Genomic DNA, 106,231 nt, shown 5'->3' on the forward strand with positions numbered 1-106,231 from the left:
GCAAGTGGCGCCTCGAGGGCAAGGAATACATCGTCAAGGACGGCGACGTCATCCACTACCGCTTCAACGTCTAGGGGCGCGACGGCGATCCGACGCTCGCGCTTCACGAATCGACACCGGGCCCAGGCCCGGTGTCGCCGATCTTAGGTAACGGTGATACCCCAGTCGCCTCGCACCCGACTACCCCATGTAGACACTCTGCGACACATAAGAGGTATTTCGGAAGCCTTTTATCAAGCGGCTGTGCTACAAGAAGGGGGTTAGCATTTCGTCTGGCACTGTACACCGCCATGGCCAATGTCCGTCCAAGCCCCAGGATACGACAGGGAGTCGGCGCGATGACTGCTATTTCGACCGATCGCCCAGAACCAGCGGAACAGGCTCCGCGCCACCTGCGTCCGGTAGAAGAGCACCTGTGGGTGGCACAAGGGGCCGCCTCGTCCTTCTTCGGCCGATCTTTCCCGACGCGAATGGTGGTGGTTCGTTTCAATCACGACCAGCTATGGGTCCACAGCCCCATCCAATTGACGCCGGGGCTCGAGAGCGAGCTCAAGAACCTCGGCGAAGTCTGCTACCTGATTGCCCCCAATCATCGCCATCATCTTCACCTGGATCAGTGGCAGCAGGCCTATCCCACCGCGCGGAGCTTCGGCACCCAGGAGGTCATCGACAAGCGCTGGGATCTGCCCTTCGCACACGCCATCGACAAGACGGGGTCCTACCCCTGGAGTGAAGAGATAGTCCACCTGTTGTTTCGTGGCTCCCGCCGGATGACCGAGGCGGTGTTCTTTCATTCGCCCAGCGCCACGCTGATTCTCACCGACCTGGTCGGCAACCTTTCCCCCCGGGCTCGCGGTGGCTGGCAGCGAATGCTGGCCCGAGCCGCCGGCGTCGTTTACCCCTCCGGCCGGATGCCGCTGAACTGGCGGCTAAGCGTCATGTTCCGCAAGGCCGAGGCCAGATCCCAGGTGCGGCGAATGAAAGATTGGCACCCTCGCAGGATCATCATGGCCCACGGCGACATCGTGACCACCGGCGCAGTGACGTTCCTCGAGCGCTCCTTCCGCTGTCTGGAGGCGCGCTCCCCGGATCGCTGACAGGGGCCCCGTGGGTCCCAGGCCCGCGCCGGCAACACTCATCGAAAATCCCGAGACGCCACCGCAAGGTGCTGCCATAACCCGCCGATATCGGTAAGCCTTCCCGCCACCACGTGGATCACCTCGCCTTCGCGCTCGAGCTTGCCGCTGACTTTCAGCAGCCGGGCATTCAATAGCGCCTGGCGCTGGGCCTTGGCAGTATCGCGCCAGACGATCAGATTGATGTTGCCGGTCTCATCCTCGAGGGTGACGAAGGTCACCCCGGAGGCGGTACCCGGGCGCTGGCGATTGGTGACGAGCCCCGCCACCGTGACGCCCTGTCCGGGCCGGCAGCGCTCGATCTCACGAGCACTCAGGCAGCCCTTGAGGGTCTCGCCGTACCTGCCTCCCTCCTGACGCAAGGCCTCACGCAGTAGCGCCATGGGATGGCGCCCGAGGCTCAATCCCAGGTGGCGATAGTCCTCTTCCAGATCGTCCTGCTCACCGGGCGCCTTGAGCCCATCGTCCTCGGACTCGTCGACCCTGGCATCGCCGAGGGCGAGAGCAGGGTCGGCCGACAGCAACTCCCAGCGCGCCTGGTAGCGATGGCCACTGATACTGTTCAGGGCGCCGGCGGCGGCCAGCGCCTCCCAGTCGCGAGACGACAGCCGCGCGCTGCCGCGGGCATCGGCGACGCGGGTGAATCCCGCCGCTGGCCTGGCCTTGAGCAACTGCTCGGCGCCGCCACGAGTCAGCCCCTTGATCAAGCGAAAGCCCAGACGCAGGGCACCGTCATCCTCCAGGTGGCACTCCCAGCGGCTTGCATTGATCTCCACGCCACGCACGCTCACACCATGACGCCGGGCGTCCTGAACCAGTTGAGAGGGCGTATAGAAGCCCATCGGCTGGCTATTGAGCAGGCCACAGCAGAACGCCGCCGGGTGGTGACACTTGAGCCAGGCCGAGACGTAGACCAGCAGGGCAAAACTCGCCGCATGGGACTCGGGAAAACCGTATTCGCCGAAACCTTCGATCTGGTGACAGATACGCGAGGCGAAGTCCGCGCTGTAGCCCCGAGCCCTTAATCCCTCGGTCAGCTTGTGCTGGTACTGGGCGATGCTGCCGCTGCGCCGCCAGGCGGCCATGGCGCGCCGGAGCTGGTCGGCCTCGCCACCGGAGAACCCCGCCGCGACCATCGCCAGCTTGATCACCTGCTCCTGGAAGATCGGCACCCCAAGGGTGCGGCTGAGCACGTCACGGACTTCCTCGCTCGGGTAGTCCACCGCCTCGAGACCATCACGCCGCTTGAGATAGGGGTGGACCATGTCGCCCTGGATGGGACCGGGGCGGACGATGGCGACCTCGACCACCAGGTCGTAGTAGCTACGTGGCTTGAGGCGAGGCAGCATGTTCATCTGGGCCCGGGACTCGACCTGGAAGACGCCGACGCTGTCACCCCGACAGAGCATCTCGTAGGTATCCGGGTCCTCCCGGGGAATATCCTGAAGGGTGATCGGCCGACCGCACTGCCGTCCCAGAATCTCCAGGGTCTTGCGCACCGCGGTCAGCATGCCAAGCGCCAGCACGTCGACCTTGAGAAGCCCGAGACTCTCCAGGTCATCCTTGTTCCACTGGATCAGGGTGCGGCCCTCCATGGCCGCATTCTCCACCGGCACCAGTTCGTGCAGGGGACCCCGAGAAATCACGAACCCGCCCACGTGCTGAGACAGGTGCCGGGGAAAGTCCATGATCTGGTCGACCAGCTCGACCAGGTGACGAAACAGAGGCGGCGGCTCATCGCCCCCCGCCGCCCGCAACTGTTCGAGCCAGACGGACTTTCCCTCGCGACGGTCCAGGCGACTGGCGAGCCAGGTCAGGTAGCCGTCACCCAGCCCGAGTGCCCAGCCCACGTCCTTGAGGGCACTCCTGGACCGATAGCAGATCACGCTGGCGGCCAGGCCCGCCCGCTCGCGTCCGTAGCGCCGGTAGATGTACTGGATGACCTCCTCACGACGCTCGTGCTCGAAGTCCACGTCGATATCCGGGGGTTCGTCGCGCTCCTCGGAAATGAAACGCTCGAACAGCAGCTGTACCTGCCGTGGGTCCACTTCGGTGATGTACAGGCAGTAGCAGACCACCGAATTGGCCGCCGACCCCCGTCCCTGGCAAAGGATGCCGCGCTGCCGGGCAAAGGCCACGATATCCTCGATGGTCAGAAAGAACGGCTCATAGCTCAGCTTGGCAATCAGCGACAGTTCATGGTCGATCTGGCGGGCGATGTCCGCGGGTGTGCCATCAGGGAAACGACGCCGCTCCCCTTCCCGGACTCTGCTCTCGAGCCACGACGTCGGCGTGTGGCCGGCGGGCACCAGTTCCTCTGGGTACTCGTAGCGCAGCTCACCCAGATCGAACCGGCAGCGCTCGGCAATGACCAGGGATTCCTCGAGCAGATGACGGGGAAAGCACTGCGACAATCGCTCAAGCGATCGCAGGCAGCGTTCGGCGTTGGCCTCGAGCCGATACCCCGCCTGCTGCACGGTGACACGATGGCGCAGCGCCGTCAGCACATCCTGCAGACGCTTTCTGGCCGGTACGTGCATCACCACGTTGCCGGTCGCCACCATCGGCATGTTAAGCGACGTGGCAAGGGCGACCTGGGCGTCGAGGCGTAGGGCCTCATTGGCCACATAGTGACGCTGCACCATCATCCAGCAGCGCCCGGCATACGCCGTCTGCAGCCAGCGTATGCGCCCGCGCGCCTGATCGAGACAATCCCCCGGACGATACAGCAACAGGCAGTCATCGAGCGCGTCCAGGTCGCTCCAGTCGAGCCGATAGTTCCCCTTGCTAGCCCGACGCCGCCCCAGGGTGATCAACTGACACAGTCTGGCGTAGCCGAGCCGCCCCTGGGCCAACACGACCAGCACGTCATCACCCAACCGGAACTCGGCGCCCACGATCAGGGCAAGCCCGTACTCACGCGCCGCCTCCCAGGCCCTGACGACGCCCCCCACAGAGCACTCGTCGGTCACCGCCAGGGCGCGATAACCAAGCTCGGCCGCCCGACGCACCAGTTCGTGAGGGTGCGACGCCCCTTTCAGGAAGGTGAAGTTGGACAGGCAGTGGAGCTCGGCATAGCCCTGGACCGCCTGGGACGAGCTCTGTAGCACCTGAGACGAGCCCTGGAGCACCTGGGACGAGCTCTGCGTCATATGGGACGCCTCCCGCGGCTCATCGGGCGCCCCTGGGGCGAGCCGGGAGACATCGCTGCCGGGGTCACGGGGAGCATCGGCCCCGTGATCGGGTCGCGGCAGGCCGCCACCGGCGAGCGATCTAACCGAACCAGCCATGCAACCACCACTGCGATTCGGCATCACGATAAACCCACCCGTGTCGACCGTCGGGCCAGCGCACGACGTGATAGTCGCGCCTTGCCGGCGCGCTGTCCCACCAGCCACTGGCGATGCGCTCGGGGCCGGCCACCCACACAAGCCCTGCCAGCACCTGCTCTCCGAGCGCCAGTGGTGAGGCGAGTAGCCACGCAGGGCGGTGGTCATAGGCTTCGCCGCCAGCCTCGTCCTCCGACGGGCGTCTGCCCGCGTGCCCTGCTCTGAAAACCTGCGGGGTCAGGCAGGAGGCCTGCTCGGGACGATAGTCTGCCCGTAGGCCAGGCTGCATGACGGCATCCTCGCCCAGACGAGTGCGCAACCGACTCATCAGCGCCTCGGGAGTATCTCGAGGGGCCGCACGGTGAAACAGGTCCTGCGGGGGCGCCTGCAGCGAGCATAGTTCCGTCACCGACAGCCGCAGACGCCGGACGGGACGCTCAAGCGTCACTCTTTCGAGCCGCAGCCGACAGAGCTCCAACCAGGCCTCCGCCGCCTGCTCTCCACCGGCGTGACCAATGGCCAGATGCTGCTGCCCGTCCTCGTGATACAGCGACAGCGACAGCGCCTGAGCCTTCAAGCAGCGCACCTTGAGAAACCCTTCGAGCTCCGCCAGCAGTCGACGCAATGGGAACAGCACGCCCGCGACCCGTTCGATTTCATGGCCAGGCTCCAGCTGCCTGTCGAAGCGCGAAGGCGGTACAAAGGCGGCGGAAGGGTCGGAGAGCTCCCCGGTCAAACGCGCCAGGTAGCGCGTCAGCGCTGGGCCCAGCCGAGAGGCCAGGGCGTCAGAGGGCAAGGCCAGCAGGTCATCGATGCGCCGAAACCCCAACCCCTGAAGTCGTGCCTGCTGTGTCTCGGGCAGTCGCAGACTGCTCAACGCAAGGGCCCCAAGGCGCGCCAGGTGCTCGGCTTCGCTCTGGGCGCAGCCTCCCCCCGCCCGGGCCAGAAGCTCGGCGGCCAGCGGCGTATGCCCCGTGGCGCAGACCACGCTCAGCTCAAGGGTCGAGAGTTCGTCATGGAGCCCGTCCCACAGCGCCGACAAGCCGCCGAAGTAGTCAAGCATGGTCGCGATCTCCATCATCACGGTGTCTTCCTCACCGAGGCTGACGCGAGCGCTGAAGCGCGAACACCACAAGGCCAGGCCTTCCAGGCGACGCTGGCAGGCCAGACCATCCGGCGCCCGGAAGTCGAGCTCCGGCTCCAGGCAGAGCGCTGCGCTGACCGTCATGCCGGGTCGCACGCCGGCCCGACGCGCCACCGGGCCGACCAGCGACACGCGATCGCCCCGCGCCGTCAGCAAGACTCGCGGCCCGTCGGCATTTCCCGGCAAGACCTCGAGTCCCAGCAGCGGGCAGTAAAGACTCAACCACAACCCTTTCATGTCCGCTCCACGAGATGGATCTCTGTGCCAGGGGGCTCCGCGCTCGCCCCACCTGCTATCTGAGCCCTGCCTGCTACCCGAGCCCCACCTGCTATCTGAGCCCTGCCTTCTACCCGAGCCCCGCCCTGCCAGAGAAGCCTTCTTGGCAGAACGTCAACGGAACAAGGCGCCAGCGTCACGGTTGGCCCTCCCGGCGGGCGGCGACAGCCGCGAGGACGACAGGTCGATCTCGACACAGGGTGCCGGCATGGCGCCCTTGCGCTTGAAAGCATGGACCCTGAGTCGCTCCGGCGACGTCTCCCGTCTGTCGAGACGCAGCCGCCAGGGGGCGGCCGATCCTTGCTCGGCAAAGCGTGCCGAGCGCAGCACGACCCCCGTGCCACCGCCTTCGGTGACCGCCAGTTGCAGCCGCCTCAACCACGGCCCCTGAACGGCGTCGAACCAACTCAGCACCAGGTCACAACAGCCGCTTTTCAGCGCCTGTTCCGTGGCCCATAGCCGCTCCTTGAGGGACCGAGTCCGAATGACGATCAGCCGCGACAGATCCATCCCGGCAGCGCCCAGCGCCGCGCCGTGGGGCAGCCAGGGCGGGTCGACCCACAGCACACGCGCACAGCCTTTCATCAACGGTTCGAACAGACGAATCTCGCCCATGCCGTGACCGGCGACCAGCAGCTCGAGCAGATCTCCCCGCGGCCAGCCTCCGCCCAACACTGCATCGAGCTCATCGAAGCCGGTCGGGGACGCCTCGTCGGTGCCAACGTGGGGACTCCATCGATGGTGCTGCTGGCCGCGCCAGAGCGCGCCGCGCTTCATCAACAGCGCCAGGCTGTCGGAGGGGCTCGGGACGGCGGCCGCCCCTACCGATTCGTCTTGGCTGGAAAGTGCACTGGTGGCATGTGTCGCCCTCATCCTCCCCCCTTGTCCTCTTCGTTCCTATGGCTCGGTCTTCTTGTTCGCCCCCTCTCTTGTTCGCCCCCTCTCTTGTTCGCCCCCTCTCTTGTTCGCCCCCTCTCTTGTTCGCCCCCTCTCTTAATCGCCCCCTCTCTTGTTCGCCCCCTCTCTTGTTCGCCCCCTCTCTTAATCGCCCCCTCTCTTAATCGCCCCCTCTCTTGTTCGCCACACCCTCTTGATCGCCCCCTCTCTTGATCGCCCCCTCTCTTGTTCGCCCCCTCTCTTGTTCGCCCCCTCTCTTGTTCGCCACACCCTCTTGATCACCACACCCTCTTGATCGCCACACCCTTTCCGGCTAAAGCCGTCAGCTCCGAATACTGTCATTTTATACAGTATTCGAGAAAATCCAACCCATCGTCCAAGCAAAACACTGTCCGACACCAGGCGTCTCTCTACTGCCTAATTCCTGCTTTCCGATAGCGGTTTGCCACGCCGCAGTCTCCAGCACAGATTCCGGCCCCACCGTTCGCACTACCGGGCTAAAGTGAGTCGCAGAACCTGACCCAGCTCAGGCATGGCTTACGTCGGCTGTGAAATAGTGCTCCTGCCCTCACACGACCCGGCCTCGTTATCTGTCACGGAAACCCGAAACACCATGCTCAAGCCCCACGCCAGCACCAGCTCATGGGAGATCAGGGTTCGCGGCTGCGTCCAGGGGGTGGGGTTTCGCCCCACGGTGTGGCAGTTGGCTACCCGATTGGCGCTCGACGGGGAGGTACTCAACGACGGCGAAGGCGTGCTGATTCGCGCAAGCGGGCCGGCATCGCAGCTACAGCACCTGGTGCGAGCACTACGAGACGATCCGCCCCCCCTGGCCACGATCACCAGCATCGACGTTGCCTCTTGCTGCCACCCGATCACCGCCACGGGGTTTGGCATCGTCGACAGCCACGGCGGCGCAACGCGAACCGACATCGCTCCAGACGCCGCCGTCTGTGCAACGTGCCAGGAGGAAATCCTGAGCAGTGACCAGCGACGCTCGGGTTATGCCCTGACCAACTGCACCCACTGCGGGCCGCGGTTGAGCATCATCGAGGCCATGCCCTACGACCGCGCGGCAACCACCATGTCCCGCTTTCCACTGTGCGCTGACTGCCGACGCGAGTACCTGGACCCGGCCAACCGCCGCTTTCACGCCGAGCCCATCGCCTGCCCCGCCTGTGGCCCCACGCCGAGGCTGATAACACTCGGTGAGCCGCCCTCTTCCGCGACGCCGAATCACGACCCGGTCAGCGAGGCCGCCGCCCTGATTGACGCTGGCCATATCGTTGCCATCAAGGGGCTCGGAGGCTATCACCTGGCCTGCGACGCCACTCGAACGGATGTGGTCGATCGGCTGCGCCGGCTCAAGCAGCGCCCCACCAAACCCCTGGCCGTGATGGTCGCCGGCATCGACATGCTGCATCGCTACTGCGAACCGAGCACACAGGAAACGGCAACCCTGGTCTCCCCCGCGGCCCCCATCGTGCTGTGCCGCAAGCGCCGGGATCAGCAAAACGATAGCGGCGGACTGGCCCAGAACCTGGCCCCGGGTGTCTCGCTGCTCGGTGTCATGCTGCCCTACACCCCACTGCATGTGCTGCTGTGCCGGCATCTATCCGGCCCCATCGTCATGACCAGCGGCAATGTTTCCGGGGCTCCGCAACTGACCGACGATGCCGAACTGGCAACGATGATGGCGTCGATCGCGAGTCACGCCCTGACCCATGACAGAGCCATCGCCCGACGCATCGACGATAGCCTCGTCCGGCTGGCCGGCGGAAAGGTCCGGGTACTGCGGCGAGCCCGCGGCTACGCCCCGATGTCCCTTCCCTTGCCGCCGGGCTTTTCCTGCGACGCTTCCGGCCTGGCCCTTGGCCCGCAACAGAAGGCCACCTTCTGCCTGATCGAAGGGGGCCGGGCGATCCTGTCCCCCCACCAGGGAGATCTGGACGATGCCGCCACCCTCGACGACTACGAGCGCAATCTCGCCGACTTTCGCGCGCTGTACGACCTCAAGCCCCGCTGGCTGGCCTGTGACGCTCATCCGGGCTATCAGACGACGCGGCTGGCCTACGAGATGGCGACACCCGAGCGGTTGCCCGTCATTCCGATAAGCCATCACCACGCCCATATCGCCGCCTGCCTTGCCGAGAACGGCTACCCGCTCGATGCGCCCGCGGTGATGGGCATCGTGCTCGACGGCCTCGGCCTGGGCGAGGACGGCTCGCTGTGGGGCGGCGAGTTGCTCATGGCGGATTACCGGGAGTCCTCGCGGGTGGCCCACTTGAGACCCGTCGCCATGCCCGGAGGAGCGGCCGCCTCACGCGAGCCCTGGCGCAACCTGCTGGCCCAGCTCCAGGCGGGACCCGGCCTGGACGCCCTGCTTCGACGCTATCCCGAACTCTCGCTGCTCAGGCGACTCGAGGCCAAGCCTGTCGCCACCCTCAGCGGGATGATCGAGCGCGGCATCAATTGTCCCAAAGCGTCATCCTGTGGGCGCCTGTTCGACGCCGTCGCCGCCGCCGTCCAGCTCTGCTTCGATCACCAGCACCACGAAGGGGAGGCCGCCATGGCCCTGGAAGCCCTGGCCCTCGAGACCACCCTCCTTTCCCCTGACACGCCCACCGCCGCTGACGCCCGGCAGGACGCCAGCGGCGCGGGCTCGCTCGAACCCGGCGAGCTCTTGCCCTACCCGTTCGCCATCCAGACCGATGACGACAGCGGCCTGTTCGTGATCGATCCCACACCGATGTGGCAGGCCCTGTTCGAGGACCTTTCCGCCATCGACAAGACCACGGCCAGCGCGGCCGCGATCATCTCGACGCGTTTCCACCGGGGGCTCGCCAGCACATTGGCCGACCTGACGCGTCGGCTGGTCGCGACCCGAGGGTTCGACACCGTCGTGTTGAGCGGCGGCTGCTTCCACAACAGACGCTTGCTGGAAGAGACCCTCCAGCGGCTTGCTCCCTTGCCCATTCGCGTACTGACTCACCGCCAGGTGCCGGCCAACGATGGCGGCATCGCGCTCGGTCAGGCCGTCATCGCGGCGGCACAGCACCCAGGGAGCCACCGCGATGCCACATGACCCAACCGCCATCCACCCCACCACAGGAGACCCGCCAATGTGCCTGGGAATTCCGGGACTGATCATTTCTCTCGACGATGCCGACGCAGGCCTCGCCACGGTCGACGTGAGCGGCGTTCGCCGGCAGATCAACATCGCCTGCATCATCGACGACGACCATCCGCCCGAGCGCTGCGTCGGTGACTGGGTGCTGGTCCACGTGGGCTTTGCCCTGAGTCGTATCGATGCCGCGGCCGCCGCCAGAACCCTCGAGATGCTTGACGAACTGGGCGAGACGCAGAACGAACTCGACGCCCTGACGATGACCGGACACCAGGAGGCAACCCCGTGAACTTTTCCGATGAATTCCGCGATCACACCCGAGCTCGTCAACTGATCGAGCGTATCGGTGAAGTGGCCAGCCAGATCGCCACCCGGCGCGAGGACCCCGTTCGCATCATGGAAGTCTGCGGGGGCCACACCCATGCCATCTTTCACTACGGCCTGGAGGCCATGCTGCCCGCGAACCTCGAGCTGATTCACGGACCCGGTTGCCCCGTCTGCGTGCTGCCCATGGGGCGGGTCGATGACTGCGTCGCCATCGCCGAACGCCCGGAAGTGATCATGACCACCTTCGGCGACGCCATCCGCGTCCCCGGCTCCCGCAAGAGCCTGTTGCAGGCCAAGGCGGAGGGAGCCGATGTGCGCATCGTCTATTCGCCCATGGATGCCCTGGCGCTGGCCAGAGAGAACCCGCAACGCGAGGTGGTGTTCTTCGGGCTCGGCTTCGAGACCACGACCCCCTCCACCGCCCTGACGATCGCTCAGGCCAAGCGAGAAGGCGTGACCAACTTCTCCGTGTTCTGCAACCACATCACCATCGTGCCCACCCTCAGGGCCATCCTCGACAACCCCGACCATCGACTGGACGGCTTTCTTGGCCCGGGTCACGTCTCGATGATCATCGGCACCGCCCCCTACCGCTTCATCGCAGAGCAGTTCGAGCGCCCGGTGGTCGTCTGCGGTTTCGAGCCGCTGGACATCCTCCAATCGCTGCTGATGGTGCTCAAGCAGATTCATGAAGGACGCTCGGCGGTCGAGAACCAGTACCAGCGCGTCGTCGAGGCCGGCGGCACCCTCCCGGCACAGGAGGCCATGGACCTGGTATACGAGCCCCGTGACCGGTGCGAGTGGCGTGGGCTGGGATCGATCGAGGAGTCTGGCGTGCGCATCCGCGAGGCGTTCGCCGCCTTCGACGCCGAAAAGAAGTTCACTCTGCCCAACCAGCAGATAGCGGACCCCGACAGCTGCCGCTGCGGCGACGTGCTCACCGGCACCATGAAGCCGTGGCAGTGTGAGCTCTTTGGCACTCGTTGCACGCCCGCCATGCCCCGCGGGGCGCTGATGGTCTCGACCGAAGGTGCCTGTGCCGCCTACTACCAGTACGGCGGCGCCGGCGACCGCAAGCGGACCCTGTCATGAGCCCCCCGACAGAGCACCGGCCTTCCCGGGTGACGGCGAGTCTGGTGACCCAGGCCCACGGCGGTGGCGGCAAGGCCATGAAGGACCTGATCGATGACGTCTTCGTGAGCGAATTCCAGGCCACCCCCACCGTTCTCGAAGACCAGGCGCGCCTCGATCTCGGCTCGCTTGCCGGTCTAGGCGACAGGCTGGCCATGACCACCGATGGCTTCGTGGTCAGTCCGCTGTTCTTCCCCGGGGGAGATATCGGCACGCTTGCCGTCTGCGGCACCGTCAACGACCTGGCCGTCGGCGGCGCTCGCCCTCGCTACCTGTCCTGTGCGGTGATCCTGGAAGAAGGCCTGCCCGTGGCGGATCTGCGGCGCATTGCGCGCTCCATGGCGACCGCTGCACGGGAGGCCGGCGTCGAGATCGTGACCGGTGACACCAAGGTGGTGGAGCGCGGCGCCTGTGATCGCATCTTCATCACCACCACCGGCATCGGCGTCATTCCCGCGGGCCGGCACCTGGGCATCGAGCGCATCGAGCCCGACGATGTGATCATCGTCAATGGGTGGCTCGGCGACCACGGTGCCGCCATTCTGGCGGCCCGAGGCGACCTGGCGCTCGACACCGATATTCGCAGCGACTGCGCCTCGCTCAACGGCATCATCGACGACTTGCTGAAGGCCGCACCCGACACTCGCTGTCTACGCGATGCGACCCGTGGCGGCATTGCCACCGTGCTCAACGAGATGGCCGATGCCTCACGGCTTGCCATCGCGATCGATGACCCGACGCTGCCCCTGCGCCGGGAGGTACGCGGGGTCTGCGAGATCCTCGGACTGGACCCGCTGTATCTGGCCAACGAAGGCAAACTGGTAGCCGCCGTGCCGCCATCACAGGCCGATGCCGCCTTGGCCGCCCTGCGCGCTCACCCCTTGGGCCAGCAAGCCGCCATCATCGGCAGCGCTCACCAGGGCAAACCCGGACGGGTAACGCTGCGTACCGGGTTCGGCGGCGAGCGACTCGTCGACATGCTGGTGGGCGAACAACTGCCCCGCATCTGCTAAGCGACCCTCAACAGCGTCACAGACGAACCACCCAGGAACCACCGCCAGTGCGAGACCCGCGTCTGGCCATCAAGGGGGCGATCACGCCCCCGTCGAGAATGCGCCCGCCGGGGCGTTGCGATGGAGGCGACGACGGCCTTTCGGTGAAAGGAAAGGCGGAGGGGATCATCGGGGCCATGTTTCAGTGACGAAAAGCCCATCGCCCTCATTCTTGGCGAGTGCGTCAGTCGATGCCGTAGCGCTGCAGCTTGGCTCGCAACCCTATGCGTGAAAGCCCCAGCTCGCTGGCCGCTCGGGTCTTGTTGCCGCGATGACGCTTGAGCGCCTGCACAAGACAACGGACCTCCATGCGCTCGACCTTCTCACGCAAGGTGCCATCCCCCGTATCGTCACCCACCCGCCCATCGGGCTCCGCCGTGGGCGGCGTGCTGGGCAGCGTCGGCGTCGGTGTCGGTGTCAAAGCCTCGGGCAAAGACGCTGGCACCCGGTCGGCCACGCCTGAGCACGCCAGCGCCGGCACCTCATCACGGGGGCGATCAGCGTGCGCTTCGTTGCTGACGCCGTTGACGCCACCGGCGCCGCGGACATGGGGCTCGAGAAGATCCCCGCCAAGCCAGGTGCCCGTCGAGAGTATCGCCATCCGGGTGATCTGGTTTTCCAGCTCGCGCACGTTGCCCGGCCACGAATAGGTCCTCAGGTACGCCATCGCCTCGTGGCTAAACCCTGCAATCCTGAGCCCATGAGCAGAGGCCACGCGAGCCAGCAGTGTCTCGGCCAGCAAGGCAATATCACCGCGACGCTCGCGCAACGGTGGCACGGTAACGGGCGCGACAACCAGTCGGTGATAGAGGTCTTCGCGGAAGCGCCCAGCCGCCACCTCGGCAGACAAGTCGCGGTTGGTGGCGGCAATGATGCGGGCGTCGACCCGGCGCACGCCGTTGGTCCCGGCCGGGCGTACCTCCCCCTCCTGCAGAAATCGCAGCAGGCGAATCTGAAAGGCCGGTGAGATATCGCCGATTTCATCGAGCAGGATGGTGCCGCCGTGGGCCTGCTCGAGCATGCCGATGCGACTGACATGCGCACCGGTGAAGGCACCCTTGCAGTGGCCGAAGAGTTCACTTTCCAGAAGCTCGTCTGCCACTGCACCACAGTTGACCGCATGAAAGGGCTTGTCCGAGCGCAGGCTGCTGGCGTGAATCGCGCGCGCCATGAGTTCCTTGCCGGTGCCCGTCTCTCCCATGACCAGCACGGGAACATCGAAACCGGCGATGCGCGCCGCCATGTCACACACGCGATTAAGGGGGGAGTCAGGCCCCCGAAGAATCGTCTCGAAACCGCCGGCATCGCGCAGACCGCTGCGGTGGGCCTCCAGCCGTCCCAAGACCGTCGGCTCAAAAAGCTTGCGCTCTGTCTTCAGTCGTTCGCACTCGCGCTCCAAGTGATAGAGCCTGAGCGCATGACCCAGAACCCGCTCTAGCTCTCCCGCGCAACACTCTCGACGAAGGACGTGAAACAGGCGCGGGCAGTCGGTGAGTCTCTCCTCGAGGCGCGCCATGTCGCTGGCGTCGACACCCACGATTCTCACGACCGACAGCACCTCTGGCCAGTCATGCCCAAGCTCTCTCAGCCACGCGATTCTGTCCTCGACGTCATTGCCATGTGCATCGATGGCAACAATGACCAACCCGATCCATTGCGAGGCGAGGAGCACTCGCGCCGACGGCCAGTCCGACGCTGTCAGGCACTCGATGTGCGCGCCGCACAGCCCCTGCAGCGTTGACGCCTGCTCGGCATCCGCGACGACCAGAACGCCGGGCAGCGACACATCAGGGTGCCCATTCAGCGCCTTCGCCGCCGTTGCCTTGTTGTCTCCGCTCATGCCGCACCAGCCGCTCATGCCGCACCACTCCCTCAGACCGCCCGCCAGACAGGCCAAGCGGTCGAATCAGACAGACTTGTCCTCGACGACGTCGAGCGACTCCTTCGCCTGGGGCGGCGCCTTGTGACGAACACTTTCTCGCCGCGCCGCTATCCAGTCGAGCCACGCCGGCATCCCTTCACCGCTGCGTGCCGACAATCGAATGATCTCGATATCGGGATTGATACGACGTGCGTGGGCCTCGCAGGCCTGCATGTCGAAATCGACATACGGCGCCAGGTCGATCTTGCTCAGCACCATCAGCGAGGCGGCGGCGAACATGTGGGGATACTTGAGCGGCTTGTCCTCCCCTTCGGTCACCGAGAGGATCACCACCTTGGCGTCTTCGCCCAGATCAAACCCCGCCGGACACACTAGGTTGCCGACATTCTCGATAAACAACAGGCTTCGAGGAGGAAGCGCCATCTGCGTAAGCGCCCGCTCGATCATCGACGCGTCGAGATGACATCCCTTGCCGGTATTGACCTGCAGTGCCGGCACGCCAGTCGCCCGGATCCGCTGTGCGTCGTTGGCCGTTTGCTGATCGCCTTCGATCACCGCGACATCGCCACTCGGCTGCTGCCCGAGGGTTTCGACAAGCAGTGTCGTCTTGCCGGACCCCGGGCTCGACATCAGGTTCAGGGCGAGAGTGCCCTGCGCTTCCAACCGGGCGCGATTGCGCTCGGCGATGCGATTGTTGCGCGCGAGGATATCTGTCTCGATCGCGACCAGCCGCCGCTGCGATACGCCGGCGACATGCACCCCGGCCGGCCCCTTGCCATAGTCCAAGGTGCTATCCCGACGGTGGCCGGGGTACGTGACGTCTGCGGCCTCGTCTGCAGTGTTCGGTATCGCCGCGGCGAGAGGATGGCGAGACGGCGCAGGATGCCGATCAAGGTGACGACAATCGTCGTCGTGATGGCCATGCTCATGCGGGTGTTCAAGCCCGTGGTCATGCGAGTGTGCGTGACCATGCGAGTGCCCGTGATCATGCGAGTGCGCGTGGTCATGCGAGTGCTCGTGATCATGCGAGTGCCCGTGATCATGCGAGTGCTCGTGATCATGCGAGTGCTCGTGGTCATGCGAGTGCCCGTGATCATGCGAGTGCCCGTGATCATGCGAGTGCTCGTGATCATGCGAGTGCCCGTGATCATGCGAGTGCGCGTGATCATGCGAGTGCGCGTGGTCATGCGAGTGCTCGTGGTCATGCGAGTGCTCGTGATCATGCGAGTGCCCGTGGTCATGCGCCCGGGCATGACCTTCCCCCGCCTTCGGGCTGGCTGGGGGGCGAGAAGTGGAACAACCACAGACGGTGCACATTAGACTACCTCCAGTTCCTTGACGCGAAGCTCCTCTCCGCCCGTCACCCTCAACCGTGCCCCTTGGCAACGCGGGCAATCGTCGCCGCGGCGTGCGATCTCAACCGTCTCGTTGCAGCCAAAGCACCAGGCGCTGGCCGGCACATCCACGATATCCAGGGTGGCCCCCTCGGCAATCGAACCCCGCGTGGTCACCTCGAAGCCAAACGCGAGCGCCCCAGGCTCGACACAGGACAGCACGCCGATCTCGAGACAAACGCGAGAAACACGATCGAAAGACTGCGCCAACGCCTGTTCCTCGATCAAATCGACAATGCTCTGACAGATAGACATCTCATGCATGCCGCGCTCCTTTTAGCGATTCTGCCCTTGCCGCGGGTCCATCCCGGTCGTCTGCCAGATCACCGGCAGGCAGGGATCGACGCAGGCCAGGGCCAGGGCCACCCGCTGCGCAGCCAATCGATCTCCGGGGCCATGGGCCGATTCGATCAATGCGGCCAGAAAGTTGTGCTGCGAACCTTCATCGCAGGCCAACATGGCGTCCGTAGGTGTCCTGATGCGGTAGTCCATCACCCTATCGCCGTCGCAGATAGCGCTGTGGGTCAGGCGCCCTCTGGCAGCCTCGGCCCAGCCTCGGCCGTCTGTCTCTCGACCGCATCGACCCTCTGCCCCCCCCGATCTCAGCGATGTGATCAAGAGCGCGACCTCGAAGACCCTGGCCAGCATACGCACGTAGAGACTCAGGCCTTCAGACGCCAGAAAAGGCCCTAACACCGGCGTTGACAGCGGATTTCCGATGACCCGAGCCACGAAGGTGGGCTCGACAGCGGGAGAAAGCCGCCCAAGGCCCGCCGGCCAATCCGCTACCCTGCGCAGCATCTCGGCGGGCACCGTCGCCGCACCCTCTCGCCAGCTATCGATATCGTCAAGAACGCTCGAGGCCGGTCCCCCGAACGTGGCACGCTCCAGGTCATTCAGCACTCCCTGGACGTCCGCGGTCGCGACAGAAAGCCGCCCCAGTCCTCTCAGCGCCCCCACATCCACCGCCATACCCAGGGCCTTGGCCCAGTCGCGAAAGATGACCAGCGCATGTTCGCGCAGCGTCTCGCGCTCAATATCACGGGTACAGGTTGCAGCGACCGGCAACCCCATGGCCAAGGCTGCGGCGGCCGATTGCGCAGCGCTACACAGGTTGAAGAGACGGCCGATCATCGTTATGGCCTCACTTCTGCTGCGCCCAATCACCATCCTCGTCGGCAGCGCTCCCTGCGCGCTGACCCGAAAACCGGCATGTCCCGCCGACGGACAAGTCACCAGCAGCGACGGCATCATGTTCATTCGCCCTCGGGCGTCTGCCGCTGGCCGGTAAGAAATTCCCGCCGTGACTCGAGGCGAAGCCCTGATAGAGGCGCCGCGCTCAGGGCCCCCTCGCGTGCCGGCGTCTCGACCCGATGACCCAAGGCTTCGTCATCGACGCCTCGATCCTGGGCATCCACGATGCTCGAATCCATGGCCTCTACATCGCTGGCACGTAGGCTCTGGATCTCGGCATGACGATCGGTCTGCGCCCGGTTGGCCGGATCGAACAACCCCGAGATGGCGGCACGCGCCACGTCGGTAGCGTGGAGTTGGCTGGCGAACTCGCCCATATCAGAAAACAGGGCGCAAGCAAGATACGGGCCCACCGGCGCACGCACATTGAAGAGAAACTCATAGTCGCCGGAGGGAAAGCCGAAGCATCGCTTGTGTCCCGGCTGGTAACCGTGCAGGTCGTCACCGGGGCCTGGCAGCACGACAAGGTTCATGAACCACGGCGTCACCAGAATGCCCACCTGTCGCTCCTGCCATGCGGTGAAACCCACCGCCTCGACCGCCAATGATGCGTTGCAGAAAGGCGCGTCCTTCATCGCAGTCGCGTGGATCTCGCGAAACACCTGAACCAGTGCCGTCACGGCGCCAGCGCCCCCTGAGGTAGCTACGCGCTCCTGTGCAGGGGACTGGCTCACCACCATGAACTGGCTGCGCTCGCCATCGCACTGCGGGCAGCGCCAATCCTCCGGCAAGGCGGAAAATGGCGTGCCCGGATCGACCTGACGGACATCGTCGCCCTGCGCCGCGTCATAGCAGTACCAGCAGATCTTGCATTCCATCACGGCATCATCGGCAAGCCGCGCCACATCCCCAAGAAACGAGCCTTCAAAACGAGCAATGCTCACGCCATGGCCTCCGACACTTCTTGAAGTCGCACTGCCGAATCCGCCAGGTCTTCCGGTGCGGCACAGGCCACATCGGGAACCGCCGACACTTCGATGATATCGAGAATCAGCGCGTCCTGAGAGTTGTAGTAGCGCACCCGCCAGACATCAGCGATGGCGGTACTTTCGATGCGGCAGTTGCCGTACCCCCGCGACAGCATGGTGACCTCTCCCTTGCCGAGCGCAGCGTCCAGGTAAGCCAGGTCCTCCGGCGAGTGCGGCAGCAATGACAGGTTGATCGCATAGGGCTCAGCAAACTGCTCGCGACCTTCACACTGCTCAAGCAGCTCCGAAACGATATGGGGGCCGTTCACCACACCACCCTCGGCCGGCGGAGAGCAAAAGATGCGCGCCGCCTGCCTGCGCAGCACCGCCGTCGGCATGAGCCCTATCTCCACGTACTCGCGCTCGATACGATCACGGTTGCCGTCCTCTCCTGCCTGGCCCGAGGCGTCCATCGGCCGGCCCCCCGTCACGTCACCTGCCACGTCATCTCTCGCGCTATCTATCGCGTTATCTATCTCGTTATCTATCGCACTGTCTATCGTGCAATCTATCGCATTGCCTACCGCACCGCCCGGCACTCGGTCTGTCGTAGCGCCTGACGGCCCGCCCACGGGATCATGACCAGGCATCACCCGCCATACCCCGGCGAAGACCGATTCCTGTATATCCACCGGCGCCCGCCCTGCGACGCGAATCGCGACTTCACCTTCGCCCAGCGCCTGGGCGAAAACACGCGCATTCTCGGCATCAAACGGTGGGCGATGAAACACCAGGTTTTCTCCGCCCGGCGTCCATGTCGCCGCCAAGCGGGCCAGCGCCCGCAGGGCCTTCCGCGCCGGCGCGATTCGCTGCGGGTCATCCACATCGGGGTAGTGCGGCTCGAAGGTGCGCATGCCTGACGGCATCGCCAGATAATCAAGCTCACCCTGGTCGTCCGCATCGGGCTGGCTGCCCGGACCGAAACCGATCGGTGGCCGCATGAAACCCTGAGTCATGGTCGATCCTCTATTCGTCGCATCAAGTCCCGGACCATCCCACCGAGAGAGGTCCCGTTACCGGGCTCTCCATCGAAGGACGCCGCGACACCGGCCATCACTGCGCACCTTCCCGGGCAATCAGCGTGGCACTGGGCGGAACGGCATCGATAATGGCGCGCGTCTCGTCGAGATAGTCTTGCCAGTCCCGCACCCGGGATATCCGCCCGATCAACCGCCCGTGCTCCACAAACAAGAGCGACGGCACCGGCCACACCTGAAAACGCTCTCGTGCCCGGTCTTCCGCAGCTCGCCCCACCACCGCTGCCACAAAGCCGCCATCAAAGGCCTTGGCGAGTTCCGGCAGGATCGCGGCGACATCATTCGTCTCGAGATTGGTGACCGGGTCACCGGTCAAGAACAGCAGCCGCAGCCCCTCTCCTGCCACGAAGGCGTCCAGCTCGCTCTCAGTGAGGCAGGGATAGTTCAACTCATCGATCAAACGGTTCAAAGGGGTGGTCATGGATGATCTTCCTTGCGCTGCACTGCAGAAAAAACCTTGGTGCCGGCAGACCGATGGCACCGCTTGAGCACCACGCCACGATACCGTCGCGGTCGCAAGCTATTGATCAAACCAACGGCACCACGGAGTGTCATCATCCCGTGGCTGCCCCGGCCTTGCGTGCCGCTTCCAGGTGCGGCGGCAAACGGGGCTCTCCTTGCTCAAGGTCGGGAAAGTAGCCTGAATCGATACTCCCTTCGCTGGCGGCGCTCGTCATGGCGCGCAGCGCATCACGAATCAGCAGTGCTTCTGTTTCTTCCAACGCTCGCCGCGCCGCGCCAAGAAACACCAGCACCCAATCTCCCGCTTGCACCGGATCGATCAGCGTGACGTCGACGTCGTGCGGGGCCTCGCAGGCGCTGTCATCTCCTGCTACACAGCGGGCAATCTGCTCGTTTGCCTCGAGCACCTGCATGGGAATCCCAATACACATCTCGGCTATCCTTCACGGGGTGGCGCCATGCGCAGAAAGCGCGCATCGCCGAACCGGCAAGCCTCGACATCCGACGGCCGCAGGCCCTCGTACTCGCTCAAGCGAAGCGCGCTTGGCCCGAGCTCATCTGTCGCGGACAACGGGTGTGATGGGTGGCCGGAAGGAGTGGGCAATGCATGGCGGGATACGCTGGCGCAGTCGCTCGATGCCTGGGAGGAGCGAAGCTCGATCGCCACGCCCCAGGACACCAGTTCGTCAGCGACCAGGGTGACGACTTCATCGATGCGTGAAGCCACCAGGGGGCGCAAGGAGCCGCCGTAGTCATCGATGACCAAGGGCTGGACGCCCGCCAACACCACGGCCTCAGGTTCCCACCCCAATAGCTGTGCCGCGGCCAGCACCTCCTGAAACCCCGTCTGGTGCAGCGATACCTTTTTTACCCCCATGAAACTGGGTACGGCGTCATCACGAATCACGTGAACCGTCGCCGGGGCAAGCCCGTAGTCGATGGCATCGACGATGATCAGACGCCGGCAGGACTGCACGTAAGGCAACAAGTAGAGCCCCTGCGTGCCGCCATCCATGACGGTCACCTCGTCGGGGAACACAAAGCGCTCGTGCAGCGCCTCCACCGCGCGAACACCAAAGCCTTCGTCCGCCCACAGCACGTTGCCGATACCCAGTACCAGAATCGATGAAGGCACATTTTCGCTATCCAGGTCCATGGCATTGCTCTCGAGAAACGGCCTCGCCGTGGCGATCGCCAGCGAACGTTAAAAGCATCAATGGCATACCGAAAAGATCGCGACAGCCGTATGCCTTTACACGCACCAACACGCACCAATATTCCGCTCTAGACGACACGAAACGCTGCAACACGAAACGACATAACCATGACAACAATGCCAGGAAGTTTATGCCGATAAATACCCATATTGCATTCCGAATACCTTCCGACAAAGGAAGGAGAACGCTGAATAGCAGCAGAATAGCGCGATAGTGCCTCGCCTAACAATTTCACCACCGATCCAGCACAAAACATCGAAAACAATGACCCCATACCTTCCAAAGAAGCAGAGAAATGCTTGAAATCACCCGACCAGTCGGCCGAGCACCCCGGCCGGATCATCATCGAACGCCGCCCCCTGTCATCACCTGAAGGCGCCTGAGTATCAAGCAACGACACACCAACGGCTGATCATCCCTGGCAGCCACCTTGATCGCGTTACAATGGCTCATCGTCCTTGAAGGTTCTCTCGCCGGAAATCATGGTCGACACCATGCTCTGCCGAGACATGATGTCTTCGCGTATCGCCACATAGATATGAATGATGATGAACGTCAGCATCACCCACATGCCAAGTCGGTGCAGGGTATGCACATCCATGCTTTGCCCTACCAGCGGAATGACCCAGCCAAACAGGGCATCCTGCCAGCTACCACGCAGAGCACCCTCGGCGTACAGAGCCATGCCCGTCACGATCATGAACAGGGTGCCCAAGGTGATGAAGAGGAACATCGCCAATTGGGCCAACGGATTGTGCCCGATATACTTCCTCGGCCGCTTCTCAAGAAACAAGTACCAGCGTAGCTCGAAGTAGACTTCCCGCCACCAGGCGGCACGGTGAAGCGGCAGGCGAAATAGCTGCCGGGAATGGTGATTGCCCACCAGTGACCAGTAGAACCGGAAGAGAAAGCCAATCGCCAGAATGTATCCCGCCGTGAAGTGAGCAAAGCGAATGTAGCCCATCACGAAATGATCGCTCGCCTCTCCGGCCACCGTCGGCAGTGGCTTGCCGATGAGGTATCCGGTGACCATCAGCACGATGATGGCCGCCGCATTGGTCCAGTGCCAAAGCCTGACCGGCGCTTCATACACGTAGACCGACGTCTGCTTGACCGAGGAAGGCATAGCGCCGTCCGCACCCGCGGTTTCCGGTTTTTCCGGGCTCTGTGCGCCCGGTGCTCGCGATTGCTGCATGAGATACCCCCTTACCTGACGGTGACGCGAGAAAGCTCTTCACCGTCTTCGCTCATCACGTGGGTGGAACAGGCAAGGCATGGATCGAACGAGTGCAGGGTGCGCAGGATCTCCACCGGCTCCTCCGGCCGCTCCATGGGCGTATCCAGCAGGGCCGCCTCGAAGGCGCCGATGTTACCCTCGGGATCCCTGGGGCTACCGTTCCAGGTGGTTGGCACGATGCACTGGTAGTTTTCGATCTTGCCATCCTTGATGCGAATCCAGTGGCCGTTCATGCCCCTCGGGGCCGCCACCATGCCGACACCCTTTGCTTCCTGGGGCCAGGAGGACGGATCCCACTTCTCGATATTGGCCGTGGCAAGATCACCGTTGCGAATATTGGCCACCAGCTCGTGCCAGTCGTCCAGCATCATCGCGGCGCAGTAGTGAGCCTCGAGGGCGCGCGCCAGGGTCCGTCCGATGGTGGTCGGCAGCGCCTGCCTGGGGGTGAGATCGGTGCCGGCAAGCTGGTTGAGGGCCGCCAGGGAGCTGTCGACCTGATCAACGACGAACGCGTTACCCTGGGCGTAGTTGAGGATGTAGCGTGACAGCGGGCCGACCTCCATGGCGTGTCCCCGCCAGCGCGGCGACTTGATCCACGAATACTTGGCGGATTCGTCGAGCTGCTGGATATGGGTACGCGTACCGATCGTGCCCGGGCCCGGCTCGAAATGGTGCTCGGTAACGCCATCCCAAGGATGCAGGCCGCGAGACTCATCGGCATAGGTGTACCAGGAGTGGGCCACGAACTCCTGAATCTGCTCCGGATCGGTGGGATCCACCGCGTGGATCTCGTTCCAGTTGCCACCCAGGATGGCGCCGCCCTTGAGCTGATCGGTCGACTTGTCGTAGTTGACCTTGGAATAGTCGCCGTAGTCCATGACATTGGTAGCCGACAATCCGCCACCGTAAAGCCAGTCCTTGTAGAAGCTCGCGATGGCGATCACGTCGGGCAGGTAGACATTCTTGGAGAAGGCGAAGGCTTCTTCCATACGCGCCCGGACGAAGTTCAGCCGCTCCATGTTGATGGGCGCCCCCGCGGCCAGATCGCCGTCGATGTTGATGGCGCAAGGCACGCCACCGACCATGTAGTTGGGATGGGGGTTCTTGCCACCGAAGACGGTGTGAACCTTGACGATTTCCTTCTGCAGGTCCAGCGCTTCGAGGTAATGAGCCGTCGCCATCAGGTCCGCTTCTGGCGATAGCTTGTAGGCAGGGTTATCCCAATAACCGTTCTTGAAAAGCCCCAACTGGCCGGATTCGATAAACTTCTTCAGGCGATTCTGTACATCGCGAAAATAGCCGGGTGAGGACAGCGGATGATCAGGCCCGGTCAACTGCTGAAGTTGTGACGTGGCCCGGGGATCGGCCCTCAACGCGTTGACCGGATTGACCCAGTCCAGCGCGTGCAGATGATAGAAATGCACCACGTGGTCGTGCCACTGCAGCACCTTGGCCATCATTTCCCGGATCAGGTGGGCATTGCGCGGAATGCGAATATCCAAGGCGTCTTCCACGGCACGCACCGACGCCAGCGCATGGCAGCCCGTGCACACCCCGCAAATGCGCTCGACGAAGGCCCAGGCATCGCGAGGATCACGCCCCTTGAGTATGACCTCAAGCCCCCGCCACATGGTGCCGGTAGAAACCGCATTACGGATGACATTGTTGTCATCCACATTGACCTCACAGCGCATGTGTCCTTCGATACGTGTCACCGGATCTACGACGATACGCCGCCCACCTCGATCCAGATTGAATCCATTGGGTGTACGAATCTGTGCCATCAATTATCCTCCCTGCTGACCGATGACTGGCGCTTTACCTGCGCCCGTTTCAAGGCACTGACGGCGGCATGAACAGCCACAGCGCCACCCACGCCGGTGGCGACGGCACCGCCAATCTGATCGGCATTGGCTTCGATACCGAACTGATGCACGTCCTGCAATCGCGCGTACCAGGATCCCTTGTCCCAGAATCCATCTTCCGAACAGCCGATGCAGCCGTGGCCGGCCTGGATAGGAAAGCTCACCCCTTCGTTCCAGCGAATCGTCGAGCAGGCGTTGTAGGTGGTCGGCCCCTTGCAGCCCATCTTGTAAAGGCAGTAGCCGCGCCGCGCGCCCTCGTCGTCGAAGGACTCGACGAACTGGCCGGCATCGAAGTGCGGACGCCGGTAACACTTGTCGTGAATGCGCTGGGAATAGAACATCTTCGGACGGCCTGTTCGGTCGAGCTCGGGCAGCCGGTCAAAGGTCAGCATGTAGGTGATGACACCGGTCATGACCTCGGCGATGGGCGGGCATCCCGGCACCTTGATAATGGGCTTGTCGGTGATCACCTGGTGCACCGGGGTGGCCCGGGTCGGATTCGGCCGCGCTGCCTGCACACAGCCGTGGCTGGCGCAGGAGCCCCAGGAGATAACCGCCTTGGCGTGGGCCGCCGTCTCGCGCAGCTGATCCACGAAGGGCCGGCCACCCACGATGCAGAACATGCCGTCCTCGTTCAGCGGCGGATTGCCCTCGACGGCCAGGATGTAGTTGCCCTTATAGCGCTCGATGGTATCGGCCAGGGCGGCTTCCGCCTGATGCCCGGCGGCGGCCATCAGGGTGTCGTCGTAGTCCAGCGAGATCATCGACAGCACCACGTCCTTGACCAGCGGATGCGCCGAGCGAATGAACGACTCAGAGCAGCAAGTGCACTCAAGGCCATGCAACCAGACCACCGGTGTGCGCGGCTTGGTCTCCATGGCGTGGGCGATCTTCGCGGTATAGGCCGGCCCCAGCCCGAGTGCCGCCGCCGTCAACGAACAGAACTTGAGAAACGAGCGGCGCGTGATTCCCTGTCGCCGCATGACATCGTAGAAGGTTTCGATGGACTCCATTGGCAACGACTCCCCTGTCGCAGTGTTCTGTCAGACGTCCCTGGCCCAGCCGTCAGCCCGCGCTACACCGCCCCGCTGTCCCGCCATCCCCGACCATCTCGAGTGCGGCCTTTGCGGGCGTGGCCTTTCCTTTGCGGGTGTGGCCGGCACTACCTGGCCATGACGCCTGCGTTGTCTTTCTCCACACAGCGCAAGGCAAGTGCCATGCCATCCTTGGACATAGACGTCATTTCAAAGACCTAGGGCGCGCCTGTTCGCTGCAGTGATAACCCACTTATCGCCCCGGCCCCGCCCAGACGAGGCGCAACGGCACAGAGTGCAAAGCGGCTTGCCACTCCGCCGGCACCAGAAAGGGGGCGCCCAGGGATTGACATTCCCACCAGCGAAAGTAGAATACGCCGCGTTGAACGGCTACGTAGCTCAGCTGGTTAGAGCACATCACTCATAATGATGGGGTCCCCTGTTCGAATCAGGGCGTAGCCACCAGACACGAAAAAGCCCGTCGATCCTTGATCGACGGGCTTTTTACTGTTCTTTTGCCGTGGGGGCTCTCGTCACGGGCTCGCCACTTCCTTCTCTGCGGTTCCCTCGCTGCCCAGCGCCCCCGCTGCTGCCCCACTGTGTTCGTGCCGTGAAGGTTGGTGACCAGCTGTGACGGCCGGCATTCTTGCTCAACCTTCTTGCCCAGCCATTTCCTCTCGCAGGGCCGCTCGATCAGCGATGCGCCCCAACGGCGATCGAGCGGCCCCCAGGATCGCGATGAGCGGGCAGCGCTTCTTCAGAGGCTACACAGGCGCCCGCGAGTCAAACGGCTTTCGGCGAGCGCGGAGCCCCAAAACCCATACACCAGGCCATGCACTAGCCCCGGGCCATGCACTAGCCCCGGGCCATGGCCCGGCGGGCCCGCCTTGCCGACACGCCCCACTCCCGACCAGGCTCGATCAAGCCAGTTCGGTGGTATTGAAGAACGCCGTCAGCGCGCGGATCAGGTGTTCCACGTCCTGGGTCCCCGCGGTTTCACGAATCGAGTGCATGGCCCACTGGGGAACGCCAACATCCAGCGTCGGTACGCCCAACTCCGTCGCGGTAATCGGCCCGATGGTGCTGCCACAGCCCATGTCGGCGCGGGTGATGAAGGTCTGCACCGGCACTCCGGCCTGCTGGCACAGGTCGCGGAACATCGCCGCAGTGGCGCTGTTGGTGGCGTAGCGCTGATTGGCATTGACCTTGATCACCGGGCCGCCATTGATCGCCGGTCCATGCTGGGCATCGTGTTTGTCGATGAAGTTCGGGTGCAGGGCATGGGCGTTATCGCAGGAAATCATCCGCGATGACTGAATCAGACGAATGTAGCCCTCTTCCCCCCCGGCGCCTCGCTGCCCACTAACGCGTTTGAGCACATCAGCGAGGAAGGGACCCTGAGCACCGCAGGCGCTGGCGCTACCGACTTCTTCGTGATCGTTGGCCACCATCACCATGCCCTGGGAACCATCTGCCTCGAGCATTGCCTCAAGACCTATGAAACAGGACAGCAGGTTGTCGAGACGGGCACTGGCGATCAGCTCACCGCCCACCCCCACCACCGAAGGCGCCTGCAGATCATAGAAGCCGAGCTCAAAGTCCAGTACGGTGACGTCGCTCAGGCCATGCTCGCTCTTGAGCCAGCCGAGCAGCAGCCGATCGACGTCCTCTTGGGCGCCGCCCTGCAGAAATACCGGCGCCATCTGGGTCTGAGCGTTCAGGGTGCGGCCGTCATTGGCATCACGATCGAGATGGATGGCGAGGCTCGGGATGATCGCCACCGGCGTCTTGACGTTCAGTAGCACGCCTTCCAGGCGTCCGTCCGCGTGACGCACATGGACGCGACCGGCGAGCCCCAGGTCGCGATCGAACCAGGGCGACAGCAAGGCACCGCCATAGACCTGAACGCCGAGCTGCAGCCAACCGGCCGAGTTCTGTGCCGCATTGGTCTTGAGGCGCAGGCCGGGGCTATCGGTATGGGCACCCACCATGCGCAGGGCGTCCACTTCACCTTCCGTGGGCAGTGCCACGGCGATGATCGAGGAGTCGTTGCGCGTTACATAGAAGCGATCCCCCGGTTCGAGATGCCACGCATCGGTCTCGTCCAGGCGCCGAAACCCAGCGGCCTCGAGCCGCGAGGCCATGGTCGCCGTGGCGTGCCACGGGGTGGGAGAACAGGCCAGAAACTCGAGCAGACGCTCGATTCGAGCATCATTGTATGGCAAGCACTCCTGTGACATGGGCGTCCTCTGTTGCATGATGGTGGGGGTCATGGGAAAAACAACTAACTGATACAATACCGGGCTGGTCCATCCGTCATGTCCGCTGGGCCCGCCGACCGCGTTGGTGTCAGACCGACGAGTGTACACGAATCCTGGAGTGCTTCATTGATGAGCCTGTTTGAGTCTGCGGGTCGCGCCCTCGCGCTGTCCCTGCTGATCGCCGCCCCGGTCGCGCTGGCCCAGCCAGAACCCGGCGACGACCAGCGTCAGGCGGCCATGGAGGTGGCCGAATCACTACGCTACGGCCACTACGCCGATGTCAGCCTCGACGACCAGTGGTCGGACCGTGCCTTCCATCGCTACCTCGACATCCTCGACGGTCAGCGTGCCTACCTGCTGCAGAGTGACGTCGATGCCTTCCGCGATCTCGGTACCTCGATGGATGAGGCGCTCCAGGACGGCGAACTAGAGCGGGCCTATGCACTCTATGCGCGCTACCACGAGCGCGCCGCCGATCGCATCGCCTGGCTGCTGGAGAGCCTCGACGGTCTCGACATGAGCTTCACCGGTGACGAACGCCTGGAGCTCGATCGCGAAGATGCCCCCTGGGCCGCGAACGAAACCGAGCTCGATACCCTGTGGCGAAAGCGCCTGGCCAACGCCGCCCTCTCACTGTCCATCAGCGGGCAGGACAATGACGAGGTCGTCGACACCCTGCGCGAGCGCTACGAGGCACAGCAGAACCGCCTCGAACAGACCAATGCCGAAGACGTATTCGGTCTGATGATGGCCGCCGCGACCGGCACCGTGGACCCCCACACCGAGTACCTCTCACCGCGCCAGGGCGAGTCTTTCGATATCCAGATGCGGCTGTCATTGGAGGGCATCGGCGCACTGCTCCAGGCCGACGGCGAGTACGTCAAGGTAGCCAGCCTCGTGCCCGGTGGCCCGGCCGAGAAGGATGGCGCCCTGAAGCCCGCCGATCGCATCGTCGGCGTGGCCCAGGAAGACGACAACATGGTCAACGTGGTGGGCATGCGCCTGGACGACGTGGTCGAGTTGATCCGTGGCCCCAAGGGCTCCGAGGTGCGCCTCGAGGTGGTACCGGGTGAAGCGGTCGACATGACCCGTTCCACGGTCATCGATATCACCCGCGACACCGTCAAACTTGAAGACCAGGCCGCCAGCAGCGAAGTCATCGACGTCGCACGCGATGACGGCACCCACCGGGTCGGCGTGATCCAGGTGCCTGCCTTCTACGTCGACTTCGATGCCTGGCAGGCCGGTGAGGAAAACTACCGCAGCACCACCCGCGATGTTGCCGCCGAGATCGAGAAGCTCAAGGCCGACAACGTCGAGGGCATCGTGCTGGACCTGCGCAACAACGGCGGCGGCGCCCTGCAGGAAGCCAATTCGATGATCGGCCTGTTCATCGACCGAGGCCCCACCGTGCAGGTGCGTGACGCTCGCGGTCGCATCAGCCTTTACGGTGACACCGAAAGCGGCACCATGTACGACGGCCCGCTGGTGGTCCTGGTCAATCGCCTGTCGGCGTCGGCCTCCGAGATCTTCGCGGGTGCCATCCAGGACTACGGTCGCGGTCTGATCGTCGGCTCCAATACCTTCGGCAAGGGCACGGTGCAGACCCTGAGCGACCTGAGCTACGGCCAGATCAAGCTGACTCGGGCCAAGTTCTACCGCATCTCCGGCGAGAGCACCCAGCACCGCGGCGTCAAACCCGACATCGCCTACCCGAGCCTGATCGATCCCGAACTGATCGGCGAGAGCGCCCTCGACAATGCCCTGCCCTGGGACACCGTGCGCGATGTGCAGTACCGCAGCTACGGCACTCCGCGCCAATACCTCGGCGATCTGCGCGCCCGGCATCAGAAGCGCGCCGACGAGCAGCCCAACTTTCACTACCTGGAGCGCCGCGCAGAGCTCGCCAGCCGCCTGCGCGAGCAGCACACCAGCGTGAGCCTGAACCGCGAGCAGCGTCAGCTCGAGGCCGATGCCCAAGACGGCGAGATGCTGTCACTGGAGAACCAGCGCAGGGCGGCGCTGGGCATGGAGCAGCTCGACGAATGGGCCGATGCCCGCGGCAACGACGATGACGCCGACACCGACACCGACGCGGAAGGCAACGAGAACGACGAGGACGAAGAGCAGCCGGTGGACCGCGCCGAAGTGGAAGAGTCAGCAGAGATTCTTCTCGACTTCGCTGAACTGGGGCCCAGCTGGCAGTACGCCGTTCAGCAGTAAGCCGTCGCGCACCGATGGGGCCTTGACGGCCAGAACGAACCGTAATGGCCGGGCTACATGCCCGGCCATTGCCGTTACTGGTGCCACCTTCCCGCCCCTATGGCACCATCGCCCCTCTTCCTTGGCCAATCGCAACTAGCATATCAGCGTAGTCTTACGCTTTACTCTCGCTATACTGTTCCACAAAACTGTGCGCGCTCGCCGATCTACCCCTCGCTGAGAAGGACAAGCCATTGCCCTGCCCCCCGGTTCAGGATGGTCGCCTCGCCTTGGACGGCCGTCGCCTGAAACACCTACGTCAACGCCTCGGGCTGAGCCAGGAGGCCCTGGCTCAGCACTGCTTCGATCGCCATCTCTGCGTTTCCATCGCCTCCATCAAGCGAGCCGAGCGCGGCCGCTCGGTGCTCTACCGCACCGCTCGCCACCTGGCCAGCGTGTTCGAGGTGGAGGTCGAGCATCTGGCCGCATCGCGAGTCGACCCGGCGGCCGGCCATGGTGCCGACCCCCACCCCGCCGCGGGGCCTCTGGACGGCCATCCACCGATCGATGGGGCAACGGAAGACGACAACGATGCCCCCAGACAGGTGCTGCGCCTATGCCTGGTCGCCCCCGCGCATGACAACGATGCCGTGGCACGCTGGGACCAACAGATCGCCCTGCACGGCGGCATTCCGTTGCGGGTGGGAGACGCGACCACCGCCGACCAGACCACCGCGTCGCACCGCGGCGATCAGCGTTGCGCCGTGTTCGGCTTGCCCCAAGCCTACCGCAGCGATGCCCTGCGTTGCCTGCACTGTGCTTTGGCGTTGCAGGCGCTGATCGGGCCGGCGACCACGCTGCGTATCGACGCCTGCCAATACCCCCTGTCCGAGCCCACTCACGCTCAAGCCTCGTGCCTCGGCGACGGCACCACGGGCATCTGGTTGACGCGTAGCGTGGCCGTGCAGCTTTCCGAGCACATCGTGAGCGAGGACCTCGGTAGCGGTCTGCTGCACTATCGCGGCCTGCGCCCGGAGGCGACGGCACGCCTGCCCTTGAGCGGCCGCCACGCGGAGATCAGCCAGCTCAAGTCATTGCTCGATACCACCGACCGCTACCAGACCGGTCACCTGGTCTATATCCGCGGCGTCGCTGGCATCGGCAAGACACGACTATGTCAGGAATGCGCGGACATGGCCTTTCAGCACGGCTACGGCGTCCAGGTCGTCTCGGTGCTGGATTTCGGCTCACGCAGCAATGACGGCGCCCTGGCACAGCTGCTGCGGGGACTCCTGTCGCTGCCGATCGATCTGACCCTGGACACCACGCCCGATCCCATCGGCACCGCATTGGCTAGCCTGCGGCTGCCCCTGGACCACGGCGTCGTGCTACGCCCCTTGCTCGAGTTGGCCGCCAACGAAAACCAACAAGCCCTGTATACGGCCATGGGGCACGACGTTCGCCAACAGCGCCTGGTCGAAGCATTCGGCGAACTGATCCAGCGCCTGGCCATCCAAGCACCGCAACTGATCGTGGTAGAGGATCTGCACTGGGCCGATGACGACCTGCTGACGGTGCTGACCAGATTGCTCCAGATCACCCAGGAGGCGCCGGTGATCTGGCTCATGACATCGCGTCTGGAACAGGATCCGCTGGAAAGGAGTCTGCGCCCGGCACTGATGGACCTGCCGCTGTCGTTGATCGATCTGGCGCCGCTGCGAGCGCTCGATGCCTCGGCCCTGGCCGAGCAATTCCCCGACATCCCCGAGCAGTACGCCTTGGGCTGTGTACAGCGAGCGCAGGGCAATCCACTGTTCTTGACCCAACTGCTGATGTTCCATCCGGGCAATTCGCTACCCTCGAGCCTGCACAACCTCATCCAATCCAAGCTCGACCAGCTCGGCACCCAGGAGCGCCGCGCCGTTCGCATCGCCGCGGCCATCGGCCAGCGCTTCCCGCTGGCGGCGCTACGCGCGGTGCTCGGCGACCCCGCCTACCACCCCGACCTGGCCGTGAAGTTACACCTCCTGCGCGCACTCCCGGAGCAACGCTTCCAGTTCGTTCATGACCTGATCCTGCAGGGCATCTACGAAGGCATGCCCGCGCAGCAGCGTACCCCGGTGCATCTCGAGCTGGCCGACTACTACCGGGCAAGTGATGCCGTTCTCCACGCCCAACACCTCAACAAGGCTCGCTCTCTGGATGCCCCGGCGGCCTTTATCGTGGCGATCGGGCAACAGCTGGGTCGCTACCGCCATGCCGCGGCCCTGGCGCTGATCGGACAGTGTCGTGACATCGACTACGCACCACTCGATCTGGCTCGCCTCGCCCTGATGAATGCCCAGGCATGCCTCGCCACCGGCCTGACCCAGGAGGCCTACGGGCACTTCGAGGACGCCGCACGCCTGGCACGCAGCGACACACTTCGTCTCGATGCCCTGCTCGGCCAGGCGCGCACCCTCAACCTGCTGGACGACTTGACACAGGAGGCCGTAATGCTGGATCGCATAGCAGATCTTGCCGAGCCTATCGGCGCCCACTCGGCACTCTCCGAGATGCACTATCTGCGCGGCAACTTGTACTTCCCCCGGGGCGATTTCGGCACCAGCCGACACTTTCACCGCCAGGCCTTGGAACACGCCAGGCTCGGGCAGGATAAACGTGCCGAAATACAGGCCCTGAGCGGGCTCGGCGACAGCTACTACGCCGAAGGGGACATGACTCGCACCTGTGAGGCCTTCCAGCACTGCGTGACCCTGTGCCGGGAATCCGAGCACCGCGATCTCGAGGCGGCCAATCTGTTCATGCTGGCCACCGCCAGGATCTATGCCAACGAAACCCCGCAAGCGCTGATCGACAGTCAGGCCGCCGCCGAACTCGGTCAGAAGGCCGGCAACCGCCGCGCCGAGATCGTCGCCCGGCTAACCGCCAGCTGGATTCTGCTGTCGATGAATCGTAGCGCGGATGCCCAGCGCCATATCGACGCCGCCATGGCCCTGGCGCAAGGCATGGGGTCGTATCGCTTCGAGGCCTTCTTGCTGGAAACCCAGGCCCGCCTGTGGCTGGTCGACAACCAGCAGGACCGCGCCCGAGACGCCATTCGACGCTCGTGGCAACTCGTAGACGAGCACCACCTGCATGGATTTATCGGCCCTTGGGTACTGGCGACGCTGGCGCTGCTGGAACCGGACCCCGGTCAGCGCCGGGCGGCCTTGGCGCAGGGCGAGGCACGCATGGATGAAGGCTGTGTCGGCCACAACGTCTATCGCTTCTTGATCACCGCGGCCGAGGTCAGCCTGCTCGACAACAACGTCGACGACGCCCGCCACTTCGCGAATCGTCTAGCGCAATTCTGCCTCGACAAACCCTGCCCCTGGGCCGACCATCACGTCGCGCTGATCCAGGGCTTGTGCACGTGGTTCGACAGCCAGCAACCCCACCACCTGGATGAGGCGCATGCCCAGTGGCAGCGTGGCGCCGAGGCTGGACTGGCGATGACCTTGCCGCGCCTGGCCGAGCGCTGGGTGCACTGACGCCCTGGCGCCGGGCCCGGATCAGAACCCTCGCAATACCAGGGCAACCGGCCTGTGGCCGTGAAGGGACAAGGTACCCGGCACCCACACGAGCCACGCCGCCAGGTCAGACCAAGGCGTCAGGTGGAGACCGTCATGCCACGCTCGACGCCCCCTCGACCGGGTCCTTCATCACGCACAAGCCTTGCGCCAGCCACTGGGTCTGCTCAAGGCACTGCTCATGCAGGCCGGCGCCTCGCGTCCAACCACCGGCAAACAGCAGCCGAGAGCCCAGGTCGGCGGCTCGCGGCGCCTGCTGACCACGCCACGCCCCCAGTAGACCGGCGTTGTACCGCGCCATCTGCTGCTGAGCATCCATGCACTGGGCGTCGAGCACATTGTGCTTGAAATAGGTCCAGGCCTTGCGCCCCAGGTCGTGATGGGCAAGATCGATGCCGAGCTGATGCTGGTAGCCGCTAAGGCCGGCGGCGCCATCTAGCTGTGGCTTCAACGCCTCGGGCATGCCATCGGCGGGAAAATGCTGAAGGCCTTCGAGAATGCCGCTCGAACAGCGGTCGAGCATGTCATCGAAGGGAATCCGGTTGAGGTCATCGACCAGCGACACGAAGTACTGAGGAAGTCCCGCGAGGTTGTAGAGCGGATTAAGCATGTCGTTCTGGTGGCGATTGACCACGTAGTCGATGCGATAGGGGCTCAGGCTATCCTGAGGCGAGCGGATGGGTATGTTGTAGGTTCGCCAGGCATTGCGGTTCGGCGGCAGGCAGTGAGCCGCGGTGTGACAGACGGCAAAACTCTTGGTGTAGCGCACCCGCCCCAACAGTCCACGCAGGTGACGTTCGACGTCATCGAAGGCATCGGCAAACGAGATCAGCCCTTGGGTGTCATCGGCATGAGTCGCCATCACCGCCAGGTCGAAGGTCCACTCCTGGCCTGCAGACGCCTCCTCGCCGCTACGCCAGTCCCGTCGTTCTCGGACTCTCACGGCACCCGCCAAGGCGTGTACCTCCACGGGAGTGTCGCGCAGGATCTCGACACGCGGCCCCTGACTCGCGCCCGCGGTGACGAACCCCGCCAGTACCTCGAGCCAGTACTGAGCGCCCTTGTCGAAATACCGACGCTCGGGTGCCGAGGCCCCTCCTTCCTGGACGCGGTAGTACTCGAAAGGCGCCTGGAGAGGCATGACTCCCGGGCCACGATCATCGGCGAAGTACATCGCGGAGATGCGCGGATAATAAATCTCATCGCGAACCCGCAACAGCCGGGCCGGCAGCTCGGCATCTTCCCAGTCGATACTGACCCCTTCCTCCTCGGCGGCGCGAGACAGGTTTCGACGAGGCTCGCTCAGGCAGTGCTCGAAGAAGTCGGCGACCGTATAGCGCGGCGTGATGCGCTTATCCTCGATCAGATCGAGCGCGGCCCGATGCACCACCGCCTGCAACGCCGCGAGCCTGCCGCCGTCCACCTCGGCCAGGGAATAGGCCGGATCGGAGACACCCGCGCAGAGGTCTCGGTCATCGGTGAGCACCCGACGGCCATCCTGGCTGAAGTAGCTTTCGGTATTCTGCAACGGCTTCAACTGGTGCAGATAACCGATATCCTCCATCACCGCCCGCAACCGAGGATAGGCCGAGAGATTGACGTCGTTGACCCCAAGGTCTGCCCAGCGCACGTAGTCTTCGCTGTGCCCGGTGCGCGACTTCAGCTTGCCGAGCGACACCAGCACCGTCTCGGCATTGCCGCCCAGCTGGCGCTTGCGCTCGAACAGCGTGATGACGAGCTCTCCGCGTTCTGCCGGCCAGTGCTTCTGCAGGTAGTAGGCCATCGACAGGCCAGAGACACCGCCACCGATGATGGCGATCTTGAACGGAGGGCGCACCATGAGACAACTCCCTGAACAATGAAGGTCCCATCAGAATCGACGTCACCGCCGCCGCCGACAAGCGCCGCCGGGCAACTGATCCCAAACTGATCCTGGTGCGGTGCCGAAACCACCGGACAGCGAACGCCGAGGGGCTCGGCTAGCGCCCCTGCTTGTATGCGGCGATAGTCGCCACGTCATCCACGCCGTCGTCGCTTCTCTTCTCGCCGATCGCCTCGCCCCTCTCCTTGCTACCTGCCCTGGCGCTGTCCTCACCATCGGCTGCCTTTGCCTGCTCATCGTCGGCGTACTTCATCCAGGTCTTGCCCAGGTGATTGCGCAGCTCCGTGCCGATGCGCTCACCATCGCGGGACTCCAGGGCCGCCATGATGGCCTCGTGCTCGGCCATGGCGATCGACCATTTCTCGTTCTTCTGGTTGGACAGATACCGCACCCGATAGAGCTGCCGACTCAGCGTCGTGTGAATGTCGATCAAGGACGCGTTACCCGACAGCGCGACGATGCGGTTGTGGATGTCCTGGTTGAGGCGAAAGTAGTTCTGGCGGTCGCGGCGCAGGAACGCAGCCTTCATTTCGTAGTGAAGGGCCTGCAGCTCTGCGATGTCATCGTCGCTGGCACGCTCGCAGGCCAGCTCTGCCGCGGCCTGCTCCAGGACGCTGAGCACATGGGCCTTCTCCTTGATATCCGCAGGACTCACCTCAGCCACCACGGCACCACGGCGCGGAGAGAGCACCACCAGGCCTTCGGCCGCCAGGATCTTCAACGCCTCACGCATCGGCGTGCGCGAGACATTCAGCTCGAGTGCCAGCGTTCGCTCTGGCAGCCGTTGTCCCGGCTGAAAATGGTCCATCACAATATGCTCACGAAGGTAATCGGCGACCTTCTCGACTAGCCCGGCACGACCGTCCTGCTCTTGGTTTTCCATGGAATCCATCACACTCGCCGTTGATGCCCGAAGGATGGCATACCAAACACCAACGCACAAACGCCGGCCGGTTCGACAACATAAAATAAATTCCCTTTATAACAACGGCATGAGAATCAACTGCCGGCATCTACGACCAAAGTCTTCGGTCCGAACATTGACGCCAAAAATGGTATACCACTAAATTGCTCCCAGAAGATCGACGTCCTGATGACCACGATCGTGACCCCCGCACGCCATGAAGCCGCCTGGCAGGTACCGGAGATATTTTTACTCCATGAATTATCTACATCATTTTGATTCTACTAAAGTTATTGAGGCTTGCGTGGCAGGCGCGGGAGACTTCGGCCGCGGCGTACTGCGCCAGGCCAGGCAGATGAAGGGCCTATCGGCGCGCATCGCCATCGACATCGACGCCAAGACGGCGGCCGAGGCTATCCGCCAGTCAGGCGTACCAGACCACCTGGTAATGGTATGCCAAAGCATCGACGAGGCATCGCGGGCATGGGAAAAGGGCCTCTTTATCGGTGCGGGATCGCTGGACTGCGTCAAGCACCTGCCTTTCGATATCCTGGTGGAATCCACCGGCATACCGACAGCCGGCGCTCGTCACGCCGAAGAAGCGATCCTCGCTGGCAAGCATGTGGGCATCGCCACCAAGGAAACAGAATCGGTCGTCGGGCCCTACCTGACACGCCTGGCCGAACGTCACGGACGCATCTTCACGCCGCTGGATGGCGATCAGCCGAGCCTGTTGATCGGCCTGGCCACCTGGGCAGAAACGCTGGGCTTTCAGATCATCGCCGCCGGCAAGAGCAGCGAGTACGACTTCATCTGGGACGAACAAGATGGCGCCGTGTGGTGCAACGGCGAGCGCTACCTTGCCCCCGACATGGCTGCACAGTGGACACTGCCAGAGGGCCAGGAACACAGCGTCGTCCTCGCCCGCGGCGAGTCGCTGTCGGCCATTCCACAGATTTCCGCCCCGGACCTGTGCGAAATGACCAACGTGGGCAACGCCACCGGCCTCGTTCCGGATCGCCCGGCGTTCCACGCGCTGGTCCTGCGCAGCCACGAAGTCCCGACCCTGCTCGACCTCAAGGCCGAAGGCGGCGTGCTGCACGCCAAGGGACGCCTGGAGGTCTTCAACTGCCTGCGCCGTCCCGATGAACTCAGCTTCGCCGGCGGCGTCTTCGTCGTCGTGCGCTGCGACAACCCCGACGCCTGGGACCTGCTGCGCGGCAAGGGACACGTCTTGAGCCGCCGCGGCTCGGCCGCGATGGTGTATCTGCCCCGCCACCTGCTAGGGCTCGAAGCGCCGATCTCGTTGCTGGATGCGGTACTCAAAGGCCTGCCCAGTGGCGGTGGCAGCGCGGTGGCACCGCGCCTCGACCTGACCGCCCGTGCGACCCAGGACGTCGCCGCCGGCCAGCGCCTGGAGATGAAAGGCCACCATCGCCACATCGCCGGCCTGCGCCCCGAGGTGCATCCCGGCGCAGCGCTGACCGACGGCCAACCGGTGCCGTTCTATCTACTGCCCGGCGCCGAAGTGATTCGCCCCATCGCCGCCGGAGCCACGATCAGCATGGGCGATGTGGCACTCCCCGAATCGCCTCTGCTGACCCTGCGCCAGGCGCAAGATGCGATGTTCTTCGCCGCTCCCTAATCCTCTTCCACCACGGAGACCATTTTCCCGACGGCACACCACGAGCTCGCGACACCGGGCTCGTCCGAAGCAAGATCCACCAGAACCATCGTGCAGCCATAACAACACTCCCAGGAGAACGTCATGTTCCAGAAGCCCTCCCTCACCGCCAGTGCCATCGTGACCAAAGGCTCGCTGCTGACGCTCGGCACCCTCGGCATCGCCCTGATGTGGAACGCATCGGCCACTGCCGCAGGCGACGCCGCCGACTATCCCTCGAAGCCTCTGCAGTTTCTTGTTGCCGCCGGCGCCGGCGGCGGCACCGACAACTTCGCCCGCACCGTCAAGCCGATGCTCGAAGAGACGCTGGATACCCGGGTCACCGTCATCAACCTACCGTCCGCTTCCGGCGCGATCGCCCATCAGCGCACCGCCAACAGCGACGCCGATGGCCACACCCTGGACTTTGCCTCCTCGACCCTGGTGACCTCCCTCGCCGCCGGGCAGAACCCCACCGGGCTGGACGAACTGACGCCGGTGGCTCGCTTTCAGTCGGATGTCATGACGCTGATCGTCAATCCCGAGAAGTACCCCGATCTCGAGTCCTTCCTCACCCACGCCAAGGAAAATCCCGGCGAGGTCATCATCGGCGGCACCCACGCGGCGAGCCCCGACCGCATGGCCTTCCTCTCCTTCCAGGAAGCCTCTGGACTCGACATCAACTTCATTCCCTATGACGAAGAAGGCAGCGTGGCCGCCAACGTGATGGGCGGCAACATCGACGGCCTGTTCGGCGAGATCAGTTCGGCACTGAGCTATATGGAATCCGGCGCGATGATGCCGATCATGGTATTTGCCGACGAGCGCCTGGAGAACTTCCCCGATATTCCCACCACCGTGGAGAACGGCTGGGACCTGACCGACGGCAACGAGCGCGGCATCTTCGTCAATGCCGACACCCCGGCGGCGATCGTCGACCGGCTGGAAGCGGCCCTCAAGGAAGTCTACGACTCCGATGCCTACCAGAGCTATGAAGAGAAGGTGAACCTCCACTATCGCGAAGGCTGGCTCGGCAGCGACGCTTACCGCGAGAAGCTCGAAGAGAACTACGAGCTCTACAAGCGTCTGCTCGAGAACACCTGAACCACGCCCTAGCCTCCTGATCCGGCCGGACACGCCTTGACACTGCCCAGCCGGATCATTCCTGTCATCGCACGCCTGGCCTGCTCGACACCAGGCGCGCCACCGACCATCGGGCCCGACCATGCACGCCAAGGTTTCGCTCTTCGCCATCGCCATCCTGCTGCTGGCATTAGGGGCGCTGGTGCCTACCCTGCAGTTCCCAAGCTCCGAGGACGTCTCGACGTTCATCGGCCCGCGCCTATGGCCACTGATGCTACTGATCATCCTGCTCGGCCTTGGCGGCTTGCTGCTGGCGACCAACCTGCGCCAGGCCCGTCGGGACACCGCCGACGCAGCGCCCGCACGGCAAGACACCGTCGATGCCGACCTGCCACCGAGCCCTGCGCCAGACACAGACCGCGGCGCGGCGACGGTTGCAGACGCCAATGCCGAACCCAGCGGATGGGCGGCGACTCGCCACTGGTGGCTGATGGCCATCACCCTGGCGTACACGCTGCTGATGCCGGTGACCGGGTATCTGATCGCCACCCTCGCCTTCGCGCTCGTTGCCACCTGGCTACTCGGCGCTCGGCACTGGGGCGCGATCGTCATCACCCTGGCCGTCGCCGGCCTGATGATACAAGGCGTATTCGCCTACCTGCTCGGCATTCCCTTGCCATGACGGCGACCCCAACCACCCCTGACTTCTGCGCGCCCAGCGTCCTTCGGAGTTGACGATGTTAGAAAGTTTCCTCAGCGGGCTGGCCGTGGTGCTCCAGCCCATGAATCTGCTGATCCTCACCTCGGCCGTCTTCATCGGCTTCATCGGCGGCGCCCTGCCAGGCATCAGCGGCGTCATCCTGGTCGTAATCCTGCTCCCCGTCACCTACGGCATGGAGCCCACCGCCGCCTTCATGCTGCTGACCGCGATCTATGGCTCAACGGTCTTCTCGGGCCTGATCACTGCCATTCTCTACCGCGCTCCCGGCACTCCCGAGGCGGTAATGACTGCCTTCGACGGCTACCCCATGACCCAGCAAGGACTCGCCGGAAAGGCACTTGGCATCGGCGTGCTAAGCTCCGCCATCGGCGGGCTGGTCGGCACCATCGCGCTGATCGTCTTCACGCCGATGCTGGCGTCGGTGGCGTTGAAGTTTTCCTCGCCAGAGTACTTCGCCCTGGCACTGCTCGGCCTGACCGTGGTGGCCTCGCTCGGTGGCAAGTTGATCTACGGCCTGATCGGCGCCACCCTCGGGTTGCTCCTCGCGACCATTGGCATCGACCCGCTGACCGGCACCAGTCGCTACACCTTCGGCAACCTCAATCTGGCCGAGGGGGTTGGTCTCATTCCTGTCATCGTGGGCCTGTTTGCCGTCTCCGAGGTCATGAAACGCGCCCTCGGCCACGACGTGCATCAGCCGCTGACCCGGGTCAAGATCAAGATCTTCGATGTGCCCATCATGCGCAAGATCGGCGTGACCCTGACCCGTTCGTCTCTGCTCGGGGTGATCATCGGCATTCTGCCCGGCATCGGAGCCAGCACCGCGGCCATGGTCAGCTATAGCGAGACGGTGCGCTGGTCCAAACACCCCGAACAGTTCGGCAAGGGCGCGCCGGAAGGCATCGCGGCGCCGGAAGCGGCCAATAACGCCGCCGCCATGGGCGCACTGGTGCCGCTTTTCGCTCTCGGCATTCCCGGTAGCGGCACCACGGCCATCATCCTTGGCGCCTTCATCATGCACGGCCTGCAGCCTGGGCCGATGTTCATGCTGACCTCCAGCGACCTGATCTACGCCGTCTTCGCCGGTCTCTTCATCGTCAACTTCATGATTCTGCTGTTCTCCAAACCCTTCATCGCGATGTTCACCAGACTGCTCAACGTCCCGTATTCGGCCCTGGGCCCGATCATCATCATGTGCTGTATCGTCGGCACCTACTCGGTACGCAACTCGATGTTCGACGTCTGGCTGATGCTCGGCTTCGGCGTATTGGGCTTTTTACTCGAGAAGATCAAGTTCCCTCTGGTCTCGATCATTCTTGGCCTGGTCCTCGGGCCCATCGCCGAGAGCGAGCTGCGCCGCGCGCTGTCGATGTCCCAGGGCGACCTGTCGATCTTCTTTACCCGCCCCATCAGCGCCTCGTTGATTGCCATCTCCTGTCTGCTGCTGGCCACTGCGATCATCGTGCCGCTGCGCAAGCGCGCGCGCCGCAAGGCCGCTAGTGCCACCGAAACATCCTGACCGCGCGTCGGGCCCTCATCCTGGCCGCACCACGTTCGACGACGACTTTCGAGAACCATCTCGAGACTGGTGCGGCTGCTGCCGTCGACCCAACGCCCAACTGATCCCGGGATGATCCTGACGCAACCACGGCTCTCGACAACACTTCCTGATCTCACCCAACGGCTCACCCAACGGCTCGCCGTGACTCAAGGAGGTCAGGAACATGCCAGTGCTTACCCGACGAAGAACGCCCGTGGCAAGGCACACCCAGGAGACGGAGGCGGCATCCGACTACGTCTTCAGCCACGACGGCCAGCTCATGCTGTCGCGCCCCTTGAACGCCGATCCCGCCGCCCAAGCGTCGCTGCAGGATGCCTTCGCCGAGGCCTGCGCATTCGTTACCGCGATGAATCAAGCGATCACCAGCACCCAGGACCCTCTCACCGCCGCCCCCTACTCGCCGTACAACTACCAAGCCCTTGAACGCATCACTCACGCCTCGCAGCTTTTCGTTCGACTGACCGATGAGGACATCCGCCACGACACCGACAACGTCGGCGCCCAGTTCAACCGCACGCTGCTGGAGTCGCTGCTAGATCTGCCCTGCAACACCGCCGACCTTGCGTTCGCCGACCGCCTGCTGACCGCCATCGCCGAGGAAAGCCGGCGCATCGCACAACGGGCGCACCCTTCGCAAACCCGGGTAGGCCACCTGATGTTCATCTGCGCAGAACTGCTCGGCATGCCGGTGGTCAGCGCCGTCCTGTTTTCCGCCGACTGGCGCTACAACAACAACGCGATCCGCTCCCATCCTTGTCTGAGAAACGACCCACACCCCACCCGCTGGCGGCTACACAAGAGCACCTATCTCTTTGTGCTACCGCCTTCGCCGCGACACGCCACCCATTTCCAGGCGGCGGGGCACGCCACATCGCGACATGGCAAGATGGTCGAATGGCTCAAGGAAGTGCTCACCGAGCCGGACCACTTGCCGCCAACCACAGCATACTAGCGCGCCCTACTGACCGCGCCGCCACCCCGCGCCGGGCTCACCACCGAGCCCGGCCGACAGCTCGCTCAAGCCTCTCTGCCCCATTCATATTACGAATCACCCGCCGCCGAGTTCCCCCACCCTGGCGCTTGGCATGACGGTATCTCACCGTGTCCTTTTCGCACCTTGGCGACGATGGAAACATCTCATCCCATCCCCGCTCCCTGACACCAGGGTGATACTGCTATCGTCCGCATTTCCCCGTCTTTAGACCGACTGATACCACGATGATCCTGACGCCGGCTCCGAGCTTGGCGACACTCCTTCTGGCGGAACACTTCGCTCTCTCACTGGAAAATCCGACCCGGAGGATCACAACATGTCCCACACACCGACCACCACCCCGCTGAAACCTGCCGTAAAGAACCCGCATAATATCGAGGCAAACAAGTACTACATCTTCAACGAGACCGGCAACATCATGATGGCCAGCACACTGGACGCCTCCCAGCCAATGAAGGAGTCCGTGCAGAAGGTGTTCGCCGAAGTCTCGGTGTTTTTCGCCGGGATGACTCGCGCCATTACCACCACCATCAACCCCGCAACAAAAAAACCCTACTCGCTCTACAACTACCACGCCCTTGAGGACGTCATTGGTGGATCAGGTCTCTTTGTCCATGTCACCGAGGAGGACGTGGCGTATTCGACACAGAGTTTCGGCATGGACTTTAGCAAGGAGCTCCTGGAGTCGCTGCTGGGCCTCGCGACGGGTGCCGGGGAGCTTGGCTTTGCCAGCGCCATGATCGCCTCTATCGGCAAGGAGGGGCTGCGCATCTCGGAGAGCACGAGTTCATCGGAGAGCAAGGTGGGCAATATCGTCTTCGTCTGCGAATACCTGCTCGGCATGCCTATCGTCAGCGCCATCGTGGTCTACGCCGACTGCCGTGAGAACAGCGCCAACATCAAGGCCGGCCCGTGCTTCAAGGCCGAGCGGCATACCAGCCAGTGGACGCTGCACAAGGATACCTATCTGTTCGTCACGCCGTCGTTCATCCACGAGTACGCCGGAGATCTCGACTCGGTGCAGTCAGACCCCAACTACCTGGAACTGATCAATTGGCTCAAGGGACTGGTATCACAAACGCCGACGATCACCGGAGTGTTCGACAACGACAAGGAATTGACGGACGGAGATGCGCTCACACCGGGCGACACCTACCACCTGCGTGGCGCCTTCCTGCCGATGCCCGAAGGGACGCTGGCGTTCAGTGACGGCAAGGGCGTGCTCAAGGTCGACACCTGGAGCGACGGGGAAATCACCTTCACCGCCTCCGGCACCCAGGCATCCCCCGCAACCATCGGCGTGATTCCCAAGGGAGAGAAGACCGCGGTGGTGACGACGTCGGCCAAGTTTGGCATCAAGGGCAAGACCCTGGACGACACCGACAAGGCTAGTGAGTAACCAAGTATCCGCCATCACACCAGACCGCCAACATTCCTATTCGATCAACACAGGCTTGACCGACCCACCCAGAATCATGAGGACACCAACATGAAATATACCTACCTGATAGTGACCCCTGGCGTAGATCTCGACACCTACATCATGTCTCCAGACAACGCGCACTTTAACTACTTCAAATTCGGAGATACGACCCAGCCCAACCGGCTGGACATCCGAAACGGCTACACCTCACACAACCCGGATGTCGGCGTCTGCGGTGTCTTTATTGACGAGTTGGAGGCAAAACTCGGCACCATCCTGAAACAGGAAATCGCCAACCATGCGGCGAGCACCTGCCACTCCGTGGCTGGAACTGAGTGGTTCGTAACGGATCATGCAAGAGCCAGGCGGCTTGCAAACTTTTGCTTACATTACGACAACAGCGCTATCGATGGCGGCAACTTGGAGGAGCTTCTCGTAGAGATGCTGCGTTGCCTGGCCTAGCGATAGTCCTACACTCAGGGATGATATCCGAACGGATGTAAAACCAAGGGGAAGGACGAAGACATCACATGGATTCGGCTTTCCCTTACCGCCGGATATTGCTCGCACCACCGGGACTTTTTTCAAGGCGAAAAAAAATCCCATGAAGGGATAAGCGTTAGCGCAACACACTGGCTCCCCGAACAGGACTCGAACCTGTGACCCAATGATTAACAGTCATTTGCTCTACCAACTGAGCTATCGGGGAACGACGATGTGCAACGGATCAGCGACAATTCATGGACAAGATGGCTCCCCGAACAGGACTCGAACCTGTGACCCAATGATTAACAGTCATTTGCTCTACCAACTGAGCTATCGGGGAATGATCTTGAATTGTCGGTGCTAGATGCGGGACCGGGCGTGATACGGCTCGCATCACACGATGAAACTGGCTCCCCGAACAGGACTCGAACCTGTGACCCAATGATTAACAGTCATTTGCTCTACCAACTGAGCTATCGGGGAATCGCCTCAAGCACGGGGCGTAGTATACGGATCGCCTCGAAAACGTCAAGCCTGATTGCGCTCAAGTCCCCTCGGTGTGCCTGGGCTAACTCGCTGAAAGCCCTGATGACTTGGGCGTCTTCGCGTTTCATGCCGACGACCCGGGAACACCGCAGGCACCGCCGCACCACGCCGGCATGGGCCGACCGAGCTCCAACGCCCGGACTGCCGCTCACTCTGCCGCCCCGCCATCCTGCACAGGCACCGGCAAGGCAGCCGGGGCCCCGAACCGGTGTCGACACCGCCCAACGAGGGTAACGCTGGAGCACAAGTCCGCCATTACACCCCCAGCACCCAGCACCCAGCACCCAGCACCCAGCACCCAGCACCAGCCATGGTGGATAGCGCCGTGACTGGCACACACGAAAATGCCCGTCGGCGAGCCGACGGGCATTTTGCGTATTCTGGTGGCTACGCCCTGATTTGAACAGGGGACCCCATCATTATGAGTGATGTGCTCTAACCAGCTGAGCTACGTAGCCATTTGCCGTTGACTTATGTGACGGCCGGGCCAGCAAGGCCAAGAAAATCCGACGCTTGCCGTGCCAACGGTGGAGAATTATGCACACATCTCAGGAACTTGGCAACCCAGGCCCCGACTTTTTTAGTGCACCGGCCTCCGTCACATCCTGGCGTATCCTGCCGGGACGGGAGCAGGCAACGCGGCGGCGTTACCCCTCTACACCCAGCTCGGCCTTCACCGCTCCTGCCGCCGGCTCGCCCCCCGCGGTCTCGACGCCGTCGAGCCAGGCATCCAGAAGCTCCGGGTTGGCCTGGAGGTAGTCACGCGCGGCCTGATCAGGGGCCACGCCATCGTCCATGATGGTCGCCATCAGCTGGTTCTCAAGCTCCAGGGTAAAACTTAGATTATTCAGCATTTTGCCCACGTTCGGGCAATCCTCGACATAGCCGGCGCGGGTGTTGGTGTAGACCGTCGCCCCCCCGAGGTCGGGCCCGAAGTAGTCGTCGGCCCCCTCGAGGTAGGCCATGTCAAAGTTGGTGTTCATCGGATGCGGCTCCCACCCGAGGAATACCATCCAGGTCTGATCCGGCGTTCTGGCCCGCAGCTCGGCCAGCATTCCCGCCTCGCTCGAGTCGACCAGCGACCAGTCGCCCAGGCCGAAGGCGTCGTCGTCGATCATCTGCTGAATCAACTCGTTGCCATCGTTACCCGCTTCGATGCCATGAAGTTCACTGTCGAACCGCTCGGCATGCTCGGCGAGATCGGCGACAGACGTCACCCCAGCGTCATGGACATATTGCGGCACCGCCAAGGTGTACTTGGCGCCTTCAAGGTTAGCCCCGAGCCGATCCACCTCCCCCTTCTCGACGTAAGGATCGCTGAGCGATGCCATCGACGGCATCCAATTGCCGAGAAAGACATCGAAGTCGCCGTTCTTCATCCCGGAATAGGCGATCGGCACCGATACCGTATCGATGCGGGTCTCATACCCCATCGCCTTGAGCATTTCCGTCGTCAGGGCGGTGGTCGCGGTGATATCGGTCCAGCCGACCTCGGCAAAACGCACCGGCTGGCAACTGTCGTCGGCGGCCAGTGCAGCGGTGGAAGCAGCGCCTGCCAGGGTCGCCGTCAGCAGGGTCAGGGCGTGGCGGGCAGGCGTCTTCAGGGGAGACGTCAGGAGCGTCGACATGGGGAGTCCTCTTGTAGGTGGTCCGAGATGGCAGCAGGCACCGGCCGCGCAGAACAGCGCTCGCCGCCGGAACCCGCCTACCCGCATCGCTACAACATGTGCCGATACGAGTCCTCTGGTTGAGTATGGCCGGCCAATCACCATGTCGGCGTTGAGGCCGTCAACTTTTGATTGAACGTCCAATCAATAAAAGTCATACTGCCTCTATCCTAACCACGCCAGGCGCCACCATCGCAAGGCCTGGACATAAACGCGGTAAGATCCACGACAGCGCTAACGCCCTGTTTGCGGGCACTCGAGGCCTACCGATGCCCAGGCCAACACTCATGCCGGCCCAGGCCAACGCTCATGCCGGCCCAGGCCGGCGCTCATGCCGGCGCTTATGCCGGCCCTGGCCTACGCTAGCGACGGCTGAACACGAGCTGGTCGAGGACTGGTCAAGAGTTGGCCAAGAACAGAAAGCCCGCTGAGAAAAAGGAGCGCAGCAGTGCCCAAGGTAGGAATGGAGCCCATCCGTCGTCAGCAGTTGATCCAGGCCACCATGTCGGCGATCAACGAGGTCGGTCTTGCCGATGCCACGGTGGTGCGCATCGCCCGCCACGCCGGCGTGTCAGCGGGCATCATCAGCCACTACTTCGGCGGCAAGGATGGTCTACTCGAGGCGACCATGCGCCAGATTCTCAAGGATCTCGGCACCGCCGTGGCCGCGAGGCGCAAGGCGATTTCTGAAGACACTCCTCGAGCACACATGGAGGCGATCATCGATGGCAACTTCGACTCGTCCCAGATCAATGAGCGCGCCGCCGGGACCTGGCTCGCCTTCTGGTCGAACTCTGTGCACAAGCGTGACCTGCAGCGCCTCCAGCAGGTCAACGATCGTCGACTGTTTGCCAACCTGTGCTACCAGTTCCGCCGCCTGATGCCCCGCGACGACGCCCGCCGAGCCGCCCAGGGCATGGCCGCCATGATCGATGGCCTGTGGCTGCGCGGCGCCCTCACCCCGGCGGGCCTCGATGCCGTCGAAGCGCGTCGCCTGGCCCGCGAGTATCTCGATCGACTGTTGGCGGAAACCGCTCCCTAGCCGTCTCCCGCCATTTCACGTCGCAAAGAACGTAAGCCGCGTCGCTCAACGACGCCACGCCCTACCGACAGGAGGATGCCATGGCACTTCTCGAACTCCAGACGCTATACATCGACGGCCGCCGCCAGTCCGCCACCTCCGGCGAGACCTTTGCCGTGACCAACCCCTACGACGGCAGCCACCTGGCCGACGTCCAGGTGGCCAGCGCCGCCGACGTCGATGTCGCCGTGGCCTCGGCCCAGCGTGGCCAGAAGGTGTGGGCCGCCATGTCCGGCATGGAGCGCGGCCGCATCCTCAATCGCGCCGTGGCGCTACTGCGTAGCCGCAACGACGAGATCGCCAGGCTCGAAACCCTCAATACCGGCAAGCCGTTCAGCGAGACCTCGGCGGTGGATATCGTCACCGGCGCCGACGTGCTCGAATACTACGCCGGGCTCGCCGCCGCCATCGAAGGCAGTCAGTTTCCCCTGCGCGAAGACAGCTTCGTGTATACCCGCCGTGAGCCGCTGGGCGTGATCGGTTCCATCGGCGCCTGGAACTACCCGATCCAGATCGCCTGCTGGAAGTCGGCCCCGGCGCTCGCCGCCGGCAACGCGGTGGTATTCAAGCCGAGCGAAGTCACGCCGCTGACCACACTGATCCTGGCCGAGGTCTTTACCGAGGCGGGGCTGCCCGACGGCGTGTTCAACGTCGTCCAGGGCGAGGCAGCGGTAGGTCAGGCCATCACCGGGCATCCGCATATCGCCAAGGTATCCTTCACCGGCGAGGTCGAAACCGGCAAGAAGGTCATGTCCGCGGCGGCCGCGTCGAGCCTCAAGGACGTGACCATGGAGCTCGGCGGCAAGTCGCCGCTGATCGTCTGTGCCGACGCCGATCTCGACCGCGCCGCCGACGCCGCCATGATGGCCAACTTCTACTCCAGCGGTCAGATCTGCACCAACGGCACCCGGGTGTTCGTCGACAACGCCGTCAGGGCAGATTTTGAAACGCGCATTGCCGAGCGTGTCGCTCGCATCAAGGCCGGCGACCCCATGGACCCCGAGGTCAATTTCGGTCCGCTGGTGAGCTTCGAGCACCAGCAGAAGGTGGTGTCCTACCTGGCCATCGGCAAGCAGGAAGGCGCCCGGGTGCTCGCCGGCGGCGATGCCTGGGATCAGGGTGACTGGGCCAAGGGTGCCTGGGCCGCTCCGACGGTCTTCACCGACTGCCGCGACGACATGCGCATCGTGCAGGAAGAGATCTTCGGCCCGGTGATGTCGATTCTCGGCTTCGACAGCGACGAGGAAGTGCTCCAACGCGCCAACGCCACCACCTATGGCCTGGCCGCGGGTGTCTTTACCGAGAGCCTGAACCGTGCCCATCGCATGATTCACCGTCTGGAAGCCGGCATCTGCTGGGTCAACACCTGGGGCGAGTCCCCCGCCGAAATGCCGGTGGGCGGTTACAAGCAGTCCGGCGTCGGTCGCGAGAACGGCATCGAGACCCTGGCCCACTACACCCAAACCAAGTCGGTGCAGATCGAAATGGGCCCCTTCGAGTCGGTGTTCTAAACCGTGACGACCCGCCCCCACGAGCATTGGTCACAGGCCAAGCCCGTGGGGGCGCGTCCCGCACCGGCTCCGCCGCACCGGTGCGCGCCTTGGTTGCCCCGCTGCTGCCCACCTTTGCGCTGTCTGCGGCACTGTCTCAAGCGCAGTCTCAAAACCGGCTGTCGACACGATCTCAGGCGCTGCTTTCGGCGCTGTCTGCGGCTCTGGCCCCGCCAAGCCCACAGCGACTCTCCAGATTCCTTCTCCAGGGAGGCCTTGCATGACCCAGTCCACGACCCCCGCGTCCCGCGAATTCGATTACGTCATCATCGGTGCCGGCTCTGCCGGCAACGTGCTGGCGACCCGACTCACCGAGAACGCCAGCGTCAGCGTCCTGCTCCTCGAGGCCGGCGGCCGCGATCATCGCTTCGACTTTCGCACCCAGATGCCCGCGGCGCTCGCCTATCCGCTGCAGGGCAAGCGCTATAACTGGGCCTTCGAGACCGACCCCGAACCACACATGGATGGCCGGCGCATGGAATGCGGTCGCGGCAAGGGCCTCGGCGGCTCCTCGCTGATCAACGGCATGTGCTACATCCGCGGCAACGCCCTGGACTACGACAACTGGGCCCGGCGCGACGGCCTCGCTGACTGGACCTATGCCAACTGCCTGCCGTATTTTCGCAAGTCCGAGACCCGGGATATTGGCGCCAACGACTACCATGGCGACGACGGCCCGGTCAGCGTGACCACCCCCAAACCAGGCAACAACCCGCTCTACCACGCCTTTATCGAGGCCGGTCAGCAGGCCGGCTACCCGGCCACCGAAGACGTCAACGGCTATCAGCAGGAAGGCTTCGGCCCCATGGACCGCTTCGTCACGCCCAAGGGCCGTCGCGCCTCCACCGCGCGGGGCTATCTGGATCAAGCCAAGAACCGCGACAACCTGACGATCGAGACCCGCGCCACCACCGACGTGATCACCTTCGAGGGCAAGCGTGCCGTCGGCGTGCGCTACCAGCAAAAGGGCCAGACCCAGGAGGTGCGGGTTCGCCGTGAAGTGCTGCTGTGTGGCGGCGCCATCGCCTCACCACAGATCCTGCAGCGCTCCGGTATCGGACCCAAGGAAGTCCTCGACGAACTCGGCATCGAGGCGGTCCAGGTCAACGCCAACGTCGGGGCCCACCTCCAGGATCACCTGGAGATGTACATTCAGTACGAGTGCAAGAAACCGATCTCGCTATATCCGGCGCTCAAGTGGTACAACCAACCGAAGATCGGCGCCGAGTGGCTGTTTTTCGGCGCCGGCGTGGGCGCCAGCAATCAGTTCGAGGCCGCCGGCTTCATCCGCTCCCACGACGACGAAGCCTGGCCCAACCTGCAATACCACTTCCTGCCCATCGCCATCAGCTACAACGGCAAGAGCGCGGTGCAGGCCCACGGCTTCCAGGCCCACGTCGGCTCCATGCGCTCGCAAAGCGAGGGACGCGTTCGTCTGACCTCCCGGGACCCGAAGGTAGCACCGTCGATCCTGTTCAACTACATGTCCACCGACAAGGACTGGCAGGAGTTTCGCGATGCCATCCGCCTGACCCGGGAGATCATCGCCCAGCCCGCCATGGATGAGTTTCGCGGCCGTGAAGTCTCCCCCGGCGACGGCGTCAAGACCGACGCCGAGCTCGACGCCTTTGTCCGCGAGCACGCCGAAACCGCCTATCACCCCTGCGGCACCTGCCGCATGGGCGACTCGGACGACTGCGTGGTCGATGGCGCCGGCCGCGTCCACGGCGTCGAGGGCCTCAGGGTCGTGGATGCTTCCTTGTTCCCGGTGATCCCCACGGGCAACCTCAACGCCCCGACGATCATGCTCGCCGAGCGCATGGCCGACAAGATTCGCGGCCGCGACACCCTGGCACCGAGCGCCGCAGCCTATTACGTCGCCAATGGTGCGGCCGCCCAGCGGCCGCCCGAGCGTCGGCTCGACGACGCCCACCGCTAAACCGGTGAATCCGCTCCGCCCCACCGCCCTGCGTGGCTGATGCGAGCGACACCCCGGCACGTTCTCGACGTACCCTTCTCGGCCCCACGACCCTCGTGGGGCCTTTTTGTGCCGATGAGAGTCTTCTATATTCGACCTTGGTGGAAGCCTTGGCGGATAGCGGTGGCCGCTTGCCAAACGATGGGCTAGTCTGCAACCATTCAAACAGTTGTTTCATTTCGCGCATCACGGCTCTTCGACCGTGCAACGTCGTTCCCTCGCACAGCGCAGGGGCGGCAGGGCCAACCGGGACGGCGGAGTCAACAGAGCCAACACAGCCAACAAAGAATGCCCCGCTCGATGAAACGCTAGATGAAACGCATCGTCCCAACCTAGGCTTTTGCCTCATATCGTGTTCAAGGAGAACGCCATGCTCAGCTTGCTTCTGCTGGTGCTCACGGTCGTCGGCCTCATCGCCGTCGCCCGCCGCGAGGCCGGCGCCCTGCCCGCCCTGGCCGTACCGGGTGTGCTCGGCATCGTCGGCCTGGTGCTCGACGCCGAGTTCACCGGCGTGCTGCTGTTGATCATCGCGGCCATTATCGCCGCCTGCGGCCTGCCTGCCCTGCGCGGCGCCTGGCTGTCACCGCGGCTGTTCGCCATGTTCAAACGCATGGCGCCAAAAGTCTCCGAGACCGAGCGCACCGCGCTCGAGGCCGGCAGCGTGGCCTGGGACGGCGAGCTGTTTTCCGGTCGCCCCGATTGGCAACAACTAATGCGCTTCAACGACACGGGCCTCAGTGAAGAAGAGCGCGCCTTCATCGATCACCAGTGCAGCGTCGCCACCGGCATGTGCAACGCCTGGGACGTCGCCCGCGAGCGCGCCGACCTGCCCGGTGAACTGTGGGACTACCTGAAGAAGGAACGCTTCTTCGGCATGATCATTCCCAAGCAGTACGGCGGCCTCGGCTTCTCGGCCAAGGCCCAGTCGGCGGTGCTGCAGAAACTCGCGGTCAACGAGACCCTGATGTCCACCGTCGGCGTGCCCAATTCGCTAGGCCCGGGGGAATTGCTGCTCAAGTACGGCACCCAGGAGCAGAAGGATCACTATCTGCCGCGCCTGGCCGATGGCCGCGAGATTCCCTGCTTCGGCCTGACCGGCCCCCGCGCCGGTTCCGATGCCACCTCGATCCCCGACGTCGGCATCGTGTGCAAACGCGAGATCGACGGCGAAGAGGTCCTCGGCCTGTGCCTGACCTTCAACAAGCGCTGGATCACCCTGGCACCGGTTGCCACCGTGGTTGGCCTTGCCTTTCGCATGTTCGACCCCGACCACCTGCTCAGCGACGAGGAAGATCGCGGCATCACCTGCGCCCTGGTGCCCCGCGACACGAAGGGCATGGAGATCGGTCGCCGCCACCACCCGATCGGTAGCCCATTCATGAATGGCCCGATCAAGGGCGATAACGTCTTCGTCCCTCTCGACACCATCATCGGCGGTCACGAAATGGCCGGGGAAGGCTGGCGCATGCTGGTCGAGTGCCTGTCGGTCGGTCGCTGCATCACGCTGCCTTCCGGTGCCACCGGCACCGGTCGCTACGCCATCGGCTGGGCCGGCGGCTTCGCCCGAGTGCGCCGCCAGTTCAATGTGCCGGTCGCCGAGATGGAAGGCGTTCAGGAGCCCCTGGCGCGGTTGACCGCCAAGGCCTACATCGCCCAGGCGGCGGTCTACCAGACCGCCAACACCATCGATCACGGCGAGTCGCCGGCGGTGCCCTCGACGATCCTCAAGAGCCAGCTCACCGAGTTCCAGCGCGATATCCTCGCCGATGCCATGGACATCCATGGCGGCAAGGCCGTCACCCTCGGCCCGCGCAACTACCTCGGCATCGGCTACAGCGCCAACCCGGTGGCGATTACCGTGGAAGGCGCCAACATCATGACCCGCAACCTGATGGTCTTCGGCCAGGGCGCCATTCGCTGCCACCCGTATGTGCTGCCAGAACTCGCCGCCAAGGATGCCGACGATGCCAAGGCCTTCGACAAGGCGTTCTACGGCCATATCGGCCTGATCTTCGGCAATGCCGCGCGCGCCTTCTCCCTGGGCCTCGGCATCGGCACGCCCCAGGTGCCCTTCGATGAGGTCGCCGCACCCTTCGCCAAGGACGTGACGCGCCTGTCGTCGGCCTTCAGCCTGTGCGCCGACGCCGCCATGGCGAGCCTCGGCTCCAAGCTCAAGCAGCGCGAGATGCTCTCGGCACGGCTCGGCGACATCCTCTCCAACCTCTATCTGGTCAGCATGGTGCTCAAGCAGTGGCACGAGGGCGACAAGGTCGAGGGCGAAGCGGAGCTCATGAGCTACTCCTGTCGCTTTTTGTTGAACCGCGCCGAACAAGCCTTCATCGAGGTCTTCGACAACCTGCCGAGTCGCGCCGTGGGCAAGACGCTCAAGCTCGTGGCCATGCCCACCGGACGCCGCTGGGCACGCCCCCACGACGATCTGTCTCGTGCCATCGCGGCCAAGGTATCCAACGACAGCGCCCTGCGCCACAAGATGCTCCAGGGCACCTGGGACACCAACGACGGCGTTCAGGACAACCCCCTGGCCCGCTACAACGCCCTGCTCGAGACCCAGGAGCGCGCCGAGGTGCTGTATCGCCAGATCAACAAGGCCTACGCCAAGGGCAAGCTGCCGATCCAGGCACTACACCCGGAGGAACGCCTGGAAGCCGCACTGGCCGCCGAGTTGATCAGCACCGACGACGCGGACTTCATGCGCAAGCGCGAGGCCGAGGTACTCGACATGCTGACGGTGGACGACTTCGCCTTCGATGCCTTCGTCACCGACAAGGACAAGGCCACCCAGCACGACGTCATCGCCTAAGCCGATCGACAGGTAAGGTAAGCATCAACTCCCCGGCCATGGCCGGGGTTTTTATTACGGCGGGTGGCGGCCCCGAAGACCTTCCTTCGCCCTCGGCGACATCGACACGCTTCGAGCTTCAGGTTGCGGTTGCGGCTTCGGTTACGGTTACGGTTACGGTTACGGTTACGGTTACGGTTACGGTTACGGTTACGGTTACGGTTACGGTTACGGTTACGGGACCGACGCTCACAAGGGCCAGACCCACATCACCAGGGGCACCGTCACCACCATGGCGACCAGGGTCAGCGGCAGGCCCAGTCGCCAATAGTCGCCGAAGCGATAGCCCGCCGGCCCCATCACCAGGGTGTTGGATTGGTGCCCGATAGGGGTCAGAAAGGCGCAGGAGGCACTGACCGCCACGACCATCAGAAAGGGATCCAGGGCGACATCGAACCCCTTGGCGAGACTCGCGGCGATCGGCGCCATCAGCAGCGCCGCCGCCGCATTGTTGATCACGTTGGACAGCAGCGTGCAGCACACAAACAGCCCGGCCAGCATCGCCATCGGCGGCCACTGGCTTCCCAGCGTCAGGAGGGCATCGGCCACGAGCTTCGCCCCGCCGCTGGTCTCGAGCGACTGCCCTACCGGAATCATCGCCGCGAGCAGCACCAGCACCGGGCCATCGATGGCGCGGTAGGCCTCTCGCAGTGGCATCATGCCAAGCACCAGGGTGACGAGCGCCGCCAGCGCCAGCGCCACCGAGGCCGGCAGCCAATCGAGCAGCATGGCGGCAATGGCCAGGCCGAAGATGGCCAGCGACGCCGCCAGACGACGCGGTTGACCCAAGTTCAGGTTGCGCCGCGCCAGGGGCAGGCAACCGAGCATCGCCAGACTCTCGCCGAGTTCGTCGGCGTCACCTTGCAGCAGCAATACATCGCCGGCGCGAAAGCGGATCTCGTGCAGCCGCTGGCGCAGGCGGCTGCCATCCCGGGCGACGGCGATCAGGTGCAGGCCATACTGGTGATGCAGGCGCAGCTCCACGGCGGTACGTCCGACCAGCAGGGCATCGGTTCGCACCACCGCTTCGATCAGGTGAAGCCCTTCGGTGTCGACCTTGCCGCTGTCATCGCGAGTGGCCTTGCGGGTCTGCTCCAGCGCCTGTTGCTGCTCGGCATCGCGCTCATCGCGCTCGACCAGGCCCTTGGCTCGCGCGGCCAGGTGGCGAGCTCGCTGCGTGGCATCGTCACCCTTCACCGCGGGACTCTCGCCAGCGCCCTCACCAGCACTCTCGCCAGCGCGTGACGCCGCCGCGTCATCGTCGCTGCCGGCACCGATGGCGCCGTTCGAGTCATGGGACGCCGATGCCTCATCATCGTCTACCCGTTCTGGCTCGCTGGGGGCCAGGCCAACCCGCAGCCCGGCCTTGTCCTCCAGCATCGCCATTTCTTCCGGTCCCGCTTCCAGCAGCAGGATATCGCCTTCGCGCAGCACGCCGTAAAACGCATGGCCGGCGTAGCGCTGCTCGCCTCGGACCACGGCCAGCACCGGCACGCTGTTGTCGAGCTTGCGCTGAAACCGTGCCAGCGACCAGCCGATCGCCTTGGCGCCCTCGCCGACGCTCACCTCGACCAGGTAGTTGGCGGTGTCGAACATATCATCGAGGCTGGCCTTGCCGGCTCGGCGTGGCACCAGACGCCAGCCCAGCACCACGATAAAGGCAAATCCCACCAGCGCCACGGCGCCGCCCACCGGCAGGAAATCGAACATGGCGAAGCGCTCGCCGGATATCGATGCTCGATAGCTCGAGATGATGATATTGGGAGGGGTGCCGATCAGCGTGGTCAAGCCGCCAAGCAGGGAGCCGAAGGCCAACGGCATCAACAACACCGACGGCGAGGTGTTGTGCTCCTTCGCCATGCGCATGGCGACCGGCAGCAGCAACGCCAAGGCACCGACGTTATTCATGAAGCCCGACAGCACCACCACCAGCCCGACCAGGGCACAGAGCTGATAGAGCAAGCGGTCGCCCACCTTGAGCACCTGGACCGCAATCACGTCGACCACGCCGGCAAGCTCGAACCCCCGCGACAGCACCAGCACCGCCGCCACGGTGATCACCGCCGGGTGTCCGAAGCCTGAGAAGGCCTCATCGGAGGGCACCAATCCCAGCAAGACCGCGGCCAACAGCGACGCCAATGCGACGACATCGAAACGCCAGCGACCCCAGACGAAGGCGATCAGGGTCAGCGCCAGCAACACGAAGACCAGATGACTGTCGGCCATGCTCGTCCCTCCAAATGGACGCCGTCACGAGCCGAGGGAGCTCATGCTCATCGGCTATTGCTGTATCAGTAACACTCTATTTTGGAGGATCGCACGGGAGGCGCCCGCTTGCCCAGCGGCGTCGAGAACCCCGTGAAGAGCGCCTTGAGGAGCACCGGGACAACCTCAAGCAATGCGCTGGGCCGATACATGCCATTACTCGGGAAAAGGCAAGTCGCCGTCACCGCGACGTACCTCGAACACGTTCAGGGTCATGGCGACCAGCGCGTAGTAGCCAAGCACACCCACCAACTCGACCACGGCGACCTCACCAAAGGCGGCAACGGCTTCCTGGTAGAGCGCCTCATCGACGCGGCGAGTCTCGTACAACGCCTGGCTCAGGCGATAGACCAGTGCCTCGTCGTCGGCCTCGAAGGGTGGCTCCCTGCCCGCCCGCAGCGCCTCAATCACCGCCGTCGAGACGCCTGCCTCCCGCGCGATGGGCGCATGGATTTGCCATTCCGCCTGGCTATGCCACCAGGCCGCCGTGGCCAGTATGGCGAGTTCGGTCAGGCGCAGCGGCAGTGCCGTCTCGTAGCGACAGAAGGCCCCCAGCCGCTGGGCATGATCGGCAAGCTTGGGGCTATGCACCCAGGCCAGAAAGGGGCCATCGAGGTTGCCCCTGGGGCCAGCCAGAATGGCCTCGAGCACCCGACGCTGAGCGTCGCTCATGGTGGCGTCATCAAGGGGCGTGAGGCGGGAGTGAATCGCCATGATGGGTCCTTTTAGCGTGGGATGGATAGCGCAGCGTGCTGGCGGCTACCGGGCGTCGTCACACCGCCAGCGTCGCCTCCAGCGCGTCCTCAAGCTTATCGACGATCTCGTCCAGATGCTCCGGCGCCAGGATATACGGCGGGGCCAGAAGTACGTGGTCACCGCTGCGTCCATCGTGGGTGCCGCCGGCGGGATAGCACATCAGCCCTGCCTCCATGGCGGCATCCTTGAGCCGCGCATTGACACGAAGCTCGGGGGCAAAAGGCGTCTTGGTGTCGCGATCCGCGACCAGCTCCAAGCCCCAGAACAGCCCACGACCGCGGATGTCCCCGACATGAGCATGGCCGCCGAAGCGCGCCCTCAGACGCTGCTCGAGGCCGTCGCCCAAGGTGCTGACCCGTGACAGCAGGCCGCGAGACTCCACCGCCTGCTGCACGGCCAGCGCCGCCGCGCAGGCAGTGGCATGACCGATGTAGGTGTGGCCGTGCTGAAAGGCCCCTGAGCCCGCGGCGATGGCATCGCGAATGCGACCGCTAACCAGGGTCGCCCCGATCGGCTGATAGCCGCCGCCCAGGCCCTTGGCCACGGTGATCAGATCGGCGTTGATGCCCTCCTGCTCCGCGGCGAACAGACTCCCGGTGCGGCCCATGCCACACATCACCTCATCGAGTATCAACAGGATGCGGTAACGATCGCAGATCTCGCGTACCCGGCGGAAATAGCCCGGCACCGCCGCCACGGCGCCGAGGGTGGCACCGACCACCGGTTCGGCGACAAACGCCATCACCGTCTGCGGCCCAAGGCGCTGGATCTGAGCGTCGAGCTCCGCGGCCAGGCGCTCGCCATAGGCCATTGGCGTTTCGTCCGCCCGCTGGCCGCGATAGGCGTAGCAGGGACTGACGTGGGACACCTCCATCAGCAGTGGCTCGAAGGGACGGCGTCGCCAGGCGTTGCCGCCGGTCGCCAGGGCGCCGAGCGTGTTGCCGTGATAGCTCTGGCGCCTGGCGATGACATGGCGCCGAGCCGGCTCCCCGACCTCGAGAAAGTACTGACGTGCCATCTTCAGTGCCGCTTCCACGGCCTCGGACCCGCCGGAGACGAAATACACCGACTCGAGCCCGGCCGGAGCCCTTTCCACCAGGAAATCGGCGAGTCGCTCCATCGGCTCCGAGGTAAAGAACGCGCTATGGGCATAGGCCATCCTCGCGGCCTGCTCGGTAATGGCCTCGCGCACCGCGTCATCGCTGTGTCCCAGACACGACACCGCGGCACCGCCGCAGGCATCCAGGTACCGTTTGCCCTCGGCATCGATCAGGTAAGGACCGTCGCCGGCCACGGCGGTGGGATAGGCATGCGTGAGATGACGATGGAAGACGCGGCTCATGCGGGGCTCCGGAAGAACGGGGAAGAGGACGCAACTATTGCAAAGTTTAAATGCATTTACTATTTTTGCAATTATTATTGCGACAATGGATCGACAAGAAATGGCACTATGGCTGCCCCGACATCGTCGATCCCGGCTCACGCCACCACCACCCGGCTCGCCCCCTCAGGAACCGCTGTCATGCCCCTATCCCCTGCCCCTTCTGCGTCCCCGCCCGACACCGACGTGCCTACGCTGGCGGCCTTGAAACGGCGGCTCGCGGACATTCAGGCGGGCACCGGCACGGTGCGGCTCGGCAAGCGTTCACAGCACGTTCTTGCCACCCTGATCGAAACCCCGCAGCAGAGTGCCGTCACCTCGATCAGCGATCTGGCCGCCCGTGTCGGCGTCAACGCATCCACCCTGACCCGCCTCGCCCAGCGGCTCGGCTTCGCGGGGTTTGCCGAACTCCAGGCGGTCTTTCGCCGCGAAATCACCGAAGGCGGGCAACACTTCTATAGCGACCTGGCGGCGCGCCTGAGCGACGACCGGCCCCTGAACCAACAGGGCGAGCAGGGCGAACAGCGACAGCAGCTATCGAGACTGGCCCGTCTGGGACGCCAGGAAAGCGCCAACTTCGCGGGACTGGTCGAACGTATCGATCCCGAGGTCTATGTCCGCTGCGCACGCCGCCTGGCCACCTCACGCAGGGTCCGGATTCATGGCCAGCGTCAATTTGCTTGCTTGGCCCAGTTCCTGGCCTATGGCCTTGGCATGCTGCGTGCTGATGTCGGCGAACTCGACGCCGGCCATCAAGGCGTGGCCGACGGACTGGCGAGCCTCGACCGCGGTGACGTACTGCTGGCCGCCAGCTGTTTTCCCTACACCGCCAGCGTGATCGAGACGGCCAAGATCGCCGCCCGTCACGGCATCATTGTCATCGCCCTTACCGACGGCGAGCACTCGCCCTTGGCCCAGGTCGCCACCGACGCCTTCTATGTGCCAAGCGACAGTCTGTTCTACTCCAACAGCATGTGTGCCTTCCTGCTGCTGGCCCAGGGGCTGTTGACCGAGGTCGCCGACACCCTGGGCGACGAAGGCATGCGTGCGCTGAAGCACCGCGAAACACTGATCCAGGAGCTCGGCGCAGCGCTCTAGAAACGCCGCCCTCGTCATGAAACTGCCCGCCGATTGGCGGGCAGTTTCATGGGCATGTTGTGCAGGCATACCGCATCAGCGCAGGTGGCATCGAGGCGCGTGACCCTCGCCCCACGCCTTGTCGGCGACCCTTGCCGGGCTCACGGCAGCAGGATGGTCGACCCGGTGGTCTTGCGCGATGCCACCGCGTCCTGAGCCTTGCCTGCCTCGCTCAAGGGGTAACGCTGGCTGATCGCGATCTCGATCTTGCCACTCTGGATCATGTCGAACAGCTCGCCGGCCATGTCCTCCAGACGCTCCTGAGTATCGGCATAGCCATTGAGGCTCGGCCGGGTAACGTAGAGCGCACCCTTCTGATTGAGAATGCCGATATTGACGCCCTCGACGGGGCCCGAGGCGTTGCCGAAACTGACCATCAGGCCGCGCTTTTTCAAGCAGTCCAGCGACGTCTCCCAGGTATCCTTGCCCACCGAGTCATAGACCACATCGACCATCTCACCGCCGGTCAGCTCGCGGACCCGCTCGACCACGTCTTCCCGGGTGTAGTCGATGGTCGCCCAGGCGCCATTGCGCTTGGCCAATTCGGCCTTCTCCTCGGAGCTCACCGTGCCGATCACCTTGACGCCCAGCGCCTTCGCCCACTGGCAGGCAATCGAACCGACGCCGCCGGCCGCGGCGTGAAACAGGATCGTCTCGTCGCCTTGCAGCGGGTAGGTCTGACGCAGCAGATACTGCACCGTCAGCCCCTTCAACATGGCGCCTGCCGCCGTCTCACAGGAGATCCCCTCGGGCAGCACCACGACCTTGTCCGCGGGGAGCGTGTGCATCTCGGCGTAGGCGCCAAGCGGCCCCTGGGCGTAGGCAACACGGTCGCCGACCTCCAGGTGCGTCACGCCATCGCCCACCGCGTCGACGACCCCGGCGCCCTCGGTGCCGAGCCCAGCGGGCAATGACGGCGCCGGATACAGCCCGGTGCGGAAATAAATATCGATGAAGTTCAAGCCGACGGCCTGATTGGCAATACGAACCTCGCCGGGCCCAGGATCGGTGGCGGGGACGTCGACGAGTTCCAGGACCTCGGAGCCGCCGGTGCGGGCAAACTGAATGCGCTGGGCCATGAGGCAAATCCTTACGCTGCTAATGGGAGTGGCGTCCAGTCAACCGCCCTCGCTCGATGGGGTCAAGGCAAAAGGCGCCCAAGGCAGTTGACAACAGCAACTGACCACAACTACATTGAAAATATGTATACAGTTTACTGGATTTAGTGACGACAATCGAAAGGCTCGCCCTGACGCCTCCCCAGGAATCCTGACCCAACGCATCATCCAGAACCATTCACCAAGAGCGATTCACCAAGAGCGATTCACCAAGAGCCATTCACCCAGAACATTTACCAAGAACAAGGAGTCACCCATGACCCTGAGCAATCCGATGTCTCCGCGCAACTGGTCCATGAGCAGCGTCGCCCTCGCGACAACCGTCGTCACCACCGCGGTCGCCGCGACACTGCTGATGACATCGGTCGCCTCGGCCAGTGACGGCGGCGATGACGCCTGCTCGATGACCATCTCGAGCAATGATCAGATGCAGTTCGACAAGAGCGAGCTCTCCGTGCCGGCAAGCTGCGAGACGGTCAGCCTGACCCTGGAACACGCCGGCACCATGGACAAGACGGTGATGGGGCACAACTGGGTACTGGCGGGCACCGACGACTACGAGGAGATCGCCAAGGCCGGCATGCAGGCGGGTCTCGACAACCAGTACCTGCCCCCGGACGACGAGCGTATCCTGGCCGCCACCGACGTCATCGGCGGTGGTGAGAGCACCACCATTGAGTTCTCCACCGACGCTCTGGAAGGCCGCGACCTGACGTTCTTCTGCTCCTTCCCCGGGCACTACTCGATGATGAAGGGCAGCTTCACGGTCACCGGCTCCTGAGGCTGAAACCGAGACCGAGACCGAAACGGAAACTGGGACCGAGACCGAGACTAAAGCCGAGACGGAGAAAGCCCCGAACGTAACACCGAGCCAGGCACCCTGCCTGCACCGACGGTGCGGTGGAGGTCACACCCCCGCCACGATGTCCCGGCGCGGGTCAACAACCTCCGCGCCTTCACCGCGCCGACCCTCTCGATCACAGCACAGCGCCCCCACCGGGCTGACCGGCGGGGGCGCTGTGCTGTGCTGCGGTATAAAGCGGCGAGACGCTTAGCCTCAGAGGGTCTGGGGAAAACGCTCCAGACCGGCGACGAAGCGTCGCTTGTAGTCGTCGAACAGCGCCTTGTCCTGCTTGAAGTTCGCCACCACCGAGGGCTCATCGATCGCCAGGGTACGCGGCAGGTCCTTGAGGCTGGTCGCGGGGTGCTTAGGGCCGAGGCCGATCTGCAAGTCTCCCGGCCCCTTGATCCAGCGCTGAATCCCGGCGGCGGTGAAACGTGCCTTCTGGGTATCGCTGACGGCATCGACACGCAGCGGAGCACGCTGGGCGAGTTCCGCGACGAGCTTGAGCGCGGGATTGAGGCGCTTGGGCTTATCCAGCGCCGCCTCGGCGCGCTTTTCGTCGTTGGCCGCGTCGCCAGCGACCTCGGCATCCGGGTCGAGCGACACCAACTGGGCGACGTTCATGCTCTTGCCTGCCTCATCGCTGACCAGCAGCACCAGCGCGACCGGGCGCGACTGATCGTCGACCAGGGCCAGAATACGCGCGGCTTCCTGCTTGAACAAAACCCCCAGCACGCCGGCAAACATCACCAGCGGTGCGATACCGGCCTGGTGGCCGTAGGTTTCGGCACACAGCCGTGCCAGGCAGGCTTCGCGCTGCTCGGGCTGATTGATTTTAACGACCTTCATCGATGACCTCTTCATTGCCTGACGTCGGAGGCCGCTGGCCTCCGGGCCTTGGTAGAACGGCGCCCGTCTCATTTCATTCGGAGCCTGCCACAAATCGAGGCGAGCCTAGCATATTCACGGTCCAGGCTCTCGTCTTGCTGCCATCGTCTCGTCATCTCGGTGTCGCAGACTGCGCCTAGCCTTGTCCGGCCCTGGGGCTGGTGCGCGGCCACGGACTGACCGATGATGGGCAACGCAGACATTCTCGCCAACCATCCAAGCCATGGTGGCACCAACCATCCAAGCCATGGTGGCGCCAACCGTCCAGGACCAGACGGCCTGCGGCCGCGTCGATGCCACTCGCCGCAAGACCCTGGCACAGCCCACAGGGAGACATCATGTCCCAGCCCCGGCTTACCTTGCCGCGCGTCATGGCCCACCGCGGCCTCTCGGCCCACGCGCCTGAGAATACCCTGAGCGCGGTGCGTGCCGCCCACGAGGCCGGCAGCACCTGGGTCGAGCTGGACGTGCAGCTGCTCGGTGATGGCACCCCGGTGATCTGGCACGACGCCGGCATGCGCCGCTGCTCCGATGGCCGCGGAAAACTCGCCAAGCTGCGTCTGGAGCAAGCCAAGGCCTTCGACGTCGGCGCCTGGTTCTCGGCGGGCTTTCGCGGCGAGCGCATCGCGACCCTCGATGACATGCTGACCCTGATCGATACGCTGGGCCTCGGCCTGAATCTGGAGCTCAAGATCACCCGTGGCCGCGATCCCGAGGCGCTGGCGGAGTCGGTGATCCCGCGGCTACTGGAAGCCCTGCCCTTCGAGCGGCGACTGGTGTCGTCGTTCAGTCCCGCGGCCCTCACCCACGCCCGCTCGCTCGCCGACCCGAGCCGCCTGGCGCTTGGCGTGCTGACGGACGCCGTGCCCAAGAATTGGCGCTCCCAGATGGCGGCGGTGCAGGCCTTCAGCCTGCACTGCGACTGGAAGCGCCTGAAAGAGAAGCGCGCCCGGGACGTTCAGCAGGCCGGTGTGCCGCTGGTCTGCTATACCGCCAACGACCCGATCGCCTTCGGCCCGTGCTGGGACTGGGGCGTCGAGTGCGTGATCTCGGACGATCCGCCGCGGTTTGGCTAACCCACGATAGCGCGCCTCGCCCCCTCGGCTCCCGGCCCGATGTTGGCGTTACTTCCCCACCAGCCTGAGGATGGCCGGGATATCCAGATGGGCTTCCATGGCGTCGGCCAGGCGCTCGAGCTGACGCTCGCGGTGGGCATCCAGATCGATGCGCCGCTCGTCTGCCTCGGTGAGTCCCAAGGCACGGAGCAGCGCAGAACACGCCCCGGGCGCGTCGAATACCCCATGCAGATAGGTGCCGAGTACCTGGCCGTCGGCGCTGATCGCGCCCTCATCGCGGCCATCCAGGCGCATCAAGGGCCGCGTAAGCGCCGCGCCGGTGCTGACGCCATGGTGAATCTCGTAGCCGCGCACCGCGACCGTCGCTGGCTGGCGGGTGCCAGCGAGTCCGGGCGTCAGGGCCCCTTCGCGACGCGTGAGCGCCTTGTCCCGGGCCATGCGCGTTGTCAGACGCAGCAGCCCGAGTCCAGGTCCGCCGCCCACCGGGCCTTCACGCCCCTCGGGGTCATCGATCCAATCCCCCAACATCTGAAAACCGCCGCAGATGCCGAGTACCCTGCCGCCATAGCGCAGGTGGCGCAAAATGCGCTCCTCCCAGCCCTGGGCACGCAGCCAGGCGAGATCGGCCAGGGTGCTCTTGCTGCCGGGCAGCACAATGACATCGGCCTGGGGCATGGGCCGGTCCGGGCCGACCACGCTGAGCGAGACCCGGGGGTGCAGACGCAGCGGGTCAATGTCGGTGTGGTTGCTGATTCGTGGCAGTGCCGGCACCACCACCTTGAGCCGAGACCCATCGTCGCCTTCGCCATGCTGCGCCAGCGAAAGGCTGTCCTCGGCATCGAGCATCAGCCCCTGAAGATAGGGCAGCACGCCGTACACCGGACGCTTTTCCCGCGCCGTGAACCAGTCGAGCCCAGGCTCGAGCAGGCCAATATCGCCGCGAAAGCGGTTGACGATGACCCCGCGGGTCCGGCGCCGTTCGCTCTCGGAGACCAGCGCGAGAGTCCCGCACAGCTGGGCGAAGACGCCGCCACGATCGATGTCCCCGACCAGCACCACCGGGCAGTCCACCGCCTCGGCAAAGCCCATGTTGGCGATATCGCCCTGGCGCAGGTTGACCTCCGCCGGGCTGCCGGCGCCCTCGGCGATGATCACGTCAAAGCGCGCCGACAGGCGTTCGTGGCAGGCCATCACCGTCTCACGGGCGGTGCGCTTGTAGGCGTGATAGTCGAGGGCGTGCATCGATCCATGGACCCGACCGGCGAGGATCACCTGGGCACCCTGGTCGCTTTCGGGCTTGAGCAGCACCGGATTCATGTCGCTGTGAGCATCGACCCCCGCTGCCTGGGCCTGCAGCGCCGTCGAGCGCCCTATCTCGCCGCCATCGACCGTGACGGCGCTGTTCAGCGCCATGTTCTGCGGCTTGAACGGGGCCACCGAGACACCGCGGCGCCTGAGCGCGCGACACAGACCGGCGACGACCGTGGTCTTGCCCGCATCCGAGGTGGTGCCCTGGATCATCAGCGTCGCCATGTCACAGCTCCACGCCTTTCTGGGCCTTGATGCCCTGATCCTTGAAGGCGTGCTTGACCACCTTCATCTCGGTAACGGTATCGGCCAGTTCGATCAGCGCCTCGGGCGCATGGCGCCCGGTGACCACCACATGTTGCATGCCGGGCCGGGCCTGGAGGTCATCGAGGACACGGTCGAGGTCGAGATAGCCGTGGCGCAGGGCGATATTGAGCTCATCGAACAGCACAAGGTCGAGGCGCTCGTCCTTGAGCATCACCGCGGCCTTCTCCCAGGCAGCCTCGGCGGCCCTGACATCGCGTTCGCGATCCTGGGTGTCCCAGGTATAGCCCTCGCCCATGACGTGGAAGTCAACGCCCGGCTGGGCCCGGAAGAAGGCCTCCTCCCCGGTCGCGAAGGCGCCCTTGATGAACTGCACCACGCCCACCTTCATGCCGTGGCCGAGCGCCCGGGCGAGCATGCCGAAGCCGGACGAGCTCTTGCCCTTGCCGGGGCCGGTCAATACCAGCAGCACGCCCTGCTCCTTGTCGGCGCGGGCGATACGCTCCTGCATGATGCGCTGCTTGGCGGCCATGCGCGTGGCATGGCGCTCGGGATCTACACGGGAACGAGACATCGTGACCTCCAGCAAAAGATGACAGCGTAAACGCCACCGCCATCGCGGCCACAGGGCGCCCCGATGCCTGGCGGCGATGAGACAGGATCAGGGGCTGCGCGGCACGAACACCGCGGCCCCATCGATCCAGGCGGTGGCCAGCGGCTGATCGTAGAGCCGCTCCAGGGCCGAGGTGACGAGCATCGCATCCCGCGGGCCCCAGCAGGCTTCGCCGTCCGGATAGAGCAGCAGCAGGTGATCGCACCAGCGCGCCGCCAGGTTCAGGTCATGCAGGCACATCACCACCGCCTGCCCCTTGGAGGCTTGCTCATCGAGCAGGGCCATCACCGCCACCTGGTGGTGCAGATCCAGATGATTGGTCGGCTCGTCGACCAGCCACAGCCCCGGCGACTGGGTCAGTACCGTGGCGATACTGACCCGTTGGCGCTCACCACCGGAGAGCGTGTGAATCTGACGCCGGGCCAGGTGGGCGATATCCAGGCGTTCGAGTGCCTGCTCGGCGAGGGCAACATCATCGGCGGACTCGTTCTGCCAAGAGCGCAGAAAGGGATGACGACCGATCAGCGCGGTTTCCAGTACCGTGGCAGGAAAGTCGTCGTGGCGCTCCTGGAACACCACCCCGAGTCTCTGGGCGATCCGGCGCCGCGAGAGCCTTCGCAGGTCCTGACCATCGACGCATACCGCGCCTCGCCGCGGCTGGCGCAATCCGGCCAAGGTATGCAGCAGCGTGGTCTTGCCGGCGCCGTTGGGACCGAGAACGCCCCAACGGCTGCCCGGCGCAATGGTGAGATCGAGTGCGCGTCCATCGGCCCTGCCCGGCACCTCGATGACCAGCTCCCGGGTCGACAGCGGTAGCCGTTGGGGCACGACGTCGCTGTTATCGCTGGCGGCACTCATGGGCGGCTCCGACACAGCAGATAGAGAAAGGTCGGCACACCGATCAGCGCGGTAATCACGCCCACCGGCAGCTGCTGGGGGGCGATGATCGTGCGCGCCAGGGTGTCGGCCAGGGTCAACAGCGTTCCCCCCGCCAGCAGCGAGGCCGGCAGGATCATGCGCTGATCGGCGCCGAGCCTGAGGCGCAGCATATGCGGCACCATCAGGCCGACGAAGCCAACGCTGCCCGCGGTGGTCACGGCGATCGCCGTGGCAAGACTCGCCGCCAGGTACAGCCCCCACTCCAGAGGACGCACGGCGACGCCCAGGGCCGCGGCCTGGAGTCCCCCGCGGGCGAGCACGTTCAGCGTCCGCCCGAGCGGCACCAGCACCAGGGCGCCGAGCACGGCGACGATCAGCACCGGCCAGGGGCTCGCGGCATAGGCCATATCGCCCATCAGCCAGTAGAGCATGCCGGGGAGTTGCTCGACCGGGCTCACCGCCAGCAGAAAGGTGATCAACGCTCCCCAGCCCGAGGCCATGACCACCCCGGTCAGCAGCAGTCGCATCGGCGTCCAGCTGCCGCTGCCGTGGGCCAGCCCGAAGACGATCAGGGTCGAGGTCAGGGCGCCAACGAAGGCCGACGCCGACACCAGCGCGGCGCCAAGGCCCGCCAGCATGGCCGCCAGCGCGGCCACCGAGGCGCCGCCGGACAGCCCCAGCACATACGGATCGGCCAGGGGGTTACGCAGCAATACCTGCATCAAGGCCCCGGCCAGCGCCAGCAGCGCCCCGGTGCCGAACGCCGCCAGGGCGCGCGGCAGGCGCAGGTCGAAAAGTAGCGTCTGATGCAGCGCACTGCCGTCGCCGCCAAGCACCGCCCAGAGCTCGCCCGGGGACAGCGTCACGCTGCCGACGGCCACCGCCAGAACCAGCGAGGCCAGCGCCGCCGCCGCCAGCCAGCCAAGCGGCGCCAGACGCAGCCGATGGCCGCGACGGGCCATCGCGCCGACGCCGCTCATCGCGGCTCCTCAGGCGAGCGCCGGTCCCGTGCACGTTGCAGATGGCGACACAGGGTACGGGTCCCTTCGACCAGGCGCGGCGTCGCTCGCTGCACCAGGTCAGGGTTGATGAAGAACAGGTTGTCGCGACTCACCGCGATCATGTCGGGGAAATCGCGCCAGGCCTCTAACCAGGTGGAGTCGGCCTTGCCCATGCCGCCGGTGATGATGGCCTCGGGGTCGGCGGCGAGCACCGCCTCGCGGGAAATTCGCGGCACCAGGGGCGCCTGCCCGGCGAACAGATTGACGCCGCCACACAGCGCGAGCGAGCGGCTGATCCAGTGCTCGCCGTTGACGGTCATCAGCGGCTGCTCCCAGACCTGATAGAACACCGTCACCGGCTCGGCGTCGCGGTAACGACGGCTGAGCTCGGCGACGTCGCGGCGCAGCGACGCCGCCGCTTGCCGCGCCACATCCTCGCTGCCGGCAAGACGCCCAAAGCGCTCGAGGCTCGCGGCGATGGTGGCGAAATCATCGGCATCGGCGAAATACACCGGCACACCGAGTCCCGCCAGGCGTTCGACCTGCTCGCGGGGATTGCCACCGCCCCAGGCCACGACCAGATCCGGCGCCAGGGCCAGCAGCGCCTCGAGATCGAGGCGGTCGTAGCTGCCGACCCGGGGCAAGCTTTCGGCGGCCTTCGGGTAGTCGCTGAAGCTGACCGCGCCGACGACGTGTGGCCCGGCGCCGGCGGCGAACAACAGCTCGGTGACACTCGGGGCCAGCGCTACGATGCGACGAGCCGGTGCCCCAAGACACAGCTCTTGCCCGGCATCGTCGATCACACAACGCGGCGCGGCGGATTCACCACCGGCGCCCGTCTGCGCGGCGGCGGCGCCCGCCACCGACAGCAAGGCCATCGGCACCACGACTCGGCCCACCAGGGCGAGAAATCCCCGCGCCAGCGCGCCCGGTGCCCGCCGATGGCCCGCCATCAGAGGCCCAGCCCGACGCTCAGGTAGGCCGCGCGGCCCGGGTTCTCATAGTCCCAACCGCCCTGAAACGCCGAGGCGCGAGACGTGGCGTATTCGCGATCGAAGACGTTTTCCAGCGTCAGGTTGGCCTTCCAGGCCGGCGCGAATTCCCAGCCGGCTCGCAGATCCAGGGTGCCGTAGCCTGCCAGGCGCTCGTCATTGTCGGCGTCGTTGTAGCGGTGATTCTGGGCGACGAAGGAGGCACCAAGGTTCCAGTCGCCGATCTCGCGATCGGCATCCAGACGCAGGCTCTGACTGGCACGGCGCACCAGCTGGTTGCCGCTATCGCGATCTTCCGGGTCGGTGTAAGTGGCGGCGGCCGCCAGGGTCCACTGGTCGATCTCGTAGCCCGTCGACAGCTCGATGCCACGGATGCGAGCACGGTTGACGTTGAAGGGCGCGAAGCGATTGCCGCGCAGGGTATTGGCGATCATGTCGTCGATGTCCGTCTGATAGATGGCCAGATCCCAGAAGGCACGATCGAACTGGCCGCGAACCCCGACTTCGACGGTCTCGGACTCCTCGGGCTCCAAGGCGTCATTGCCAAACCCGGGGAAGTACAGCTCATTGAAGGTCGGGGCGCGAAATGCCGTGCCGTAGCTCGTCCTCAAGGTGTGGTGGGTGCCCAGCTCGTAGCCGAGTGCCAGGTGGCCCGTGACTTCTTCACCGAAGGCCTCGTTGTCATCGTGACGCAGCCCGGCCTGCAGCGATACCGGGTCGAAGTCCATCAGCGCCTGGGCAAACACCGCCACGTTGTCGCGGCTGGTTTCGTCATAGGCGGTGGTGCTGGTGATCTCGTCTTCCTGATACTCGGCGCCGGCCACCAGTTCGTGACGGCCCAGCAGCAGCGTGTTATCCCAGCGCGCCGTGCGTGTCTCGGTATCGAAGACCGTGGCAAAGCCGGAACTGGCGAAGTCGTCGAGCTCATCGCGGGCTTCGCTCAGGGTCAGGCGCGACGACCAGGCCTCGGTCACCGGCAGCTCAGCGTAGACGCCGGCCACCTGCTGAACGTAATCCGAATTGCCGCCCTCATAGGCGCTGTTGCCGCGGCCGCGCAGACCAATCAGGCCGATCTTCTCCCCCCCATCGAAGCGGTGCGAGAGACGCACCAGTGCCGTGGTGTTGTCGTAGCCCTTGTCGTCACCGCCCTCGCGCAGTTCGGTGCCGTCGCTATCGAGGCGGCTGGCACTGAACTGGTAAGAGGTCCCGCCATCGGTCCCCGACACGTTGGCCGAGGCCCGCTGGGTGTTGAAGGAGCCACCGCCGAGGACGATGCTGGGGTGAGCGCCAGACTCCTCGCCCTCCCGGGTGAACAGCTGCACCACGCCGCCCACGGCATCGGCGCCATACAGCGTGCCGCGCGGTCCGCGCACGACCTCGATGCGATCGAACATGCGCGGCTCCAGGTACTGCCAGGCGGGACCGCCGTTGGTGGCAGAGCGAAGGCGAATGCCATCGATCATCATCACCGTGGACTGGCTGCCGGTGCCGCGCAGATAGACGCTGGTGTTCTTGCCAAAGCCCCCGTTGCTGGAGATATCGACGCCGGGCTGACCGCGCAGCGCATCGGCAATGCTCACCGGATCGCGGCGCCGCAGGGCCGCCTCATCGATCACGCTGACGGAGGCCAGCGACTGACTGGCCGTGCGCGGGGTCAGGGTGGCGGATACCACGACGGGGTCGAGGTCGAGATCGGCGGACTCCGTCGCGTCGGAATCCTGAGCCTGGGCACCGGCGCTGACGCCGGCCAGCAGTAGCCAGGGCGCGGCGGCGAGGCGAGACGACGACAGGCGTGAGCCGAATGGCGCGGTACGGGAGCTGTTCCCGGTCGCAAGAGAGGAGCGAAACATGGCAATGACCCTTGGTACCGTGCGCACCCGCACGGCATGAACCCTTGAAGGCCAGGAGGGAGACGCGCAGCACCAGGCGACGCTTTCGCGCACCTTGCTCCGGGAGGCCCACCGCCCCTGGCATGGCTCTTCAGGCCGGTCTCCGGGCTGACGAGCGAGCGCGATACGCTCGGCATCTCGGCCTTCCCATGTCTGGCGGCTACCGACCAGGGGCCATAAGCCCGAACACAGTGGCGTTTCTGGGAGATGCTTGACTCGATCACCGTTGCGGGGGCAGCGTCGGCTTGCTGAATGCGATGACCACATCCACCGACTTCCCGTTTCACCTCGACGCGTCTGTGCACGTTCGAGGCACCTGAGAGTGCGCGTAAGCTAGCAATGCCGGCCCAGCCAGTCAACGCCTGCCTCCCCCAATTCGACGGGGCACGCTCAGCCCGGCGGCGCCTTCAGCGCCATGACCAGGCCGTGGCGCACGTACCAGACGGCGGTGCAGGCCGCAGACGCATCCTGGGCGAGCCAGCCCGCAAGATCACGCAGCTGGCGCTCCCGAGCGTCCATGGGGACGATGCCCCGGCCGACCTCGGGGATAATCAGCACGATCTCGCCAATAGCGCCCGCCTCGCCCCCCCGGCCTGGCTCACCCAGCCCCGCTTTTCCGGACATTGACAGCCCCGCTTTCCCGGCCATTGGCAGCGCCGCTTTCCCGGACATTGGCAGCGTCGCCAGCGACGCCAGCGCCGTGCGCCAACGCCGACGCGTCTCGTCCAGCAGCCGACTCCTGTCCGTCGCCGGGGCCGGGGCCGGGGCCGCACCATTGTCTCGATCGGCATCGTCCAGGCCCGTATCGTCACCAGACGCCGAGCCGCCATCAAGCTGCGCCTCGAGCCAGGCAAGCCAGCCATGAATCACCCAGACCGCCTGCGGCGGTCCGCCGACCGCGGACGCCGGGCTCTCTGTCACGCCCGCCGCGGTGGCGGGAGCGTCGCCGCGTTCAAGAAGTGCCATGGCCGCTTGCGCCGACGACCAGGTCGCCCCAGGAAAGCGCTCGTCTACGCGCTCGCGCTTACCGGCGCAGGCACCACCGAGGAAGAGCTGCATCGCCATTCTCCATCCTGCTGCGTAAAGCCCCAGCGAACCCCCGACGCCTGCCCGACCACGCCATCCCAGAACGGCACGCCTTCATGCACGCGGCGCAGCTCACGGATGACGCCGCCATGGGTCACCACCAGGACGCGGTAGACAGGCGACTCGTCGCTGCCCGCGGCCTGTGCTGCTTGAAGGACCTGTTCGAGGGCCAGCGCCAGGCGATCCCGCAGATCCTGGGCCGACTCACCTCCCGGGGGCGCCAGCTCTCCGCCGCTGTCGATCCAGTCGCGATAGACCCGATCGCCCTCGAGCTCTTCCCAGGTGCGTCCCTCGAACTCGCCGAAGTCGTTCTCCCGCAGGCGCTCGTCCAGGCGCGGCGTCGGCCAGCCGCGTCCCTCGGCGATATGGGCCAGGGTCTGGCGACAGCGCCTCAGGTCGCTGCACACCACCGCATCGAAGCTCTCACCGTCGAGATCCTCCCGCAGGCGGTCCATGTCTGCCAGGGCATCGGGCAGCAGCAGGTCGATGTCGCGCTGGCCCTGATAGCGCTTTTCCAGATTCCATTGGGTCAGGCCGTGGCGAACCACCACCAGCTCGACAGACACAGCAACAGCCATAGCTCTCCTCCTTCGATGGCGGCACCCAGCATATCGCCGTTGATGCCGCGAAAGGCCCGGGCCATGCCCAGGCCGAAGATGATCGTGAATGCCCCCAGCGCAAGCCCCAGTCCGGCAACGCCGAGTGGGGCAACGAGGCATAGCCCCATCGGGAGTAGCGCCGCCCATGCCAGGTCACGCGGCCCTAGCCCTTGCTGCCAGGCATGGGCCAGGCCCTCTACACGGGCGGCCGGGATCGACACCAGCAGCGCCACCGCACCGAGGCGTGCCAAGGCGGGAATCGCCACCCACCACCAGAGTCCGAGCCGTTGTTCGTGCACGACGGTGATCTCCAGCAGTGCCCAGACCAGGGCCACCTTCCACGCCAGATGAAAGATCAGCGCAAGAATCGCGAAGCTGCCGACCTGGGGGTCCTTCATGATCGCCCAGCGCCGCTCGAGCGAGACGTTCGCCCCGAGGGCATCGGCCAGGTCCATCAGCCCGTCCAGGTGCAGGCCGCCGGACAACGCCACCCACAGACTCACCAGCAACAGCGCCAGCACCGGGGTCGGCAGACTCGCCCCGAGCAGTGCAACGAGCAGCAGCGCCACGCCGATCAGCGCGCCGACCACGGGATAGGCCCGCGCCGCCCAGCGCCGGGTGGCAGGGTTCCAGTCGCAGGCCACCGGTAGCGGCACCCGGGTGAGAAACTGAATGGCAAGCCCAAGCCCTTCCAGGGCCTGGCGCAGCGCGGCAACGTTACGCTTCATATCGTCGGCTCATATCGTCGACTCATGAGGTCGGTGATTGACACCCGACCCGGGTAGCGTCCGGTGGCGCATCGGGTGAGTGAGTGCTGGCCCTGCCTGGCGTCCACTCGATGGCATTGCCGGCCACGACCTCGACCACCCGATCCGAGACCTGGGCCAGCCGGCGGTGAAGACGCTGCAGGAAGACCAGATAGTGCCACACCAGCGGCTCTGTGGGGGGCAGGTCCTCGTTGAGATCGTTGGACACCACCACCAGGGTGATCCGCCGCCGCTGGGCATCGACCATCAGCTCGTCGAGCATCCGCGCGGCCACGGTTTCCGGGGCATAAGCTGAGCCGTCGCCAGGGCCATCACCTGGGCCATCACCTGAGCCATCACCTGGGCCATCGGCGAACATCACCTGGCTGGCCCACAGGGTCAGGCAATCGAGCAGCACCGTGTCGTGCGCCGCGACCCGGCGCCAGGCGATCGACAGATCCACCGGCGCCTCCAGCGTCTGCCACGGCGCCCGGTCGGCGGCGGCGCGTTCGGCGCGGTGCCGCGCTATCCGCTCGCGCATTTCCGCGTCTCGGGCCGCGGCCGTGGCCAGGTACCACAGGCGCTTGCCGGGGTGCCGTCGCCAGGCCGAAACGGCCAGGGCCTCGGCGACCGCGCTCTTGCCCGAGCGTGCGCCACCACTGACGAAGGCGATCATGCCGAGCCGCCTGAACACGGCGTTTGGCTCCCGCCCGCGACGGTCTCTGCGGCGATGATGTCGGCCAGCGCCTCGACCACCCGATCGTTGACCTCGGCGGTCGATAGCGCCAGGCGCACCCAGGCGCCGTCGAGTCCCCGAAAGGTATGGGTGTGGCGTCCCAGGATGGCGTGGCGTGCGAGCCCGCGCAGCAGCACCTCACCGCGCTGCGGCGTGGCCGCGCCGGGCAGGCGCAGCAAGACGAAGTTGGCCCGGCTCTCGGGTACCACCAGGCCAAGCGCCCGCAGCGCCTGGCACAGCCGATCGCGCTCGTCCGCCAGCCAGCCGCGGCTGGCCTCGGCAAAGTCGCCATCGGCCAGCAGCTCCGGCACCACGGCCTCGGCGAGGCCATTGAGGCTCCAGGCCACCTGGCGCTCGGCCAGCGCCCGAATTCTCGCCGCACTGGCCATCACATAGCCAAGGCGCAGCCCTGGCAAGGTATAGAACTTGGTCAGCGAGCGCAGCAGTACCAGGGGAACATCCACCGAGGTGTCAGCGCCCGGTGCGAGCCATTGACAGAGCGGCCCTTGCGCGGCGCAACGTCCGTCACCGGCGGCGTCATCGGAACACTCGGCGAAGGCGCTCTCATCTTCACCCTCATCTTCACCCTCATCCTCATCGGAAAACTCGGCGAAGGCTTCATCGACCACCAGCAAGGCGCCGACGCGCCGGGCATGGCGCAACAGCGTGGCGACATCGTCACGCCTGGCCAGGGTCCCGGTGGGATTGTTGGGGCGACAGAGAAAGACCAGATCGACGCCGGTCATGGCCTGGCACAGGGCGTCGACATCGAGGCGAAAATCGTCGCCTTGCAGCATGATCCGAGACACGCTGATGTCGTTCAAGGCACAGGCCCTGGCGTATTCCCCGAAGGTCGGCTCGACGATCAAGGCGCGTCCGCCGCGGTGGCACTGGGCCACCAGGTGAATGGCCTCGGCCCCGCCATTGGTCAGCCAGAGCTGCTGCTGCGCCACGCCGTGATGGGCCGCCAGTGCCGCTCGGGCCAGGGGCTGACGCGGGTCCGGGTAGCGCCACAGATGGCCCCCGGCGCCGGCGAGCCAGTCACCGAACCAGGTCGGCGGGCCGAGAGGATTGAGGCTCGCACTCAGATCCACAAACGGGCCGGCAGCGGACGACGGATCAACGCCAAGGCATCGAAGCAGCGCCTCACCCTGGCCGCCGTGAAGGGGCCAGGGCGAGGCGTACTGATGTGGGTCCGAGTTCGACGTCGAGGCAGTGGCCTGGGCCTGGGCCGGAGAGTGTCTCGCGGCCTCACTATCGATATCAGCCGCCGATGCGGCCCCGGGCGGTGAATACGGCTCGGTCATCCGGCGCCTCCGGTGGGCCACAACGCTAAGACGGCCACCAAGGCGGCCATCAGACTCATCACGCCAAGCCAGCCGGCGTGCAGGCAGGCGATGGCGCGCTGGATATGTACCGCCGTCAGCGGCTCGCGGGCCTCACCGAGCCGCGCGCGCTCGGACACCACGGCCCCATAGCGATTGATGCCGCCGAGCTCGACGCCGATCAACCAGGCCACCATGGCCTCGGGCCAACCGCTGTTGGGACTCGGATGGCGCGGCGCCTGGCGCCGGGTTTCGCGCCAGGCCCGGCGCCAGGTTTTGCGCCAGGCGCCGTCGCGATGATCCCCCGGAACAAGGGCCGCCAGGGCCCACATGGCAAACGCCGTCAACCGGGCAGGCAGCCAGTTGGCCGCATCGTCGAGGCGCGCCGAGGCACGGCCGAAGTCCAGGTAGCGCGGGTTGCGATAGCCGACCATCGAATCCAGCGTATTGATCGCCTTGTAGGCCAGGGCCAGGGGCGCCCCGCCGATCAAGGCCCAGAACAAGGGGGCGGTGATGCCATCGACGGTGTTCTCGGCGACGCTCTCGACACAGGCCCGGGTCACCCCGGCGTCATCCAGCGAGCGCGTATCGCGTCCGACGATGCGCCCCACCGCTCGCCGGGCCTGCGCCAGGTCACCGGCGGATAGCGGCGCGAGTACCGCGTACGCGGCTTGCACCAGCCCCCGAGTGGCTAGGCTCAGACTCAGCAGGATCAGCTCGATGGCCCCGGACAGCCACGCGGACACCCACCCCGCCAGCGCAATGACGGCGGCGGTGATGGCCCAGGTACCGAGCACCACGACACCCGCCAGCCACCGGCCGCGCCGACGCCTGGATCGATCATCGCCGTGGTTCCAGGCCGTCTCCAGCCTCGCGATGACCCGGCCCATGAGCACCACCGGATGGGGGCACCAGACGGGATCGCCCAGCATCAAGTCGACCGCCAGCGCCGCCAGCACCAGGGCGAACAGTTCGGGACTCAGCGGCGCGAAGGTCATGCGCCCCCCGACTGCAGCGACGCACTAATGGCCAGGAAGACGGCGCTGCCAATCGCCCGTCCCAGACGCGTCCCGGACCCTGCATAAGGGGTCGGTTCGCCGCGTTGGGTGGCACCAATGGCGAGACAGTCAGTAGACGTGCCCGTGGCCAGGGTACCACTCACGGTATCGTACACCTGGTGCTGCGCCAGTGCCCGGACCTTGGCTTCCGTGGCCGACTGACAGGCGTTGATCAGGGCGCCATCGGTCAGGTGAGCGTCGATGAATACGACCGTGTTGATCGTACCCGCCACCAGGCGCGGATCACCGCGTGGCGTTGACGTGATGTCCACGGCATTGCCGACGCCGGCGGTGGCCGCCACCAGCACCCGTGGCTCGGTCGCGACACCCTTGGCGGTGCCAGCGCAATCATCCGGCGCGGCGTCACGCCCCGCGCCAAGACTCGCTTCGGCCACCGCCAGTCGACTCAGGGGCACGGCGGTCATCATGGCAATGCTCGCCGCCGGCGCCAGGCCCCAAGCGTGCAGCCGTGCGGAGAGATCGTCCTGGGGAGCGCGGCAATCGTAGTGCCGATCGACGTAGACATTGACGAAGTCGGTTGCCCAACCGAGCCCGCCACCGACCAGGGCACTGGAGACCACTCGCAGTGGCCGCGAGACGCTCAGCCGGATACGAGCGGTACTGGCCGCTACAACGATATCGGTTTCCGGGCCCAGGGCCAGAATAACCGCCTGCTGCCGATGCAGAGTCTGAGGTGGCAGCAACCGAGCCGGTGTCATCGCAGCGGCCCCGGTCAGCTCAGGGGCGCTCGGCAATGTCACCGTCACTCGCCGCCCCCGACACCATCGCCCTCCGGCGCTGCGCCATCGCGAGCGACACCCGCTACGCCGGCCTCGACCCCCGCGCTGTCGAAGGTTGCCATGTCAGAGAGCATGGCGCAGGCCGACGCGACCAGGGGATAGGCCAAGGCCGCGCCACTGCCCTCGCCGAGGCGCAGCCCCAGGTCCAGCAGCGGATGCGCCCCCAGCACTTCCAGGGCGAGTCGGTGGCCGCTTTCCTCGGAGCGATGCCCGAAGACCAGATACTCCCTGACGCGCAGATCCAGGCGGCAGGCCAACAGCGCCGCGACGGTGGCGATAAAGCCATCCACCAGCACCGGTCGCCGCAGCGCCGCGGCCCCGAGGCAGGCACCAGCGATGGCGCCGATTTCAAGACCACCGACGCTGGCCAGGGTCTCCAGGGGATCCGCGCCACTGCCATTGTGATCATTCTGACAGCGAGTGACGGCGGCCTTGATGACCTCGCGCTTGTGGGCCAGGCGGCGGTCATCGAGGCCGGTGCCACGACCCACGACATCATTGACGGGAAGCTCGGCCAGCACCGCGAGCAAGGCGCTGCTGGCTGAGGTGTTGGCGATCCCCATCTCGCCGAGGATCAGGCTTTGGCAGCCCTGGTTGACGGCTCGCTCGACCGCTCGCACGCCAACCATCAGGCAGTCTTCCGCCTCGGCGAGGGTCATCGCATCCTCACGGGCAATATTGCCCGTCCCGGCGCGCACGCGATCGACCACAACCCCCGGCAGCGACTCACAGGCCGTCAGCACGCCGACGTCCACCACCTCCAGATGCGCATCGATGCTGCGTGCAAACACGTTGATGGCCGCCCCGCCCGCAGAGAAGTTGGCGACCATCTGGGCGGTCACCTCCTGGGGAAAGGCCGAGACCCCTTCCGCTGCGACGCCATGATCGGCGGCGAACACGATCACGGCCGGCGGATCGACTCGCGGAAAGGACGTCGCCGTCATGCCGGCAAGATCCAGCACCAGGGTTTCCAGCCGCCCCAGGCTCCCCGGCGGCTTTGTCAGGACGTCGAGGTGGGCACGCGCCTTGTGTCTGGCATCGGCGTCGAGAAAGGAAAGTTGCGCGAGGACGGCGGTCAGGTCTTTCACGAGCGAGAGTTCCTTATGCGACGGCGCCAGCACTTGGCCGGCAATGAAATGACGCAGAGCGTAGCAGATTCCGGCGCCGCTTGGCCTGCCTGCGCCGGCCAAGGGCCGTTGCCATGGGTCAACGACACGCACTGGCCCGAAAGCCCTTGGCACCGGCGAGCGACAGGCAGGCATGACGGCGTACTGCAGACTACAACAGCATCAACCACTGGATAAATAAACAGCATAAAGCTAGACTCGAAGCATGACCCATCGCTCAGGCCACGACCCACGCGACCCGCACCGCCAGCCCTTGAAGGGCCGCGGCGCCACCTTCGATCCCGCCAATCGCTACGCGCCGTCTCGCGTCGTTGCAGAGGATGACGGCTGGACTCACGCCACAGGAGCGGCAGGTGCCGAGCCGGAAGGCCTGTGGACGGAGGCCCGCATCGCTACCGTCGTGGCCACGGAAGACGCCAAGAGCGCGCTGTCCTGGAACCGCTCCCCCGACCTGCCCTTCGATCGCTCGATCAACCCGTACCGCGGCTGTGAGCACGGCTGCATCTACTGTTATGCACGACCGAGCCATGCGTACTGGGACATGTCGCCGGGGCTCGATTTCGAAACGCGGTTGATCGCTCGCAGCGGCCTGGACGAGCGTTTGCGAGACGAGCTGTGCAAGCCAGGCTACCGCTGCCAACCGATCAACCTGTCCGGCAACACCGATTGCTACCAGCCCATAGAAGCAGAACTCGGCACCACACGGACATTGCTCGAACTGCTGCTGGAATGTCGTCATCCCGTCACCCTGGTGACCAAGGGTAGCCTGATTCTGCGTGATCTCGACCTGCTCGGCGAGTTGGCCCGCCACCGCCTGGTGCGGGTGATGGTCAGCCTGACGAGTCTCGACCGCGACGTGAAGCGACGCCTCGAGCCCCGGGCCGCGGGTCCCGAGGCTCGGCTCAAGATCATCGCCCGGCTCAGCGGCGCCGGCATTCCCGTCGGCGCCCTGGTGTCGCCAGTGATCCCAGGACTCACCGACCACGAGATGGAACGGCTGCTGGCATCGGCCAGATCAGCAGGCGCCGACACCGCCGCCTGGATGCTGCTGCGCCTGCCGCGAGAGGTCGCTCCGCTGTTCGAAGACTGGTTGCTGACCCACTACCCCGAGCGTGCCACCAAGGTGATGAGCCTGATACGTCAGTGCCGGGGCGGCGCCGACTACGACAACCGCTTCGGCCATCGCATGCGCGGCGAGGGCGTGTTCGCCGACCTGCTGGCGCAACGCTTCACCAAGGCCTGTCGACGCCTGGGGCTCAATGATCGCTCGACCACCACCCTCGCTACCGACCAGTTTCGCCCTCCCTTGCGACAGGGCTCGTTGTTCTAAGGCCTACGCCTAACCCGCAGCATGCATTGCCGCCGTTGGACGATGTTGATACGCACACGACTGAGGCACGTCAAGCCAAGCCGAGACGCCGAGGGAGAAGATGGTACCGATTCAGTCGTCTGTGTCTGAACGTACGCCAACGGACCCCCGATCTAGATGCTAGAGCGATGATGCTAAAGCGATGGTGGCGCCATATTGCGATGCTGGTCGCCGGTCTCGGTATCGGCCTCGCGGCTATCCCCCTTGCGCTAGCTGCCACTATCACCTGCGACGGCAGCAGGCTCACCGTGGGTCAATGCCGCTTCAGTCAGCTCAGCGTAACGGCGACTCCCATCAGCGGCTTCGTCGACGATGGCGAGGTCGCCGGCAGCATGACGATAGCGTACCGCTACGCCTGTCATGCCGGAGGTACCTATTACGCGATCAAAGACCGATACGCCGTGATGGGGCTCGACATCAGAAGCTCCCTTCACGCCGACCAACACACCGCCGACTCGAATCAGCCGAACCTGGTTTTCCATATCCCAAGCGTCGTCAGCGTTGGCGGTGTTCCCGGCCACGCCAATCTCGGCCACACCCAGGCGAAGGCGGATAGCTGTCGTAGCGGCAATCACTCGGCCACCTTTCAACTGATCAAGACCGGGCCTCTTACCGCGGGCAACGTCAATGTGGCGTTTTCCACGCCAGTCCACCTGGCCAGCGCCAAGGGGACGACCTACGGCACCCACCATGTTGCCGGGGCGCTTCCCACAGCGGCGACCACCATTGCCACGCCGACGTGCACCCTGCCATCGACCAACGTGGCGCTGCCCAATGTACCACTCTCGGCGCTGACCGGCGTCGGCGACACCGCCATGCCGACGCCGGTGACGCTGGATCTTAGCGACTGCGACCGGGTCAAGGGCATCGACTATGCGCTGACCAGTGCCGGCACGTCGGTGATCGACGATAACGGCATCATCGGCAATGCCCTGAGCGGCAGCGACGCCGCCGAAGGCATCGGCCTGCTCATCCAGCACTATCCCGACGGCGCCACCACACCGACGCCCGTCACCTTCGCTCAGCACTACCTGATCAATACGCGCCAGGGCGACACCTCCGGCACTAGCGGCACCTTGCGTCTGCGCTTTGTCGCCAGCTACTACCGCTATGCCGCGATGGTCCGGGCGGGGAACGTCGAGGCCACCCTGATCGCTACGCTCAGCTATCGTTAGGCGCTGATCCGCCGCCGTTGGGGCTCGAGTACTCCCCTGCCCCCGCCGTCCTTATTCCAGTGTCCCTGCTCAGGCTTGCCGTTGCCTGGCCCCATCACCGATTCAACACTGGCCCCTCGTTCGACCGCGCGGCCAGGACTAGACTGCGAAAGACCTGGCTATAAAAAAATCACATAAAAAGTTGAGGAGAAGCCGAATGCACCCTGAGGACAAGGGCCTTCATGCCCTCTACGCCGAGGACCCCGTAACGGCCGACCGCCGCCTGTGGGGGCGCGAAGTCGATCCCTTGAGCCGCCGCGGCTTTCTCAAGCGATCGAGCCTGGTCGCCATGAGCCTGGCACTCGGGGCCAGCATTCCGTTCGCGCGTTTCATGCCCGGCGGCCTGATCCCGGCGGCGTTCGCCCAGAGCGACGAGCCCTTTGCCATCGATGGCAAAGAGGGACTTCGGGTATTAAATGATCGGCCCATCAACGCCGAGACCCCCGCCCACCTGCTCGACGATGACGTCACCCCTGCGCGCCACATGTTCGTGCGCAACAATGGCCTGCCGCCAGAACCGGCCACCATCGACCCCGGCCAGTGGACGCTGGAAATCGCCGGTGAGTCTTGCCTCACCCCGACCACCTTCACTATCGCCGAGCTCAAGGAACGCTTCGAAACGCACAGCTATCAACTCCAGGTGGAGTGCGGTGGCAACGGGCGCAGCGAATTCGTGCCCTCGGCGAGTGGCAACCAGTGGACCATCGGCGCCATCGCCTGCCCGCGCTTTACCGGCGTTCGCCTGCGTGATGTGCTCGAGGCCTGCGGCATCGCCGATGACGCGGTCTATATCGGCTACTACGGCGCCGACCGCCACGCCAGCGGCGCCGCCGACAAGGAGGCGATCTCCCGCGGCGTACCAATGGCGAAGGCCCTGGAAGATGAGTCGTTGATCGCCTGGGCCATGAACGACGAGGACATTCCCTACCAGAATGGCTACCCGCTGCGCCTGGTGTGCGGCGGCTGGCCGGGCTCGGTGTCCGGTAAATGGCTCAAGAAGATCGTCGTGCGTAACCAGAAGCATGACGGCGCCAAGATGGCGCCGCCCTCCTACAGCGTGCCGGCCAACCCGGTGGCGCCGGGGACGGAGCTCACCGACGACGATTACGTGACCATTCACTCGATGCCGGTCAAGTCCCTGGTGACCTTCCCCAGCTCTGGCGTCGAACACGCCCTCGGCGACCCGCTGGAGGTCCGCGGCCAGGCTTGGGCCGGCGATCTGTCGGTGGCCGAGGTCTACACCTCGATCGACTTCGGTATCACCTGGCAGAAAGCGACGCTGAAGGAAGCGCCGAACCGCCTGGCCTGGCAGCGATTCACTACCCAGGTCGCGTTCCCGGAGCCCGGCTACTACGAAGTCTGGACCCGGGCGGTAGATGAAAACGGCCAGTCGCAGCCCATGGTGGTGCCGGGCTGGAACCCCAAGGGGTACCTCAACAACGCCTGCCACCGCATCGCGGTTCAGGTCGCCTAGGGAGGGCCATCCATGCGTCTTTCATGCCAACGCCGGCCGCCTCGGGCTCACTCGCTCGCGGCGGCACTTGCCGCCGCGCTGATCGTCGCCTCGGCAAGCGCCGCCGCCGAGACCGACCCCGAGACCGACCCCGAGAGTGGCTTCGTGATCGCCGAAGGCTGGGAAACGGTGAAGGGCAACTGCACGGTCTGCCACTCAGCCAAGCTCGTGACCCAGAACAGCGGCTCCCGGGCGCACTGGGCGGACCTGATCGTCTGGATGCAGGAAACCCAGGGGCTGTGGCAGTTCAACCCCGAGATGGAGGCGACCATCCTGGACTATCTGGCGACCCACTACGGGCCGAGAACTGACGCCAGGCGCCAGAACCTGCCCAAACGCCTGATGCCGCCCACCCCGAACAGCGCTGACGAGCAAGGCGGAACCGCCAGCGACAGCACCTGACCCCGCCTCCGTGCCTTCACCGCCCGGCATTCGTGCCGGGCGGATCACCGCGCCTCACGAGTCGACCCGGAAGTCCTTAATCACTTGGGCCCGCTTGCGGATGGCAGCCTCAACCTCGGCTTCTCGCCATGGCTCGGCAATGGCTGCCTGACGCCACTCATTCATGGCTGCCAACGCCAGGAGCCGATCCACGTAATCCCTCGCCGGCCCATTCAGCGAGAGCCCGTAGGTCTCGATGCGAAAAGCCACAGGGGCAAAGAAGGCATCGGCGGCCGTGAAGCGCTCACCGCAAAGGTAGGGGCCACCGAAGCGCGACAGTCCCTCGCCAAACAATGCCTCCAGGCGAGCCGTATCGGCGGCCAGAGGGGCAGGTACCTCGTGCAAGCGAACACGAAGCGCGCAGTGCATGGGGCAAAGCGTCCTGAGGCTGGCGAAGCCGGCATGCATCTCGGCGCAAACACTGCGCGCCCAAGCGCGACGAGACGGATCCTGAGGCCATACGCCGGGATGACGTTCGGCCAGATATTCGACGATCGACAGGGACTCCCACACTCGCATCGGCTCATCGAGGGATGCGCCGTCTTCACCATGAGAGTCGATCAGGCAGGGAACTCGCCCGGAGGGGGAGAAGCCGCGAAACCGCTCGTGGCTATCGCCTGTCGCGCAAAATGGCGTGACGATCTGCTGGAAGGCAATGTCCAGCTCTCGCATCACGAGCCACGGTCGCAGCGACCAGGATGACGTGGCACGGTTGGCAATATGCAATTGGTACATCGACGTCTCTCCTCGTTCTCACGGATGGCCCGTGAGACGCCAGTATCGGTCTAGGCCAGCACGGGGGCTCAGCGCCCCCGCACCGGCCCCTCTCAGGGCATCCCTCGTCGACGGGGCTCACCCATCGACGGCAGAAACAGAGATGATACGACAAGGAGAAATCGCAACGATGGCGCGCTGCTCAAGCCGCCAGTTCGATCTCGTAGCCGGTGTACTTGCGCAGGTTGATCACGCCGGTGTCGAACATCAGGTACTGGCCCTTGATGCCCATCAGCGTGCCCTCCAGGCGTGGCGTCTTGTCGAGATTATGCGACACCACCTTGGTGGGATGCTCCAGCACCGGATAATCGAAGCGCTGGGCGGCCTCATCGAGGGTGCGGATGGCAGCGTGGCCGAATTGCTCACGCAGGCTCTCAAGACCCGGCGCCAACCGCTCAAGCAGGCGGTCCCGCTCGGCGCCGAGATCGAGTTCGTCGACATCGCCCTTGAGCATCGCCCGCCAGTTGGTGCGATCCGATACCTCGCCCTTGAACAGCATCTCGACGAAGCCGGACTGCTGACGACTGTCGACCGACAGAATCGGCATCGCCTGAATCGCGCCCTGGTCGAGCCAGCGGGTCGGCATCTGGGTCGCCCGGGTGATACCGACCTTGAGCCCGGAGGCATTCGACAGGTAGACGATATGCGGCTGGAAGCAGAACCGCTCGCCCCAATCGGGGTCACGGCAGGTGCCTGCAAAGAAATGGCACAGCTCCGGCTTCATGATGCAGGTGTCGCACTGCGCCAACCGCTTGAAGCACGGATAGCAATGGCCCTGGCCGAAGCTCTTCTTGGTCGCACGCCCACAGTGGGTGCAGGCGATGGCGCCGCTCCACGACAGCGCAAGGCGGCGCCCGAGCAGCGCGTTCAGTGCCAGCCGCTGCTCCCCGGTGCGCAGGGTATAGGTGGCCGGGGAATCGGGCTCGACGCCCATCTTGGTCAGGCAACCGCGGGCCACTGCCTCAGCCACGGCCCACATCCTGCCCAAGGCCAGCCAACGCCGGGGAGACGCCGGCGCCGCTGGCCGCGGCGCCACAGGTGCGCTGCTCGAGATAACCGACGCGCTGGTCGTCAGGGACCTGGGTCTCGGCCTCGTAGCGCATCACCGCCTCGAGACACAGCTCGGTCTGTTCGGCGGTCAGCATCCGCCCATCCGGCCACTTGCGCAGCGCCACCGCCTGCTTGAGGCTTTCGTACATGTCCGGCGTCATCTGCGAAATCATGCGCTCGAAGGTCATGTCGCTCATGTCAGCATCCTATCGAAGTCGAGGTTTGCGCGAATAATACCAGCCGAAGGCCAGCCCCACGACCAGGCCGCCAAGATGCGCCTCGTTGGCGACATTGCCGAAGCCGACGAAGCCGGCCAGGTCGGTCATGGTGAAGACCATCCAGCCAAGCATGAACACCACCAGCATCTGCGGCACGAAGAAGCCGCTGGCAGGCGAGCGCCGCGACATCAGCCAGACATAGCCGAGCAGGGCGAAGTCGACGCCGGACATGCCACCGAAGAGCACCGTGCCGGCGGCGTACTGGGCCAGGTTACCGCCGAGCCCCGCGGCCACCACCAGCATGAACATGCGCAAGGAACCGTGGCGCTGCTCGACCTGGCGACCGAAGTACCACAGCCACATCAGGTTGAAGACCAGGTGCATCCAGCCGAAGTGCAAGAAGATCGGTGACAGCAGCCGCCACACCTGCCCGGAGGCAATGCTGTCGCCAAGATCGCCCACGGCCAGCGCCCCCTGGCTCACGGCGATGGGCACGATGGCGAGCGAGGCAAGCACCAGATCGCCCCACACCGCCATGGCGCCGAAGACCACCAGGCACAGGGCCAGGGTGGCAATCGTGACCGGCAGGTCACGAGCCACCACGCGCCACTGAGCGCCTCGGTCCGTGCGGCGCCCGGGCGGCGGCGTCAGGGCTTCGCCACGCTGCCAGCGTGTCATCAGCTCGCTCAATGCCTGTTGCTGGGCCGGGTCCACCAGCCACAGCACCTGGCCGTCGGCCTCTGCGGTGAAACGATGGCCGATGCGATGGGCCCAGAGCGCCTTGCGCAGCTCGCGAGTGTCGATATCGTTAGGGATCAGCATGACCCGATACATGGTGTCTCCAGCACACAGGAAAGAAGGGAAAGACAGCGCTGGCGACGCCGAACGAGTCGCCTCTGGCACCTCGGGCCCAGATCGTCCTTCGACCTGTGAGGATGCCACAAAGAAAAAGTCCGGCGGAGGGGGCCGCCGGACAAGAGCAAGGGATCATTCAAGGGAACACTTACTCTGACGCCGGCATCGAGGAAGGGTTCACTGGGAGAGCGAAATTTTATTGTAAAAAAATGTATCAATCGAATTCGATCTCCCGAGGCTTGGGCCGAACGGTCTCGTCACGGGGCACCGGCACCCAGACGAAATGGTTGGCATCCAGGGCGGTCTCGAAACTGTAGCGATAGGCCACCAAGCGGCCGCACTTGACCGCACTGTAGTCGAGGCAGGCGATGTTGGGCGCCGGCAATGCCGGTATGCCCTCGCACCAGTAGTGACCGATAAACAGCGGCGGCTGATCTGGGCCATAGTAGCTGAGATCGGCCCGCTCCTGCGTCGACAAGGCACGACCCTCCAGGTCGCCGGGCAGGTTGTCTGGCTGGAACACCACATCCCCCCAGGTGCGAGGCTCCCTGGACCAGAAATGGGTGCGGAAGCTGCGTCGGGTGAAACCATCACCGGAGTGAATCACCATGCCATCCGGCAAGTCGATGAAGCCACCACGGGTCAGGCGCTCCAGAATGCGGTACTCGAGCGTGCCGTAGGTCGAGGCCTGGACCAGAAAGGCGTCATCCAGGCGCCCATCGGGGCAGCGCCTACGCAGCGCGTCAACCAGCGGCTGATCCCAGCAGGCATGCACCACCCGCAGGCCATCGAGCTCCAGGCACAGCGGCATATCGCGAAACCAGGCCAGCGCCTCTTCCCATTCCTGGGGATGGTCCCGGTACTGATCCAGGGTCTCCTTGATGATGCGATTATGTCGCGGGGTATGGGGCCTTAGCCACTCGCGACCGAGCTCGACAGGCGCCTTGTGGGTGTAGGTCAGGGCGTTGATCTCATGGTTGCCCAGCACAATATGGGCCTCCCCCGCCTCGACCATGCGCTTGGCGATTTCCACCGCCAACCGTATGCGCGGGCCGCGATCGATCAGATCCCCCAGAAAGATGACCTTGCGCCGTGGGTGGCGATAGACCCCGCCCCGCTGGTGATAGCCAAGTCTCTCCAGAAGCGTCGCCAGCGTCGCGCCGCAGCCGTGCACATCACCGATCAGATCATAGCCTTGCAGCGTTGCTTGACTCACCTCAGTCTCCCAGCCGGTTGCTCCAGCCCAGCTTGCTACGCAGTACGTCGTAGAAGTTGTGGCCGAGGGGGTGGACCAGCTGCACGCACTGCGGCTTGCGCCGAATCACCAGCACATCATCGGGCTTGGCGACGGCTCGGGTCTGGCCATCGCAGCTGATGTGCGGATAGGTCTGGTTGGTTTCGCCGATATGCACACGGATCTCGCTGGCGGCATCGATGACGATGGGACGGCTCGACAGCGTATGAGGAAACATCGGCACCAGGGTCACCACATCGAGACGCGGGTGCATGATCGGTCCACCACCTGATAGCGCATAGGCCGTAGAGCCGGTGGGGGTCGCGATGATCAGGCCATCGCTGCGCTGGCTATAGACGAACTGGCCATCGATGAACAGTTCGAACTCGATCATGCGCACGGCCTTGCCCGGGTGCAGCACCACCTCATTCAAGGCATCGCCACTGCCCACCAGCGCTTCATCCCGGTACAGCTCCGCATCGAGCAGAAAGCGCTGTTCGACTTCGTACTGACCCTCCAGGACCTCGCCGACCCGCGCTTCGAGCTCGTCGGGGGAAATGTCGGTCAAGAACCCGAGTCGCCCGCGGTTGACACCGAGCACCAGAGTTCCGCTATGACACAGGGTACGGGCCGCACCGAGCAGGCTGCCGTCGCCGCCGACCACGATGACCAGATCGCACAGTTCGCCCAGCAGGCGCCGGCTGGCCTCGGCATGGCTGCGATCCAGCAGCGCCGAGGCGGTCCGGTCCTCGACGATGACGTGATAGCCGCCCTCATCGAGAAAGCGGATCAGACGCTTCAGGGTGTCAACGACCTTGGCACTCCCGAGGCGCCCGATCAGGCCGATGTTCTTGAACGATTGCATGCACGCTTCCTTGGCTTGAGCGTCGCTCATTATGGCGACCGCTCCCGGCGCCGGCAAACCCGCACGCCGCCGCCCCCGTCTTGGCATCACCGCGGTTGGTGCTAGGGCGTTGTCTGCACCGCGCTACGGCGCTGCCACCAGCCATTCAGCCACAGCGATGCCACGATGATCGCGCCGCCCAGCACCAGCCGAGGCAGGTCGGCATCGCGGTTCCAGATCAGCAGGTTGACGATCAACCCGGCGGGAATCAAGGCGTTGTTCATGATCGCCAGCGTTCCCGCGTCGACGCGCACCGCGCCAAGGTTCCACAGGAAATAGCCAAGTCCGGAGGCCGCCAGGCCGAGCCACAGCAGGACGCCCCACTGAACAGCCGTGGTCGGCAGCGCCTGACCGTTGCCCAACACCACAAAGACCGGCAGCGACACGACCAGGGCGCCGACGTAGAACCAGGCGAAGACGCTGTGGCGTGGCAGGTCGTCGGGCAGCGTCACCGAGAAGCGCCGATAACCCACCTGACCGAGCGCAAAACACAGGTTGGCGCCCTGAACGACCACAAAGCCCAGCCAGAAGTCGGCGTTGACCCCCTCGAAGCGGATCACCGCCGCGCCGACCACGGCAAGGCCCGCGGTGAGCAGATAGAACGGCGTGAAGCGCCCGAACAGCAAGTCATCGAGCAGCGCGATGTAGAGCGGCGTGAAGATCGTGAACAGCAGCACTTCCGGGACCGACAGCAACAGGAAGGACTGGTAGAAGAAGAGATACATGATGCCGAGCTGAACGGCGCCCAGCGCCATCAGCGTCAGCTTCTGGCTCAGCGCCAGACGCCCCGGGCGCAGCATGGGCAGAAACACCAGCGCCGCCAACGATACCCGCATCAGCACCGCAAAGTAGCTGTCGACCTGCCCCGCCAGATAGACCCCGATAAGGGAAAAGGAGAACGCCCATAGGGTCGTCACCAGCACCAGATAGCCCACTGTCAACTCCTGAAGATAATTGAGTTGACGGAGAGTATACGTGAACGGACGTCAGGGCCAACCGTGTCCGCTCAGTAGTCGCTCTGGCGCAACCACCAGGCCGCGTAGATTACCCCCGGAACCCACCCTGCGAGCATCAACAGAAAGGCAATGGCGATGCGCCGCGGCCCGCCATCGGTTAGCGCCACCGCCAGTGGCGGCAGGCACAGCACCAGTAGCATCAGGGCGAGCCGGAGCCCTGGCGTGGCCAGACGCTGCGGCGCCGGCTCGGCGCGAGACGCCGACGCCGACGCCGATGCCGATGCCGACCCATGGTCCACATCATGACGGGCGCGATCACCGGCCGCCGGCGTGAAGTGTTCGACACCGCCCTTGGGCGCCGCCGGGGCCTTGGCAGAACCACCCGCTGCCGTCGCCACGCCGCCCGAGCCGCTGCCGGCGCCTCTTTCGGCATGGGACAGCGCCTCACGATGGGCCTCGACGTTGATCTTCTGCTGCAACTGATCGGCGCCGTCGGCGAGCAGGTCGTGGTAGCGCTCCCAGTCTTCCCAATCGTGGGGCGTACCGGACTTCGGCCGATGGTCGTGGGAACCCCGGGCGCGATCCCAGGCCTTTTCCTCCAGGGTGTTCGGCTTTTCCTTGTCACGCTCTCCATCGAGGCCCTTGCGGGCCAGGTACTCTCGCGCATCCATCGGGATCTCCTCTCAGTGTCTTGCCTCTGCCTTGCCTCTGCCTTGCCTCTGCCTTGCCTCTGCCTTGCCTCTGCAGGCGCTGCCAATCGCTCGAGGCGATGCCGACACAGCACTCATAAGTGTGCATCTGCAGGCTTTCGTGTAACAGCATCGCCTGATCGATGGGACTTAACCGTCAGTTGACCTACTGTTTTTGATAGCGCTGCCCCGCTCGGGGTTCCCTGACTGTCGCTGCGGAGACCAACCATGCAGGAACGTAACGTTGATATTGCGATCATCGGCGCAGGAAGCGCCGGACTCGGGGCCTGGCATGCGGCCCGCCAGCATACGCAAAGTCTGGTCTTGATAGAATCCGGCGCCTTCGGCACCACCTGCGCCCGGGTCGGCTGCATGCCATCGAAACTGTTGATTGCCGCCGCCGACGTGGCCCAGCAAGCACGCGACGCGGAAGGCTTCGGCGTCAAGGTCAGCGGCGTTACCGTCAACGGTCCCGCGGTGATGGAACGCGTCAAGCGCGAACGCGACCGCTTCGTCGGTAGCGTCATTTCCTCGATGTCGCGCATCGAGGACGAAGATCGCATCCTCGGCGCCGCGCACTTCGAGGACGCCAACACCCTGGTCGTTGGTGATCACACCCGCATCCATGCCAAGCGAATCGTCATCGCCACCGGGTCACGACCGACCTGGCCGGACTTCCTCAATGGCGCCGGCGATCGCCTGATCATCAACGACGATATCTTCGACTGGGACGACCTGCCGGAGTCGGTGGTGGTCTTCGGTCCCGGCGTCATCGGTCTCGAACTCGGCCAGGCGCTCCACCACCTCGGCGTGAGAGTTCGCATGTTCGGTGTCGGGGGAGGCATCGGGCCGCTCGGCGATCCTGACTTGCGCAAGCTGGCCGACCAGGAATTCAACGCTGATTTCCCGCTCGACCCGGATGCCAATGTGCTCCGCGTGGAACTCGAAGGAGAGCAGGTCGCCGTCACCTTCCACTGCCGCGATAGCGACACCGAGAAGACCGAGCGCTTCGACTATCTGCTGGCGGCCACCGGACGCCGTCCCAACGTCGACAGGCTCGAGCTCAAGCGCACTGGCCTTGCGCTCGACGAGCGCAGCATTCCACGGTTCGACCGCCTGACCATGCAATGTCGCTTCGACGATGGCAGCCTGGCACCGATCTTCATCGCCGGCGATGCCAATCAGGACCTGCCGCTGCTGCACGAAGCTTCCGATGAAGGTCGCATCGCCGGCGACAACGCCGGGCGCTATCCCGACATTCGTGCCGGTCGCCGGCGCACACCGCTCGCGGTGGTGTTCAGCGATCCACAGATCGCGAGCGCCGGAGTGAGCTACGCTGAACTCAAGCGCCGTGATGAGAGCCTGGCCTCCATTGCCGTCGGTGAGGTGTCCTTTGAAGATCAGGGACGCGCCTCGGTGATGCGTCAGAACCGTGGCAAGCTCAGGCTGTACGCGGAGCATGGCTCGGGCATTCTGCTCGGCGCGGAAATGTTTGGCCCCCGGGCCGAGCACCTGGGCCACCTGCTGGCCTGGGCCATCGACCAACGACTGACCGTGGAGCGCCTGTTGGAGATGCCTTTCTACCACCCGGTAGTGGAAGAAGGATTGAGGACAGCCCTGCGCGACCTCAACGTGAATCTCCGGCGCGGTCCGGCGATTACCGAGCGCTGCCTGGAGTGCGGCCCCGGCGCCTGATAACGGCCATCGTCTCGTCGGCACATGCCGACAACAAGGAGAGCGACCATGCAGCACAAGGCACCCCCTTCCACCGTGCGCGAGATCATGTCTCGCGACTGCTACCGGATCAGCGGGAAGGCCTCGGTCTCGACCCTGGCCGAGGGCTTGGCCTTGCACCGACTGCCCGGTGCGCCGGTGGTCGATGAACGCGACCAATTGATCGGCTTCGTTTCCGAACAGGACGTGCTGGGCAAGGTCATCGAGAGCCTCTACCTCGACCACGAAGCGCCGCTGGTCAGAGAAGTGATGCGCAACGAAGTGCTATCGGTCACGCCTTCCAAGAGCATCATCGATCTGGCCCAGGAAATGCTCGGCGCCAAACCGAAGGTCTACCCGGTCACCGAGCAGGGCCGCCTGGTCGGCATCGTCACCCGACGAGACGTACTCAATGCGATCCTCAGCATGAGACGCCATCAACGTTACGCCTAGCGTTCCCGCGGGGCGGCACCGTCCTGCCTAGCGCCAAGCTGTCGTGGGCTCAGGACGGTCGCCGCCATGGTCGCGGGCCTTGGCGATCGGCCCCGCCTCTGGACGCAGAGGCCGGAACCGTGGCCTCCCGACCCCGCTTCTGCTCGGGGCGAGCCGAGTCGACCAGCGTCTCGTCACCCGGCTCCTCAACGCCACCTCCGATTGACGGGCTCAGGGCACGCCGTCGTGCTGCAGGGCTCGCCTCGGGCAACACTGAGACACCGCCCCTCCTCGCTTCGCCCGCCTCCACCCGCTACCGCGGCTCGCCCTGCTCGGGCGACGCCTCCCCGGCAACCTCATAGGCCTACCCCGATACCCACGGGCGGTCCGAGCCATCGACATCGGTAAAAGGCGATGAACAAAAAAAACGCCCCATGGAAGCCATGGAGCGTAACGATCGATTTAGCAAACCAGAACAACAATGCTAGCGACTGCCATCGCGCATGATGTCTGTACCACATATGACAGTCGCTCACGGGAAAGTTCTCCTTTCATCGAATTTTTTTTTTGCCCGTCTAGGCCCTGCACAGCACAAGACGCCTAGCGTTGCCGCCGGTTGGGTCCCCGCAGCGATGTGCAATCGATCCACCGGTGCCGGGCTAGCCCCTCTGCCGATATCGGGCTACCCCGCCTGGTACGCGCTCGACCTAGCCTGAAGAAACAGGCGGAGAACAAGCACTTGTCTTGCACCATGGGACGCTCTAATTTTACCAAGACGCGACTCGCCACACAGCGGCCGAGCCGCGCTCGGATTCCAAGGACCCTGGAGCGACTCATGACCATCGCACGGCATCACCGACGCTCGGCATTCGGCTATCTCGCCGGGATAGGGCTTGTCGCCCTGTCTCAGCCAGCCCTCGCCGTCGATCCCAACCCCGCCACCGACGCCACGGTACAGGCCAACCAGGCGATGGCGTCGGAGCTCGACTTCGAAGATCGCAGAGACTTCGAGAACGCGCACAAGGGCTTTATCGCGAAACCGGAAACGCTGACCATCAAGGACGCCAACGGCAATCTGGTGTGGGACCTGGAGCCCTACAAGACGTTCCTCACCGAAGACACGCCAGCGCCTGATACGGTCAACCCGAGCCTGTGGCGCAATGCCCAGCTGAACATGAATTACGGCCTGTTCCAGGTGAACGACAACACCTACCAGGTACGCGGCTATGACATCACCAACATCACCTATGTCAAGGGGGATACCGGCTGGATCGTGATGGATCCTCTCACCGCCACCGAAACCGCCGCCGCGGCCCACGAATTGGTGACTCAAGAACTCGGCGACTTTCCGATCAAGGCGGTGATCTACAGCCACTCCCACGTCGATCATTACGCCGGCGTCAAAGGCCTGGTCAGCCAGGAGCAAGTCGATGCGGGCGACGTCGAGATCATCGCCCCGCAAGGCTTCATGGAGCACGCCATCAGCGAGATGGTAACGGCGGGCAACGCCATGAGCCGACGCGCGGTCTACATGTACGGTGCGGTACTGCCCAAGAGCGCCGAGGGTCAGGTCAACGCAGGGCTCGGCCAGACCAACTCCACCGGCACCATCAGCTTGATCGCTCCGACCCGGGACATCAGCGCGACCGGTGAAGAAGTGACCATCGATGGCGTGCGCATGGTCTTCCAGGTCACGCCGGGTACCGAGGCGCCAGCGGAGATGAACACCTACTTCCCCGATACCAAGGCACTATGGATGGCCGAGAACGCCACCAATACCCTGCACAACCTCTACACCCTGCGCGGCGCCCAGGTGCGTGACGGCCAGGCGTGGGCCCACTATCTGACCGAGTCCATCCAGATGTTTCCGGATGCCGAGGTGCGTTTCCAGAGCCACCACTGGCCGATGTGGGGCAACGACAACATCATGACCCACCTGCGCGATCAGCGTGACATGTACAAGTACATTCACGACCAGTCGGTCCGCATGCTCAACGAAGGCTACACCGACGGCGAGATCGCCGAGAAACTGGACCCACCGGATGCCATCGACAACGCCTGGTACAACCGTGGCTATTACGGCACCAAGAAACACGATTCCCGTGCCGTCTATCAGCGTTACATGGGCTGGTACGACGCCAATCCGGCCAACCTCGACCCGCTGCCCCCGGAGCCGGCGGCCAAGAAGTACGTCGAATACATGGGCGGCGAAGCGGCCATCCTCGCCAAGGCCCAGGCCGACTACGACAACGGCGAGTACCGCTGGGTCGCCGAAGCGCTGAAACACGTGGTGTTCGCCAACCCGGACAACCAGGCGGCCAAGAACCTGCTGGCCGACGCCTTCGAGCAGATGGGCTACCAGGCCGAGAGCGGCCCATGGCGCAACGTCTATCTGCAGGGGGCCTTCGAGCTGCGTAACGGCGTGCCGACGGAAGGCGGCGTCAACAGCACCAGCCCCGACACCATTCGCGCGATGCCGGTAGAAATGCTGTTTGACTACCTCTCGATTCGTACCAACGGCGAGCGCGCCGCCGAGGCCGATATCGACATCGCGCTCCACTTCGAAGACCTCGACAAGCAGTACACCCTGTCGATCAACAACGGCAGCATGAAATACGTCGAGGGCGCGGTCGCGGATGCCGATGCCAACGTCACCCTGACCAAGGCCGTGCTGGATCGAATCCAACTAGGCGAGACCACCCTTGCCGAGGCCCGAGACGGCGGTGACCTTAGCGTGAGTGGCGACGAGCAGGCCTTCGCGGACTTCCTCGGCATGCTCGACGCACCGCCGTTCTGGTTCAATATCGTCACGCCGTGATCGGCTGACCCCGAGTCGTATCGCTACGCCTGCCGTGCCGGTGCGCCAGTGACATGGGATAGCGACAGGGGATAGCGACAGGGGCCAGTGACGTGGGTGAGGGACAAGGGATCAGTGACAAGGGATCAGTGACAGAGAGCCGAGCGACAGCTCGGCTCTTTTTTTCCTGGGCGTGGATTTGGACTTGGGCCTGAACTTGGGCCTGAGTTTTGGCCAGTGCCGGCAGCCGTGGCATTCCGAGGCCAGTGGAGGGACGTCGATCACGCCGACCGGCTTGCCACACGAGTGGTGTCACGCGCTGCGGTGTCGTTGTTGCCCGTCGGGCACCGACCTCAGGGTCCCATTGGCCAGGCCTAGGCGGCGCCTGTCACCGATTGCCGGACGGTATCCAATGCATAGCGATCTTGTGTCCGAAAGGCCATCACGACAAGGCTCGCGGCAAATACGATCAGCGAAGGATAGAAGAGCAGATTGGTGCCTTCCAGGTACCAGCCCAGCGGATCGATGACGGAGCCGAACACCGCCAGCAGGGTCAGCGAGTTGACCACCAGCTGTATCGGATACACCCAGCGCCGCTGCCAGCCGACGATCACCAACAGTCCCAGCAAGCCCTGTATGACGCCCAGCATCGGCATCAGCGATGCAACGGACAGCAGCCCGCCATAGAACTTGTCCGACACCGCCAGGCCATGCTCGGTATTGACGATCTTGTCCAGTCCCCAGGCCAGCAGCAGCCCTCCCAGCGATACCCTGAGCAGTGCCAGGGCCAGTGCCTTGTTCATCCCGCCTCCTTATTCCATCTAAAGGGTTCGGCCAATGTGTTTCGACCAATGTGCCATCACACAGCAACCACCGCGGCTTGCCGCGGCAGGGCCTGGGTCGCTCCCGGTGGGGTTTCCTTACGGCGCAGTCAAAGACTCGTCGGACACCGAGCCGATAGCGGCCGCACGACAGCATGGAAAACGCCATACGCCAGTGGCTCTGCCTGGGCGCACGAGGCCCTGGCTGGGGCGGCGGCATGCGTCGCCACCGTCATGTACCCAAGCAACCGAGGGCCTCTCACCGGCCCCCCACGGTGGCCTGGGGTGACGCTCAACGAGTCATGCGCCACAGCCTAACGGCGAGCCTCGGGCTGGGCATCGACCCGCGCCAATACGTCGCCGGCTTCCAGCAGGGTCAAGCGCTCACTGGTAAAGGCACCGGTATCGAGGTAGAGCACGTTGCCAAGCAATAGGGGTGCATCGACGATGGTATGGCCCACCACCACCGCATCGATGCCCTGTACCAGGCGTGAATCCTGTCGAGCGATACGCTCCCGCGCCCAGACGAGACGCTCCGCAGGCGCCGCGTCGATACTCCCCCACTGATCGGGCGGCTCGGCATGAACGACACCGAGACGCCGGGAGCCCACCGCCACCTCGCGGGCCAGGGGAAGCAACGGCCTGGCCGCCTCAAGCGCTTGTCTGACCCGCGCGACCGTCTCCAGAAACACCCAGCGTCCGCCGTTACGCTGCCACAGATCCCAGGCCACCCCGGCACCCTCGCTCAGCGCCTGCAGCGCCATGGCCTCGTGGTTGCCGCGCACGGCAAAGAACCAGGGCTCCCGCGTCAGGGCCAGGCACCCCAGCGAATCCTCGCCGCGATCGATCAGATCACCGACGCTGAACAGACGATCATGCCAGGGATCGAAGCCAACCCTCGCCATTGCCTCGGTCAGCAGGTCGAGTCGACCGTGCAGGTCGCCGACGAAGAAGTCTCGGCCGTCCGGATTCGTTGCGTGACATACCAGCGTCATGATCTTGCTCCTGGCGTCGCCTTGCCCCCTCGTGGCGGCCTGTGGTACCGGTCCGCGGCGCCCGGCCCAAGTCGGAAAAACAAGGGCTTACCATCTAAATATCAAGAAAACCGTGACACGACTTGCACTCGCAACCTATTGAGAATACTATAAAAATCGCCCTGCGGGTGTAGCTCAATGGTAGAGCAGAAGCTTCCCAAGCTTAAGACGAGGGTTCGATTCCCTTCACCCGCTCCACGAACCCGTTCGTTTCGGTTCGCAAAAGCCCGCCTGCCCTTTCTAAGCTTTTGATTTTCAGTAAAGATTCGTCCCCACACATTCGTTCGTAATCACACACAGCAACGCTCGCGATAGATGGGCAGCCGTACGCTGCTCCGGCTACCGTACACGGCTGAGGCCGACGGACATGTCCTCCCCGGCAATACGGGACAGACCCGAGACGTCACCACCGCCAGGGCGAGGCCTTTCAACCTGGCCCCAGGGTGCTACCCGCGACAGCCGATTGGCGGCTTCTGCCCAGCAAGCCGTAGCAGACGTCTCTCGCCTCGCCGGGTCGCCGGCACCCCACTCGACGACAGCCTCGGCACTCAACATTCGCGCGCCGAAACGACACGCTGCCATCACCGCCGCGACGTTCGCCAAGCCGCTGCCCCGGCTGCTGGAAACCTGCTGCCCCCCCCCCCATAGCCGAGCTAATAGCCGAGCTAATAGCCGAGCTAATAGCCGAGCGAATAGCCGAGCCAATAGCCAAGCTAATAGCCGAGCTATGGCGATGTTAGAATGCCGCCCCTGATCGCTCCTGGCACGCCATGGCATGCTTGAACTCCAGACGACAGGCCAGGCTCCGCGCCTCGCCCTCCGACGAGCAGCGGGCGATGATCGCCCTTGCGGTCGCGTCGAAGCCGGTCCCGCGCTTCAGGACCAGCCAGGCATGCCGGCTCCCAACCACCTCGCTCTTCTCCACCGCATATCGAGTCATATGTCGCTCCTTCGCCATAGCGCAGAGCCCCATCGCCACGCGCTTGTGAAAGATACGTCGCAAGACTCGCCTTGGATGCAGGCCTTGTCGGAGGCGAAGACTGCCCCGGAACAATGAGCAGAGGGAACGGATGAGGTCACTCCGCCGGCGGCGTTTCGACGTCCTTGCGCCGCCTTTCCTTCAGCCGCTGGTCGATGGACAGCCCGAGCCAGATGCCCGCGACGATGCTCGCAACTGCGACAACGGCGGCTGGTGACCCCGCCGGCAGACCGATCAACAGCTGAAAGTCATTGCCCCCAAGCGCCAGAGCGGCGCCGATGCCCATCACGACGCCGGCCAGGATATGCTTCACCCAACGTCCCGCAGAGTGCTCGTAGCGAGACCACGGCAGGCGCTCTACTGCCGCCACCGCCATGCCGGCAAGGATCATCGCACTGATCAACACCCGCACCAGGGTCGGCCACGGCATGTCCATGCCGAACGGACGCTCGATCAGGTCGCGAATCAATTGGCTCGGCGACCAGTGTGGCTCCATCGCTCCCAGCAGTCCGCCTACGGCACCGAAGACCACGATGCCCGAATAGATTCGTCGATGGGCCGGAGAAAGCCGCCAGATGGCGACCAGCGACAGCAACACCAGCACCAAGATCACCCACCAACTCGGCGACAGGGGCGCACCAAGGCGCGTATAGACGATGCCCGGGGCAAGCCACACCAGCAACCACCAGCCCAGCACCCACCCGAACACCGTGCCGAGCATATGCCATTCACCGCGGGCGAGTGCCGCCAGCGTCGATATCGAACAGCCATGATTGGCCGCTGCCGCGAGCCCGAACAGCAGGCCGCCGAGCACGAAGGGCCAGCCCACCGCATAACGGGCCATGACGTCGCCGAGGGGAAAGTAGGCGAAGAATGGACTGACCAGCCAGAACCAGACACCACAGCCGATGATCGTCAGCAGCAGGCCGGGCCGCCTGCCGCGAAGTCCTTCTACCGCTCTGACCATGCATAGCCCTGTTCGCTGGGCCAACCCTCCCAGTGCCACGGCCAGGCCGAGGGTCAAGAGTATCGCCATGTCTCTTCTCCAAGGAGCGGGTGGGAGCTACCGATGGCCGAATGCCTGTCGCCTCCTACAATGTAACAATATGCAAAGAAACCGAAAGAGACGGATCGCGACAGCGTCAAGATAGGGACAAAAAGGCACAGATATGAGAGCCTTCCTGCCCGACATTCGTCCCGTTTCCGCCGACGCCAAGGGCCCCTTTCATGACCGTGCCACTGTTTCTGCTCGTGTTTGCCGTCTGTGTGGTGGTCATCGGGAGCGTTCTTGCCGTGCTGATGCTGGCCGGCACCCCGCGCTATCGCACCGAACCCGAGCACCTGCTGGCATTGTTCGATCGCGCCCTCGGCGACGACCTGGGCGAGGACGAGTGGAATGCGACGATTCTCTATCCGATCCGCCATAGCGACTATCTCGACGGCGTTCGACGTCGCGCCAGGCAACTGATGGAGGACCACGGGCGGTTCGGCCGGCTGTCACGCAACAAGTCGCTGCTGGACAAGGAGGGGAAGGCGGAGCTCAGGGCACTGCGCGACCACCTGAATGCGCGCACACAGCTCGAGCGTCATCGCGTACACAAGTGAGGCTCACGACACAATTCGGTAAGATGGTCGCATCTTGTGCGGCCGGAGGCTGACGATGACCAGCGCCATACGACAGATTCCCCTCGACACCGCCACCCAGCACCACAGCCACGACTTTCACCAGATCGTGATCGCGCTCGAGGGCCGGGCAGACTTCGATATCGAGGGCCTCGGCGGGTCCATCGATGCCTTTTGCGGCTGCATCGTCCCCGCCAACCACCTGCACTACTACGCCGGCACCGGCAACAATCGTCAACTGATCCTCGACCTGCCAAACGATGCCCTGGCCTTGACCGGCCATCACCATGATCTGGCACGACTGTTCGACGCGCCGCGCTTTTTCGACCTCGACGAACCACTGAAGCACTACCTTAAGTTCCTCATCCAGGAACTGGGCCAACTGTCGCGACTCGGTGCGATTCCGAGCATCCACCAGGAACGCCTGGCCACTACACTGCTCGGTTCACTGCATGCACGCCTGGCCAATGAGCCGGCGCCTCCCAGCCACCGCCGCATCGACCTTCGTTGCCTCGATCGCTATATCGACGATCATCTGTCGGGCCGTCTGAGGGTCGCCGATCTGGCGACGGTCGCCTGCTTGAGCGAAGCGCATTTCACCGAGCGTTTTCGCCACCAGACTGGCGTTTCCCCCTGGCAGTACGTGATGCGCCGACGGCTCGATACCTCTCAACGTCTCCTGCTACGCAGCCACCTGCCTCTCTCCGAGATCGCGGCCTTGACCGGTTTCGCCCATCAAAGCGCCCTCTCCCGGGCCTATCGCCATGCCTTTGGCCAGACACCGAGTCAGGTCCGCCGCCAGCGCAACGCCCAGCTCACCAGCCTGCGTTCCTGACCCGGGACCGCCTCGCGTATCTGTCAAGGTCGCATCTGTCGCCTGCTAAATAAGCCATCCCCAGCTAGAGTCAGGACAACTGGCGGCGAATTGGGTAAATCCTCCCGTGCTTTTGCCAAGCGGGGCGGCGGCGTCGGACCTAGGCTTCCTACCATGCCCAGACTCCGCGGGACGCACCACGCGGGGTCCACTTCCGCCACCGGCGGGCAAACCATCAGGGGACTGCAATGCTCAATGCTAACAATATGCTCGACGACGCCACCTGGCAGCAGACGCTCGATACCCTTTTCAGCCGCGTCAGCGACCACTACGCCGTTGACGAGAACGCCTTCGTCGCCGAGCTGATCACGCTCGTCGACGATAGCGAGCAACGCATTGAGCATATCGCTGAGCAGACCGCCTCCCTGGTCAGGGAAGTGCGTGAGATGGACACCGCCGTCGACACCATCGACGAGCTGCTCCAGCAATACAGCCTCGACACTCATGAGGGGCTGATGCTGATGTGCCTGGCCGAGGCCATGCTGCGCATCCCCGACAAGGCCACCGCGGATGCCTTGATCGAAGACCGCCTCGGCCCCGCCGACTGGAAGGCCCACCTCGGCAAGAGTGAGTCCTGGCTGGTCAACGCCTCGACCTGGGGCCTTCTGATGACCGGACGCGTGGTCACCCTCGACAAGCCCAAGGAAGGCAAGCCGACAGGCTTCATCAACAAGCTGGTCAACCGCATGGGTGAGCCGGTCATTCGCCACGCCATGGTTGAGGCGATGAAGGTCATGGGCAAGCAGTTCGTGCTTGGCCGCGACATCGACGAAGCGCTCAAGCGCTCCCAGCCGCTGTTCGACAAGGGCTACACCTACTCCTACGACATGCTGGGCGAAGCGGCTCGCACTCGCCCGGATGCCGGACGCTACTACGAGGACTACGCCAAGGCCATCGAGCAGGTCGGCAAGACCAGCCGCCGGCTCGGCGACAAGGCGCCGTCCCCGTCGATCTCGATCAAGCTGTCGGCGCTGCACCCACGCTACGAATTCGGCCGCCGTACTCAGGTCCTCGAAGAACTGGTGGGCACCGTCAAGGACCTGGCCAAGCTGGCCCGGGACAACAACGTGGCCATGACCATCGATGCCGAGGAAGTCGACCGCCTGGAACTCTCGCTGGAAGTCTTCCGCGCGGTCTACGAAAGCGACGTGGTGCGCGGCTGGGGCCACTTTGGCCTGGTGGTTCAGGCCTATGCCAAGCGCGCCTTGCCTGTCCTGCACTACCTCAACCGTCTGGCCGAGCACCAGGGCGACGAAATTCCGCTGCGCCTGGTCAAGGGCGCCTACTGGGATACCGAGATCAAGGAATCCCAGCAACACGGCGCCCATGGCTATCCGGTCTTCACCCGCAAGGCGTCTACCGACGTCGCCTACCTCGCCTGTGCCCGATTCCTGTTGTCGGACGCTACCCGCGGCCGCATCTTCCCGCAGTTCGCGACGCACAACGCCCATACCATCTCGACCATTCTCGAGCAGGCCAATGGCGTGGCCCGTCCATTCGAGTTCCAGCGCCTGCACGGCATGGGCGAGGCGCTCTACGATGCCGCCCTGAAGCGCGCGCCGAAGGGCACCTACTGCCGCATCTACGCCCCTGTGGGTGCGCACAAGGACCTGCTCCCCTACCTGGTGCGCCGACTGCTGGAAAATGGCGCCAACTCGTCCTTCGTCCACCAGCTGGTCGACCCCAAGGTGCCGGTGGAGTCGCTGTGCGTTCATCCGGTGATCACGCTGCGCCAGTTCGATACTCTGGCCAACCCGCAGATCCCGCTGCCGCGCGATATCTACGGCGCCCAACGGCCCAACTCCAAGGGCGTCAACCTCAACATCAGAAGCGAGTATCAGCCGCTGATGGACGCCATGGCCAAACACATGGACAAGACCTACGACGCGCGCCCGCTACTGGCCTTCGACGTGGCGACGGACCCGGCCCAGGTTCACGACGTGACCAGCCCCTATGATCGCCGCCAGAAAGTCGGCAGCGTGCTCTGGACCACCAAGGATCAAGCCGAAAAGGCATTGGATGCCGCCTGGGCGGCCTTCCCAGCCTGGGAAGCCACGCCGGTGGCCGAACGCGCCGCGATCCTGCGTCGCTTCGCCGACCTGATGGAAGACCATCTCGCCGAACTGATGGCGCTGTGCTCCCGTGAGGGCGGTAAGCTCTTGACCGACGGCGTCGACGAGATCCGCGAGGCCGTCGACTTCTGCCGCTACTACGCCATGCGCGCCGAGGAGATCTTTGCCGCGCCAACCGAGCTGCCTGGCCCTACCGGCGAGTCGAACCGCCTGATCATGGGCGGCAAGGGGGTCTTCGCCGCCATCAGCCCGTGGAACTTCCCGGTGGCGATCTTCTGCGGTCAGGTGGTCGCCACCGCGGTCGCCGGCAACACCGTGCTGGCCAAGCCGGCCGAACAGACCTCCATCGTCGCCCACCGCGTCGTCGAATTGCTGCACCAGGCCGGCATGCCCCGCGAGGTCGTGCAGCTGCTGCCGGGCGACGGTCCCACGGTCGGCAGCGTGCTGACCAGCGACCCCCGGGTCACCGGCGTGGTCTTCACCGGCGGCACCGACACCGCACAGATCATCAACCGGGCGCTGGCCGCTCGCGACAACGCGCCGCTGCCGACGCTGGTGGCCGAGACCGGCGGCATGAACGCCATGATCGTGGACTCCACCGCCCTGCCCGAGCAGGTAGTGGCCGATGTGATTCAATCGGCGTTCCAGAGTGCCGGGCAACGCTGTTCGGCGCTGCGGGTGCTGTATCTACAAGACGACGTGGCCGATCGAGTGCTGGAAATTCTCGACGGCGCCATGGCCGAACTGCACGTCGGTGACCCACGCGAGCTCGGCACCGATGTCGGTCCGGTCATCGACGACGATGCACGCAAGGGCCTCGAGGAGCACATCGCGCGCCTCAAGAGCGAAGGCCGTCTGCTCAGCGAAACGCCACTCGACCCCGCGCACACCGCCAACGGCACCTTCGTGGCACCGGCAGCCTTCTCCATCGACAGCATCGACGCGCTGGAACGCGAGCAATTCGGTCCCGTGCTGCACGTGGTGCGCTGGAAGAGCCAGGAGCTCGACAAGGTCATCGACTCCATCAATGGCCGCGGCTATGGACTGACCTTCGGCGTGCACAGCCGTAACGAATCCTTCGCCGATGAAATAGCGCGGAAAATGCGCGTTGGCAACGTCTACATCAACCGCAATATCATCGGTGCAGTGGTCGGTGTGCAGCCCTTCGGAGGCCAGGGACTGTCCGGCACGGGCCCGAAGGCCGGTGGCCCCAACTATCTGCTGCGATTCGCCACCGAAAAGACCGTGACCAACAATACCGCGGCCCTCGGCGGCAATGCATCACTGCTGGCACTGGGCGACGACTGACCCAGGCCAGCGGCTCCCGGCCGTGGCGAGCATCCTCTGCCGGGAGCCACGCAAGGCATGATTCGAGGCGCCGTGACGACGCCTCACTACGCAGGGAAGCGGCTGACGAATCGCTTCCTGTTCGATCTCTGCCAATCACCCACGACAAAAACCACAAGGAACGCTCCCATGGTTGAAAATAACGCCACCATTGGCATTACGTTCGCGCTCTACCTGGTGGTGATGCTCGCCATCGGTATCATCGCCTACAAGCGCACCACCAACCTGTCCGACTATATTCTCGGCGGCCGCTCCCTCGGTCCCTGGACCTCGGCCATCTCCGCCGGCGCCTCGGACATGTCCGGTTGGCTGCTGCTAGGCCTGCCCGGCGCGGCCTACGTCAGCGGTCTCTCCGCCTCGTGGATCGCCGTGGGCCTGCTGATCGGCACCTGGCTGAACTGGCTGATCGTCGCCCGCCGCATGCGCGTCTACACCTACAAGGCCAACGATGCACTGACCCTGCCGGACTTCTTCGCCAAGCGCTTTCGCGAGAAGGCGCCGCTGCTGCGAGTCATCTCGGCCGTGTTCATCCTGCTGTTCTTCCTGTTCTACACCAGCTCCGGTCTCGTCGCCGGCGGCAAGCTGTTCGAGACGGTCTTCGGCTTCGACTACACCTTCGCGGTCACGGTCGGCACTCTGGCGATCATCTCCTACACCTTCTTCGGTGGCTTTCTGGCGGTGTCCTGGACCGACTTGATTCAGGGCCTGATGATGGCGGCAGCCTTGCTCATCGTGCCGGTCATTGCCATGACCGAGCTCGGCGGCATCGGCGCCAGCGGCCAGCAGATCCTGGCCGAGAACCCCGACATGCTGAGCTGGTTCGTCGATGCCTCCACCGGCGAGACCCTGTCGGCCATCGGCATCATCAGCTCGCTCGCCTGGGGCCTGGGTTACTTCGGCCAGCCGCACATTCTGGCGCGCTTCGCCGCCATTCGTTCCGAAGCCGACATCCCCACGGCGCGTCGCATTGCGGTGACCTGGTCCGGCCTTTGCCTGGCCTGTGCCATGGCCGTTGGCCTGCTCGGCCTGGTCTACATGACGCGCGATCTTGGCGATGGAGAGACCATCTTCATGGTCATGGTCAACGCCATCTTCCACCCGCTGGTCGCCGGCGTCCTGCTCGCTGCCATTCTGGCCGCAGTCATGTCCACCGCCGACTCACAGCTGCTGGTATCGTCCTCCGCCCTGACCGATGACTTCTACAAGGCGCTGTTCCGCAAGGATGCCAGCCAGTCCGAGCTGGTCTGGGTCGGCCGCTTTGCCGTGGTAGGCATCGCGATCGTCGCCTATGCCCTGGCCATGAACCCCGACTCCACGGTGCTGGGCCTGGTGTCCTATGCCTGGGCGGGCTTCGGTGCCGCCTTCGGTCCGGCGCTGATCATGTCGCTGTTCTGGCGGCGCATGAACCAGTGGGGCGCCTTGGCCGGCATCATCGTCGGTGGTGTCACCGTGGTCGGCTGGGCCGAACTTTCCGGCGGCATCTTCGATCTCTACGAGATCGTTCCGGGGGTCATCTTCGCCTACATCGCGATCATCGTGGTGAGTCTGATCACGGCGCCGCCGAGCGACGAGATCACCCACGAGTTCGATACCCTCGAAGACGCCTGACCGACGCCGTCGCACCTTCCTGCAGAAAACGAGAAAGCCGCCCATGGGCGGCTTTCTTGTGTCCTCTCCTCTCCTGTCCTGTCCTGACCCAATGACGACCGTCACCGACGCCCATGGCCCTGGGCCGACCTCACCGCTGCGATTCTGCGCAACGCCCAGGCGACCCGCAATTGTCCGGCCGTGTCGATCCACTACCCCTCGCGACAGCCCTCACGACAGCCCTCGCGACAGCCGTCGCCACACCGCCCTCGCAAAGCCCCTCGGAACAGTCCGCGCAACAAGCCCCCTCGCGGCAAGGCCCGGGCGCTACCCTAGCGTCGCCGCGCGATACACCAACACCAGCGTAAAGACGCCAAGGGCCAACGGATACCAGGGCGCCGTTCCCACCAGGCGCCACCAGCCATGCGCATCGGCGTACTGCAGCGGCATCGCCAGACCACCACCCAATGCCCAGACGCCCAGCACGATCAGCGGCAGGCGCCACACCAACGGCAAGCCGCTGATCAACCTGGGCTCGAGCAGCAACCACACGTAAAGCCCCACCGAGACCATCAGCACCAGCCCGGCAACCCCCACCGGCACCGCGGCGATACCGACCAGTCGCTCCCGTCGCTGCCGCCGTCTCACCACTCCTCTGGAACGCCACTGCATGGGCGAACCTCCCTTGGCTCGGTCATGCCCTTAGTGAAGACGATTTGTGGCCAGTGTGCGACCCAAGATCGCAAATGTGCAAAAAACTTGTACAACAATGTATCACTATTACCTTTCTTATAGACGAAAGTTCCATAGCTTGACGCTAAACACCCCGAAGATGCCGATAGAATATTTCTACAAGACATTTAGAAACACTGTTTCCTATAATCGGCATCGTTCGGTGGCCAGAGCCAACCGCTTGGCCACAGCGACTTTTCCAAGGAGACAGTCCATGAAGATGACTCGCCTGATCGCTACCAGCGCACTGCTCGCCACCACCGCCTTCGCCGCTCAGTCCGCAATGGCTTACCAGGCCGGCGACCTGTACGTCCGCGGCGGCTTCGAGAAGGCCGACCCGACCTCCGACAATGGGGATGTCCTGGATCAGGACCTCAGTATCTCCGACGAGAACGGCTTCGCTTACGGCCTTGGCTACCTGTTCCACGACAAGTTCGGCGTCGAGCTCAACGGCAGTGAGTCCATGGAACATGACTTGAGCGTCGAAGGCGGCGGCATCGGCAGCGTCGAGCGCACGCCGGTCAACGTGATGCTGAACTACTACCCGCTCGGTGGCGTGGCAGATGCTCGCGTCCACCCCTACGCGGGGGTCGGCATGAACTACACCCACTTCTCTGACGAGAGCTTCGGCGGCGATCTGGACAGTTCATACGGCGCTGCCGCCCAGGTGGGCGTGGATCTCAGCGTGACCGATAACCTGATGGTGGGTACCTACGCTCGCTATGCCGACGTGGATGCCGACATCGAAGTCGATGGCCATGACGTCGGCGAGGCCGAACTCGACCCGGTGACCATCGGTGCCGGCGTCACCTATCGCTTCTAACGGATGACACAGAAACACCTGGCGCAGCCGACAAGGCTGACGCCGGGCCCACTGACAGTGTAGCAATGACACGAGTGGATGAGACGGCGCCTGGACCTTCCAGGCGCCGTTTTTGCTGCCGAGAATTCGAAGCCCCATGAAAAGAGGTATTGAGCCAGGTCAATATGGTTCTTTTCACTGCCGCATAGACTGTGCGCATCGCGGACTGGATTGTGTCATCGAGAGTCCGCCCGCCCAAGGTGTCTGAAGGAGAACGCCATGCGCCATCCCCTGTTGTCTTCCATCATCGTTGCAACCCTCGCCGGGTCCGCCCTCGCCAGTACCCAGGCCATGGCCTATGGCGAAGGCGACATCTACACCCGCGTCGGTATCGCCAAGGTCAGTCCGGATTCCGACAATGGCTCGCTCATGGGCGGCACCATGGAGACCGATGTCCACGACGACAACGGCTTCGCCTTCACCCTCGGGTATCGCTTCCACGACAAGTTCGGCGTCGAGCTGCTGGCCGCCGAACCCTTCGAGCATGACGTCGACCTCAACGTTGGCGGCCAGAGCATCGGCGCCGACGTCGAGCACCTGCCACCGACCCTGACCCTGCAGTACTACCCGCTGGGCGGAACCCAGGCGCGGGTCCAGCCCTATGTTGGCCTCGGCGTGAACTACACGCATTTCTCCGATGAAGACATCGATCTCGCCGGTGCCGATCTGGACCTGGACGAGTCCTGGGGCTGGGCGGGTCAGGCGGGCGTCGATTTGCTGATCGACGAGCATTGGGCCTTCAACATGGCGGTCTGGTACCTGGATATCGACAGCGACGTCGACCTCAACGGTGAGGACATCGGCGAGATCGACGTCGATCCCTACGTGGTCATGGGCGGCATCAGCTACCGCTTCTAAGCACGCCACGGAGGATCGCGGCACATTGCCATCGCGATCCGAGACACAATAAAGCCCGCCGATCCTATGAGCTGACCCCCAATAGTTGGACGGTTCACTCAGCCGGCGCCCAAGGCCTGAGTCCTGTACTGTACGGGGCTCAGGCCTTTTAGTTTCAGGCGGATGCGTTCGTGGTTGTAGTAATGGATGTAC

At 64.7% G+C, this 106,231-nt stretch carries 89 protein-coding genes, 6 tRNA genes and 1 riboswitch (1 of these 96 cut by a window edge); of the genes, 38 read left to right on the forward strand and 57 right to left on the reverse strand.

What is annotated here, in order from left to right:
- Together ychF and ACUN9Y_RS10180 are read left to right on the forward strand one after the other, a co-directional pair.
- Window positions 1–74: the final stretch of a redox-regulated ATPase YchF gene (gene ychF, locus ACUN9Y_RS10175; protein WP_445460593.1), read on the forward strand. The gene continues 1,018 nt to the left of window position 1, outside the view; 74 of the gene's 1,092 nt are visible here — the last part of the coding sequence; its start codon lies off the left edge, out of view; the stop codon is at window positions 72–74.
- Between the two features lie 264 nt (window positions 75–338).
- Complete coding sequence (locus ACUN9Y_RS10180) at window positions 339–1,097, forward strand: DUF4336 domain-containing protein (RefSeq protein ID WP_445460594.1); 759 nt, start codon at window positions 339–341, stop codon at window positions 1,095–1,097.
- A 38-nt stretch (window positions 1,098–1,135) separates the two neighbouring features.
- On the opposite strand, the gene ACUN9Y_RS10185 is transcribed toward ACUN9Y_RS10180, so the two are convergent.
- The 3 genes from ACUN9Y_RS10185 to imuA form a co-directional block, all read right to left on the reverse strand.
- Window positions 1,136–4,288, reverse strand: a complete 3,153-nt coding sequence (locus ACUN9Y_RS10185; protein WP_445460595.1) for an error-prone DNA polymerase — start codon at window positions 4,286–4,288, stop codon at window positions 1,136–1,138.
- Window positions 4,289–4,409: 121 nt separating this feature from the next.
- A complete protein-coding gene (locus tag ACUN9Y_RS10190; protein ID WP_445460596.1) occupies window positions 4,410–5,846 on the reverse strand; it encodes a Y-family DNA polymerase in 1,437 nt (478 codons plus the stop codon).
- A gap of 153 nt (window positions 5,847–5,999) precedes the next feature.
- The gene (imuA, locus tag ACUN9Y_RS10195) at window positions 6,000–6,758 is read right to left on the reverse strand and encodes a translesion DNA synthesis-associated protein ImuA (RefSeq protein ID WP_445460597.1); all 759 of its coding nucleotides are present in this window, start codon (window positions 6,756–6,758) and stop codon (window positions 6,000–6,002) included.
- 637 nt (window positions 6,759–7,395) lie between these two features.
- Between imuA and hypF the strand changes: the two genes are divergently transcribed.
- Genes hypF through hypE form a run of 4 tightly spaced genes read left to right on the forward strand, consistent with a single transcriptional unit; the run spans window position 7,396 to window position 12,380 of the window.
- On the forward strand, window positions 7,396–9,867 hold the full coding sequence (gene hypF / locus ACUN9Y_RS10200) for a carbamoyltransferase HypF (RefSeq protein WP_445460598.1): 2,472 nt from the start codon (window positions 7,396–7,398) through the stop codon (window positions 9,865–9,867).
- A 37-nt stretch (window positions 9,868–9,904) separates the two neighbouring features.
- Window positions 9,905–10,198, forward strand: a complete 294-nt coding sequence (locus ACUN9Y_RS10205; RefSeq protein ID WP_445460599.1) for a HypC/HybG/HupF family hydrogenase formation chaperone — start codon at window positions 9,905–9,907, stop codon at window positions 10,196–10,198.
- On the forward strand, window positions 10,195–11,328 hold the full coding sequence (gene hypD, locus ACUN9Y_RS10210) for a hydrogenase formation protein HypD (protein ID WP_445460600.1): 1,134 nt from the start codon (window positions 10,195–10,197) through the stop codon (window positions 11,326–11,328). The genes ACUN9Y_RS10205 and hypD overlap by 4 nt, the downstream gene beginning before the upstream one ends.
- Window positions 11,325–12,380 (forward strand): hydrogenase expression/formation protein HypE, encoded by a 1,056-nt coding sequence (hypE, locus tag ACUN9Y_RS10215; protein WP_445460601.1) that lies wholly within the window; start codon window positions 11,325–11,327, stop codon window positions 12,378–12,380. The genes hypD and hypE overlap by 4 nt, the downstream gene beginning before the upstream one ends.
- 223 nt (window positions 12,381–12,603) lie before the next feature.
- Here hypE and ACUN9Y_RS10220 read toward each other — a convergent pair whose 3' ends face one another.
- Both ACUN9Y_RS10220 and hypB read right to left on the reverse strand, forming a co-directional pair.
- Entirely contained in the window at window positions 12,604–14,277 is a 1,674-nt protein-coding gene (locus tag ACUN9Y_RS10220; protein WP_445460602.1) for a sigma-54 interaction domain-containing protein, read from the reverse strand.
- Window positions 14,278–14,325: 48 nt separating this feature from the next.
- Window positions 14,326–15,150: a hydrogenase nickel incorporation protein HypB gene (gene hypB / locus ACUN9Y_RS10225; protein WP_445460687.1), complete on the reverse strand. Its 825-nt coding sequence runs from the start codon at window positions 15,148–15,150 to the stop codon at window positions 14,326–14,328.
- Window positions 15,151–15,195: 45 nt separating this feature from the next.
- Between hypB and ACUN9Y_RS10230 the strand changes: the two genes are divergently transcribed.
- The gene (locus ACUN9Y_RS10230; protein WP_445460691.1) at window positions 15,196–15,621 is read left to right on the forward strand and encodes a hypothetical protein; all 426 of its coding nucleotides are present in this window, start codon (window positions 15,196–15,198) and stop codon (window positions 15,619–15,621) included.
- Here ACUN9Y_RS10230 and hypA read toward each other — a convergent pair.
- The 11 genes from hypA to ACUN9Y_RS10285 form a co-directional block, all read right to left on the reverse strand.
- Window positions 15,618–15,959 carry a hydrogenase maturation nickel metallochaperone HypA gene (gene hypA, locus ACUN9Y_RS10235; RefSeq protein ID WP_445460603.1) on the reverse strand — a complete coding sequence of 114 codons (342 nt, stop codon included), beginning with the start codon at window positions 15,957–15,959 and terminating at the stop codon, window positions 15,618–15,620. The genes ACUN9Y_RS10230 and hypA overlap by 4 nt on opposite strands.
- Window positions 15,960–15,971: 12 nt before the next feature.
- Window positions 15,972–16,829, reverse strand: a complete 858-nt coding sequence (locus ACUN9Y_RS10240) for a hypothetical protein (RefSeq protein WP_445460604.1) — start codon at window positions 16,827–16,829, stop codon at window positions 15,972–15,974.
- Window positions 16,830–16,951: 122 nt separating this feature from the next.
- Window positions 16,952–17,833, reverse strand: coding sequence for a [NiFe]-hydrogenase assembly chaperone HybE (locus ACUN9Y_RS10245; RefSeq protein WP_445460605.1), 882 nt, complete (start codon window positions 17,831–17,833; stop codon window positions 16,952–16,954).
- Window positions 17,830–18,873, reverse strand: coding sequence for a hydrogenase expression/formation C-terminal domain-containing protein (locus ACUN9Y_RS10250; RefSeq protein ID WP_445460606.1), 1,044 nt, complete (start codon window positions 18,871–18,873; stop codon window positions 17,830–17,832). The genes ACUN9Y_RS10245 and ACUN9Y_RS10250 overlap by 4 nt, the downstream gene beginning before the upstream one ends.
- Before the next feature lie 97 nt (window positions 18,874–18,970).
- On the reverse strand, window positions 18,971–19,375 hold the full coding sequence (locus tag ACUN9Y_RS10255; RefSeq protein WP_445460607.1) for a hypothetical protein: 405 nt from the start codon (window positions 19,373–19,375) through the stop codon (window positions 18,971–18,973).
- A gap of 133 nt (window positions 19,376–19,508) precedes the next feature.
- Window positions 19,509–19,847 carry a HypC/HybG/HupF family hydrogenase formation chaperone gene (gene hypC, locus ACUN9Y_RS10260; RefSeq protein WP_445460608.1) on the reverse strand — a complete coding sequence of 113 codons (339 nt, stop codon included), beginning with the start codon at window positions 19,845–19,847 and terminating at the stop codon, window positions 19,509–19,511.
- Between the two features lie 5 nt (window positions 19,848–19,852).
- Complete coding sequence (locus tag ACUN9Y_RS10265; RefSeq protein WP_445460609.1) at window positions 19,853–20,572, reverse strand: HyaD/HybD family hydrogenase maturation endopeptidase; 720 nt, start codon at window positions 20,570–20,572, stop codon at window positions 19,853–19,855.
- A 128-nt stretch (window positions 20,573–20,700) separates the two neighbouring features.
- Window positions 20,701–21,027: a hypothetical protein gene (locus ACUN9Y_RS10270; RefSeq protein WP_445460610.1), complete on the reverse strand. Its 327-nt coding sequence runs from the start codon at window positions 21,025–21,027 to the stop codon at window positions 20,701–20,703.
- A 45-nt stretch (window positions 21,028–21,072) separates the two neighbouring features.
- Window positions 21,073–21,828, reverse strand: a complete 756-nt coding sequence (gene cybH, locus ACUN9Y_RS10275; protein ID WP_445460611.1) for a Ni/Fe-hydrogenase, b-type cytochrome subunit — start codon at window positions 21,826–21,828, stop codon at window positions 21,073–21,075.
- An 11-nt stretch (window positions 21,829–21,839) separates the two neighbouring features.
- On the reverse strand, window positions 21,840–23,654 hold the full coding sequence (locus ACUN9Y_RS10280) for a nickel-dependent hydrogenase large subunit (RefSeq protein WP_445460612.1): 1,815 nt from the start codon (window positions 23,652–23,654) through the stop codon (window positions 21,840–21,842).
- Window positions 23,654–24,748 carry a hydrogenase small subunit gene (locus ACUN9Y_RS10285; protein ID WP_445460613.1) on the reverse strand — a complete coding sequence of 365 codons (1,095 nt, stop codon included), beginning with the start codon at window positions 24,746–24,748 and terminating at the stop codon, window positions 23,654–23,656. Before ACUN9Y_RS10285 ends, ACUN9Y_RS10280 begins: the two co-directional genes overlap by 1 nt.
- A gap of 409 nt (window positions 24,749–25,157) precedes the next feature.
- Here ACUN9Y_RS10285 and ACUN9Y_RS10290 point away from each other — a divergent pair.
- Window positions 25,158–25,234, forward strand: a tRNA-Met gene (locus ACUN9Y_RS10290).
- Window positions 25,235–25,689: 455 nt separating this feature from the next.
- Here the strand turns inward: ACUN9Y_RS10290 and ACUN9Y_RS10295 are convergent.
- Window positions 25,690–26,994, reverse strand: coding sequence for a M18 family aminopeptidase (locus ACUN9Y_RS10295; RefSeq protein WP_445460614.1), 1,305 nt, complete (start codon window positions 26,992–26,994; stop codon window positions 25,690–25,692).
- Between the two features lie 165 nt (window positions 26,995–27,159).
- Here ACUN9Y_RS10295 and ACUN9Y_RS10300 point away from each other — a divergent pair, with 165 nt between their 5' ends.
- Both ACUN9Y_RS10300 and ACUN9Y_RS10305 read left to right on the forward strand, forming a co-directional pair.
- Complete coding sequence (locus ACUN9Y_RS10300; RefSeq protein ID WP_445460615.1) at window positions 27,160–29,253, forward strand: carboxy terminal-processing peptidase; 2,094 nt, start codon at window positions 27,160–27,162, stop codon at window positions 29,251–29,253.
- Window positions 29,254–29,486: 233 nt separating this feature from the next.
- Window positions 29,487–32,765, forward strand: a complete 3,279-nt coding sequence (locus ACUN9Y_RS10305) for an ATP-binding protein (protein ID WP_445460616.1) — start codon at window positions 29,487–29,489, stop codon at window positions 32,763–32,765.
- Window positions 32,766–32,898: 133 nt separating this feature from the next.
- Here ACUN9Y_RS10305 and ACUN9Y_RS10310 read toward each other — a convergent pair whose 3' ends face one another.
- Window positions 32,899–34,644, reverse strand: a complete 1,746-nt coding sequence (locus tag ACUN9Y_RS10310) for an NAD(P)-binding protein (protein WP_445460617.1) — start codon at window positions 34,642–34,644, stop codon at window positions 32,899–32,901.
- Window positions 34,645–34,783: 139 nt separating this feature from the next.
- The gene (locus ACUN9Y_RS10315; protein WP_445460618.1) at window positions 34,784–35,578 is read right to left on the reverse strand and encodes a GntR family transcriptional regulator; all 795 of its coding nucleotides are present in this window, start codon (window positions 35,576–35,578) and stop codon (window positions 34,784–34,786) included.
- A gap of 316 nt (window positions 35,579–35,894) precedes the next feature.
- Here ACUN9Y_RS10315 and ACUN9Y_RS10320 point away from each other — a divergent pair, with 316 nt between their 5' ends.
- The 7 genes from ACUN9Y_RS10320 to ACUN9Y_RS10350 all read left to right on the forward strand — a co-directional run bounded on the left by ACUN9Y_RS10320 (window position 35,895) and on the right by ACUN9Y_RS10350 (window position 43,497).
- The gene (locus ACUN9Y_RS10320) at window positions 35,895–37,235 is read left to right on the forward strand and encodes a flagellar biosynthesis protein FlgA (RefSeq protein ID WP_445460619.1); all 1,341 of its coding nucleotides are present in this window, start codon (window positions 35,895–35,897) and stop codon (window positions 37,233–37,235) included.
- A gap of 123 nt (window positions 37,236–37,358) precedes the next feature.
- Entirely contained in the window at window positions 37,359–38,357 is a 999-nt protein-coding gene (locus ACUN9Y_RS10325; protein WP_445460620.1) for a tripartite tricarboxylate transporter substrate binding protein, read from the forward strand.
- Window positions 38,358–38,478: 121 nt separating this feature from the next.
- Window positions 38,479–39,018 (forward strand): tripartite tricarboxylate transporter TctB family protein, encoded by a 540-nt coding sequence (locus ACUN9Y_RS10330; RefSeq protein WP_445460621.1) that lies wholly within the window; start codon window positions 38,479–38,481, stop codon window positions 39,016–39,018.
- Window positions 39,019–39,073: 55 nt separating this feature from the next.
- Window positions 39,074–40,576, forward strand: a complete 1,503-nt coding sequence (locus tag ACUN9Y_RS10335) for a tripartite tricarboxylate transporter permease (protein ID WP_445460622.1) — start codon at window positions 39,074–39,076, stop codon at window positions 40,574–40,576.
- Between the two features lie 205 nt (window positions 40,577–40,781).
- The gene (locus tag ACUN9Y_RS10340) at window positions 40,782–41,570 is read left to right on the forward strand and encodes a hypothetical protein (protein ID WP_445460623.1); all 789 of its coding nucleotides are present in this window, start codon (window positions 40,782–40,784) and stop codon (window positions 41,568–41,570) included.
- 358 nt (window positions 41,571–41,928) lie between these two features.
- Window positions 41,929–43,011, forward strand: coding sequence for a hypothetical protein (locus ACUN9Y_RS10345; protein WP_445460624.1), 1,083 nt, complete (start codon window positions 41,929–41,931; stop codon window positions 43,009–43,011).
- Window positions 43,012–43,101: 90 nt separating this feature from the next.
- Window positions 43,102–43,497 (forward strand): hypothetical protein, encoded by a 396-nt coding sequence (locus ACUN9Y_RS10350; protein WP_445460625.1) that lies wholly within the window; start codon window positions 43,102–43,104, stop codon window positions 43,495–43,497.
- 171 nt (window positions 43,498–43,668) lie between these two features.
- Here ACUN9Y_RS10350 and ACUN9Y_RS10355 read toward each other — a convergent pair.
- From ACUN9Y_RS10355 to ACUN9Y_RS10375, 5 genes are all read right to left on the reverse strand, one after another.
- Window positions 43,669–43,744, reverse strand: a tRNA-Asn gene (locus tag ACUN9Y_RS10355).
- Between the two features lie 41 nt (window positions 43,745–43,785).
- Window positions 43,786–43,861: transfer RNA gene (locus ACUN9Y_RS10360), tRNA-Asn, on the reverse strand.
- Window positions 43,862–43,928: 67 nt separating this feature from the next.
- Window positions 43,929–44,004: transfer RNA gene (locus tag ACUN9Y_RS10365), tRNA-Asn, on the reverse strand.
- A gap of 444 nt (window positions 44,005–44,448) precedes the next feature.
- Window positions 44,449–44,525 (reverse strand) — tRNA-Met (locus ACUN9Y_RS10370).
- 189 nt (window positions 44,526–44,714) lie between these two features.
- A complete protein-coding gene (locus tag ACUN9Y_RS10375) occupies window positions 44,715–45,695 on the reverse strand; it encodes a choline ABC transporter substrate-binding protein (RefSeq protein WP_445460626.1) in 981 nt (326 codons plus the stop codon).
- A gap of 487 nt (window positions 45,696–46,182) precedes the next feature.
- On the opposite strand from ACUN9Y_RS10375, the gene betI reads away from it, so the two are divergent.
- The 4 genes from betI to ACUN9Y_RS10395 all read left to right on the forward strand — a co-directional run bounded on the left by betI (window position 46,183) and on the right by ACUN9Y_RS10395 (window position 53,164).
- The gene (betI, locus tag ACUN9Y_RS10380; protein ID WP_445460627.1) at window positions 46,183–46,776 is read left to right on the forward strand and encodes a transcriptional regulator BetI; all 594 of its coding nucleotides are present in this window, start codon (window positions 46,183–46,185) and stop codon (window positions 46,774–46,776) included.
- A gap of 80 nt (window positions 46,777–46,856) precedes the next feature.
- The gene (betB, locus tag ACUN9Y_RS10385; protein ID WP_445460628.1) at window positions 46,857–48,326 is read left to right on the forward strand and encodes a betaine-aldehyde dehydrogenase; all 1,470 of its coding nucleotides are present in this window, start codon (window positions 46,857–46,859) and stop codon (window positions 48,324–48,326) included.
- A gap of 259 nt (window positions 48,327–48,585) precedes the next feature.
- On the forward strand, window positions 48,586–50,304 hold the full coding sequence (betA, locus tag ACUN9Y_RS10390) for a choline dehydrogenase (protein WP_445460629.1): 1,719 nt from the start codon (window positions 48,586–48,588) through the stop codon (window positions 50,302–50,304).
- Window positions 50,305–50,713: 409 nt separating this feature from the next.
- Complete coding sequence (locus ACUN9Y_RS10395) at window positions 50,714–53,164, forward strand: acyl-CoA dehydrogenase (protein WP_445460630.1); 2,451 nt, start codon at window positions 50,714–50,716, stop codon at window positions 53,162–53,164.
- A 228-nt stretch (window positions 53,165–53,392) separates the two neighbouring features.
- Here the strand turns inward: ACUN9Y_RS10395 and ACUN9Y_RS10400 are convergent, their stop codons facing one another.
- From ACUN9Y_RS10400 to ACUN9Y_RS10410, 3 genes are all read right to left on the reverse strand, one after another.
- Window positions 53,393–55,429 (reverse strand): SLC13 family permease, encoded by a 2,037-nt coding sequence (locus ACUN9Y_RS10400; RefSeq protein ID WP_445460631.1) that lies wholly within the window; start codon window positions 55,427–55,429, stop codon window positions 53,393–53,395.
- 195 nt (window positions 55,430–55,624) lie between these two features.
- Entirely contained in the window at window positions 55,625–56,182 is a 558-nt protein-coding gene (locus ACUN9Y_RS10405) for a carboxymuconolactone decarboxylase family protein (RefSeq protein ID WP_445460632.1), read from the reverse strand.
- 58 nt (window positions 56,183–56,240) lie between these two features.
- Window positions 56,241–57,566 (reverse strand): aspartate aminotransferase family protein, encoded by a 1,326-nt coding sequence (locus ACUN9Y_RS10410; RefSeq protein WP_445460633.1) that lies wholly within the window; start codon window positions 57,564–57,566, stop codon window positions 56,241–56,243.
- 180 nt (window positions 57,567–57,746) lie between these two features.
- Between ACUN9Y_RS10410 and ACUN9Y_RS10415 the strand changes: the two genes are divergently transcribed.
- A complete protein-coding gene (locus ACUN9Y_RS10415) occupies window positions 57,747–58,703 on the forward strand; it encodes a MurR/RpiR family transcriptional regulator (protein ID WP_445460634.1) in 957 nt (318 codons plus the stop codon).
- A 140-nt stretch (window positions 58,704–58,843) separates the two neighbouring features.
- Here the strand turns inward: ACUN9Y_RS10415 and ACUN9Y_RS10420 are convergent, their stop codons facing one another.
- Window positions 58,844–59,821 carry an NADPH:quinone reductase gene (locus ACUN9Y_RS10420; RefSeq protein WP_445460635.1) on the reverse strand — a complete coding sequence of 326 codons (978 nt, stop codon included), beginning with the start codon at window positions 59,819–59,821 and terminating at the stop codon, window positions 58,844–58,846.
- A 295-nt stretch (window positions 59,822–60,116) separates the two neighbouring features.
- Here ACUN9Y_RS10420 and azu point away from each other — a divergent pair, with 295 nt between their 5' ends.
- On the forward strand, window positions 60,117–60,641 hold the full coding sequence (azu, locus tag ACUN9Y_RS10425) for an azurin (protein WP_445460636.1): 525 nt from the start codon (window positions 60,117–60,119) through the stop codon (window positions 60,639–60,641).
- Between the two features lie 276 nt (window positions 60,642–60,917).
- On the opposite strand, the gene ACUN9Y_RS10430 is transcribed toward azu, so the two are convergent.
- A complete protein-coding gene (locus ACUN9Y_RS10430; protein WP_445460637.1) occupies window positions 60,918–61,553 on the reverse strand; it encodes a hypothetical protein in 636 nt (211 codons plus the stop codon).
- A gap of 377 nt (window positions 61,554–61,930) precedes the next feature.
- Between ACUN9Y_RS10430 and ACUN9Y_RS10435 the strand changes: the two genes are divergently transcribed.
- Complete coding sequence (locus ACUN9Y_RS10435) at window positions 61,931–62,668, forward strand: glycerophosphodiester phosphodiesterase family protein (RefSeq protein ID WP_445460638.1); 738 nt, start codon at window positions 61,931–61,933, stop codon at window positions 62,666–62,668.
- A gap of 48 nt (window positions 62,669–62,716) precedes the next feature.
- Here the strand turns inward: ACUN9Y_RS10435 and ACUN9Y_RS10440 are convergent, their stop codons facing one another.
- The 14 genes from ACUN9Y_RS10440 to cobT all read right to left on the reverse strand — a co-directional run bounded on the left by ACUN9Y_RS10440 (window position 62,717) and on the right by cobT (window position 77,043).
- A complete protein-coding gene (locus tag ACUN9Y_RS10440; protein WP_445460639.1) occupies window positions 62,717–64,201 on the reverse strand; it encodes a cobyric acid synthase in 1,485 nt (494 codons plus the stop codon).
- Between the two features lies 1 nt (window position 64,202).
- Window positions 64,203–64,814: a cob(I)yrinic acid a,c-diamide adenosyltransferase gene (gene cobO, locus ACUN9Y_RS10445; RefSeq protein ID WP_445460640.1), complete on the reverse strand. Its 612-nt coding sequence runs from the start codon at window positions 64,812–64,814 to the stop codon at window positions 64,203–64,205.
- 87 nt (window positions 64,815–64,901) lie between these two features.
- Entirely contained in the window at window positions 64,902–65,711 is an 810-nt protein-coding gene (locus ACUN9Y_RS10450; protein ID WP_445460641.1) for an ABC transporter ATP-binding protein, read from the reverse strand.
- Window positions 65,708–66,712, reverse strand: coding sequence for a FecCD family ABC transporter permease (locus ACUN9Y_RS10455; protein ID WP_445460642.1), 1,005 nt, complete (start codon window positions 66,710–66,712; stop codon window positions 65,708–65,710). The genes ACUN9Y_RS10450 and ACUN9Y_RS10455 overlap by 4 nt, the downstream gene beginning before the upstream one ends.
- Window positions 66,709–67,686 carry a cobalamin-binding protein gene (locus ACUN9Y_RS10460; protein ID WP_445460643.1) on the reverse strand — a complete coding sequence of 326 codons (978 nt, stop codon included), beginning with the start codon at window positions 67,684–67,686 and terminating at the stop codon, window positions 66,709–66,711. The genes ACUN9Y_RS10455 and ACUN9Y_RS10460 overlap by 4 nt, the downstream gene beginning before the upstream one ends.
- On the reverse strand, window positions 67,686–69,575 hold the full coding sequence (locus tag ACUN9Y_RS10465) for a TonB-dependent receptor domain-containing protein (protein ID WP_445460644.1): 1,890 nt from the start codon (window positions 69,573–69,575) through the stop codon (window positions 67,686–67,688). The genes ACUN9Y_RS10460 and ACUN9Y_RS10465 overlap by 1 nt, the downstream gene beginning before the upstream one ends.
- Window positions 69,576–69,691: 116 nt before the next feature.
- Window positions 69,692–69,949: riboswitch (cobalamin riboswitch) on the reverse strand.
- A gap of 55 nt (window positions 69,950–70,004) precedes the next feature.
- Window positions 70,005–70,673: a bifunctional adenosylcobinamide kinase/adenosylcobinamide-phosphate guanylyltransferase gene (locus ACUN9Y_RS10470; RefSeq protein ID WP_445460645.1), complete on the reverse strand. Its 669-nt coding sequence runs from the start codon at window positions 70,671–70,673 to the stop codon at window positions 70,005–70,007.
- Window positions 70,625–71,278 carry a histidine phosphatase family protein gene (locus ACUN9Y_RS10475; RefSeq protein ID WP_445460646.1) on the reverse strand — a complete coding sequence of 218 codons (654 nt, stop codon included), beginning with the start codon at window positions 71,276–71,278 and terminating at the stop codon, window positions 70,625–70,627. Before ACUN9Y_RS10475 ends, ACUN9Y_RS10470 begins: the two co-directional genes overlap by 49 nt.
- Window positions 71,230–72,027 carry an adenosylcobinamide-GDP ribazoletransferase gene (locus ACUN9Y_RS10480; RefSeq protein WP_445460647.1) on the reverse strand — a complete coding sequence of 266 codons (798 nt, stop codon included), beginning with the start codon at window positions 72,025–72,027 and terminating at the stop codon, window positions 71,230–71,232. Before ACUN9Y_RS10480 ends, ACUN9Y_RS10475 begins: the two co-directional genes overlap by 49 nt.
- Before the next feature lie 22 nt (window positions 72,028–72,049).
- Window positions 72,050–72,721 carry a bifunctional adenosylcobinamide kinase/adenosylcobinamide-phosphate guanylyltransferase gene (locus ACUN9Y_RS10485; RefSeq protein ID WP_445460648.1) on the reverse strand — a complete coding sequence of 224 codons (672 nt, stop codon included), beginning with the start codon at window positions 72,719–72,721 and terminating at the stop codon, window positions 72,050–72,052.
- Window positions 72,718–74,088: a pyridoxal phosphate-dependent aminotransferase gene (locus ACUN9Y_RS10490; RefSeq protein WP_445460649.1), complete on the reverse strand. Its 1,371-nt coding sequence runs from the start codon at window positions 74,086–74,088 to the stop codon at window positions 72,718–72,720. The genes ACUN9Y_RS10485 and ACUN9Y_RS10490 overlap by 4 nt, the downstream gene beginning before the upstream one ends.
- Window positions 74,085–75,104, reverse strand: coding sequence for an adenosylcobinamide-phosphate synthase CbiB (gene cbiB / locus ACUN9Y_RS10495; protein ID WP_445460650.1), 1,020 nt, complete (start codon window positions 75,102–75,104; stop codon window positions 74,085–74,087). Before cbiB ends, ACUN9Y_RS10490 begins: the two co-directional genes overlap by 4 nt.
- Window positions 75,101–75,925: an adenosylcobinamide amidohydrolase gene (locus tag ACUN9Y_RS10500; RefSeq protein WP_445460651.1), complete on the reverse strand. Its 825-nt coding sequence runs from the start codon at window positions 75,923–75,925 to the stop codon at window positions 75,101–75,103. The genes cbiB and ACUN9Y_RS10500 overlap by 4 nt, the downstream gene beginning before the upstream one ends.
- A gap of 2 nt (window positions 75,926–75,927) precedes the next feature.
- Window positions 75,928–77,043, reverse strand: a complete 1,116-nt coding sequence (gene cobT, locus ACUN9Y_RS10505; protein ID WP_445460688.1) for a nicotinate-nucleotide--dimethylbenzimidazole phosphoribosyltransferase — start codon at window positions 77,041–77,043, stop codon at window positions 75,928–75,930.
- 253 nt (window positions 77,044–77,296) lie between these two features.
- Between cobT and ACUN9Y_RS10510 the strand changes: the two genes are divergently transcribed.
- The 4 genes from ACUN9Y_RS10510 to ACUN9Y_RS10525 all read left to right on the forward strand — a co-directional run bounded on the left by ACUN9Y_RS10510 (window position 77,297) and on the right by ACUN9Y_RS10525 (window position 81,589).
- Window positions 77,297–78,421: a PA0069 family radical SAM protein gene (locus tag ACUN9Y_RS10510; RefSeq protein ID WP_445460652.1), complete on the forward strand. Its 1,125-nt coding sequence runs from the start codon at window positions 77,297–77,299 to the stop codon at window positions 78,419–78,421.
- 167 nt (window positions 78,422–78,588) lie between these two features.
- Entirely contained in the window at window positions 78,589–79,635 is a 1,047-nt protein-coding gene (locus ACUN9Y_RS10515) for a fimbrial protein (protein WP_445460653.1), read from the forward strand.
- Between the two features lie 196 nt (window positions 79,636–79,831).
- The gene (locus tag ACUN9Y_RS10520; protein WP_445460654.1) at window positions 79,832–81,148 is read left to right on the forward strand and encodes a sulfite oxidase; all 1,317 of its coding nucleotides are present in this window, start codon (window positions 79,832–79,834) and stop codon (window positions 81,146–81,148) included.
- Between the two features lie 12 nt (window positions 81,149–81,160).
- Complete coding sequence (locus ACUN9Y_RS10525; protein WP_445460655.1) at window positions 81,161–81,589, forward strand: hypothetical protein; 429 nt, start codon at window positions 81,161–81,163, stop codon at window positions 81,587–81,589.
- Window positions 81,590–81,643: 54 nt separating this feature from the next.
- Here the strand turns inward: ACUN9Y_RS10525 and ACUN9Y_RS10530 are convergent, their stop codons facing one another.
- The 8 genes from ACUN9Y_RS10530 to ACUN9Y_RS10565 all read right to left on the reverse strand — a co-directional run bounded on the left by ACUN9Y_RS10530 (window position 81,644) and on the right by ACUN9Y_RS10565 (window position 88,290).
- Window positions 81,644–82,363: a glutathione S-transferase gene (locus ACUN9Y_RS10530; protein WP_445460656.1), complete on the reverse strand. Its 720-nt coding sequence runs from the start codon at window positions 82,361–82,363 to the stop codon at window positions 81,644–81,646.
- A 181-nt stretch (window positions 82,364–82,544) separates the two neighbouring features.
- Window positions 82,545–83,381, reverse strand: coding sequence for a DUF2797 domain-containing protein (locus tag ACUN9Y_RS10535; protein ID WP_445460657.1), 837 nt, complete (start codon window positions 83,379–83,381; stop codon window positions 82,545–82,547).
- Window positions 83,365–83,649 carry a YeaC family protein gene (locus tag ACUN9Y_RS10540; protein ID WP_445460658.1) on the reverse strand — a complete coding sequence of 95 codons (285 nt, stop codon included), beginning with the start codon at window positions 83,647–83,649 and terminating at the stop codon, window positions 83,365–83,367. Before ACUN9Y_RS10540 ends, ACUN9Y_RS10535 begins: the two co-directional genes overlap by 17 nt.
- Window positions 83,650–83,658: 9 nt before the next feature.
- A complete protein-coding gene (locus tag ACUN9Y_RS10545) occupies window positions 83,659–84,504 on the reverse strand; it encodes a rhomboid family intramembrane serine protease (protein WP_445460659.1) in 846 nt (281 codons plus the stop codon).
- Window positions 84,505–84,739: 235 nt separating this feature from the next.
- Window positions 84,740–85,726: a metallophosphoesterase gene (locus ACUN9Y_RS10550; protein WP_445460689.1), complete on the reverse strand. Its 987-nt coding sequence runs from the start codon at window positions 85,724–85,726 to the stop codon at window positions 84,740–84,742.
- Window positions 85,727–85,742: 16 nt separating this feature from the next.
- Window positions 85,743–86,624 carry an NAD(+) kinase gene (locus tag ACUN9Y_RS10555; RefSeq protein WP_445460660.1) on the reverse strand — a complete coding sequence of 294 codons (882 nt, stop codon included), beginning with the start codon at window positions 86,622–86,624 and terminating at the stop codon, window positions 85,743–85,745.
- 101 nt (window positions 86,625–86,725) lie between these two features.
- Window positions 86,726–87,598 carry a DMT family transporter gene (locus ACUN9Y_RS10560; RefSeq protein WP_445460661.1) on the reverse strand — a complete coding sequence of 291 codons (873 nt, stop codon included), beginning with the start codon at window positions 87,596–87,598 and terminating at the stop codon, window positions 86,726–86,728.
- A gap of 71 nt (window positions 87,599–87,669) precedes the next feature.
- Window positions 87,670–88,290: a YqaE/Pmp3 family membrane protein gene (locus ACUN9Y_RS10565; protein WP_445460662.1), complete on the reverse strand. Its 621-nt coding sequence runs from the start codon at window positions 88,288–88,290 to the stop codon at window positions 87,670–87,672.
- Window positions 88,291–88,536: 246 nt separating this feature from the next.
- Between ACUN9Y_RS10565 and ACUN9Y_RS10570 the strand changes: the two genes are divergently transcribed.
- The 3 genes from ACUN9Y_RS10570 (at window position 88,537) to ACUN9Y_RS10580 (ending at window position 93,271) form a co-directional block, all read left to right on the forward strand.
- Complete coding sequence (locus ACUN9Y_RS10570) at window positions 88,537–90,003, forward strand: dihydrolipoyl dehydrogenase (protein ID WP_445460663.1); 1,467 nt, start codon at window positions 88,537–88,539, stop codon at window positions 90,001–90,003.
- A gap of 48 nt (window positions 90,004–90,051) precedes the next feature.
- Window positions 90,052–90,474 (forward strand): CBS domain-containing protein, encoded by a 423-nt coding sequence (locus ACUN9Y_RS10575; RefSeq protein ID WP_445460664.1) that lies wholly within the window; start codon window positions 90,052–90,054, stop codon window positions 90,472–90,474.
- A gap of 814 nt (window positions 90,475–91,288) precedes the next feature.
- A complete protein-coding gene (locus ACUN9Y_RS10580; protein WP_445460665.1) occupies window positions 91,289–93,271 on the forward strand; it encodes an alkyl/aryl-sulfatase in 1,983 nt (660 codons plus the stop codon).
- Between the two features lie 353 nt (window positions 93,272–93,624).
- On the opposite strand, the gene ACUN9Y_RS10585 is transcribed toward ACUN9Y_RS10580, so the two are convergent.
- Window positions 93,625–94,053, reverse strand: coding sequence for a hypothetical protein (locus tag ACUN9Y_RS10585; protein WP_445460666.1), 429 nt, complete (start codon window positions 94,051–94,053; stop codon window positions 93,625–93,627).
- A 332-nt stretch (window positions 94,054–94,385) separates the two neighbouring features.
- Complete coding sequence (locus tag ACUN9Y_RS10590) at window positions 94,386–95,066, reverse strand: metallophosphoesterase (protein WP_445460667.1); 681 nt, start codon at window positions 95,064–95,066, stop codon at window positions 94,386–94,388.
- 163 nt (window positions 95,067–95,229) lie between these two features.
- Between ACUN9Y_RS10590 and ACUN9Y_RS10595 the strand changes: the two genes are divergently transcribed.
- Window positions 95,230–95,303 (forward strand) — tRNA-Gly (locus ACUN9Y_RS10595).
- Window positions 95,304–95,841: 538 nt separating this feature from the next.
- On the opposite strand, the gene ACUN9Y_RS10600 is transcribed toward ACUN9Y_RS10595, so the two are convergent.
- Complete coding sequence (locus ACUN9Y_RS10600) at window positions 95,842–96,045, reverse strand: hypothetical protein (RefSeq protein ID WP_445460668.1); 204 nt, start codon at window positions 96,043–96,045, stop codon at window positions 95,842–95,844.
- 136 nt (window positions 96,046–96,181) lie between these two features.
- The gene (locus tag ACUN9Y_RS10605; protein WP_445460669.1) at window positions 96,182–97,120 is read right to left on the reverse strand and encodes a YeeE/YedE thiosulfate transporter family protein; all 939 of its coding nucleotides are present in this window, start codon (window positions 97,118–97,120) and stop codon (window positions 96,182–96,184) included.
- A gap of 191 nt (window positions 97,121–97,311) precedes the next feature.
- Between ACUN9Y_RS10605 and ACUN9Y_RS10610 the strand changes: the two genes are divergently transcribed.
- The 4 genes from ACUN9Y_RS10610 (at window position 97,312) to putP (ending at window position 103,608) form a co-directional block, all read left to right on the forward strand.
- Window positions 97,312–97,689, forward strand: coding sequence for a hypothetical protein (locus tag ACUN9Y_RS10610; protein ID WP_445460670.1), 378 nt, complete (start codon window positions 97,312–97,314; stop codon window positions 97,687–97,689).
- Window positions 97,690–97,744: 55 nt separating this feature from the next.
- Window positions 97,745–98,542 (forward strand): helix-turn-helix domain-containing protein, encoded by a 798-nt coding sequence (locus tag ACUN9Y_RS10615; protein ID WP_445460671.1) that lies wholly within the window; start codon window positions 97,745–97,747, stop codon window positions 98,540–98,542.
- A gap of 227 nt (window positions 98,543–98,769) precedes the next feature.
- Window positions 98,770–101,961: a bifunctional proline dehydrogenase/L-glutamate gamma-semialdehyde dehydrogenase PutA gene (gene putA / locus ACUN9Y_RS10620; RefSeq protein ID WP_445460672.1), complete on the forward strand. Its 3,192-nt coding sequence runs from the start codon at window positions 98,770–98,772 to the stop codon at window positions 101,959–101,961.
- 168 nt (window positions 101,962–102,129) lie between these two features.
- On the forward strand, window positions 102,130–103,608 hold the full coding sequence (gene putP / locus ACUN9Y_RS10625; RefSeq protein ID WP_445460673.1) for a sodium/proline symporter PutP: 1,479 nt from the start codon (window positions 102,130–102,132) through the stop codon (window positions 103,606–103,608).
- Between the two features lie 306 nt (window positions 103,609–103,914).
- On the opposite strand, the gene ACUN9Y_RS10630 is transcribed toward putP, so the two are convergent.
- On the reverse strand, window positions 103,915–104,259 hold the full coding sequence (locus ACUN9Y_RS10630; RefSeq protein WP_445460674.1) for a hypothetical protein: 345 nt from the start codon (window positions 104,257–104,259) through the stop codon (window positions 103,915–103,917).
- A 274-nt stretch (window positions 104,260–104,533) separates the two neighbouring features.
- Between ACUN9Y_RS10630 and ACUN9Y_RS10635 the strand changes: the two genes are divergently transcribed.
- Together ACUN9Y_RS10635 and ACUN9Y_RS10640 are read left to right on the forward strand one after the other, a co-directional pair.
- Window positions 104,534–105,142 (forward strand): OmpW/AlkL family protein, encoded by a 609-nt coding sequence (locus tag ACUN9Y_RS10635; RefSeq protein WP_445460675.1) that lies wholly within the window; start codon window positions 104,534–104,536, stop codon window positions 105,140–105,142.
- A gap of 258 nt (window positions 105,143–105,400) precedes the next feature.
- A complete protein-coding gene (locus tag ACUN9Y_RS10640) occupies window positions 105,401–106,039 on the forward strand; it encodes an OmpW/AlkL family protein (RefSeq protein ID WP_445460676.1) in 639 nt (212 codons plus the stop codon).
- 98 nt (window positions 106,040–106,137) lie between these two features.
- On the opposite strand, the gene ACUN9Y_RS10645 is transcribed toward ACUN9Y_RS10640, so the two are convergent.
- On the reverse strand, window positions 106,138–106,231 hold a 94-nt coding region (locus ACUN9Y_RS10645; RefSeq protein WP_445460690.1), incomplete at its 5' end, for an IS3 family transposase.

It is taken from the genome of Halomonas sp. V046 (assembly GCF_052645355.1).

Coding starts and splice junctions, on each gene's coding strand:
- ACUN9Y_RS10375 (WP_445460626.1), bottom strand. CDS start 45,695: ATGTCGACGCTCCTGACGTCTCCCCTGAAGACGCCTGCCCGCCACGCC.
- ACUN9Y_RS10265 (WP_445460609.1), bottom strand. CDS start 20,572: ATGGACCTGGATAGCGAAAATGTGCCTTCATCGATTCTGGTACTGGGT.
- ACUN9Y_RS10470 (WP_445460645.1), bottom strand. CDS start 70,673: ATGCAGCTCTTCCTCGGTGGTGCCTGCGCCGGTAAGCGCGAGCGCGTA.
- ACUN9Y_RS10415 (WP_445460634.1), top strand. CDS start 57,747: ATGCCCCTATCCCCTGCCCCTTCTGCGTCCCCGCCCGACACCGACGTG.
- ACUN9Y_RS10405 (WP_445460632.1), bottom strand. CDS start 56,182: ATGGCGATTCACTCCCGCCTCACGCCCCTTGATGACGCCACCATGAGC.
- ACUN9Y_RS10250 (WP_445460606.1), bottom strand. CDS start 18,873: ATGACTCAGGGTTTCATGCGGCCACCGATCGGTTTCGGTCCGGGCAGC.
- ACUN9Y_RS10420 (WP_445460635.1), bottom strand. CDS start 59,821: ATGGCCCAGCGCATTCAGTTTGCCCGCACCGGCGGCTCCGAGGTCCTG.
- ACUN9Y_RS10525 (WP_445460655.1), top strand. CDS start 81,161: ATGCGTCTTTCATGCCAACGCCGGCCGCCTCGGGCTCACTCGCTCGCG.
- ACUN9Y_RS10630 (WP_445460674.1), bottom strand. CDS start 104,259: ATGCAGTGGCGTTCCAGAGGAGTGGTGAGACGGCGGCAGCGACGGGAG.
- ACUN9Y_RS10400 (WP_445460631.1), bottom strand. CDS start 55,429: ATGGCCGACAGTCATCTGGTCTTCGTGTTGCTGGCGCTGACCCTGATC.
- putA (WP_445460672.1), top strand. CDS start 98,770: ATGCTCAATGCTAACAATATGCTCGACGACGCCACCTGGCAGCAGACG.
- ACUN9Y_RS10330 (WP_445460621.1), top strand. CDS start 38,479: ATGCACGCCAAGGTTTCGCTCTTCGCCATCGCCATCCTGCTGCTGGCA.
- betB (WP_445460628.1), top strand. CDS start 46,857: ATGGCACTTCTCGAACTCCAGACGCTATACATCGACGGCCGCCGCCAG.
- ACUN9Y_RS10185 (WP_445460595.1), bottom strand. CDS start 4,288: ATGACGCAGAGCTCGTCCCAGGTGCTCCAGGGCTCGTCTCAGGTGCTA.
- ACUN9Y_RS10300 (WP_445460615.1), top strand. CDS start 27,160: ATGAGCCTGTTTGAGTCTGCGGGTCGCGCCCTCGCGCTGTCCCTGCTG.
- ACUN9Y_RS10410 (WP_445460633.1), bottom strand. CDS start 57,566: ATGAGCCGCGTCTTCCATCGTCATCTCACGCATGCCTATCCCACCGCC.
- ACUN9Y_RS10335 (WP_445460622.1), top strand. CDS start 39,074: ATGTTAGAAAGTTTCCTCAGCGGGCTGGCCGTGGTGCTCCAGCCCATG.
- ACUN9Y_RS10430 (WP_445460637.1), bottom strand. CDS start 61,553: ATGAAGGTCGTTAAAATCAATCAGCCCGAGCAGCGCGAAGCCTGCCTG.
- ACUN9Y_RS10205 (WP_445460599.1), top strand. CDS start 9,905: ATGTGCCTGGGAATTCCGGGACTGATCATTTCTCTCGACGATGCCGAC.
- imuA (WP_445460597.1), bottom strand. CDS start 6,758: ATGAGGGCGACACATGCCACCAGTGCACTTTCCAGCCAAGACGAATCG.
- putP (WP_445460673.1), top strand. CDS start 102,130: ATGGTTGAAAATAACGCCACCATTGGCATTACGTTCGCGCTCTACCTG.
- ACUN9Y_RS10570 (WP_445460663.1), top strand. CDS start 88,537: ATGCAGGAACGTAACGTTGATATTGCGATCATCGGCGCAGGAAGCGCC.
- ACUN9Y_RS10340 (WP_445460623.1), top strand. CDS start 40,782: ATGCCAGTGCTTACCCGACGAAGAACGCCCGTGGCAAGGCACACCCAG.
- ACUN9Y_RS10530 (WP_445460656.1), bottom strand. CDS start 82,363: ATGTACCAATTGCATATTGCCAACCGTGCCACGTCATCCTGGTCGCTG.
- ACUN9Y_RS10435 (WP_445460638.1), top strand. CDS start 61,931: ATGTCCCAGCCCCGGCTTACCTTGCCGCGCGTCATGGCCCACCGCGGC.
- ACUN9Y_RS10285 (WP_445460613.1), bottom strand. CDS start 24,748: ATGGAGTCCATCGAAACCTTCTACGATGTCATGCGGCGACAGGGAATC.
- ACUN9Y_RS10315 (WP_445460618.1), bottom strand. CDS start 35,578: ATGGATTCCATGGAAAACCAAGAGCAGGACGGTCGTGCCGGGCTAGTC.
- ACUN9Y_RS10565 (WP_445460662.1), bottom strand. CDS start 88,290: ATGGATGCGCGAGAGTACCTGGCCCGCAAGGGCCTCGATGGAGAGCGT.
- ACUN9Y_RS10515 (WP_445460653.1), top strand. CDS start 78,589: ATGATGCTAAAGCGATGGTGGCGCCATATTGCGATGCTGGTCGCCGGT.
- ACUN9Y_RS10460 (WP_445460643.1), bottom strand. CDS start 67,686: ATGGCGGGCCATCGGCGGGCACCGGGCGCGCTGGCGCGGGGATTTCTC.
- cobO (WP_445460640.1), bottom strand. CDS start 64,814: ATGTCTCGTTCCCGTGTAGATCCCGAGCGCCATGCCACGCGCATGGCC.
- ACUN9Y_RS10345 (WP_445460624.1), top strand. CDS start 41,929: ATGTCCCACACACCGACCACCACCCCGCTGAAACCTGCCGTAAAGAAC.
- ACUN9Y_RS10635 (WP_445460675.1), top strand. CDS start 104,534: ATGAAGATGACTCGCCTGATCGCTACCAGCGCACTGCTCGCCACCACC.
- hypE (WP_445460601.1), top strand. CDS start 11,325: ATGAGCCCCCCGACAGAGCACCGGCCTTCCCGGGTGACGGCGAGTCTG.
- ACUN9Y_RS10540 (WP_445460658.1), bottom strand. CDS start 83,649: ATGAGCGACATGACCTTCGAGCGCATGATTTCGCAGATGACGCCGGAC.
- betA (WP_445460629.1), top strand. CDS start 48,586: ATGACCCAGTCCACGACCCCCGCGTCCCGCGAATTCGATTACGTCATC.
- ACUN9Y_RS10465 (WP_445460644.1), bottom strand. CDS start 69,575: ATGTTTCGCTCCTCTCTTGCGACCGGGAACAGCTCCCGTACCGCGCCA.
- ACUN9Y_RS10575 (WP_445460664.1), top strand. CDS start 90,052: ATGCAGCACAAGGCACCCCCTTCCACCGTGCGCGAGATCATGTCTCGC.
- ACUN9Y_RS10310 (WP_445460617.1), bottom strand. CDS start 34,644: ATGGTGCGCCCTCCGTTCAAGATCGCCATCATCGGTGGCGGTGTCTCT.
- ACUN9Y_RS10510 (WP_445460652.1), top strand. CDS start 77,297: ATGACCCATCGCTCAGGCCACGACCCACGCGACCCGCACCGCCAGCCC.
- cbiB (WP_445460650.1), bottom strand. CDS start 75,104: ATGACCTTCGCGCCGCTGAGTCCCGAACTGTTCGCCCTGGTGCTGGCG.
- ACUN9Y_RS10440 (WP_445460639.1), bottom strand. CDS start 64,201: ATGGCGACGCTGATGATCCAGGGCACCACCTCGGATGCGGGCAAGACC.
- ACUN9Y_RS10485 (WP_445460648.1), bottom strand. CDS start 72,721: ATGATCGCCTTCGTCAGTGGTGGCGCACGCTCGGGCAAGAGCGCGGTC.
- ACUN9Y_RS10580 (WP_445460665.1), top strand. CDS start 91,289: ATGACCATCGCACGGCATCACCGACGCTCGGCATTCGGCTATCTCGCC.
- ACUN9Y_RS10240 (WP_445460604.1), bottom strand. CDS start 16,829: ATGATCGGCCGTCTCTTCAACCTGTGTAGCGCTGCGCAATCGGCCGCC.
- ACUN9Y_RS10255 (WP_445460607.1), bottom strand. CDS start 19,375: ATGACCACCCCTTTGAACCGTTTGATCGATGAGTTGAACTATCCCTGC.
- ACUN9Y_RS10590 (WP_445460667.1), bottom strand. CDS start 95,066: ATGACGCTGGTATGTCACGCAACGAATCCGGACGGCCGAGACTTCTTC.
- azu (WP_445460636.1), top strand. CDS start 60,117: ATGACCCTGAGCAATCCGATGTCTCCGCGCAACTGGTCCATGAGCAGC.
- ACUN9Y_RS10615 (WP_445460671.1), top strand. CDS start 97,745: ATGACCAGCGCCATACGACAGATTCCCCTCGACACCGCCACCCAGCAC.
- ACUN9Y_RS10475 (WP_445460646.1), bottom strand. CDS start 71,278: ATGGCTGTTGCTGTGTCTGTCGAGCTGGTGGTGGTTCGCCACGGCCTG.
- cybH (WP_445460611.1), bottom strand. CDS start 21,828: ATGCAGCAATCGCGAGCACCGGGCGCACAGAGCCCGGAAAAACCGGAA.
- ACUN9Y_RS10455 (WP_445460642.1), bottom strand. CDS start 66,712: ATGAGCGGCGTCGGCGCGATGGCCCGTCGCGGCCATCGGCTGCGTCTG.
- ACUN9Y_RS10280 (WP_445460612.1), bottom strand. CDS start 23,654: ATGGCACAGATTCGTACACCCAATGGATTCAATCTGGATCGAGGTGGG.
- ACUN9Y_RS10180 (WP_445460594.1), top strand. CDS start 339: ATGACTGCTATTTCGACCGATCGCCCAGAACCAGCGGAACAGGCTCCG.
- hypA (WP_445460603.1), bottom strand. CDS start 15,959: ATGCATGAGATGTCTATCTGTCAGAGCATTGTCGATTTGATCGAGGAA.
- ACUN9Y_RS10395 (WP_445460630.1), top strand. CDS start 50,714: ATGCTCAGCTTGCTTCTGCTGGTGCTCACGGTCGTCGGCCTCATCGCC.
- ACUN9Y_RS10490 (WP_445460649.1), bottom strand. CDS start 74,088: ATGACCGAGCCGTATTCACCGCCCGGGGCCGCATCGGCGGCTGATATC.
- ACUN9Y_RS10220 (WP_445460602.1), bottom strand. CDS start 14,277: ATGAGCGGCTGGTGCGGCATGAGCGGAGACAACAAGGCAACGGCGGCG.
- ACUN9Y_RS10350 (WP_445460625.1), top strand. CDS start 43,102: ATGAAATATACCTACCTGATAGTGACCCCTGGCGTAGATCTCGACACC.
- ACUN9Y_RS10545 (WP_445460659.1), bottom strand. CDS start 84,504: ATGTATCGGGTCATGCTGATCCCTAACGATATCGACACTCGCGAGCTG.
- ACUN9Y_RS10535 (WP_445460657.1), bottom strand. CDS start 83,381: ATGTGGGCCGTGGCTGAGGCAGTGGCCCGCGGTTGCCTGACCAAGATG.
- ACUN9Y_RS10325 (WP_445460620.1), top strand. CDS start 37,359: ATGTTCCAGAAGCCCTCCCTCACCGCCAGTGCCATCGTGACCAAAGGC.
- ACUN9Y_RS10610 (WP_445460670.1), top strand. CDS start 97,312: ATGACCGTGCCACTGTTTCTGCTCGTGTTTGCCGTCTGTGTGGTGGTC.
- ACUN9Y_RS10585 (WP_445460666.1), bottom strand. CDS start 94,053: ATGAACAAGGCACTGGCCCTGGCACTGCTCAGGGTATCGCTGGGAGGG.
- ACUN9Y_RS10555 (WP_445460660.1), bottom strand. CDS start 86,624: ATGCAATCGTTCAAGAACATCGGCCTGATCGGGCGCCTCGGGAGTGCC.
- ACUN9Y_RS10190 (WP_445460596.1), bottom strand. CDS start 5,846: ATGAAAGGGTTGTGGTTGAGTCTTTACTGCCCGCTGCTGGGACTCGAG.
- hypC (WP_445460608.1), bottom strand. CDS start 19,847: ATGTGTATTGGGATTCCCATGCAGGTGCTCGAGGCAAACGAGCAGATT.
- ACUN9Y_RS10520 (WP_445460654.1), top strand. CDS start 79,832: ATGCACCCTGAGGACAAGGGCCTTCATGCCCTCTACGCCGAGGACCCC.
- hypF (WP_445460598.1), top strand. CDS start 7,396: ATGCTCAAGCCCCACGCCAGCACCAGCTCATGGGAGATCAGGGTTCGC.
- ACUN9Y_RS10450 (WP_445460641.1), bottom strand. CDS start 65,711: ATGAGTGCCGCCAGCGATAACAGCGACGTCGTGCCCCAACGGCTACCG.
- ACUN9Y_RS10600 (WP_445460668.1), bottom strand. CDS start 96,045: ATGACTCGATATGCGGTGGAGAAGAGCGAGGTGGTTGGGAGCCGGCAT.
- ACUN9Y_RS10640 (WP_445460676.1), top strand. CDS start 105,401: ATGCGCCATCCCCTGTTGTCTTCCATCATCGTTGCAACCCTCGCCGGG.
- ACUN9Y_RS10605 (WP_445460669.1), bottom strand. CDS start 97,120: ATGGCGATACTCTTGACCCTCGGCCTGGCCGTGGCACTGGGAGGGTTG.
- ACUN9Y_RS10480 (WP_445460647.1), bottom strand. CDS start 72,027: ATGAAGCGTAACGTTGCCGCGCTGCGCCAGGCCCTGGAAGGGCTTGGG.